Source organism: Streptomyces sp. NPDC039424 (assembly GCF_055639495.1).
In genome coordinates this window covers 1-108792 of record NZ_JBVKAI010000026.1, presented here as the reverse complement: position 1 = coordinate 108792, position 108792 = coordinate 1, and the positions used below count along the sequence as shown (strand labels likewise).

The following is a 108792-nucleotide window of genomic DNA, read 5'->3' as shown; positions in this document are numbered from 1 at the left end:
TGGTGGCCCACTTCCACATAGGACACGAATCCCACAGCGACCATTTCAAGCCCCAGCGGCTGCACGCCGACAAAGCCTGCGACCTTCCTGACCTGCGACAATGGCTTCACAGTCAGCACATCGGCGTCCGTATCGCCCGCAAGGGAATCGACTCAAGCGAACGACTGGGCCGCCGGCGGTGGGTCATCGTGCGCACGATCTCCTGGCTGACCGGCTGCCGACGCCTGTCACCCCGCTACGAGTGCCACCCCCGCAACTACCTGGCCTTTCTCGGCCTCGCTGCAGCCCTCTGCTGCTACAAACGCTTCCTCAAACTGACCATGTAGGACATGGTGTAAGTCCCAGCCAGCGGGCGAGTTGGACCGGTCCGAAGTCGTCTCTGGGTCGGCTCATGTACTCGGTTCCTCCTCCGACTGGGGCTTCCCGCTGGGTTGCCTGGTGCGGTAAGGGCCGGCCATGGTGCGGGTGTCGGCGTAGTGCCAGATGTCCGCGCGGCGGTACCAGCGGCGTAGTCGGCCGCTGGGGAGCTGTTCCTCCTGGACTGGCTGAGGCCATCCGCGAGGCGGGCGTTTGGGGTAGTTGGTGATGCTGGTGGGTTCCACCCCCAGAACCCTGGCCGCTTCGGACAAGGTGATCAGGTCATCGGGATTGCCACTGCGGTTGACGTCGAGTTGGGTGCGCTGGGCGAGCTTCTTGTAGTCGGCGTACCAGGCGTCCCACTCCGCCGGGTTCCAGTACATCGTCTGATTGACGGTCTTCACCGGTTGCGGATGGCCGTTCTCCTGACGCCTGCTCCACAGTTGAGCGATGGTTCCTTGGGCGAGGCCGTGTCGGGCTGCCAGTTGGGCGCGCGATTCAAGGCCGGCCTTGTCCTGGCGCTCCTCGTACCAGCGGTCCCACTCCTCGGCATCCCAGACCAGTTCGAGCCCGATCTTGCCGACGGATGCAGGATGCCCGGTTGCATGCCGGTTGCGGTACCACTTCTCCAGCGGGGTGAGGGTCATTCCGTATCGGCTCATCAGGTCCTGGCGGGTGTACACGCTGCGGCCGTTCAGCGTCGTCATGTGCTCCTCCTGCACGTTTGAGGTCTGACACGGGTGATGTGGACGGAGGGGTGAGTGCGCTGTCGGGTCCAGGAGACGGCCGATTAGCATGTCACTACCGCTCTGAGGTGCGGGCCTGTGGTTGAAGGGGTCTGTGACTGGAGAGCGCAGGGCGGCCGGCGGACTGCCATCTTCACCGTCGGCCGCCTGCTTGGCGCCTACTCGGTGCGCTTACGGAGCAGAGCCTGGGACCTCACCAGCCGCCGTTAACGCTTCCCTAATATTAAATTTTGCCTTATTCGGTGCAGGGTGTCAATCCGTCGGCGGGGCCGTGAGGGACGAACGGCCCCGCCGACCGCCGCGGGTTGGGGGACGGAACGCGCCAGCGGGCCGTCCCCCAACCCGCTGCCGACAACACAGCCGTCCCCGAAGGGGACGACCTTTCCCGCTGGGCGGGTGGCGCGCATCACTCGGTGCTGCTGGCGGTCCGCGCCGTTCTACCGCGACCTGCTGCAGTGGTCTTTGGAGGACCCTGCCCGCTGGGCCCGGTGGGCCGCACCGCCCCCCGTCGGCGAGGCCGATATCCGCGGCTACATCAAGGAGAGTCGGCGCCGTCAGGCCCGCTGCAGCAGCGGACCCGCACCCTGATTCCCGTGCTGCCACGGCTCATCACCGCCGCGAAGGACGAACTCGACACGGCCGGACGGATGTTGTCCGCTGCCCGCGACGCAGCAGCCGGCGAGGAGTTCACCATCGATGTCCGGCGGTTCCGACGGACCGGTCGCGGCGCCAGCACCTGGCGTCCGAGCGCGTTGTTCGTCAGCCCCGTCGACCAGCCCGGGCCCCGCTTCGACGTCGAACGTCTGGAGACAACGCCTTCTGGACCTTCGCCGCCATCGAGGTACTGCGCAGGACGGGAGCACGCATCGAGGAACTGCTTGAGCTGACCCACTTGAGCCTGCGCCAGTATCAGGCCCCGACCGGGGAGATGGTGCCACTGCTGCAGATCAGCCCGTCCAAGACGGACGCCGAACGGGTCATCCCGGCCGACCCGGACCTGGTCGCGGTGCTCGCCCGCATCATCCGCCGGGTCAAGCGCGACGGCTCCGTGCCGCTGCTCAGCCGATACGATGGCTACGAGCGCAGCTTCGGCCCGCTGATGCCGCATATGTTCCAGCGCGTCACCCACCACCAGCTGCAGGTCGTCCCGCCGGACCGCATCCGGGAACTCCTCGCCGGTCTGGCCCGGCGAGCGGACATCACCGACGTCGACGGCACCCCGCTGAAGTTCACCCCGCATGACTTCCGGCGGATCTTCTCCACGGAGACCGTCAACGGCGGACTGCCCATCCACATCGCGGCGAAGCTGCTGGGGCATCTCGACTTGAATACCACCCAGGGGTATGTCGCGGTCTATCCAGAAGAGGTGATCCGCCACTACCGCCACTTCGTTGACCAGCGCCGAACCCATCGGCCCAGCGAGGAATACCGCGAGCCGACAGACACCGAATGGGAGGAATTCCGGGACCACTTCAGCCTGCGAAAGGTCGCGCTCGGCCGATGCGACCGGCCATATGGGACACCCTGCCAACATGAATCAGCATGCGTGCGCTGCCCGATGCTTCGCATGTCGTTGAGCCAGGTCCCCCGGCTGCTGGAGATCGAACGCAACACCCACGAGCGACTGGACGAAGCCAGACGGCTGCAATGGCTCGGCGAGGTCGCCAACCTTCAGGAAAGTCTGCGTCACATCTCTGACAAGAAGCGCCAAGCCCCCGAATGCCTACGTCAACATCAAGCAGAGCAAGGTGATTTGCGGGAAAACGCACTCAGCTGATCGGGCCTTTGCCAGCAACCTCCGGGAGCCCCCGATGGCGCTCACGCCACAGCGCTGCTGCCCGGGAGTCCTCCACGAGCACCCAGCTGTCGAAGTCTTCACGCACGAAGCCTGGGTCTAGGGGCATGAGCCTGATCTGCGGACGGTCATCCATCCACCAGATCTCGAAGTCCGTCGTTGTGCCGACGGCAGGCCAGCGCGTCGCGTCCCGCGGCAGCATGAGTACGTCGACGAAGCCGGTGACGGCTAGCCCCAGGTCGACACCGATCCCGGTGACGCCGGGATGGCGAACCCAGTCCACTGTTCCGGCCAGCCGCTGGCCAAGCCGAAGCCGTCCGCGCAGCTCGTCCCAGGCGTTGTCGAGGGGAGTCATCCCAGACATCTTGCTACATGTTTCCTCGGGTCCTCCATCGGCCCCAGATCAGTAGTGCGGAGAAACACCCGGTGCACTGCCTTGCCGGAGTAGGACAGCCGCATCGAGAACAGATAGACCTTGGTCATCTTGCGCGCGATCACGTGGACGTCGCCGAAGTCGACCTCCGCCTCCGCCCCGGCCAGATGAGTTTGCGGCACGAACATCGTGTCCGGGCCCACCCCAGCCTGCCGGCGGACCTCCTTGCGGCGGTCCTTCACGTAGAGGCGGACCATGGAATACGAGATGTCGTCGGCGCCGTGGCCTTCCACCAGGCGGTCGAAGATGCGCTGTGCGGTGTGCCTCTGCTTGGGCGGAGCGTCCAGGTCAGCCCGCAGCATGCCGTCGATCAACGGCTTGTAGGGATCGAGCCTCGACTCCTTGCGCCGCTGCTTCTTCCGGGGCTCCGGCCACTGCCCGTCCAGAGCCCGCCGGACGGTCCTCCACGTCACGTTGTGCGTGCGCTGAAGCGCCCGCAGCGACATGCCCATCTGGTGATCCCGGCGAATCGCCGCGTACAACTCGACCTTCGACTGCGAGTTACCCATGAGGCCCCCAGCGGGAGAAGCACACCTCACAGTCCCACCGCAAGCCCCCAAGTGACGTCAAAACAAACTGACATCGCAAACTCGGTCAGATGGTGACTCCCACAGTCACTTCGAAACGGCTCCCGTAGCCACGCACATAACCACCTGGTGGACTTGCGACGATTCAGCACCCGACACCCAGTGGCGGCGGTCAGTGCGCAATCGCTGCCCAGCGGGTGATGCGCAGCCATCGGTTCCATAGCCCACGCGAACGCAGCCCGTCTGTCCCAAGTGCGCACGACCCGCCGCGGGGGCGGTAGCCAGAGGTGTGTACTGCCCTGATAAAGGTTCTTCACCAGGGCAGTGGTGGTCACTGACTGTCGTTGCCGCCGTTTTGGGTGTAGGCGGCGTACAGCGCGGACAGGCCGATGGCGAACTGGGCAATCGAGTCGACGGGCATGTGCACGATGGCGATCAGGATGACGCCAGCGGTCAGGACGGCCAGGAAGACTATCAGGTCGGTGCGCGGCGTCTTACGGTTGGGCATGCGGTTTCCTCCTCGTGAGGGCCGGGGCCCGTCGCGTCAGTGGATTGTCGGAAGTTGGTCGGCGGGCCCGCCCGCAGCTCGAAGTTGGCTGTTCGCTGTACCTGCGAGTGCGAGCAACGCCATAGTTGTGTCACCGCGCGATGACTCCACGTGATCCTGGACGCGGTGAAGAACCGGCAGGCCGCGTGGGTGGAAGGCAGGACTGTCCACGGACGTGGACGAGGGGGACTCATGGCATCGGGGGCACACCAGCCCGCCCAGTCGGCGCAAGAGGAGTTGCTCGCGCTGCTGCGCAGATACAAGCCGGCGAGCGGCGGAGTGCGTGCGCTGGAACAGATGGGGACAGAGGCTGGATTAGAGGGCTGGCCGAAGCATTCCCAGTGGGCCAAATACCTCAACGGCAGCAAGCTGATCCCGTTCGAGCTGCTGATCGCCTTCCTGGAGTTACGGCACCGGGGCACGCTGCCGGGCCGGGTGCGCCAGGAGGCCGAGCGGACGTGGAAGCAGGCCAAGGCAGAGTGCGAGCAGCGGCAGGAAGGCGCCGACCGCCAGCAGGTGGAGCTCAGCCTGCAGCGGAAGCTGAGCAGCGCGCTGGAGACACAGCTGGAGTTGCAGGACTTCGTCCACGCGCAGAACGGGATCATCGACGGACTCACCCGGCTGACGGAGGTGCTGCTCACCGAGCGGGGCACACGCGAGCGCACACTGCGGCGCACGCGGGAAGAGCTGGAGGAGGCAGGAAAGGACCAGCGACTGCTCCTTGATGCGCTGTCCGTGCTGCAGGGGTCCATCGCCGCGATCGAGCTACGGCTGCAGCGCACTCGGTCACGAAGGCAGCAGGCTGCTGATCACCGCTCCATCGCGCAGCACCTCAGTCTTGAGCTCTCCCACCAGATCGCCCGACTGCGTGCGTCGCTGGCTGTGGAAGCGGCAGCAGCCCAGTCTGCGCTGTCCATGGACACGACGCGTATGGGCGGTGAGCTGGCCTTTCCTGACGGCACCGCGGTGTCCATGGACAGCGTGGACAGCCTTCTGGACGCGGTCGAGGAGCGGCAAGCGGCCGGCGGCAGCCTGCTCGAGCGTGCCCTCGTGGAAGTGGCCCGGCTGCCTGAGGAGAACCTGCCGGAATCTTCGGATGTCGTGGTCGGCACCGTCGTGGAGGCATCCGCTGCGGCGCGCGAGCCGGACGGCGAAGCCGAGCTGCCAGGCGAGCTGTCCCCGACCCGCGCCGTAGACGAAGCGGCCACGCCGGCCTCCCCCGCCGGGAGCAGAGAGGCCGAAGTGAGGGCACTGGAGAAGGTGACCACGAGGCCGGCAGAGGCCGGCACACCTGCCGCGGCCAGGCCGGCACCAGCGACCTCCGTCGATCCCGCAGAAGTGGCTCCCGTCCTGGCCACCACGATTGACCGCCCGGCCCCCGCCCCCTGGGACCTGGATGAGAACTACAAACGCCCCCGCCGTAGCAGGCGTCGTCGGCTGGCACTGGCGATTCTGATCGCGTGTGCCGCCGCCGCGACGGCGGTCTGGTATCCCGCTTTTCTGGGGGACCTCACGGGTCAGGGGTCCGGCAAGCCCGTACGTAAGCCCTGGCGTTACGAGACTGCCTCCGGGTCGGTAGGGGCCACACCGGTAGTGGCAGACGGGACGGTGTACGTGACCGGCATTGATGGAACGGCTGGAGGGAAGGTCTACGCCCTGGACGCCGCTTCGGGCAAGCGGAAATGGGTCTACGCCGGGTTTGTGGAGACCGAGGCGAGTTCCTTGGCGGTACACAACAGCACGGTATTCGTCGGCGGCAACGGGGTCGTGGCCTTGAACGCGGCGACCGGTGACAAGAAGTGGGGCATACGGGGCAGTGTTCTCTTGGACCTTCCGCACTCCGCACTCACGGTATCGGGCCGTATGGTCTATATCGGCATGACCCACAAGGCGTCGATCTATGACCCTGATATCTCGGCGATGGACGTGCTGGACACGGTCACAGGCAAGCAGAAGTGGGGTTATCGTTCCGCCACGGACGTTTCCCAGCCGACTGTGGCCAACGGCACGCTCTTCGTCGGTATCCAGCATGGTCTGTACGCTTTCAACGCCCTCACCGGGACGAAGAAGTGGTCGACCCGTTCCTACGGCGAGATTCACCTCAGGCCGGCGGTGGCAGCCAACCGGCTCTACGTCGCGAACGACAAGGGCAGCGTGAACGCGCTCGACGCGGCCACCGGTACCACGAAGTGGACCCACCGTACCGGGGCCAAGCCGGCATCACCGCCCGTCGTGTCGGGCACCGTCGTGTACTACGGCGCCGCCGACCACAACCTGTACGCGCTGAACGTGGCGACCGGTGCGAAGAAGTGGTCCCATGCGACGGGCGGCACGGTCGTCTCCCCGCCCGTCGTGGCGGGGGACACGGTGTATTGCAGCGCCGGCCACACCGTGTACGCGTTCAATGCAGCCACTGGCGAGAACAAGTGGTCCCACGACGTGGACGGGGAACTGATCTCCTCACCTGCGGTGGCAGGTGGCCGCGTCTACGTCGGGGACGACAAAGGCACGGTGTACGCGCTCGATGCCGCCACTGGCATCGGGGGCTGACTCGGACAGGCACCAGGCCCGGCGATTCCACCGACGCGTCGACCAGCGCGACTCGATTCTCGGGGCGCTACCCCGCTCGGTAGGCGCGGGGGCGCGCCGCCGGGTGCTGCCCTGTGCCAGAGCCGGACGATCGCCGGGTACTTCTTGCCCCAGGCTTCGGCGAACTCGGCGAACTCGGCGAACCGCTCGAGTGCGACCTCTTCGGTCGGCGCGGTGTAGACGGGCTTGAGGACACGAGGCGATCTTGTCCCAGTCCTGGCGGGCGGCATAGCGGAAGGAGTTCCGCAACAGGTGGACCACACAGGTCTGCACCGTGGTGCGGGGCCAGACGGTCTCCACCGCGTCGGGCAGGCCCTTGAGGCCATCGCGTTCGGCGAGCGCGACCTGTCCGCCACGGACTACGTCTACGTCTGGGCCGACGGCATCCACCTGCGCATACGCCTGGAGGAGGCCAAGGCCGCCGGCCTGGTTGTGATGGGCGTGCGCGCGGACGGCACCAAGGAACTGATCGCCATGGCCGACGGCTACCGGGAATCCGCGGAGTCCTGGGCGAGCCTGCTGCGAGATGCTGCCCGGCGGGGCATGCGCGCTCTCGTCCTCGGCGTCGGCGACGGCGCCCTCGGCTTCGGCTTCGGGAAGGCGCTTCACGAAGTCTTCCCCGAAACCCGCCACCAAAGGTGTTGGGTTCACAAGATGGCCAACGTCCTCGACAGCCTGCCCAAGTCGGCCCAGCCCGCGGCGAAGAAGGCCATCCAAGACATCTACGACGCCGAGGACAAGGAGCACGCGGCCAGGGCTGTCAAGGCGTTCGAGAAGCAGTACAAGGTGAAGTTCCCCAAGGCCGTCAAGAAGATCACGGACGATGAGGCCGAGCTGCTGGCTTTCTACGGCTTCCCCGCCGAGCACTGGATCCATCTGCGGACCACGAACCTGATCGAGTCGACCTTCGCGACCGTGCGGCTGCGGACGAAGGTCACCAAGGGTGCCGGCTCCCGCGCGGCTGCCCCGGCGATGGTGTTCAAGCTTGTCGAGTCCGCCCAGGCACGATGGCGGGCCGTCAACGCGCCCCACCTCGTCGCCCTGGTGAGGGCCGGCGCCCGCTTCGAACGCGGCGAGCTCCTCGAACGTTCCGAGGCGCTCGCGGCCTAAGGTCAGACCACCATGACCGACTACGACACCTACGGCACCAGCACACACACCGCGAGTGAACTGGTCCGCCTCGTCACCGGCCACCTCGATGTGGTCTTCACCGAGCGCGAAAGTGACTACCGGGGCGTCTACCACCTCGCCCAGGGCGCCTACGGACGCATCGAGATCCAGCCGAACACCATCCCCGGCGATGACGGCCAGGACGACCTCTACACCCCGGAACACCCGGCGGTCCGGGTCCTCTTGCTCACCGACACCCCTGCCCCAGAGCCCACCCTGCACACTCGCCTGGGCACCATCCAAGGTCTCGTGCACCTGAGCCGCGAATCATGGTGAGCCGCTACTGACCCACAACTCTTGACAATTACTCCCATGACCAACCCCCGCAAGCGGGAGCAGGCCCGCGCCGTCGCGGGGCCGCTTCTCTACCTGCCCGACGACCGGGAGTCCGAGGACGCCCTGCGCCGCCTTCAGACAGGCCCGGCGGGGCCGCCGGGAGGTGCTGTACCTGCTGGGGACGGTCAGCTGTGATCGCCGTGCCGGGCCAGCCGTTTGAGGAGGGCGACGGACTCCGCGAGCTGTTGCTGTTCGGCGGGGGACAGCTCTGCCCTGATGGCCTCGGCGAGCCAGTCGGCTCGGCGGCCGCGGCGTGCCTGGAGTGCCTGCAGGCCTGGATCGGTCAGCATGACGAGGACCTTGCGCCTGTCATCCGGATGGGGCTTCTGGCGGGCGAGGCCTAGTTCCACGAGTTGACCGACGACCCGCGCCGCCGTCTGGTGGCGGACCTGCTGCCGGGCCGCGAGCTCGCTGGTGGTCATGGGCCCTTCGCGGTCGAGGTAGCCCAGTACCGCGGCCTGCGTCTGCGGCATGGCGTCGGTGGCCCGTGCGCGCCGCACCAGGTTTCCGACGGCGGCTCGCAGGTCGCCGGCGATCTCATGCTCGTTCACAGCATCACCGTACCCACAGGATAGCTATACAGCAATGCTGTACAGTCTGGCTGCATAAACACAAGGGAGACCAGTCATGCAGATCACCTCGCTTGGGCATTCCTGCATACGACTGCAGCACGAGGGCTGCACCGTCGTCATCGACCCCGGCTGCTTCAGCGATCCGGACGCGCTGGAGGGAGCCGACGCGGTGCTCGTCACGCATGAGCACATCGACCACTTCGTCCCCGACCGGCTGCGGGAGGCCAGCGGCGACATCGAGATCTGGACCAACCCGGCGGTCGCCCGCCACCTCACCGACCTCGGCGGACGCGTCCATACCCTCCGGCACGGAGACACTTTCGACATCGGCCCTCTGGAATTCCACGTGTACGGGGAAAAACACGCCACCATCCACCGCGACTTCGCCGAGTTCGACAACGTCGGCTTTATGGTCGACGGAGTCTTCCACCCGGGCGACGCGCTCACCGTCCCGGAGGAGGACGTGCGCACGCTCCTCGCACCGGCAGGTGCGCCGTGGGTGAAACTGGCCGAGGTCGTCGACTACGTCAGGGAAGTCGGACCCGGCGAGGTCTTCCTCGTTCACGACGCGGTGTTGAGCCCCCCGGCGCTGAGCGCCCACACTCAGATCCTGAGCAGCTTGGTCGGCGGGCCGCATGGTCCGGCCGTCCGCACCTGGTCCGCGGGGGACCAAGTCGAGCTGTCCAAAGCCGCCGGCTCCTCGAGCCAGGCGGGTCCTCGGACCTGACGGCTGACCGGCCCGAGACGGAGCAGATGCCTCGGCCCGGGCCACACCGGCGCCACCAGCTTGTCGTCGATCTCACGCGGCAGCAGCGGCTTCTCCGACACCCGGCGCCCCGCCAGAGCGGGCAGCCGCTTCACCCCTGCTAGGGTCCGTCTTCAAAGATCATCTGTTGGCGGATCATGGCGGGGTGATACACCGTCATGAACTCACCGATCTGGAGTGGGAGCTACTTGCTCCGCTCATACCGCGGGCCGCGACGGGACGTCCGCGTGTGTCGGACCGGCAGGTCATCAACGGGATGGTCTACAAGATCCGCACCGGGATCTCCTGGCGTGACCTGCCGGAACGCTACGGCCCATGGCAGACCTTCTACACCCGCTTCCGCCGCCACACTCTGGACGGCGTGTTCACCCGTGCCCTGCAGCAGATACAGGCTCGCGCGAACGCGGTCGGCGACATCGACTGGCTGGTGCAGATCGACTCCACGATCGTCCGCGCCCACCAGCACGCCGCAGCGACGCGCCGAAAGAGGGGGATCCACCGGCCGGAAGAACCCGACGATCACGCCCTCGGCCGACCCCGAGGAGGACTGACCACCAAAATCCACCTCGCCCGCGACGGCCACGACCGGCCCCTCGCGATCCTGCTGACACCTGGCCAACGCCACGACAGCATCTGCGCACACCCCCTCCTGGAACGCACCCGGGTCCCGCGCACCGGCCTTGGCCGGCCACGCTGCAGGCCCGACCAGGTCTTTGCGGACAAGGCCTACAGCTCCCGTGGCTTCCGCGCCTACCTGCGCCGACGCGGACCGGGGCTCCGTGGCGCGATGCGCCGGAGCGTTACGGGCCGTGGGACCGGGTCTATGACCTGTTCCGGCGTTGGCAGCGGGATGGGACGTGGGCCCGGATCCTCGCCCAGTTGCAGGCCGAGGCGGACACGAAAGGGCTGATCACCTGGGACGTGAACGTCGACTCCACGGTGTGCAGGGCGCATCAGCACGCCGCCGGGGCGTCGAAAAGGGGGGTCTCCAGAAGGAGCCGCCCCGGCGGAGTCTTCGTCGAGGCGGCCGACCATGGACTCGGGCGGTCTCGGGGCGGACTGACGAGCAAGATTCACCTCGCGGTTGAGCAGGGACCGAAGCCCCTGTCGGTAGTGATCACGGCCGGCCAGCGGAGCGATTCTCCGCAGTTCGAGCCGGTCCTGGAGGCGATCCGAGTTCCCGGCTTGGACGCGGCAGGCCGCGCAAACGGCCGGACCGGGTGCGTGCCGACAAGGCGTACGACTCCCGCAGCAACCGCTCCTACCTGCGCAGACGCGGAATCCTTTGTGAAGGGCGTGGACGTCAGGCGTGGTTGTCGGGGGCGCCGAACCAGCGGCTGAGCGCTTCGCGTAGCGCCGGCACGGCGGCGTCGGGGGACTCCTCGACAACCGCGGCCCAGGCGATGTGCGCGTCCGGGCGGATCAGGATGGCGTCGGCAGGACGGTCGTCGGTCTTGGCGGTGTGGACGTCGATGCGGGTTCGCCAGTCTCCGGCCGCCCGGCGGAGGTCCTCGCGGTCGGCGAGGTCCAGGAGGAGGGGCCTTGCGGTGCGCAGGAGTTCGCCGACGCCGGTCACTCCCCGGTCGCTGTGCAAGGTGAGATCGGGGACGACCGCTCCGGCCAACGGGTGGTGGCCGGGTGATCCGGGCATCGGGTAGCGGATGTCGGAGCCGGCGACGAGCGCCCCCATGCGGCGCAGCGGCTGCTCGTCGGCGAGCAGTTCCTGAAAGACCTCGCGGAGCGCTTCGGCGGCCGGGTCGGTTCCGCGCCGCAGCGCCACCTGGGCCCGGGTGTGAAGCATGGTGCGCGCGCCAGCGAAGTGCCGTTCGTCGTGGTAGGTGTCCAGCAGTCCGTCGGGGGCCCTGCCGTGGACGTCGGCGGCCAGCTTCCAGGCCAGGTTGACCGCGTCGAGCATGCCGGCGTTGATCGCCACGCCGGTCGCGGGGAACAGGTGCGCCGCGTCACCGGCCAGCAGGATCCGCCCTTTTCGGTAGTGCTCGGCTTGCCGGGCCTTGAAGGTGAACCGCGACAGCCGGATCGCTTCGGCCACCGGGAGATCCGCGCCCAAGACGCGCCGAAGGCTGACCTGGAATTCGGTCATGGACATCGGGATGTCGTCGTCGTACTCGCCGGTCTCGTCCTCGGTGGTGTAGAGGGAGACCACGGGTGAGTCGGGCGACGCGCCGACGCCGAGGAGACCGCGGTCGGTTCGGGTGAAGCCCCCGCGGACCGTGCCGAAGCCGGCGACGTCGAGATCGCCGTTGCCGAGCACGGTCACGGTGTCGGGCAGGGTGACCTGGGCCAGCCGGTTGACTTCCGGATAGGTGGTGCCAGGGAACGCGATGCCCGCCGCGTCGCGGACCCGGCTGCGGGCGCCGTCGCAGCCCGCCAGGTACCGGGCGGTCACCTGGTAGGTTCCGTCCGGGCCGAGCACCTCCGCGGTCACGGCTGTCTCGTCCTGGACGACTCCGGCCACCTGGTGCCCGCGGCGGATCTCGACACCGAGCTCATCGGCGCGTTCGTCGAGCAGTATTTCGAGCTGCTGTTGCGGAAGCGGTAGGGCGTGCAACGGAGGATCGGCGAGCTGAGTCAGGTCGAGATGGACGCCGCCGAACGGGAACCGAGGGGCGGGGAGGGGGCCGGCGCAGGCGGCCTCGCATCGTTCCAGCAGGCCCCGGTAGCGCAGCAATTCCAGGATCTGTCCGCCGAGGCCGCCGGCCTTCGGAGTGTCCCGGCGGTGCGGATAGCGCTCCAGCACCAGCGGGTGCACCCCGGCCAGGCGCAGTTCGCACGCCAGCATCAGGCCGGTCGGGCCTGCTCCCACGATGATCACGTCGTTGTCCATACATTCCCCCATCAGAACGGCACGTGTCGTGCCGCAAGAAGAACGCACAAGTCGGCGTCCCGTCAAGTACGGCACGTGCCGTGCCGGTAAGGTGACGGCATGACCGACCCCCACCGCGGCGCCGCCCGGACCGAGGCCATCATGCGGACCACGCTGGAACTGGGCCAGGAGATCGGCTACGCCAAGCTCAGCATCGAAGCGATCGCTGCCCGAGCCGGCGCGGGAAAGCACACCATCTACCGCAGATGGCCCTCCAAGGGCGCCCTGCTCCTGGACTCACTGCTCTCTCTACACAAGTCCAGCCTGGCCTACCCCGACACGGGCGACATCGTCGCCGACCTGCGCACACAGATCCACGCAGCCGTCGACCTGCTGGGCAACCCGCCCTTCGGCCCGCTGTACCAAGCCCTGGTCGGTGAGGCCCTGTACGACCCACAGGTCGCCGCCGCGCTCAACGAACGCTTCATCGCCCCCCAGACCGACATGACTGTCGCCCGTTTGGAAGCGGCTCAGGACCAAGGCCAGCTGTCGCCCGCCTTCGACCTGAGCCTCGCCATGGCGATCCTCTCCGGCCCGCTCTACTTCCAATTCCTGATCACCCAGGAACCCCTGACCCACGAGTACGTCGACCGTGTCCTCCACGCCCTCTTCAGCGGCATGGGGAAATCCTCATGAAGCCCGTCGCACGACTGCGGTTTCCATCAGGCCGTAGACGTCTGAACGGCCCAGGGCGCGGGCGCCCTCATGGGCCCCGGGACGTCCGCAACGTCCGAGCAACAACTACGCGAGGGCCGGAGCAGTGTCCGAATGACATCAAGCACGCCGTTGAAGGTGATGGTGGGCAACGTGTTATGTCCCTCAGCACCCGAAGTGCTGTTCAACGCAGACCTGATCTGAGTTGACCGTTGACTGCCGTGATCTGGAGAGGCTCGCGGCGTTCTGGTGCGCGGTCCTGGACTTCAAGGTGATCGACCGGAGCGAGGGCAAGGCCGAGATCGGTTCCTGGGTGCCGACCGTCGAGGATGTGCGGGCCCGCCAGATGCCGCCCACCCTGCAGTTCATCCAGGTTCGTTTCGGCTTCGCGCCCGGTGGTGGCCTGGGCTTCCGAAAGCTATCCCTGCGTATCCCGGACGGTGCCTTCCAGGTCATCAGGTTCCCAGAGTGTGAGCCGTGGATGACGGGGACGCTGGTCTATGCAGAGCCGTTCTGGCGGCATGACGCAGTCGGCCTCCGTGACCCCAACGCATAGTGACGCGAGCGCCGATACCCCTGTTGTCACATGACGCGCCGTTTGGATGCTCGTCCGGGAGGCGCCGTGTCGCCAGGCTGTCCGGGTGGCAGAACCAGTACGCGCCCGCGAGATCGAGGACGACGAGGGCAGGCGCCTGCTGCGGATCATCCGCAGAGGCACCGGCTCGGTGGTGCCGGCCGGGAAGAAAGCCTTCGACAGGCGCCTGCCCAACACCGAACCCAAGCTCCGCGAGTTGTTCGCGAAACTCCAGGCCATGCACGGAACGGTGTTGGCCGTGGTCGACCAGCCGGCCTCGATCGGGGCTCTGCCGCTAGATCTGTCCGCACTGCCAGCCGATCGCGACTGTCAGCCGATCGCGAGGGCGGCCGATGCGTCGATGAGGGCGAGTTGGCCCGGGCTGGCTCTCCGGGCCCGGGCCTGTTCCACGAAACGGCCCAGCTCCGCGCGGACGGTGGCCGAGTCGATGCGCTTGATCACGGGCAGCGTGGCCTCGACGATCTGACAGGCGTCGTCCAGGCGGCCGAGACCGGCCAGGGCTATCGCCTGCCGAACCGCGAAGCGGGCCTGGGAGTTGCTGTCCGCCGGGACGGCTGGCCGGCGCCGACGCTCGACGGCGAAAAGGTCGGCGGCCAGCTCGAAGCGACGGAGGCTGAGCATGCAGGACGCCTCGATGAGCCGAGGGTTGCCGTTCTCGATGCGCGGGCCCCAGTGAGGGGTCCGGTCGCCGATGCCCTCAGCAGCGTGGCTTCTGAACCGCTCCAGTGCCTCCTGGCAGGCCCCCGCATCGCCACGGCGCGCATGCCCCTGGGCCGCGCGTCGCGCGGCGTGCGCGCGGATCACCGGGTTGGCCGCCGGGTGTCCGGCCGCCTGGTCAGCGAATCCGATCGCCGCAAAGGTGTCACCGCGGTGCTGAGCGATGAACGCCTTGCGGACCAGAGCATACGCGGCCACCGTTTCGTCCCCGCCGTATGCGCCCCAGCGGACAGCGAGATTCGTCCAGCGCAACGCCTCCGCGGGATTTCCCGCCTCTTGTGCCATCCACCCCGTGTATTCGGCGAACCTCGAGGCCAGCAGCCAGATCTCGGCACGCTGCTCGCCAACGGCGTGCGGACCGGCGTCCGTCAGAATACGCGTGATCGACTTCATCGAAGCGGTGACGAACCTCGGTCCGGTGGATCTGCCGATGTCCTTCAGCTCCCGCAGGACCCGCTCGTATCCGGCGACCACGGGGCCAGCCTCGACGACGCCCTCGGCCCGGGCGCCGCGGCGGCCGGCCCCGGCCAGCTCGACGAGTTCCCCGCCGGTGCCGAAAGCCGCGTCGCATGCCGCCGCCACAGCGGGCGTCGGGTTGCGCAACCCGCTCTCTAGATTGCAGATCTGCCCTTCGGACACGTTCGCACGCCGGGCGAACTCGCGCACGCTCCACCCCCGGCGTGCCCGAAGTGTGGCCAGGACGACGCCGAAGTCGCCCGGCGGCAGCCGCGTGCTGGTCGATCTTCCTGCCGAGGCCGTCCCTGCCGCGCTGTCCGCCGGGTCCATACCGGCCAGCGTACGGAGCCTTGCGGCCGCTATTCAATCCCCGGCGAATAGCCACCGAGCGTGTACTCGACCCCTAGGGTGAGCACGATCCCTGACGTCAAGGCTTGCCAGACAGGGGGCAATTGTGCCGCGCGTCTTCCTCAACTTTCGCAAACCGGACTCCCGGTGGATGCGAGACCGCGTCTACCGCGCGCTGTCCGACCGCTTAGGTGCCAACGAGATCTTCAAGTCGGGCCAGTCGATACCGCCCGGGGCCGATTTCGCCGAGATCCTGCGGCGGCAGGCCGCCGAATGTGAGCTCATGTGCGTACTGATCGGGCCAGGTTGGCTCGACGCGCGGGGCGAGGACGGTGCGCGGCTCCTGGACCGGGCCCACGACTGGGTCCGCCTGGAGATCGCGACAGCTCTGCGGGCGGGAAACCGCGTCGTCCCGGTCCTTCTGGGTGACGCGACGATGCTGCCCGACGCCTCGGCGCTGCCGGCCGAGATCGCGGAGCTGGCGCGCCTGCAGTTCCTCCGCGTTCCGGAGACCCATCTGCCGGACGGGCTAGAGCACTTGGGCGACGCGGTGACCGCTCTCCTGTCCGGTACCGATACCGACCCCGCTATCGAACCCGGGCACGGCACGGTGCCGGCCGCCGATCCGGAGCCATCAATCACCATGACGGCCCATGTGTCCGGCGGTGGCAGCGCCTACCAGGCGGCCCGTGATCAGACGATCAAGCTGGCGTGAGGGGCGGACGATGGATCATCCCGGAGCAGACGGTGCTCATCGGATCGGGCCGTATGCGCTGCTCGGGAGGCAGAGCACGGTCGGCGGGGGCGAAGTCTTCGCGGCCCGCACGGACGAGGGGCTACTCGTCACGGTCACGGTCGTGGGGCCCGAGCTCGCCGCGGACCTGGGGTTCCGGGACCGGTTCCGAGCCGCCGTCGAGGCGGCACAGACGCTGTCCGGTACCTTCCTCGTACCGGTGGTGGATGCCGACGCCGACGCGCCGGTTCCTTGGCTGGCGACCGAGTTCACCGCCGGACTGCCGCTCCGGCAGGCGGTGGACCGGCACGGCCCGCTGTCCGAACCGGCTCTGCGGGTGCTCGCCGACGGCCTCGCCCAGGCGCTGGCCGCACTCCACGCGGCCGGGACGGTCCACGGTGAGGTGAGCCCGGATTCGGTGCTGCTGACCATGGACGGGCCCCGCATCACCGCCCTGGGGATCGTGGGAGCCACCGGCAATCCGGCACCCTCACCGACGGACGACATGTTCGACCTCGGGTCGACCGTGCTGTTCGCAGCTTCCGGAGGCGAGCCGGACACGGGCGCCCTCCCCGTGTCGCTGCGCGAGGTGATCGGCGGCTGCCTGTACCCGGAACCGCCGGACCGTCCCACCGCGGAGCAACTCGTCGACTACCTGAGGCGTCAGGACCTGCCGGCCCCAGGGGGCAGTTGGCTGCCGCCGGCGGTGACCGCCGACATGGCCGCCGCGACCGCGGCGGTGGGATCGGTGTCCGCCGGGGGCGGCGGCCGGGGCCCGCTTCCTCCGCCGCCGATGATCGCTGCCGACACGAGTGTCAGCCGCCGGAAGCTAATCATCGGTCTGGCCGGGGGCGCGGCCGTACTCGGCGGAGCCGCGGCGGCACTCGCCTTTTCCGGCGACTCGTCGCCGGCACCCGACGGCCGGGCCGGTGGGCCCGGCTCCACCGCGCGGGCGGCCTCTCCGTCAGGCGTGCGATCCACGTCGGCCTCCTCTGCGTCGCCGTCCTCGACGGACGGACCGGAATCGATCGTCCTGGCCGGACCCGACGCCGCCAAGGCATGGTCAGGCGCCGGAAAGCACGCCCCCACCTGCCTCGAAGCGTCCGACAGGGTGGTCATGGTGGTCACGGACACTGCCACGTCCTTCCTGGACGCCGCGACCGGAAAATCCGTGTTCCGCCAGCTGAACACGACCAACGACTTCGGCACGACCAGCGCCAAGTACCCGACGGCGTACGCGGACGGAGTGTTCTACCTGCTCTGCGACACACCGAGTCAGTCAGGCATGCTGGCGGCGTTCGACGCCGCCAGCGGGAAGGTGAAGTGGGCGACCAAGATGGCCGACGTCGATCCCGGCGGCGGCGCGCATGCAGCGATGTACCTGAGCCACTACGTGGCGGTCGCGGGGAACACAGTGTACGTATGCGGGCAGTTGCTCAAGACATCCGGGTCGTTCTCGGCCAAGTCTCCGAGCACCGGCTACATCCGTGCGTTCAACGCCGCGACCGGGAAGGGAAGGTGGCGGGTCAAGGGCACGGACATCAACAACGTGCTCGTGCCGCCCTCCGGTTCTCGCCTGCTGGCCACCTCGGCCGTTCCGGGCAAGAAACCTGGCCGCGTTCAGATGATCGACGCCGGCAGGAGAGGAGCCCGCGGCTGGAACGTATCCGTCCCGCACGCCGCATTCTACTTCACCACCGGCTGGCCGCTGACGTGCTACGCCGCCGGGCTGTTCCTGTTCGCCGGCGGCAACGGCGACACGCTGTTCGCCGTCGACGCGGCCACGGGCAACGAGAAGTGGCATCAGCGCTTCGATGCGAAGAACGGGGACCAGGTCCAGATCGGCGCCCCGTTCTCCAGCCTGGACGGGCGGGCCGTCTACGTACCGGTCGGCAGTGACCTGGCCGCCCTGGCCGCGGCCGACGGCACGCTCCAGTGGGTCGCGACGCTCGACGGGGCCAACGACATGGGCGGTTCCAACATGTTCAATGCCGCCCTCAGGATTTCCGGCAAGAGCGCGCAGTGTTCGGCCGACACCGTCTTCGCCACCGACAGCGCCAAGACGCTGTGGGCCATCGACGCGGCCACCGGCAGGGCCCGGTGGAAATACAGCGACCCCGGGCAGCCGGACGTGGGGTTCCTGTGGACGGTGGGTGGCGACCACGTGTTCATCGCCTCCCACCTGACAGTGACCGCGATCGCGGCCCACGGGCGGTAAGGGACAAGGAGAAGACATGGAGACGAGTGTGGAACTCGCCGGCCTGGCATCGGCGGCCGCGGCGCGCCTGATCGATCTGCTGGCGACGGACGGCTGGGTTGCGGTCAAGTCCTCGGTCCTGTCGCTGTGGCGGTCCGCGCACCCGGAGCGCGTCGAAGAGGAACTCGCCGATGCGCGCGGCGAGCTGCTTCAGGCACAGCAGACGGGCGACGGCCAGGAGCTCCAGGGGCTGCTGATCGCCGAGTGGCAGGCCCGCATCATCCGGCTGATGGCCACGCGGCCGAACGCCGTCGACGAGCTGCGCGCGCTGTTCGGCGAGGAACTGCGCGCTGCCGGAACCCCGGAACAGCAGATCACGGGCTCGATGACGCTGGAGGCACACGTCTCCGGCGGCGACGCGTTCCTGGCCGGCCGGGACATGACCGTCACCAGGGGCGGACAGGCGTGACGGAACGCAGCACCGGTGCCTCGCCCCCCGACGGGCCGCCCCTCTGGCAGCCGAAACGGCAGGAGGCGAGCGCGACCGGCGGCGGCAGCGTCTTCCAGGCCGGCCGCGACCTCCACGTTCGCCTCGGTGACGAGGGGCGCAGAACCGTGCCCGGCCCCGGCGCCGACCAAGTGCTGTGCCCGTACCCGGGCTTGGCCCCGTTCGGCGCGCGGCACAAGCAGTGGTTCTACGGCCGTGAGCGAATGGTTCACCTCGTGTGCGAGCGGATGGACGCCCGGATGCGTGAGGGCGGCCCGCTGGTGCTGATCGGCCCCTCGGGGGCCGGGAAGTCGTCCCTGCTCGCGGCCGGGGTGCTGCCGGCCCTGGACGACGGCCGGCTTCCGGTGGCGGGCTCGAGTACCTGGCCGCGGCTGCTGCTGACCCCGACGGCATCCCCGGCCCTGGCACTGGCGGCCGCCGCCGGGCTCGACGCCGAGACCGCCCGGCGCACGGCACCGGCATGGCGGGCCGATCCCGCACGGTGCCTTGCCGAGCTGCGCGAGATCACCGGAGCCGGCGATCCGGCGCCCACCGGGGAGTCCCCCTCCGCTGGCCTGGTCGTCGTGGTCGACCAGTTCGAGGAGATCTTCACGGCCTGCGGCGACGAGACCGAACGGCAGTGGCTCATCGACGTGCTCGACCGTCTGGCCCGGCCCACGGGCGGTGCGGTCGTGGTGCTGGGAGTGCGCGCGGACTTCTATGCCGCGTGCACGGCCCATCCGCAGCTCCGGGCGGCGCTCCAGGCCGGACCGGTCCTGCTGGAGCCGATGACGGAGGACGAACTCAAGGACGCGATCCGCCGCCCGGCCGGCAACGTGGGACTCGACGTCGAAGACGGCCTGGTCGAGGTGCTGCTGGCGGACCTGGGCGCGGTCGGGGGACCGGTCGGTACGAGTACCACGGGCCGGCTTCCGCTGCTCGCACACGCGCTGCGGGCCACCTGGCAGCAGCGCCACGGCCACACGCTCACCGTGGACGGATACCGCGTCACCGGCGGCATCCAGGGCGCCATCGCCACCACGGCGAACAGGCTCTACGACACCCTGCCGCCGCCCTGCCACGAGGCCGCACGGTGGGTGTTCCTGCGGCTCGTCATCGTGGGACGCGACGCCGACGACAGCCGCCGGCGCGTCCGGCACGACGAGCTGCTGCGTCACGCGCCGGACCGGGAAGCGGCCGTCAGAGTCCTGGACGACTTCACCCGTGGCCGGCTGCTGACCCGGGACCAGGACACGGTGGTGATGACACATGAGGTGCTCATCCGCGCCTGGCCCCGGCTGCGGGACTGGATCGAACACGACCGCAACGGGAACCTCGTACGACAGGACCTGGAAGAGGCGGCCGCGCTCTGGGAACAGGCCGGCCGGGAGGCAGCCGCGCTGTACCGCGGCAACCGCCTGGAGACCGCCCTCGCCTGGGCCGAGACGCACGGGCCGGAACTGAGCGGCGCCGCCAGGGCATTTCTGGCCGCCGCCCGCCACCACCAGCGGCGCGGGCAACGGCTCCGGCGCGGCGCAGTCGCCACCATCACCGTCCTGGCCGTGGTCGCCTCGCTGGCCGCGGTGTTCGCCTTCCTGCAGGAGTCCCACGCCCGGGCCGCCGCCGCCCGGGCCCTGCGAGCCCGCGACCAGGCCGTCAACGCCGCCGTCACCTCCGCGTCCGTGCAACTGGCACCGACCGATCCCTCGCTGTCCGCTCAACTCGCGCTGACCGCCTACCGAATGGACCCGACCCCGGAGGCGGCGTCCCGGCTCATCACGACCGAGAACACACCGCTGGACACCCGGCTTCCCGGCCCGCGCGGCGCGGTGTACACCGTGGCCTACAGCCCCGACGGGCACATGCTGGCGGCCGGGAACGTCAACCAGAACCTCGTCCGGCTGTGGGACGTCTCCGATCCCAGCCGTCCGGTGGCGCTGGGCCGACCCGTTCCCGTGGACCGTTCCGTCAACTCGATCCTGTCGCTCGCGTTCAGCCCGGACGGCCGGGTGCTGGCCGTCGGCGGCCACACCAGCCACAACGGCGACGCCGGTTCCGGCGGATTCGTCGACCTGTGGAGCCTGACCAGCCCCAGCCACCCCGTCCTGCTCGGCCGACCGAAGAGTCCCGCCATTCAGGGCTTCGACGCGGCGACCTCCATCGAATCGCTGGCGTTCAGTCCGGACGGCCGTACCCTGGCCGCCGGATGGCACGCAGGATTCGTCAGCCTGTGGAACGTCACCCGACCCGGCGACGTCCCCCCTGCGGGAGCGCCCCTGGACCTCGACTGCCCCGACGTCTTCTCCCATCGCATCGCGTTCAGCCCCACCGGGCAGACCTTGGCCGCCGCATGCGACGACGACGCCGGCACCATCCGCCTGTGGAACACCACCGACCCGGCCCACCCCGGCCGCGGCCGTTCCCTGAAGGCCGGGCACCCCGTCATCTCCCTGGCGTTCAGCCCCGACAGCCGCACCCTGGCCGCCGGATGCAAGGACAGCAGGGTCCATCTGTGGAAGGTCGCGGACCCCGGCCACCCGGCCCCTCTGGGCAAGCCGCTGACGGGTCCCGCCCAGCCCGTCATGTCGGTGGCGTTCAGCCCGGACGGTCACACGCTGGCGGCCGGCAGCGCCGACCACACCATCCATCTGTGGAACGTCACCCACCCCGGGGCCATCGGCCCTCTGGGCCGGCCGCTGACCGGTCCCGGGGACGCGGTGACCGACGTGGTGTTCAGTCCGGACAGCCGCACCCTCGCCGCCGGGAACACCGACGGCAACGTCGATCTGTGGAATCTGCCGCCGACCCGGATCATCGGCGCCGGCGGCAATGTGGCATCCGTGGCGTTCAGCCCGGACGGGCGCACCCTGGCCGCCGGGAACCAGAACAACACCGTCTCGCTGTGGAACACCGCCGACCCCGACCACCCCGCTCCCCGCGGTGATCCGCTCACCGGCCCCAAGGACCCGGTCGACGCCGTGGCGTTCAGCCCGGACGGGCGCACCCTGGCCGCAGGCGACGGCGGCGGCACCGTCACGTTGTGGAACACCGCCGATCCCAGCCATCCCGTTCGCCTCCGTGAGGCCCTCACCGGGGCGGACGGGAGCATCTTCGCCCTGGCGTTCAGCCCCGACGGCCACACCCTGGCCGCGGCCGGCGACGACGAGCTTGGCAGCATCGCCCTGTGGGACGTCAGCGACCCCGCACACCCCGTCGCCCAGCCCGGCATCTCCAATTCCGACACGCGGTCCGTCGCATCCCTGGCATTCAGCCGCGACGGCACGATGCTGGCGGTCGGCGGCGACGGCAGCAACCGCACCGTCGGACTGTGGAGTACGACGGACCCCGGGGTCCGCATCGGGGAGCAGATCGACCAGCCGACCGCCACCAGCACCCGGGTGGCGTTCAGCCCGGACGGCCGCACGCTCGCCACCGGGAACAGCCGCGGCACCGTCACCCTGTGGAATGCCGCCGACCCCAACCACCTCACGCACAGGGGCAGTCCCCTGACCGTACCCGGCGGCAGCCTGTGGTCGGTGGCGTTCAGCCCGGACGGGCACACCCTCGCAGCGGCCGGCCACACCGACAACGGCACCATCAACCTGTGGAACGTCACCGATCCCGACCACCCCACTCCCATCGGCCGGCCGCTGACCGTGGAGACCGGATTCGTCGCCGTTCTGGCGTTCAGCCCAGACGGTCACACCCTGGCCGCCACCACCGACGACGGCGTGGCCACGCTCTGGGACCTGAACGTCGAGTCCGCCATCAGCCGTATCTGCGCCGGAAGCTCCGGCGCCCTGAGCCGGCAGGAATGGAGCCGATATGTTCCCCAACTGCCGTACGAACCGCCCTGTGTGACCACCTAGTGACCGGAGACAGAGGTTCGTCGTCAGTCGGGTATGAATCGTCCAGGTCCGAAGATTCCGCCGTTGTCGGTCACTGATGCCCAGCGGGCGGTGACGCCAGGCAGTCAGCGATCTGGTCACTGCGCCGGGAGGTCCAGCGGATCAGCTCGTGCGGCACCCTGGCAATCTCCATCACAGGCAGGCGCCCCGGGGTGACGGTGCGCGGCTCGGTCGCCAGCCCCAGCGCCTCGCAGACCTCAGCGGCCACGATCTCGTTGTAGAGCGCTGAGGCGGCCACGGTGTTCTCGTGCAGGGCCGTGGTGTGGATCGAGCCCCATTTCCCGTCCATTCGCTGTCCCTTCACGGAGAGAAGCAGATGGTCATGGAGTAAAGGCATCCCCGACCGCGCCTCGTAGTGGCGAAAGCGGGCGGCGACCAGACCGCCGGGCGGCCGCACCCGGTAGATGCCGTCCTTGCCGTACCGGATCACCCCCACCTCGTGCTCGATCCACTCCAGCACCCGCTCGATCGCGCGCTCGTGCGCGGCCTCGATCACTCGCCGGGTCTCCTCATCCCCCAGCGCCCACAGCAGGTAGATCGTCGGCTGCGGCCGGAAGACGAAGTCGACGCCGGTGACCGTCGCCCGCCGTCCGAGGGCGGTGACCCTCCACGCCTTCTTCGGGGAGTCGCCCATGGCGAGCCGGTCGGCCTCGATCCGGTCCGCGTACGGGTGTCGGCCCCGCTCTCCCGATGCACCGCCGCGACGTTCCCCTTCCACAGCCCCAGCAGAGCCCGGACCTCATCAGTAACCGTGAACCGCCCGGGATACGCGGCCCGCTCCCCCAGTGCCCGGGCCGCAGCCTCGTCCCGATCGGCGGCCGCCAGCAACCGCCACACCGCACGCTCCCGCACCCCCAGCACGTCCGCCGCCGACCTCACCTGCCCAGTGGTGAGCTTCCCCTCCCGCCGCAGGGCCAACAGACGGCGCACCGCCGGTCCCCGCAACGCCCGAAGCGACACAGCCGGCAAAGCCCCACTCGAACCACCACCCGCCCCTTCCGGGGCCGGGCCCTGCTCTCCCTGATCCCCACCCCTGAGCACACCAACACGCACCGGCCAGCGGATCAGAACTCACCAAACTGAGACAGCGTCACCCCTCCTGGGACAACGCCCCGGGACAGCGAAACCCCCACGGAAATCTCGCGTCCAGAACACTGGCCCCAAGCCCCCTGAACCACCACTGAACAGCAGCAACACACCCAGGCCCGCTGTCACTCCCCTACTGTCCCGAAACCGAGAGATCGCACACACGAAGACGCTGAGCAGGGAGTGGTCGCCTGCGTCGACGCTGCCCTCGCTTGTGTACAGCGGGGTGAGCCGGTCCCTGGGATCGAGCCCGCCGAATCGGTCGAAGTGCGCTCGGCACTTCCCGGGCCGGGGCCGTCGACGTCGCGCTCCACACCACGCGGTCCGTCAACGCGCTCGCCGTCGGGGCCGCAAAATGACCTCGTGTGCATACCGGTTCAACGAACACGGGCGCCCCGTGCGGACCTGCGCTGCGCGGTGCGGGCGGCGAGCAGTTCGTCGGCAGCTGCGGGCATGCCTTCGTCCCGGAGGATGTCGGCGAGGCCGGTGACTTCCCAGGCGGGTGCCTGCCGTGCGACGTGAAGGAGCAGTGCATGGAGGTGGCGGTCGCGTCCGGCCGTGATGAGGGCGCGTGCCAGGTCGGGCACGACGTCTTCGAGGGGCTGGTGTCCGGCGTTGTGAGTGAGAAGCGCCGGGATGTCGTCGGGCTGGTCCCAGGCGTGCAGGAGTTCGGTGACCAGCGGCTGGGCGTCCTCGTTGGTGAGGGGCAGTCGTACGGTGAACCGGGCGCCCGACAGGTCTTCCCGGCTGGGGGCGAGGGTGAGGGTGCCGTGGTGGAGTGTGGTGATGCGGCGGGCGATGGCCAGGCCGAGGCCGGTGCCCCCGGCGTCGCGTGTGCGGGCTTCGTCGAGCCGACTGAAGCGTTCGAAGATCGTCTCCTGGTGTTCGGGCGGGATGGGCGGGCCGTCGTTGGCCACGTCGAGTACGGCTTGTCGGCGTTTGTCGTCCGGGCTGAGCGTGACGGTGATCGTGGTGGCCGCGTGGCGTTCGGCGTTGTCGAGAAGGTTGGCCAGGACGCGAGCGAGCAGGCCTGGGTGGCCGGTCACAGGCGCGGGTTCGTCGGGTGCGGTGACGACGAGACTCAGGTGATCGGGAACGTCGCGGCGGGCGACGGTGTCCCGGATCAGCTCGGCCAGGTCGACTTGCTCAGTCAGGAGGCTTTTCGTGTGTGCGCTCTGAGCGTCGAGGCGGGCCAGGAGCAGCAGGTTCGTGGTGATGTCCTGGAGATGAAGGGTGTCGTGCAGGGCGTCATGGGCGGCATCGGGCCAATGTGCGGGTGCGGACGGGGTGAGCGCGAGTTCGAGTTCGGCGCGCAAGCAGGCGAGTGGGGTGCGCAGTTCGTGGGCGACGTCGGAGGTGAACTGCCGTTGCCGGGCGGCCGCCGCATCGAGGCGGTCCAGGGCGCTGTTCATCGTCGCTACCAATTGCGTGAACTCCCGGCCGCCGCGCGGCGTCGGAATGCGCTGGTCGAGGCGGCTCAGGCTGAGCGCGGCGAACTGCGTCCGGATGCCCTCCACCGGTTTCAGGGCCCGGCCGATGAGCAGCCATGTCCCGCCGGCCGTCAGCAGGGTGAGCACCAGCGTGCCGCCGGCCAGCCACCACACGGTGGTGTTCAGCCGCTGCTGGTCCGTCCAGGAGTCGGGGTAGGGACTGGAGTCCTCCCGAGCCAACCACAGGGATGTCCCGTCGGGCTGAATCAACTCCGCGGGCGTCGCATCGCCCGGGTCAGACCACGGCCACAGGGACAGGCGTTCGCCGTGGATCAGGGGAAGCTTGTGGTGCTGGCCGATGTAGGAGTTGAGCTGGTCGCTGGACCACGAGCCCTGGGTTTCGACGCATGACGTCTCGTCGGCACCGTCTTCACACGACGGCGGCTCAACCACCTCGACGGTGGTGCCGTCCGTGACCACCTGGATCGCCGAGGCGACCAGTGAGTTGCGCACGGCGACGGCGGAGGCAACAGCAGCCAGTGTCAGCAGGACGGCGGCTACGGCGGTCGCGGCCAGCGTCAGCCGCAGCCGCACACTGCCGGACCGCGGGCCGCGCGCGTCTCGACGCAGCCGAGGCATCCTCAGCATGCCGTCTCCGGCACGCTGTCCAACCGGTAGCCGATCCCCCGCACCGTACGGATGGACTGCCGCCCGAAGGGGGTGTCGATCTTGCGGCGCAGGGTGCTGACGTAGACCTCCACCACGTTGACGTCTCCGTCGAACCGGTCGTCCCAGACGTGCTCCAGGATCTCCGTCTTCGTGACCGTCTGACCGCCGCGCCGCGCCAGGTACTCCAGGACCGAGAACTCCCGCGCCGTGAGGTCCACCGGCACCGTGCCGCGACGGCAGCGCCGGGCCGCGGGATCCACTTCCAGGTCCCCGACGCGCAGCACGGCGGGGCGTTGCGGCTGGCCGCGCCGCATCAGCGCCCGCAGCCGGGCCAGGAGCGTCACGAACGAGAACGGCTTGGTCACGTAGTCGTCCGCCCCGACGTCCAGCCCTTCTGCCTCGTCGTACTCGCCGTCCATCGCGGTCAGCATCAGCACCGGCGCCCAGATGCCCGCCTCACGCAGCCGACCGCACACTCCGTATCCGTCCAGGCCCGGCAGCATCACGTCCAGCACGATCGCGTCGTAAGGACTCTCGCCCGCCCGCTCGAGCCCTGACGGCCCGTCGTGCGCGACGTCCACCGCCCATCCCTCACCGACCAGGCCGCGCCGCAGCAGCTCCGCCATCCGCCGGTCGTCCTCAACCACCAGTAAGCGCATGGCTCCAGCATGAAGGAGAACGCCTGTGGCCAACCTGAAGACCGCACAGCGCATCAGAGTCACCCGCGGGCCTTTCAGAAACCTTCAGCTTCTCCACAGCCCCTCGCTGCCACAGTCGTCGCCTGGCACCGGTTGGTTCAGCCACACGGGCGGACCAAGGACCAGCAGCGGTGCAGCCATTGATCAGGGTGGCCGAACCGGCTGCCCCTTCAATTCCTCGGCCGGAAGAGTCGAGGTCAGACGGCACGGACTCGCTCACCTCGTCCGGCCCGTCACCCGTCAGTCGATCGCTGTCCGCGTGGACAGCAAGAAGGAGTGATCATGTCCGAACCGCTCACCCCGCAGGAAAGGCCGCTCGTCCCCGGCGAGCAGGTAGCGGGACTCGCTGCGGTGACCAAGCCGGTCGACCCCAGCCAGGAACTGTCGCCGGCCGAGTTGGCCGTTCTGGACGCCGTCGCGCCGATGGATCCGAACGTGCCGCCGGTGAAGGTCACCCGAATCGCCAAGAGGGAGGTGGGATACCGGGAAAGCGGAACCAACCACACCAAGTACGGTCGCTGGTATGGCTCCGACGGACAGGAGTGGTGCGACATCTTCGTCAGCTGGGTCTTCCACGAGGTCGGCCAGCTGGGGGCCATCGGCGGCAAGCACGCGTACGTTCCCGACCACCTCAAGTGGTTCAAGAACCACCACCGGTTCTACCGCCGCGGAGCCACCGGCGGCGGCCCGCGCGAAGGCTGCGTGATCTTCTTCGACCTCAACGGGCACAACGGCGAGGACCACATCGGGATCGTGACCTCCTACGACGACACCTACGTCTACACGGTCGAGGGCAACCGCTCCGACCAGGTCAAGCGGCTGAAGTACCCCCGCACCAGCCACCTCATCTGGGGCTACGGCCACCCCGCCTGGAACTACTGACCTACCGACCGGGCGTCCCACGGGGGTGGACGCCCGCACCTCACCCTGCTTCGACCGCTGCGGCGTGGTCGTTCCACAGCGCCAGGCGGACGGCTGCTGCCTCTGGAACTCCGGCACCGCCGGTGTCCCTGTTGCGTGCGTGTCGAGTCATGAGCTATCAGAACACCAGATTGGAGCATCATTATGCGCACATCTGTGCGTGTGGCCCTGTCTACCGCGGCGATTGCCGTTGGTATGGCCGCCGGACCGCTCAGTCCGGCAGTACCTGCCAACGCGGCCACAGCCATCCCGGCCGCCGCAAGCGGGATCGAGACGACCGTGGACGGTGGCAGCAACCTGCGTGGCGGCCCTCACTTGAACAGCCGTCTCGTCGGCACGACCAAGGGCAAGAGCAGCTTCGCCGTCGACTGCTACAAGCGAGGCGACTACTACAACGACGGCAAGCACCACACGAACGTCTGGTACTACGGCATCGTCATCGACACGCACGACAGCCCCAGTCACGTCTACTACGGCGTGTACTCGTGGGGCGGCAACGTCAACACGCCGCACGACCCCCCGGCCGGACTGCCGAAGTGCTGACGGCACCAGCCGGCATCTGCTTGCAGCGTCACCAGACGGTGTGAAGTGCCACCTTGTGGTCCGCCGGGCCTCAGCGCCCGGCGGACCACCAGCAGCCAAGTCGATCGCGAGCGCGAGCCGACGAGGCCACGGTTCAGTCCACGTCCTCCTCACCTGACCGGGGTCCCCCATGGAACAACCCATACGCAAACCACCTGCCATACGGCGAGCCTTTGCCGCCGTCGCTCTGGCCGGCGCCTGTCTCCTCAGCGCTCCCGGCGCCGCCGACGCAGGTGCAGCGTCTTCCTCCACGGCCCATGGATGTCATTGGGTCAACGGCCTGCCCACCAACGTTCTCAGGCAGGGCAGCACGGGCGCGTGTGTGAAGTACCTGCAGAGCAAACTCGCCGTCCCCGCCGATGGCATCTTCGGCCGTCAGACGCACCGCGCAGTGATCGTCACCCAAGAGCACTGCGGGCTGCGGGCAGACGGAATCGTAGGCATCAGCACCTGGGACGCCCTCCTGCACTGGTGCCGCGAATAAGAGCGCGCCGCCACAGACAGGGGCCGGACACGCGCACCGAGGGCGACCGGCACCGCCCTGGCGTTGTCACCGTTTCGCTCCTCTCACACCGCTTGTCCAAGGCCCTCTCCAGCCGCGCCGACTGGCGGGCACCTGATCAATTCCAGCCGAAGACGACTGCGGTTGGCGGTCACCGATAGCGACCAAACACCCAGCGACGCGCTGCGAAACCGTTCCGGTCGAGTCCGAAGGAGACACAGAAAATGAACATCCGTAAAGGCATCGTCGCCGTAGTCGCCGGCCTTGCTCTGGGCACAGGGACCACCGGAATCCCCACAGCCAGCTCCCTCGCCAGCCCGATGGCCACCACGAGCCAAAACTGCTGGTACGGGGGAACCCACACCACCGGCGGCGCCAAGATGCAGTACTACGAATGCCGCCGCACCTACAAGGGCCGCATCCAAAGCAGCATCAAGATCCGCGTCATCGACACCACGAACGACGGCATGTGCGCATTCGGCAGAGGCGACATCGGGAACGACAAAAACAGCGCCTACCCCCGAGTCTTCGCCCGCAGCTGCACCACAGGCGCATGGTCAGCCTGGGAACGAAGCGGCTGGTGGAACGGAAACCAAGGCTACGAATACGTCTACCTCGGCCACTGACCAGCAGCGTCAGCCTCGCACCCCGGCCGGCGGCACGCAAGCCTGCAAGCCCGGCGTGCGAAGGGGTTGCCGCATTACTTGGGAACGCGTGAGAGGGTCCGTTCATAGATGGTCCCGCCGGGTGTGTACCAGCCTGCCTTCTTGCGGACGGCCGGGCTCGGCTCCCGGGCGCGGGATGCCTCCAAGGCGGTGAGGGCGCGGGCATCGGTGTGAGCGAACTTGCCGACGAGTTCGGCGGCCATGCTCCGGACGTGCGGGTCCGGGTCGGAGGCCAAATGACGCAATGCGGGTTCGAGAACCCGTTCCGGGCCCGGTGCGCAGGTGTCGCCCTTGCACCGTTCGCAGGCAAGGGCGTGGAAGGCTGAGATCCTGACCTGGGCGTCGGGGTCGTCCGCCATGGCGATGAGTTCCCCATGGAACCGGTGTCGACCAGGTGATCGAGGAGGCGGCAGCAGCCCTCACGGACTGCCGGATCTTCATGGTGGAGGCCGGCGCGGATAGCACTCAATGCGTCCTCACCGCGCCGCAGCAGTGCGTGATAGGCCGCAACCGCGCGCTGCGGGTCACCTAAGCAGGAGACGAGGGCTTCGTTGTCGGTCCTGACGAACACGCAGCCGCGACGGGCTCGATGAAGTTCTCAGGCCAGCAGGCTTCGCTCCGTTGGACTGGGAGACTGTTCCTATCGATCTGAGCGGTCCGGTGAAGCAGGTATGGGCTGCTGTTTCCGGACTTTATGACCTTGGCCCGCTCGATGGGGCGGCTGTGGAGCGGTTGCGTGTGGCCACGGAGTTGCTCGTCTTTATCGTGTCGGGTGTCGCGGCGCCGACCGAGGCGGTAACGGCGACGAGCGGCCATCGTCCAGAACGAGCGGGGCGCGCAGCATGCGGAGACCAGTTGTTCCAGGCGGTGCGCGCGGCGGGCGGCGGGCAGCGCCAGGACGACGGCGAACTCATCGCCCCCGAGCCTGCACAGGGCGGCGCGCGGGCCCGCCCAGGTGGCAAGCCGGACGTCGAACGCTGCGCGAACGGCGTCACCGGCCTTGCCTGTACGTGACGATCAGCCCGCCCACCTGGGCGGTAGCTACTACGGTCTCGGAATATTGGGCTCGCATGTCGAGGTGTCGCGCGTTCCTCGGTGAGACCGGTGGCGGCTACCGTGGTTGTCGGGGCGTATCGCCTCGGTGTAGTGGTGAGCTCGCCTATCCAACTGTCGCCGGTTCCCTGGGGAGCCCACCCGCCGGTGACCGTGTGGTTCCCGGAGGGGCATCGGCACCAGGCTCTCCGGCTTTGGTGCCCAGCCGTGAGGCGGTCTTCTCGTGGTAACCGAGGGCCTTCGCGATGACGGCTGGGGCCTGGACTCCTTGGCTCGCCGGCACTCTGCGCGTCCGGCAGGCAGTCCACTCGGCCATTACGACCATGGCCGCCCTGTGCCTCTTATGCCGGTGCTTCTGGTCCCGGACGGCTGCCTTCTCGTCGCAGGGATACGAAGTCAGGGGCCGAACCGTACCGGCCCGACGGCCCCGAGGTGCAGAGGACGGTTGAGCCTCGCGGGACCGTAGCGTGTCACCGTCCTGGCCGCCTACGCTGCCCCCACGCGTGATCGCAGAAGTCGTTGTCTTACCGACCGGGGGTCTTCCCGGTCCGTGGAGCAGGGGGGCGTATGGCGGCGAGTCCGAGGAAGCTGCAAAAGATCGCGGACCGCGAGAGCCAAGCGGCGATCCGGTACCTGCAGCGCGGTTACCCCGAGCGCGCCTTGGCGAGCAGCAGTAAGGCGCTGGAGGCGGTGCAGCAGTTGCGGGAAGCTGAGCCGGGGGATGTCGACCACACGCTGGCTCTGGCATCGGTGCTCTACAACCATGCGGCATTCCTTGCGGCGTCCGGTACTCCCGCTGAAGGGGTCCGGGCGGCACGTACCTCATTGGCCTTGTATGAGTCGCTGCTACCGGACAGCTCTGCGGAGGGGGTTGCGGAGCCGGTCCACCACTCCTCCCGGCAGGCGGTGCTGCGCCCACAGTGGCCGACTCCTCTGGAGGTGGCCATGTGGGCGGCGGATGTGAAGGCGCGGTTGTGTCCCTTGCTGGCTGAGGCCGAGGGCCCGAGCGCTTGGGGGGAGATCAACCGGCTGGGCAGGGAGGCTGTGGCCCTCTACGAGCAGGTCGTCCGCGTTCTTCCGGAGCAGGCGGAGGGGCTGGAGCGGGTGGAAGAGCAGTATCGCCGGGCGCTGGACTTCCTCGGCGAGCCCGCCTGACCCGGGTGGCGCCGACGTGTGCTTCGCCGCGGTCGGACGGGTTGGCGAGGAAGGGTCGGCCGAGGGCCACCAGGTCGGCGCCGGCCGCCAGCATCTCCCGCGTGGCCCGGGTGACGGCCTGCGTGGACAGGTCGGTCAGGTCCGGGTTGCCGATCAGGACGCCGGGCCAGTCGGCGCGGATCCGCCGGTACCAGCCGGTCGCCGGGTCGGAGCGCACCAGGTGCAGATAGGAGAGGTCCAGCCCCTTCAGGCGGTCCAGGAGCGCGGCGTAGAGGCCGTCGGTGTCCTCCTCCCAGACACCGTTGACCGTGCTCGCGGGGGAGCGCCTTCAAACGGGGGTTCGCCCAATGGTCCGAGGGCGACCGTGACGGCCAGGACGAGCTCGCCGGGTACACCCTGACGGCCCTGGACGAACTGCGTGCGGCGAGCGCCTCGCTGGGCTGACCGGCAGCCTCACCCCGAGTTCCGTGAAAGCACAGGTCAGCGAGTGGAAGACACCATCCGTCCTCGGTGTCCGTACCGTCGCGATCAATGCGCTCGGGGAGGGAAGGACATTGGTCGGCTGTCTTGCGATGATCGACGGTTCGGCCGATTCACGCCTGGAACTCAGTGAGATCGATGGCGTGAACGCGCAGAGGGTAGCCGTACACCGGGTGTACCGTCTCCCGCTCGGGCACCATGCCGAGCTTGCGGATGACACTCTCGGAGGCGTTGTCCCCCACCCGGTTGATGCTGATGACGCGGTCCAGGCCGCGGTCCTGAAGCGCGAACTCCAGCGTGGCGTGCGCGGCTTCGGACGCGTATCCCTGGCCCCAGAACTGTGAGCCGAGCCGCCAGCTGATCGCCACGGCGGGCATCACCTCCGGCAGGAACTCGGGCACGGACAGCCCCGTGAAGCCGATCAGTTCGCCCGAGGCCAGCAGCTCGACAGCGAAGAGTCCGAAGCCCTCCTCGTCCCACTCCTCCTCCCATCGCTCGATGGCCTCGGCCGTGTGGTCCAGGTCGCGCACCGAGCCGTCGTCGATCCAGCGCATCACCCGTGGGTCCGCGTTGATGTCCGCCATCGGCACGAGGTCGTCGTCGTGCCAGCTGCGGAGGAGGAGACGGGGAGTGCGGATCTCGGTCATACGCCCATCCTGCCGAACGCAAACGCCTCATCGGTAATCCGGCACACGCCCGCGCTGCCACTCCCGAACCACAAGGCGTCAAGCAGCCTCTCTCTCCCCCCCCCGGAACCGGCCGTCAATTCCAGACCGGCCCGCCCCTTCTCCAAGTCGTGGGGCACCATGCATCCGGCCGTGGTCAAGCTGTGGTCCGATGCCTGGGCCGAGATGGTACCCTGCCCCTCCTTCGACGTCGAGACGTCGAGTTGGCCGACCTCGATGTAGGCCGGCGGCAGGCCGGTGGCGTCCTCGAGCCGGCCGGGAGCCGCCGTGGGCGGGACATCGGGGCCGCCGGCGTCGTCACCGAGCAGTGCCGACCAGGCGGTGAGGCTGTCGTCGTAGGACCACAGCGCATAGGGCGCGATGTGCGGATCGGGGGTGGTGGTGCGGTCGTCGAGCATCGGCATGAGAAGGATCTGGCGGGCGTTCTTCGGGCCGCCGCGCTCGCGGGTGAGGATGGTCAGGGCCGCTGCCATGCCCCGCCGGCGCTGTCACCCATCACGCCGATCTGGTCGGGGTCGACGCCCAGTTCGGCGGCGTGCTCGTGCAGCCAGCGCAGCGCCGCGTGGGCGTCTTCGAGCGGTGTCGGGAAGGGCTGTTCGGGGGCGCGGCGGTACTCGACCGACAGCATCGGCACGCCGCTGGCGGACACGTAGCGGGCCACGGGCCGTCGAACAGGTCAATGTGGCCGAAGATGTACCCGCCGCCGTGGAAGAACAGCACGGCCGAGCCCGGCGTCGCCCCGTCCTTGACGTACCGGCGCATCGTGATCTGCGTGCCGTCGCCGGCGGTCGCAACATGCTCGCTGGTCGTGACGTCGGCCGGGATCGGCTGGGCCGTTGAGGCGGCGCCGATGATCGGCTCCCACATGGCGCGGCGCGCCGCGATATCGCCTACGGCCGGTGGTGTGGCGTCCGCCGTCGCGCAGGCCATCGGGGCCGAGGCCGCGGCGATTTCGGGGTCCAAGCTGAAAGCCATGGCCCTTTCCATTCGATGGAGGATCGCCGTCAGACGGCGGAGGGGACGGCGATGACCTTGCCGTGCACCGCGCCCTCAGCGGCGCGGGCGTGCAACGTCGGCAGTTCGGCCAGCGGCACCCGCTCGGCGACGTCGACGCGCAGTTCGCCGCGGTCGATCAGCGCCACCAGCTTCGCCAGCTGCTCGGCGTGGCTGCGGACGAACAGGTCGATGCCCCGCACGCCGCGCTCCTCGTCGGCGGGTGCGGGCATCCACACCGTAGTGTTGACCACGACGCCGCCCGGACGGACCAGCGTGACCCCGCGGTCACGCTCGTGGTGGTGTGGTCGATGACCTCATCGGCGCCGGCGGACGTGACCGCCTCGCTGCTGCGCGGGCCGGCCGTGGCGATGACGTGGGCACCGGCGTTCTTGGCCAGTTGCACGGCGTAGCCGCCGACCGCGCCGCCGGCGCCGTTGATCAGGACGCGCTGCCCGGCCGTCAGCTTGCCGTGGTCGAACAGCGCCTGGTACGCGGTGAGGCCCACGAGCGGCAGTGCGGCGGCGTCGGGCAACGGGACGCTGTCGGGTGCGGCGTCAGGACCTCGGCCGACGCGAGGACCTACTCCGCGGCGGCTCCATTGCCGTCCATCGGCAGGAAGCCAACGACGTCGTCGCCGACGAGGAGATGTTCACGATCCTTGAGGGCGAGATCGACTGGCCGTGCTCCGTCACGACCAGCGCCTGGCCGACATGGCCGGCGGCAACCATGTCGCCGAATCCACCGTGCGCCGCTGGCGCGACGAGATGATCGGCCTGCTCGCCGCGAAGACCCCGCGCCTGGACCGGGCCCTGAAGAAGATTGCGAAGCGGGGCGGGGAAGTCGTCCTGGTCGACGGCACTCTCATTTCCACCCGGCGCCGCACCGGACGGGAGGACCGGAAGAATTTCTCCGGCAAGCACCACCACCACGGCCTGCACTTCCTCGCCCTGACCGACGAGAAGGGACGGCTGATCTGGATCTCCGCCGCCCGGCCCGGCCGCACTCACGACGCCACCGCCGCCCGCCACGACGAGCTCGTCGAACACCTGAAGGCGGCCGGCCTCGGTGCGCTCGCCGACCTGGGCTTCCTCGGCGTGGACAAGCCCGATGATCCCGACGACCTGGTCATCGTCTCCGGCTTCAAGGCCACCCGCTACCGCAAGCCGACCGCCGGGCAGAAGGAGGCGAACCGCGTCCTGGCCGCCGGATGCACACCCGTCGAACAGGGCTTCGCCCACCTCAAGAACTGGCAGATCCTCACCAAACTCCGCATCGACCCGGCCCGCGCGACCGGACTCCGCCGCGCCCTGCTCGTCCTCACGAACCTCGAAGTCACCCGCTAGCCAGATGATCTACATGCTGGACACCGCCCCACCACCAGCCAGAGCAGCCCCAGCCACCATCACGCCAAGGCCCGCGACCAGCCGAAATCAAGAACAGCGGCTCATTGAGCCAGGTAGTTGTGGATGAAGATGTCCCATCGGCCGTCGTTGTCATTGAGGTAGTAGTCGTTGAGGGTGAAGGCGACCTGGACGGGGTTGATGCCCGTCCACTGGATGCAGAGGCTGTTGGCACCCAGCCAGTAGTGGTTGGGCAGGCCTCTCCAGGAGCCGAGCAGTCCGTATTTCGGCAGTCCGGGCTGGGGCCAGGTTCCGCCGGGGGGTGCCAGATCCGACCAGCCTGTCCCGTCCGCGGTGTACTTGCCGTCCCAGGGCCACGGGCCGATCCGCATCTGGCCCCGCACCGTGACGCGGTAGACGTCGCCGGGGCGTAGCGTGAGGCCGCCTTCGGCGCCCCACCAGAGCATGTCGGTGAAGGTGACGGTGCCTTCGTCGCCGGACTTGCAGCGGGCCATGGCGGCGGAAGCGCTGGTTTTCACCGGGGTGGCACGGTAGTGCCGGATCGTCATTCTCCAGTGGTCGGTGTTGTCGCTGAGGTTGGAGTCGTTGATCGCGAACAGCAGCCGGGCGTGGACGGCGGGTGTGCCCTGGCATCCGCCGAGTTCGGTCGCCTGGCGCCAGTCACCGATCCAGCCGGTGGGGTTGTTGTTGGCTCTCACGAGCAGGCTGTACTTGTTGAGGCCCGGGACCGGGTAGCCCTGGCCCGGTGGTGCGGCCTCCAGCTTGCCCTCCGGGCCGTACAGGCCGTCACCGACGGATGCCGGGTCCGGCCAGAAGTCGATGGTGAACGCATCGCCCGGGTTCAGGACGTTGGGAGGATCGACGACGTTCGGGTAAGCGACGCCGGGCCCGTGGCCGGGCTGTGTGATCACGGTCGCGGAATCGCCGCCGCCACGGGTGCGGCAGATGGCCAGCGGACTTCCGGGAGCGGCCGTCGGCGCGTCCGCACGGTAGTGACGCACCGTGATCCGCCAGAGGCCTCCGTTGTCGGAAAGGTTGTCGTCGTTGATGCCGAACAGCAGTCGGGTCTCCACGGCCGGAACCACCCGGCAAGTGGTCAAAGCGGTGGTCTGCATCCACTCGCCGACCCAACCGCCCGGGTTGTTGTTGAAACGGGCGATCGAGCTGTACTTGCGCAGGCCCGGCACCGGGAATCCGGCGGGCGCCGCCTGAGCATCACCGTCGGGACCATAGCGGGGGCCCCAGTCTGCCGTGATGGTGTCGCTCGAGACGACCACCGACACCACATCACCGGGCCGGAGAACGTTCGCCGGGCTCTCCGCCGGCGGATAGGAACTTCCACGCTGCTTGCCGGCATACGAGAGGGTGACCTCGCCCTCACCCTTCTCGCCTCGTTGGCAGCGTGCCAGCGCGGTATCGGCGAAGGCCGGAGCCGCTGAAAGCCCGACCAGCATCCCAGCCAGGGAAAACGCGGCAGTGAACAGCGCGATGGCCTGACGCCACCTGAACGCAAGCCCTGGTATCGATGACATGGTCTCCCCCTGTCTCCCCCTGCCCCTGCTCCACCGGCCAGAGTGACAGGAGCACAGGTTGCGCACATCTGGCCTGCGGGGGCTCACAAGCGCACAACGCCTTCCCGTCGCACACCAATGAGCCGCTGTTCTTGATTTCGGCTGGTCGCGGGCCCTGGCGTGATGGTGGCTGGGGCTGCTCTGGCTGGTGGTGGGGCGGTGTCCAGCATGTAGATCATCTGGTTAGCGGGTTGACTTCGAGGTTCGTGAGGACGAGCAGGGCGCGGAGGAGTCGGGTCGCGCGGGCGGGGTCCCTTGTGAGCGACAGCGAATCGGGCAGGGTCGGGCCAGCGGTCCTCCATGGTTTCACTGAAGGTACGAAAGTCGTCGTAGCCGCGCTTGTCGGGGTCGACCGAACTATCGAGCACCACCCGGTCGACAGTCTCTGGAAACAGCGTCCGGTACTCCGAGCCGAGGTAGGTGCCCCAGGAAATGCCGTAGTAGGAAACGGAACGCTCTCCGAGCGCGGTGCGGATCCGATGCATGTCCCTGGCGACATTCGCAGAAGTCAAGTGCGGTAAAAGATCAGCAGAGTTGGCCGAACACTGCTTGGCCACCCGCTTGGCGTATGCCACGTTGGCGTTGATCGAACCGCCCGTGCCAGGGAAGGACAGTACCTACAGTTGCTCGTCTCGAACGAGCTCATCGGCGTCCCGGCCGCAGTTCATCGGAGTGCTGTGCCCGATGCCGCGGGGGTCGAAAGCGACCAGGTCGTACCTGTCGCGCACTGCCTGAGACAGGAGACTGCCCATTGCGGTGGGTACGTCCAGGCTGGAGCCCGGGCCCCCGCCGTTGAGCATCAGGACACCCTTGCCCTTCTTCTTCGGGTCGACTGCGGGAGTCCGGGATGCTTCGATCGCAATCGCTTGTCCCTCCGGATCCTTGTGGTCCAGCGGCACCTTGAGCCTGGCGCATTTGCTGAGAGGCTGGGGCGTCGCCGACCCCGAACTGCGCAGCGGCCTTCAACTGCGCCGACCCAGCCACGCGCTCGGCAAGCTGATCGAGGCACATGACGAGGGTGCCCCGTTCCAGATCACCGGCACCGATTGGCCAACTCGGGACGGCTCGGGTATCCGTGACTACGTGCATGTCTGGGATCTGGCCGCTGCGCACGTGGCCGCGCTCCAGCGGTTCGAGTCCGCACTGGCCGGTGCCCGCTCCTCGGTGATCAACCTGGGAACTGGTACGGGCACCACCGTCACCAAGCTGGTCTCAGCCTTCAACAGCGTGGTCACCCCGCGGGTCGCGGTGGTCGAGGCCGGTCCGCGCCCGGGCGACGTGGCTGGGGCCTTCACTCGCAGCGACCGGGCCAAGCGGCTGCTCGGCTGCAAGCCGCAGTTCAGCATTGGCGAGGGCAACCGCGACTCACTGCGCTGGGCTGAGATCCGTGACCAGCGACTTGCCCGGTAGATCGCCCCGGCCTCGAACGGTGTAAGGGCCGATGAACATGACGTTCAGCCGTCGCGACTGCACCTAGTTGAGGATCTTTGCGCGCAGGATGTCGATGTCGGGCGCACACAGACGCGTCGCTTCCAGCGCACTGTGCTCCCGAGTGTCTCCGCCGTCGCAGACGGCGGGGACATCTGGTGGCTTGGGTCAGCTTGTCTTGGCAGGTTCTTCAACCGAGTAGGGGCAATGCGAGCGTGAAGCGAGCTGGGTCAGGGCACCGGCCTGCCCGCGTACGAGAGAATTCTTGTCATGCGCGCTTACGAGGACCCCGCGACCTGGACGCTTGAACCGACCCGACCCCGTTGGCAGTTGGTCCTGCGTTTTGCTGCCACACTGGTGTGCTTTCCGGTGCTTTGCGCGCTGTGGCTGGCGGTGGCGGCTGTGCTTTTCGTCGTTGGGCTGTTCGCTGACGGGATCGCGGCCGTGAGCGACGGCTTCGAACGCGGCTACATGCGGTTCATGGACGATACTCTGGGCGGCATCGTCCGGCTGGGCTCCTGGTTCGTGACCTGGCCGGAGCTGCGTCACGAGGGAGACACCGAGTACTACCGGTCCCGGGTCGACCGACGCGTCGCCCACTGGACCACTCTCGCCTCGGCCCCGCGCGAGCCCAAGAAGGCGCGGCCGCCCGTGGAGTGCGCCATCCCCCTTCGTGACTACCGTGGCGTGGGTGCCGGATACGTGGCCAAGGTCGCTTTGGGCCAGGGATGGGAACTGCGGCCCTCGGACGTCCGTAAGGAGGTGCGTCTGTGGTGGTCGGCCGCCTCGCACGTCGACTGAGTGCCCGTTGCTGAGGCCGACATGACATAGCGATGGTCGTGACGCTCAATCCAACGGCTCGTTGGATCTTCAAGGCTGTGAGGACGATCGGGAGCGGCCAGGAACCGAACTGATGCGGCACACGTCTCCCGCACCATGATCTCCAACGAGCACCAAGAGCACGGGAGCTCCACCAGGCTCACCTCACCGTCCGCGGTGACCGTGGATCCGCCGAAGGTCAACGACTACAACGGCTTCGCCGAGGCGTACACGGCCGAAAATGAAACCAACCTCATCAATGCCTACTACGAGCGGCCCGCGATGTTGGCCCTCGCCGGAGATGTGGCCGGTCGGCGGATCCTGGACGCCGGCTGCGGCTCTGGGCCCCTGTTCGGGGCGCTACGCGACCGCGGCGCCATCGTGAGCGGCTTCGACGCGAGTGCCGGGATGCTGGAGCTGGCCCGGCGGCGGCTCGGCGACAGCGCGGACCTGCAGGTGGCGGACCTGGGCGGCCCGCTTCCTTACTCTGATGACACGTTCGATGATGTAGTCGCCTCCCTGGTGCTGCACTACCTGGAGGACTGGAAGCCGCCGCTGGCTGAGCTGCGCCGCGTGCTCAAGCCCGGCGGTCGGCTGATCGCGTCTGTCGACCATCCCTTTGCCATCAACCTCATGCACCGTCAGGCCGGCCGCGAGACCGAGTACAACTACTTCGACACCACCAACTGGACCGAACAGTGGTCCATGGGCGGCCAGACCGCGTTGATGAGTATCTGGCACAGGCCGCTGCACGCGATGATCGAGGCTTTCACCGGGGCCGGTTTCCGGATAACGGTCATCAGCGAGCCGGAGCCTGATCCAGCCGCCCGCGAGCTGTTCCCCGAGGCCATCGCGGCCAAGCCGCGCTTCCTGTGCTTCCTGTTCTTCGTCCTGCAGGCTGACTAGCACCCGGATATCCCACCACCCCGTCAATGGAGTCAGAACTCACCTGCCGACTGGTCTCACTTGTCACCTATAGAGCCGTGCGGCGGCTCGGGGACTGAACTGTTCGCGGTATCAAGGGAGTTCGTGGGAACGTGGGCTCCCGGCCGGGATCCCGGGCCGGTCCGGGTGGGGTTGCCGACCGTGAACTTGAGAACGAGCAGTCCCGGTTGGCCTCGCGGGAGGCGGGTTGTGCGCTCCTGCGGGAGGACCGGCGGGTGATGCGCCTGGTCATCAGGGTGATCGCGGCCCAGGTGATCAAAGATTCCGAGTGCTGGATGAGTCGTTCGTAGTCCCGGGCGCGACGGCAGGCGTGCATGCTCCAGGCGAGCGATCTCTCGGCCACCCGGCGGCGGGGCAGGATGACAAACCCGGTGGCGTCCTTCGTACGGCTGACGGTCTTGAGCGTCAGGTTCAGGTGCTTCTTCGCCCAGGTCACGAGCTGTCCGGCATAGCCGGAGTCGGCCCACACGATGGTGACCTCGGGGTGCATCAGCCCCAGCCGGAACAGGACTTCCTTCGCCCCGTCGCGGTCGATCGTGTCGGCCAGGGGGGACCATGACCAACAGCGTCAGGCCCCTGGTGTCGACGACCAGGTGACGCTCACGCCCGTTGACTCTCTTCGCGCCGTCGTAGCCGCGCGAGTCACGCCCGACGGTCTCGGCGGCCTTGACGGACTGGGAGTCGATGCCGGTGGCGACCGCGCCGGGAGCCCGGCCCATCTCGCGGCGGATGCGTGTGCGGAGCTGGTCGCGGATCTGTCCGACAACTCCGGCCGCCGCCCAGCGGGCCATGAACTTGTAGCAGGTCCGCCAGGATGGGGAGTCCGTCAGGTCCATCGCCTCCCGAGGGTCGGCCTCCGGCTCCTGGCCCTCGTACTCGGATGCGGCGGCCGGGGGTGCGAGCAGCTGCTCGGTCATCGCCGCCAGCTGGTGCGCGACGACGTCGTACACCCGGCCTCGCGCGGCGACGGTGGTGCACAGCTTCTCGTGGACCACCGCGCCGGCGAGGACGACCCGGTCGTAGCGCAGCGGGACGCGGGATATCTCCCACTCCCCCGGCTCCAGGTTCGAAGGCCGGGGCGCGGCCGGTGTGCCCGGGTCGGCTGGGGACTGCCGGTCGCGGTCCGGGACGGCGGTCGGCGGGCGGGTTCGAGGTCGGCCAGCGACCACCGGGCAGTGCAGAGGCGGTAGGCCGGCATACGGCCGCACAGCGTCACCGGCTCGCTGATGTCCAGGCAGTGCGTGGCGAGGGCGGCGTCCACGCTCCGCTCGTCCAGACCCGGCTCGCGTCGACGGCCGCGAAGGCATCCCCACCGAGTACGACAGCCACCGGCGCCGCTTCGCGAGCCAGGCCACGAGCTCGTGTGTCCCTCCGCCGGAGTCGGTGCGGATCAGCGTGTTCCGCCCGCGCCGGTGCCTCTTGGAGAGCTGGGCCAGGGCGAGCTGGGTGGCGGTGATGTGGTCGGCGGCGCTGTTGCGGACCGCGCTCCCGGGCCGCAACACCGCCGCCGCTGGCGCCCCGGTTCCACCACTGCCATGATCGCCGAACCCCATCAGCGGAGGTGCCCGAAGGTTCATTTCCAGGTCGCCGCCGCGTCCTGCTTGTCAGAGTGCGCGACTACCAGAACCCCGTGCAGGTCCACGATCACCTGGCCTGCTGCGTTCGGCGACGAAGCGCCGGCCAGCTTCCAAACTCGCTCGCGGATTTCTGCCCGGACCGACCGGATCGCGGTCAGAGCCCTCGCACCAGCCGCGGCAAGAGTATCGACGAGCCGGGAGACGGTCGGGCCGGAGGCCACCGGCCCGCAGCGTGCCGACGTCGGCCAGGCAATCTCCGCCCAGCGCGACCGCGAGTGCCACAGCCAACAGGATCTTGCCCGGATCGTGCAGCACCCGAGGACGCCCCCCCCATGGGGGAGCGCCGCCGATATCGCTCCGTTCAGGCCGGTCTTGCGGACCGTCGCGACCAGCAGCACCCCGTCGGCGTGGAGAGTATCCGCCGGGAGTCCATGCGCAACCCCAGATGCCCCCGTCGTGACCTGCCGCCATCCTGATCACCAGGCCGAACACCTGACTCTTGTGGTCTATCTCGCCAAGGGTGCGCGGCGAATCACGGCAGGTCGGGTTGAGTGACGGCTGGGTGGCCGGCCCGGCGCCATCCGTACCAAAGGGCTGTCCGGACGGTATCGAAAAGAGCCGCTCATGGAAGGTGTACCGCCGGATGCCTGGAAAAGGGAACTCGACCGTACGTCCGACCCAAGGCGCGAGCCCGGGCCGATCAACCTGCAGCGGTATGCGTTCGTACCGGCTTACGCCGGGATCGCCACGTTCTTCGGGCTGCCGCTGTGTCTCAATCCGGACGACCTGCGTGCTGGCCACGTCGATGTGGCAGTCGTCGGGGCGCCGGTGGACATGTCCACCGGGCACCGCGGGGCGGCCTACGGGCCACGTGCGATCAGGGCCGATGAGCGGATTCTGCCCAATACTCCGCAGATGCTGGTCAACCCCAGCACCCGCATCAAACCGTTCGAGGAGTTGACGGTAGTCGACTACGGCGATGCCTCCGTGGACCCGTTCAGCATCGACAACTCCATGGAACCGATCCGTGCTCTGGTCCGCGAGATCGCCGGAACGGGCGCGATCCCGATCGTGCTCGGCGGGGACCACTCGATCCTGTGGCCGGACGCCGCGGCTATGGCCGACGTGTACGGGGCAGGCAAAGTCGGCGTGATCCACTTCGATGCCCATCCGGACTGCTCCCACGACCTGTTCGGCCATCTCACCTCGCACGCCACACCGATCCGCCGATTGATCGAGGACGAGCATGTCCCCGGACGCAACTTCATCGAACACCCCGCCCCCACCGGACTCATCGCCCTCACCTGCAACGAAATGCAGCGACTATTCGCCCTGCCCGCCGCATCCCCGAACGACCAACGCGACCATCGCCTGCACTGGCCCCTAAGGCGTCGTCGACACCAGGCCCGCGCCCACGACTGCCACTACCGCCGACGCGAGGCCACAACATGAAGATCCACAACTGCGGATGGAGTATTGATTGACTGAGCTCAGAAGCAAGCGACCGAAGTCAGTGCGGCCCCAGGGGCCCCTCATGCCGCCGTTAGCGCCGCCAGGGCGCGGTCCATCGCGTCGTTGAATTCTTCCGGCGTCAGCGGCAGCCGGGACTTGACGTCCCGACTCCACTGGTCGGCGAGGACCTCGGCGGATCCCGCCTCGACACCGTCGAGCGCCGCGTCGGCCAGGTCCGACGGCGCGATCTTGGCCACGGGCCAGCCCGCGGCCATGTCGGTGTCGGCCAAGCCGAGGTGCACCGCTGTCACGAGCGTGCCCTGCTCGGCGAGTTCCAGGCGGACGCCGTTGGTCATGGCCCAGGCGGCGGCCTTGGTCAGGTGGTAGGCATTGGCGCCCTTGCCTCCGAACCATGACATGGCGGAGAGGACGTTGACGATCGCGCCCCCGCCGTTCCTGGCGAGCGCCGGCGCGAACTCCCGGATCATTCCCAAGTGGCCGAACATGTTGGTCTCCAGCTCGTGCCGTACCGCGTCCAGCGAACCGGTCACCAGGTCGGTCCCCGTCTGGATCCCCGCGTTGTTGATGAGCAGCGAGACGTCGGGGGCGGCCTCGGCTACGGCCCTCACGGATGCGGGATCGGCGATGTCGAGGGGCAGCACGTCGACCCCGGGCAGGTCCACGGTCTCGGGCCGGCGAGCCGTCGCGTAGACCTTGCGGGCGCCCCGTTCGAGCAGGCGCTGGGCGAAGGCGCGGCCCAGGCCGCGGTTGGCTCCGGTGACAAGGGCAACTGAGTTGTTGATGTCCATGCCCGGTACGCTAAAACCTGACGCTAACGTCAGAGGCAAGTGCTGGTCATCAGGGCCGGGGGGAGAGGAATCACCATGACCGTCACAGAGGCCGCGGCCGAGCGGCTGATCCGCATCGGCGAGGTGGCGCGGGGTGCCGGCGTCTCGGTACGCGCCGTGCGCTACTACGAGCAGCAAGGGCTGCTCATCGCGGAGCGCAGCCCATCCGGCCAGCGCCTCTACCGGCAGGATGCCGTCCCCCTGATCCGTTTCTTCCAGCAGATGTTCGCCGCTGGCCTGACCAGCCGAAGGATCACGGAACTCCTTCCGTGCTGGGACTCCGGGCACACCGACGCCGAGCAACGAGCCATGCTGCGCGCCGAGCGGGACCGCATCCAGGCCAAGATCGACGACTTGCAGGCTGCCCTGGACCGCCTCGACGAGGTCATCGCGATCACGGACACGCACCCGTAGGCGCGGTCGGTCGGACGTCGCACCGGCGATCTACGGCTGGAGTACCAGGGACTGTTCTGAGTTCAGATCACGTGGTGGGTTGGAGGCTGCGGAGCCACAGGATGGCGCCGCGTAGGTGGAGTCCGGCGAGGTAGCTGTCGGGCGTCTTGTCATAGCGAGCGGCCGGACCGCGCCACTCCTTGATCTTGTTTATCCAGCGCTTGACGCTGTTGCGGTCCTTGTAGAGGTCGGCGTCGTGCGTGACGGGACGGCCGCCGCGCGAGCCCTTCTTCTTGCGGTTGGCGGTCTGGTCGGCTTTCTCCGGGATGACGCCTCTGATCCGGCGTCGGCGCAGGTAGGCGCGGTTGGCGCGGGAGGAGTACGCGGCTTGTCGCCGGCGATCGCGTCCGGGCGGGTGCGGGGCCGGCCCTCCGGACCGCGGACCTTGATCCGCTCGACGACCGGGATGAAGCGGGGACTGCCGGCGGCCTGCCCGGGCGTGAGCATGAAGGACAACGGCCGACAGCAACGCTCGGCCACAAGGTGGGTCTTGGTGGTCAGCCCGCCCCGCGAGCGCCCAGCTCGGCCGCGCGAAGCCGGGCCCTGCGGCGGCGGCGCACGCGTCGGCGTTGCTCGCGAGTCGCGTCGTCCGTCTCGTCGCCCGGGTCGGGCACCGCCAATAACGGTTCGTTTTGCCCCTTTGGTGAAGCCCTTTCTCCTCCGCGACGGCCTTCTCCAGATTCTGCAGCAACTCCGGGTCGACGACCATCCCGTCCGCGTGGTGGTGCGCGCGGGCCACCGTGGAGTCCACGCTGACCAGGCTGAGGTCGACCTGCCCCCGCGTTGCGGCCTCGGCGATCATCCCGTCCATCAATGCCTGAAAGGTTCCAGCCGCCACCCACAACTGGAACCGCCCGTAGACGGTCGACCAGGATCCGTAGCGCTCAGGGATGTCCCGCCACGGACTCCCAGTCCGGTACCGCCACATCACCGCATCGAACTGTCGGCGCAGGCCAGGGATTGGCCCACGCTCACCCAGCGGCAAGAACGGCTCCACCAACTCCCATTCGGCATCGCTCAGATCACCACGCGTCACACCGCAGTTCTACCGGGCCGTGATCGCCCGGCGTCGGCGATCTGAACTCGGAGCAGTCCCAGTGGTTACCCGTGGCAATCGCTCGTGGTCCTTGGCCAAGCGACCTGCCCCTATGGTCAAACCCCACGCCCGTTGCGTAAGGTTCATTTTGCACTATCACCTATTACCATTCAGGGGGACAGGCGGCGATGCCGGACACCAGGATCAGTGAGCTCGTGCGGATGTGGATCAACGGATGGGTCGTCTCCCGCGGCAGCTCGGACCCGGTCGACGAGTCGTGGGGGTGGACGATCGACGTCGGGCAGCCCAAGCACGTCGCCCGGCACGTGCTGCCGGAGCCCTCCGAGGCCGATGTGCGCAAGATCGTCGCCGGGACGAGCGCGCCGGGGACGTGGCTGAAGCTGTTCGCCGAGGACCAGGCGGTCCTGCCCTGGGTCGGGCCGGGCTGGCGGCGCGACAGTCCCGGTTTCCTGATGGCCTGTCACCTAGTACCGGAGTGCCCTGAGGTGCCGGCCGGTTACACGCTCACCAGTTGGACCCGGGGCGGCGTCAGCCGAGTACTGGTCCGCACGCGTGCCGGGCACTTCGCCGCCCGTGGACAGATCGCCCAGGTAGGCGCCCATGTCGTGGTCGACCAGGTCGAGACCGCCGCCGAGCACCGGCGCAAGGGCCTCGGCGGCTTGGTGATGCGCACGCTGCAGAGCGCCGCATACGAGGCTGGTGCAAAGACTGGCCTCCTGGTCGGCACGCCCGAGGGTCGGGCGCTTTACTCCTCGCTGGGCTGGACCGTGCACTCCCCGATGACGAGCCTCTGCTACGAGCCATCGGATGCCGCCCAGTGAGCTGAATATGGCCTGTTCTGAGTTCAGATCACGTGGTGGGTTGCAGTTGGGTATGAGTCATCCGGGTCCGAAGATTGCGCCGTTGTCGGTGACTGATGCCCAGCGGGCCGTGCTGGAGGGCTGGGTGCGTCGCCGCACAACGGCTCAGGCGCTGGCCCTGCGGTCGCGGATCGTGCTGGAGTGCGCCGACGGGCACTCGATCATGGAGGTGTCGCGTCGGCTGCGGATCACTGCGGACACGGTCCGCACCTGGCGGCGGCGTTTCATCGAACGGGGCCTGGACGGCCTGTCCGACGAGCCGCGGCCCGGTGTCCCGCGGAAGATCACCGACGCTGACGTCGAGCGGGTCATCGTCAAGACGCTGGAGGAGAAGCCGAAGAACGCGACCCACTGGTCGACCAGGTCGATGGCGGCGGCCACGGGCATGTCGCAGTCGGCGGTCTCGCGGATCTGGCGGGCGTTCGCGCTGGCGCCGCACCGCTCGCAGACGTTCAAGCTGTCACAAAATCATCCCTAACTACCAACTACCTAGATCAGATGCCCTCTTACTCATCGTGCATGCCTCCCGAGTCCTGCTGGGTCCCGGGATCCTGCTGCTGAGTTCCGGGATCCTGGTTCTGGGTCCCGGTCTCTGGCTGATGGGTGGGGTTCTCATGCTGCGTCCCGGGATCCCGCTGCTGGGTTCCAGGACGGTCTTGCGGATCCGATGCTCCTTCCCCGCCACTCGCGCACTGATCCGCCGTCATGCCTTTGTCGATCACTCCATCGCCGTCGGTGTCCACCCCGATCGCGTCGATCACTCCATCGCCGTCGCTGTCGCGGACCATCGTCTCGAATCGACCGTCGCCGTCGCGATCCTGGACCCCCTCGTCCGCCAAGCCGTCCCCGTCGGTGTCCCAGTACTCGCATGTCTGCGCGGGGGCCGCGGAGACCTCCGCGACCGGGCCGACGGCCATCCCCAGGGCCATCGCGGCCGACGCTGCGCCACACGCTACGATCCTGCACTTCATCGGGGCCTCCACTCCTCAAAGAGCAGCTCCGACGTGCCGGGCGAGCGCGTCGGCGCTGCCGCTCTTCCATGCTGCGCCGCGGACGAAGGCTCTGTCGAGTAATCCCGACCCGCAGGGCGGCCCCGCCCACCGAACGGGACTTGTGTAAATTTCAACAGTGTTTCGGCCGAGCCAGCGCCAGGGGGAGGCCACGGCGGCGCTGTACGCGACGAAGATCGCCGTGTACGAGCTCGTGGGTCGCGCTGTACGTCATCACCACGAACCGCGTCCCCGGTCGGCCGGCATCGGCCTGGGTAGCCAAGACCTGGCGACGCCCGCTTCGGGAGTCAGCTGCCGACGCTCACCTGGACCGCGAGTGGCTGACCTGGACTTCTATCGGCCTCGAAGGCGTCGTTTTCGAGGGTTTGGACAGCAGCTACGAGTCGTCGGTGCGCGGGTGGCGAAGTGCAAAATCAGGATGAATTGCATCTGCCGCAACACTCCACCGGGGATGAATAAGCAATTTACGCACGTCAGACGCCACGGGCGCTGCCGGAAGAAGAGCGCCGCCTGACCTGCAGGCAACAGTGCACCCATGATGTGGACCCTGCCGCAGCCGGTGCTTGCCGTCGCCGTGGACCGTGCCGACCTGCCGCCTGGATGGGCGGCAGAGCCGAAGTCATGGACAGGGTTTGGCCTCGTCCGTTGGCCACGATGGAGGTGAGAGCGGGAGCCTCCGGCATGAATTCCCCGACCCTGTGTCGGCGTCAGTTCTGGCAGTTGCACCCCGACGCGTCTTCGCCCCGGTCAGGGAGGGTACTGGCCGTGGTCGACGGGTGCCGAGTGTGCACGAAGCAGAGCCGTCGACGCGGGCCCATGCGAGGTGGAGGAGCCTGTTGCCTGCATGCGGATCCTGGTCACAGTCGGGGTTCCTACGGGGTGTGCACGTCGCCCTCGCGGTAGAGGACCAGGTGTTCGTGGAAGAGGACGCCGTCGCGGACGTCGCCGGTGGCGGTGAAGCCGGTGTCATCGGCGTAGTCGATGTGGTTGCCGGTGACGGTGTAGCTGCCGGTGTAGGCGCTGCGGCGGTTGCCGCGGGCTTCGTCGTAGCGGCCGTCGGGCAGCAGTTCCTGGCGGATGAATCCGTCGGCGGTCACCCACATTCCGACGTACGGGTGCGGGTCTCGGGGCGTGTCGTTGCTGGTCATGGCTCTACGATCGGCCCGGCGGCCGGGGGTAACCAGGCCGCCGTCTCCCCAGGTGAGAGCTTCCTGGGTGCCGCGCACCCAGCATCGCGAGTGAGAGGGCCCTTCATGTCGTGCAGCAGCGGAGCGGGCCGTTCGGGACCTTCCCGTGGCTCCTTCGTCGTACGCGGCGGGACGGATCGTGGGTGCCGGACCCCTGGGATAACGGCGGCCTGGTTCCGGTTCCACCGCGCGACGAACCTGGTGGTCAGGCAGCTGCTGTAGCTGCCGAACACTCGCCTCGGACCCGCACCGGCGCTCATTTCGCGCAGTGGGGAAACCGATGAGGCGACTCCACTGAGGAGCATGCAATGAGCAGCACCGACACCGACACCGGCACCGTGAGCTGGAACCCCGAGGCCCTCGACGAGATCCTCTCGAACGACGAGGGGCGGCCCGTCCTTTTCACCAACGCCCGCGTCGTGACGATGGACCCGCTGATCGGGACCATGACCGGCGCCGACCTCCTGTTCGTCGGTTCCCTGGTCGTAGGGGTCGGCCCCGCCATCATCACCGCGGCGGGGGACGACAACGCCATCGTCGTCGACTGCACCGGCCTGACCATCGCCCCCGCCGTCGTCGACACCGTCGCGCTGGCCGGCGGCCGTGGCCACCGCTCGGAGTACGTCGCGCCGCTGACTCCGGGCAACACCCCCGACTTCCTCGTGGTGCCCGACGAGCTCGCCGCCGACGTGCCGAGTGCGGTGACCACCCTCATGACCCGGCCGGATCAGGTCCGTGCACTTGTCGCAGCCGGCCGGCCGGTCCTGTGGGCCGGCAGCGACGTCCCCGGCCGGGCCACCGCCCCTGAGACGGGCATCCCGGCCGCCGCGGACCTGACCGGCAGCCCGCGCGTCGGCGTCTGGATCGACAAGAACGACTTCCTGCACCAGGAACTCACCGCCGACGGCCGCTACGACGAGACCCGGGGCGGGCGCCCGCACGCCTACCAGGGCCGGTACTGGATCGACGGCCACCGCATCGACTACCTGGACGACCTCGGCTTCTGGGCCTACGGAGAGTTCCAGGGCGACGAACTGCACCACGCCGGATACGTGATGAAGCTCGGCTGAACCTCCCCCTGGTCGGCGCTCCCACGGTCCCGATCCTGGGTGCGCGACACCTGGGGAAACCGCGGCCTGGTTGCCCTGGCGCGCGAGACCGAGGCTGGGATTCGAACAGCCCCGGCCGCCCTCCCGGCGACTCACCCTCTCTACCCTCCCCGCCCTCTCCAGCGGACGGCCCATCCTCCCGGCCCTCTCCGCTGTACGGAAGGAAGACCTCTCATGAACGTCAACGACACCACCAGCGCCGCTCTGCTCGAAGAGATCCGGCGTCGGCCCGCCGACCGGCGGCGCATCCTGATCACCGGCGCGACCATCGTCACCATGGACCCCGACCTCGGCGTCATCGACGGCGGCGACCTCCTCGTCGAGGGCGACACGATCACCGCCGTCGGCCGCGACCTCGACGCGGCAGATGCCGTGGTCGTCGACGCCACCGGCACCATCCTCACCCCCGGCTTCGTCGACACCCACCGGCACGCCTGGGAGGCCCAGCTGCGCCGGATCATGCCGGACGTCGACGACCTCGGCGGCTACGTCATGGCCACCCTGGCCGGCTACGCCACGGTCTACCGGCCCGAGGACATGTACATCGGCACCAGACTGGCCGCCCTGACCGCGATCGACAGCGGCATCACGACCATGCTCGACTTCTCCCACAACTCCCGCACCCGCGAGCACTCCGACGCCGCCATCGAGGCCCTCGTCGACACCGGCATCCGCGGCGTGCACGCCTCCATGGGCCCGCACTTCGGCGAGTGGGACCGGCAGTGGCCCGGCGACCTGATCCGCCTCAAGGACCAGTACTTCAGTAGCGACGACCAGTTGCTCACACTGCGCCTGGCGACCCTGGCCACCGACGAGATCGCCGGACCGGCGCTCACCTACGGTCCCGAACTCGCCCGCGTGGCGAAGGAGTTGGGCATTGGAGTGAGCGTGGACGCCGTCTTCGGTACGTCCTCCTCCGAGGCGGTCCTGCGCTGGGCCAAGGACGGCGTTCTCAGCGCCGACGTCACCCTCATCCACTCCACCGGGCTGACCTCCGAGGCATGGAAGGCGATGGGAGAGACCGGCACCACCGTGGCCCTCGCCCCCACGTCCGACGCGCAGATCGGCCTGGAGACCGCGATCCCCGCCGTCGACGAGGCACTGTCCGTCGGGATCCGCCCCGGACTGAGCATCGACGTCGAAGTCGCCCTGGCCAGCGACATGTTCACGCAGATGCGGGCCCTGCACGCCATCCAGCGGATGCGCGCGGTCAACGCCGCCTACGGCACCGACCAGCAGCCCTCCCGCATCACCACCCACGACGTCCTCGACTTCGCCACCCTCCAGGGCGCCCGTACCAACGGCCTGGCCGGCGTCACCGGCTCACTCACCCCGGGCAAGAAGGCCGACCTCCTGGTCATCCAGGCCGAGGACCTCAACAACATGCCCCTCAACGACCCGATCGGCACGATCGTGCTGGGCTCCGACGCCCGCAACATCAGCGCCGTTCTCATCAACGGCGAGCCCCGCAAGTGGGACGGACACGTCTTGGACGTCAACCTGGCCGCCCTGCGCAGCGAGGTGCACGCCTCGCGCGAGTACGTGCTGAACACCCCCGCTGCCTGAGTATTCCGGCTGTCCGAACACCCCTCCTCCGCAGTCCCCGGTCGGACCCCCCCGGCCGGGGACGCCCATCTGGAGCTCCCATGTCCCACTCCACCACGTCCCCACGGCTCACACCCCGGACCAGCGCACCGGACCAACCGCCCGCCTGGGCCCCCGCCGCACCGACGATCGCCCTGCTGACCGCACTCGGCGTTTTGATGGTTGGCCAGATGTACACCGTCCTGGCCTTGCTGCACCCTATGGCCACCGCGCTCGGCACCACACCGGAGCAGGTGACCTGGACCGCGACCGCCTTCGGCTTCGCCTACGCCGCCGGATTCCTCCTCGCCGGTCCCCTCTCGGACCGCTACGGTCCCCGCGCCGTGATCACCGTCGGGCTCGTGGCCGCCACGGCAGCCACCCTGGCGGTCGGCGCCGCCCCCGATCTCCCCACGGCCATCGTCCTGCGCAGCGTCCAGGGACTCGCCGCCGCTGCCTTCGCGCCGTCCGCGCTCTCCTACGCCGTCCACCACATCGCGCCACAGCACCGCGGCACCGCTCTGACCTGCATCACCAGCGGCATGTTCGCCGCCGCAGTGCTCCTGCAGATCGGCGCGCAGGCCGTCGCGGCGGGGCTCGGCTGGCGCGCGGTCTTCTGGATCGGTGCCGCCCTCATGGCCCTGAGCCTGATCCCGGTGCGCAGCGTGCTGCGGCCCGCCCTCCGCCACAGCACCGGCGGCGGGCTGCGCCAGGCGTTCGCGGCGATGCCGCGGCTGCTGCGCGGGCCGCGCCTGGTCGCCCTGTACCTGTCGACCGTGGCTCTGATGTCCGCCTTCGTCGCCGTCTACACGGCGGTGGCCATCGCCGGACCGACCGGCATCGCCGGGAACTCCTCCGCGATCCTCGCCCTGCGGGCCAGCGCGCTGCCCGCCCTGGTCGCCGTCCCCGTGCTCGCCCCCGTGCTCCAGCGCCTGGCCGCACCCCTGCGCGCGGTCCTCGCCTTCGCGCTGGCCGCCTTGTCCGTCGCGACCGGCTCCTTCCTCGGCGGTCACACCGTGCCGCTGGCCATCGCCCTGCTGCTGTTCGTGGCAGCCGTCGCGGCAGCGGCGCCCGCCGTCGTCGAGACCGTCAACGCGGGTGCCCCGCACGCGCGCGGCGCGGCCGTCGCACTCTACGGATGCAGCATGTTCATCGGCGCCAGTTTGGGCCCGCAGCTCACCGGCGCCCTGACCGGCCTGGGCTTCGGTGGCATCCTGCGTGCCGTCGCCGCCGCGCTCGTCCTGGGCGTCCTCCTGGCCCTGCCCGCGCTCCGCCACCACCGCGCCGAATAACCTCTGTTTCCACACCGCCCTTTCCCTTCCCAGCGCGATGCGTTCGAAGGAACAAGTACAGCGTCTACAGGTCGGTAGCCGGGACTGAACTGGTGGGTGCTGGTGCCGGTGCGTGCACGCGAGGCTGCGGTTCGTCGCTGAGGGGCCGGTGAACGGTACTCGCCGCTCTGGGGCCCCGCCATGGCACCTTGCGGTCAGCCCGCGTCGGCGATGAGCGCTCCGAGGGCGCTGGCCTGGGTACGCCAGTCGGTCCGATCGGGGTCGGCGCCGGCCCAGCGTTCACCGAGGACGTTGAGGGAGCTGCGGTCCTGCGCCCACAGCGTGTCCGCCTGCTTCTGGGCGTAGCTCCGGTACGTGCTGGAGCTGGTGGCCCTCGCGAGGTCGGCGAAGTTCCGCATGAAGATGGCCTTGAACTGTTTCTGGTTGTCGTCGCAGGACACAGCCGATGTCACAGGACTCGGTGAGCGCCCCGTCCCGGGTCAGCGTCGGGCTGCTGACGGCCGCGTCGGCCAGGGTGCGTGCGGTGGTCAGCAGCGAGCCGTCCCTGGTCGTCCTCCACAGTGAGGAGTTGATCAGCCCGATGGACCTGTACCAGGCGACGGCCGTCTTCGCCCGCCGAGCCATACGCTGTCGCCCGGGATGCGCTGATGCAGCGCCGTGGTCAACCAGAGGTACTGCCCCATTCGTCACGGCGTTCTTGTAGGTGCGCTCGCGATCCCACCACACGCCACCGCCGCAGGAACTGGGATTTCAGTACTGCTGGACGTAGTTGGCGATGGTCACGACCTCGTCGAGGTAGCGGCGGCCGCCGGTGTAGTCGTACGCGTCGAGCCAAGCGATGGCGGCCCTCGATCGCATCCGAACTGCGCCCACCGGCGGGGAAGACGCCCTTGTTCTGCTCGAAGGTGCGCGCGATGGCCCAGTCGTAGTCGTGTGTGCCTGTGGTCCGAGCGAAGTCGATGAGGGAGGTGAGGGTGGCGGCGGAGTTCCACCAACTGCTGGGCCACCAGCCGTTGTAGGGGTCCTGCGATGTCATCAGCGCGTCCGCCGCGACGCGTGCCCTGGCGGCGCGGGCCTGACCTACGCAGTGCAGCTGCCCTCGTTGTGGCTGGCTTCCCGGCCGCAGGCGCGGACCGCGCCGCCGTAAGAAGGCCGCGCGGGTCGCGGGTGGCGTACATCGCGGTACGGGTGCCGGTGACTCCGGACGGGGTGCTGGTGCGGCCGAGGGAGGAGCCGTCCGGCCACGTCGCGCCGCCGTCCCCGGAGCGGTCGAGCCAGATCTCGTCGCCGGAGCCAGTGCTGTGACCGCATACGTTCACCGGGTTGGGGATCCGTGACGCCAGGAGCTGAGCTCCTGGAGGGAGGGGTCACAGCTCAGCGGCGGGGTGGGGAGAGCGCATGGTGGAGGTCGAGGTTCCTGGGCCGGATTCGGACTGGGAACGCGCGCCGGAGTATCAGGGCGGCAAGCGAAACCCAGCCTTCCAGGCCGGCATGTGAGAGTACGCGGCGAGCTCCTTCCGGCTGATTGCCAGCGGGCGCGGGCGGCGGCTGCGGTGGTGTGGGCCCGGGAGCGGCCGGTGGTCGGCGTCGTCCTGGCGGCCGTGGACACCGTCGCCGTGGTGTACGTGATGCGCGGCGCGTTCACGCGTCGGCACCTGCTCGCCGAAGCCCGACGTCACCTCGCCTACGCCCGGCGCGGCCAACCTCACCCGCCGGGCCTGGACGAACAGATCGTGCAAGCGATGGTCGACGACTGCATCCGCCCCGTCGGGCGGGGCCGGAAGATACCGGCCGACCTGCGCGCCCTGGACCGGCGCGACACCGAGGGCCAGGCCGTGCTGCGCCCGCTGCCCCGTAAGCGGTCCGCGCCCCAGTACGAGCGAGCCCGCCTCGCGGTCGGCGCCCTGGCCACCCGGGTCAACGCACCGCGACGTGCGGAGCGACTGGGCTCCCGGCCGTACGCCGTCGACGAGCCTGCCGCATCGAGGTCGCACCCCCGGCCGTTCCACGCCGGCCGGAAGGCCGGCCGCCTCCTGGAGCAGGAGACCGGCGTCGACGTCGACACGGTGGAGCAGACCCGCCGGACCCTCGAAGCAGCCGCCCGGCTGGCCGCCAGGCTCCAGGACGGCATGCGGGAGCGCCCCGTCGCCCGCGGCCCCCGGCTACAGCCCGCCCCGGTGACGGCCTCGCCACCCGCACACCCAGCAGCCCGGCGTCCAGCACACGCCGGGCCGGACCGCAGGAGGAGTCGCGTGAGCACGGGGCGGTCTAAATTACTGGGCACTCTCGCGAGCCGAGCTGTCGGAGGCGGCTTGTACCCTGCACTCATTCGACGATCGGACGATCACGGGTACGGGCATGCGGGCACGGGGCCTGGGCGTCCGGGGGCGGGAGCGCGGGGACTTCAATGAGTGACGCACATCCGATACGAAGCCGCAGACCGGGCCTCTCGGCCGGTGCGCTCATCATCGCCGGGGTCGTCCTCGCCGCGCTCGGGGCCGTCGGCGCCTGGCTCCAGCACGACGCTCCCGGCCGGAGTGCGGAGCCGCGTACGGAGTTCACCGCGAACAACCCGCCCGCCGGTCTGCCCACCGCGCTCACCACCGGCCAGCACCTCCACTGGTCCCGCTGCACCTCGCCGCCCACCGCGCGCACGGGCTACGACTGCGCCGCCATGAAGGCCCCCCTCGACTACCGGAAACCAGACGGCAGGACGATCGACGTCGCCCTGATCCGCCGCAAAGCCACCGGCCCGAACACCCGGCGCATCGGCTCGCTCGTCCTCAACTTCGGCGGCCCCGGCGTGTCCGGCGTGAGCGGACTGCCCGAACTCCTCAACCAGTACAAGCCGCTCCTCGACCGCTACGACCTGGTCTCCTTCGACCCGCGCGGCGTTGGCGCGACCATCCCTGTGCGCTGCGGGAAGTCCGCGGACGACACCGGCTACGACGGGGCCGACGCCTGCGCCAAGCACTCCGGGGCGCTCCTCCCGTACATCGGCACCTCGCACACCGCGCGCGACCTCGACCTGATGCGCTACCTCCTCGGCGACGAGCGGCTGCACTACTTCGGCGTCTCGTACGGAACGGCGCTCGGCGCGGTCTACGCCCACCTGTACCCGTCGCACGTCGGACGGCTCGTCCTCGAAGCGTCCGTCGATCCGACCGAGGACCTCGACGAGAAGCAGGTGTCGCAGGTCAAGGCGGTCCAAGCGGCGTTCGACCGGTTCGCTGCGCACTGCGCGGCCCGTATCCGCCACTGCCCGACCGGCGACGGGCCCGAGGAGGCCGCGCGACGCATGGCGCGCCTGGCCGACCGCCTGGAGAAGAAGCCCGCCCCGGCCGGCGGCGGAAGGAACCTCGACGCCGACGACCTCGCGTACGCCGTCAGCGACCATCTCGACCTCGGCACAGACGGCTGGTCGCCGCTCGCCAAGGCCCTCACCGCGCTGATCGACCACAACGACGGCCGTCCGCTGAGCAAGGGCGCGGACAACATCGGCTCCGCCGACCACGCGGCGACCCCGCGCGACAGCAGCCGCGCCGCCCAGACCGCGATCACCTGCGCGGACTCCAGCCTGCGCCCCGGCTTCGAACGCCTCAACAGGGACGAGGCCCGCATCAAAGCCGCCTCACCCGTCTTCGGCGCGGCCTGGTCCACCGGCGTCTACCTCTGTTACGACTGGCCGTTCGACGGCGAGCGCGCCACGCCCCAGGTGAACGCCGACGGCGCGGCCCCCGTCCTAGTGGTCGGCGGCACCGGCGACCCGACTACCCCCTACCCCGGCGCCCGCCACATGGCCCGCGCCCTGGGCGACGGTGTCGGCGTGCTCCTGACGGCCGAGGAGGAGGGCCACGGCACATACCCGCAGAACCGCTGCGTCACGGAGACGGTCGACCAATACCTCCGCACGGGCCGCACCCCGGCCCCGGGGACGGTGTGCCGGGGCAGCATGTCCTGAGGCCCGTAAGGATCCGCCGGGCGGCCGTCAGCACACCAGTTCGCTCGCAACCCCTGGCGTGCACCACCACACCGCGGGTTCACACAAGGGATGGATCTGGATCGGCGCCGGAGTGACCGCCCTCGGCCTCTACGGCGCCGTCGCGACCTTCCAGAGCGATGACAACTTCGGGCGCATTCTGGCTGCGTACGGGGGCATTTTTGTCGCCGTGCCGATCGCCTGGGGCATGATCCCCGACGAACACCGCCCCGATCGCTTCGGCGTCATCGGAGCCCTCGTCTGCCTCGCAGGGTTGGCCGGGATCATGTACTTCCCGCATGGGAACTGACGACCTCAACCGCAGGCCGTTCCGCAGGTTCTGACAGCCGGACTTATCAGCAGAGTCCTCGGGGTCCTGGTAGCAGTCGACCAAGCGGGCCACGCTGATCACGGCTCCGGTGGTGAGCTCCCGGCCCCGGATCGTGCGGGCGATCAGCGGGACGCGCAGGGCGGGCCGGTCGACCCGCCGGCCCGCGTGCAGGAGCATCCAGCCGCGCTTATCTAGTGCTCTGACCGGGAAAGTTCGCCGGGTTGGCGGGGCATTCCTGCTCGGAGGCAGCGGCGAGGTAACGGCGGCAGAAGTCGGCAGCCGTGAGGTGGGGCCTGTGCAGTGCATCGCTGTAAAGCCGCATCTCACGGGCCGCTCGGTCCAAGTGCTGCCAGAAACTGAGGGGCAGGTCGAGGTCGTCACCGAGATCGGCCAGGCAGTCGAAGGCGAGTCCCAGCTCGTTGTGCTCCAGGAACTCCAGCGTCGCTGAGAGATCGATGTCCGGCAGGCGTGTGAGGTGGGCCCGGGCGGCGTCGAGGTGGTCACGGGTCTGATTCCAGCTGGCCTGCAGAGCCTCACGATCATCGGCCATGGCGCCAGTGTTGCCGGTGCCCTGATCGAGGTCACGCGACTTTCGTTGGTCGTCCGCCCCAGCGCAGGCCCTTCTCGCTGCGGATGCGAGCACGCTCCTTCATGGCTGGTCCACCGCGCCCACCTTCGATGTACTGGGCACCGCACCCGAGTCGGCGACCGGCGCCGTCGTCTGGAGCAACGGAACCTGCAGGCCCATCTCCGGCATCGCCGGCGCGAGCCAGGACGACACCTACGTCTACCCAACCGGCGTCGCTCCTGGCGGCTACACCGTGAACGCCACCGGACTGGGCAATCCTGCTCCGCCTGCCGATCCGGGTACCGGCGCCCTGCGCGCGGGCTTCACCCGGTGTGCGGGCGAGGGCAGCACTCGCTCCTTCAGCGGCACCCGCGCGGTGGCCTACGGGGCCGGGACGTACACGTACAGGACGGTGACCGGCAGCACTGCCTGCACCAACGCATCCTTCGGCGGCGACCCCGCGCCCAATCTCGTCAAGTCCTGCTCCGGCGCCGACACGGGCGGGCCGCCCGGATACACCGGCTGCGCAGCCGAGGGCGGCACCTGCGCCGTGCCTGGCTGCAACCGTGACGTCGCCTACGGCGCCAACGGAAACTTCGCCCACCAGGTCACCAACGACTCCGTCGCCTGCACCAACGCCCACTTCGGCGATCCCATCGACGGTGTCGTCAAGTCCTGCTTCCTGCCGCCGGCCGGCGGACCGTTCGGTGGCTGGATCAAGTGCGCGGATCGGAAGGGAAGTTGTCCAACCGTCGCGGGCCCGCCGGTGGTGTACGGCGCCTTCGGTGCCTTCACCCCCCGCACAGCCACTGGCGACACCCCGTGCACCGACGCCAAGTTCGGCGACCCGGTCTCCGGCGGGTCGAAGGCCTGCTACACAGCCACCGGCGACCCGGCCGGCTACGCCACCGCCTGCTCCGCCAAAGATGGCACAGGCGCCTTCAGCGGACAGCAGACCGTCGCCTACGGCACGCGGGGCAGCTTCGTGTGCAAGTCGTTCACCGGCGGCACAGGCTGCACGACGGCGCTATTCGGTGCGGATCCGCTGCCCGGCCTGAGCAAGACCTGCTATCTCACGTCCTGAGCAGCGCAACGCCTCCGGCAGCCTCCGCCGACCCCGCGCATCCGGTGATGTCCCCCGTGAAGCCGACGCCGGCCAGCCGGGAGCGGAACCCCACACCCCGCAGCTGGGCGGCGACGACGGGCCCCAGCCCGGGATCGACGGCACGGACTTCAGATGGCCTGCGCGGTGGGCATGATGGTGATCTCGGTGAGGTTGACGTGACGCGGGACGGCGGCCATGAAGGCGACTGTTTCCGCGATGTCGGCGGACCGCAGGCAGTCGATGTCGTGGATGAGGTCGGCCATCAGCTTGGAGGCGTCGGGGTCGGTGACGTGGTCGGGCAGTTCGGTGTCGACCATGCCGGGTTCGATGGTGGCCACCCGGACCATCTTGGGACCGAGTTCGACGCGGAGCAGCCGGGTGAGGTGGCTGATGTACGCCATGGTGCCGGAGTAGATGGAGAACTTCGCCAGGATGCGGGTCGCCGCGATGGACGAGGTGTTGATCAGGTCGGCGGGCCTGCCCTGGGCCGCGGAGTCCGTCAGGTGCGGGAGGAACGCGGCGATCACGTTCATCAGGCCGCTGATGTTGAGGTCGATCTGGCGCTGCCACTCGTCGACCTTGAGCTCCTCGATGCCGGAGACGAGCTGGACGCCGGCGTTGTTGAACACGAGGTCGGCCTTGCCGAAGCGTGCGGCGACCTGGTCGGCGGCGCTCTGGACGGCGGCGCGGTCGGTGACGTCGACGGCCAGGGCGAGCGCCGTCCCGCCGTCGGCCTCGATGGTCTTGACCAGGCTGTCGAGGCGCTCCTTGCGTCGGGCCAGCACGACCACGGTGGCGCCGAGTTCGGCGACGCGTCGGGCGGTGGCGGCGCCCATGCCGCTGGAGGCGCCGGAGACGACCGCGACACGGCCAGCCAGAGGAGTGCCGGTGAGCAGAGCAGCAGACATCACAAAACCTCAATCTTTTGATCGCAAGGCTCGGAGGTGGGGAGAGCTAGGGAGGTGTGGTGCCCGGCCGGCCAGGTCCCACTGCCCGGCCGGGCTGCTTGAGAGGGCTACGGACGCCCGAAGGCCAGGGCCCACCGGCGGGATGTCAGGCGGCGTCGTCGTGGGCGGTGGCGGCGGACTTCTCCCGCCACGGGGCGAGGTCGTCCTGCACCTGCTGGTACTTGACGTCGAGCCGCTCGAGGGTGTCGCGACCGAGGTAGAGGTGCGTGGGCAGTTTCTCGGTGGAGGCGACCTCGACGATGAGGGCGGCGCCCTTGCCGGGGTCGCCGAGCTGGGCGTGGTTGGCCCGGTCGATCCAGTCCAGCGTCACGTGCGCGGGGGTGTCGTCGTAGTCGGTGATGCGGTTCGCGGCGACCGACAGGGAGCTGGCGTCGAGGAAGTCGGTGCGGAAGACGCCCGGCTCGACGACCATCGACTGGATTCCGAACGGGGCCATCTCGATGGAAAGTGCCTCGCTGATGCCGGCGACGGCGAACTTCGACGCGCAGTAGAGGCTGACACCGGGCTCGCCCTCGAAGCCGGAGCGGGAACCGATGTGCACCAGTCGGCCGGATCCCTGCTTGCGCATGATGGGCAGCACGGCGCGCGTGACGTTGATCAGGCCGAAGACGTTGAGGTCGAACAGTGACCGGGCCTCCGCGTCGGTGATCTCCTCCAGCGCGCCGAGCAGGCCGCGGCCGGCGTTGTTCACCAGCACGTCGATGCCGCCGAACCGGTCCACGGCGGCATCGACCGCCTGCGGGATGCTGTCGTGGTCCGTGACGTCCAGGGCGACCGCGAAGACCTGGTCGGAGTTCTTCAGATCGTCCGGCACGCGTTCCGGGTTTCGTGCGGCGACCACGACGTTGTTACCCCCTGCCAGAGCGGCCCGGGCGATTTCCGCACCGATACCGCGCGAGGCGCCGGTGACAAACCACGTAGCCATGGGAAAACCTCTTTCGTCGCTTCCCCTTTTTCGGGGATTTCCTGTTGACGTATTCGAGTGTGCTCGTCGACTACGACGCCATGAAGGCTGCGCTTTTCCTGGGAGTCCCACACCTAGGAAGACGAGACGTACGTCCAGGCAAAGCACCGCAGGCTGAGCAGCGGATCCAACGAGCCAAGGACCATCAGTCGCGGCAGCGGCGGCCCATTGGTCCATGGGCCGTAGTGAGCGCTCGCCCGGACCCCTTGGCTGGAGTCCGCGGGCAGAAACCGGGGATCATCGCACGCGAAGAAACGTGGGACAGCTGGTTTTCGATCCGCAGGCATCGAGCGGCGTGAGTCTTTCCGCTGAATTCCCTGGCCGGACAGCCCCACCGGGGCATATGCGTGGCCCGGCGGAGACGGTTTTCCGGCGGCCTCCTGGTTCAGGAGCCGTGTGCGGGATTCTGCTGGTGAGGTACTTCCGGTGCGCTGAGGGAGCCCAGCAGGGCAAGTCCGTCGGCGGAGGGGGAGCCCAGCTCGGCCTGCAGGATGATGAGCTGCTGGCCCGGGACGCTGCGGATGGTGAGGGCCTCGTGCCGCAACTCCAGGTCTCCCACGACGGAGTGACACACCTGCTTGACGTCGTAGGGCGGGACCCGGGTGTACTCGCGGGCCCACAGGGACCGGAACTCGCTGCTGCGCACCGACAGTTCGCCGACGAGCTCCAGGATGCGGGGATCCTCCGGAGTGCCGGCTGCGGTCTGCTGAAGGTCGGCGACCGCACGATGCCGGGCCCGCTCCGCGTTCCGGTAGAAGGAGCTCGCCGCGGGGTCCAGGAAGAGCATACGCAGCACGTTGTCGTGCTGCGCGAAGTCACGGTAGAGAGCGTCGGCCAACGCGTTGGTGGCCAGCAGGTCCTGGGCGTGGCCGATGATGAAGGCCGGCGTCCTGGCCCAGCTTTCGATCAGTTGCCGCAGGTGCGGGCGGACTCGCTCGACCCGGACGGGGGACTTCGTACGGCGGGCTGTCGGCCGGGCCAGCCGGAAGAGCTCTCCCTTCTCCTCGTCCCCGAGGTGCAGGGCGCGGGCAAGGGCCTCCAGTACCCGGAGTGAGGGGCTGAGTTCACGGCCCTGTTCGAGTCGGCTGTAGTAGCTCAGACTGACACCCGCGAGTGTCGCGACCTCGTCACGCCTCAGGCCGGGCACCCTTCGCCGGCCCGCGCCGGACAATCCTGCCGCAGCAGGGCTGAGGCGTTCCCTGCGGGAGCGGAGGAACTGCCCCAGCCCTCCAACCAGATCAGGGTGCGTGTCGATGTCCATGCCGCCCAGGCTAGGCGGAAAGCGCCGAGGAAAGTTCTGCCAATGGTGGGTGCATTACACCCAGGAACGCGGGTCCCCCTCCCCAGGGGGCGAAAGTACGTAACGGACCCGTGGCAAGTCATCACGGGTACCTCGTGAACGTGGCGTTCGAGTCGCCATCGCCCCTCAGCGCCGACAGCTCAGTCTCCGCACCGAGTCACGGGGCCGGGAAATGCCATCAAGCCAGGCATATGTTTACCTTGCGTGAACAATTGGATACGTGGCGCCATACTGCGCGACTGATACTTCTCGTCGACTGAAAACCATCTAGTCTTGCCGCATGAGCAATGGGACGCCTTTGGGTGATTTCCTCAGAGCCCGCCGAGAAGCCCTGAAGCCACACGACGTCGGTCTGCCCGAGCACGGGCGACGCCGCGTGCCGGGACTGCGCAGAGAGGAAGTCGCGCTGCTCGCCGGAGTCAGCTCCGACTACTACATCAGGCTGGAACAGGGACGCGAGAACAGCCCCTCCCCGCAGGTCCTCGACGCCGTGGCGCAGGCGCTGAAACTGGACGCGGAAGCCACCGACCATCTCAACCGCCTCTGTCTCACCGCCTCGCAGCGCCGGCGCGACTGGGGTGAGACGGACGTCAGCCAGCAGTTGTTGCAGTTGATGGACGGATGGGACGGCACTCCGGCCTTCGTCGTCGGCCCGGCCCTCGACATCATGGCCGCCAACTCCCTCGCCATGACCCTCCACAGCGGGTTCCACCGGTTCGACAACCTCGCCCGCATGGTGTTCGTCGACCCGGCGGGACGCGAGTTCTACCAGGAATGGGAGCGAGCAGCTCACTCCTGTGTCGCCGAAATCAGGGCCGCCTACGGACACGACCCCGAATCAGCCCGCATCGCCGAAGTGGTAGCGGAACTGTCCGACCAGAGCGAGGAGTTCGCAGCAATCTGGCAGCTGCACGACGTGAAGGGCAAGTCCCAAGAGGGCAAGCTTCTCAAACACCCCCAGGTCGGAGACCTGCACATCAAATTCGCGGCCTTCACCGTCAACGGGGCCCCACACCAGCAACTGGTGGTCTACCAAGCCGAACCGGCCAGCCCGACGGCAGCCGCCTTCGAGACACTGAGGGCCATGGCCACCCAGCCGAAGCAGGCCCAGGCAACCATGCCCGTCTCCGACCTCGCCGGCAACGAGCACTAGCGGCGCATGACCACGTGAGAACGGGTGGAGGCTGGTCCTGCCGCACCCAGGAACAACCCAGCCTTCATGGCGGTGGGGTTGTCTACCGGCACCCGATGCGACAAGCGATGCGTCGTCCGCCATGCCGGCGCGCAGATCGCTCGGCGCCAGGAGCAGACATGATCACCGTGAAGGACCTTCAGCCCCGCCCTGACGACGACCAGGTGTCACTGGCTTCCAGCTTGGGCTGCCGCATGAACACGGTCATGCGGCCCACCGGGCCCCGGAGTGACGTGCCGCTTCTACTGCTCTGGCGTCAGCCCCTGACTCCCGCCCCGGCCATCAGCCCGAGCACGGCAGTTGAGCGCCCTGCTCACCCGCCGCCATCGGCTTGCTACGACTCCCCTCGGCCAGCTGGCCGACAGTGTTCTCGATCCACGGCAACGTCCACTCGATTCCGGCCTGCCAGCCGGGCTCCACGTGGGCCAGCGATGGCGCAACGGACGGGGTGCCTCGGGTCGGTTCAAGGCAGCACCACCGCTCAACGCGGCACCGGTCGATGAACCGAGCGATCCACCGCGCTATCTCCGCGAGGACGACCGCGTCCAAATAGCTGACCGCCACTGGAGAAGGCCACCATCCGGGCCATCGCCGGCGACCTGGGCCGAAGCCCGTCGACGATCAGCCGAGTCAGCCCCGGCGCTGGACTGGCCCGTCTCCAGGTCCCAAGTGGCCACCGGACGACGCCGGTCGTCCTGGCACACGGCGCTGCGGCCGTGGTCGCGGCCCCACCGCCAGCGCGTGGTCGTCCATGTCGGCCTGCTCGCGCGTCGGGCGCGCGGTGCCGGTCGTACAGCTCGACACGGTCGGTCCGGGCCCGGCCAGGGATGCCTCCAGGTGGGAAGGGATCTACCCGCCCAGCTCGACACGGCTGGGAGTGCCGCCGACGAAGAACTTGGTGGCGACGACGACCTGGTCGCGGATGGGCACCAAGACGCGGCCGACTGGCTCTTGTTGGTGCCGGCATCGCAGCCCTCCGTGGTGCCGAAGAAGGTGCCAGTTTCCCGTCGCCAGACGCCTATGAGCGGGCCCAGCTGAACGTAGGTCCAACCGGGCCCACCTTCAAGGGCCGTGGGCTCGATATCCGCCGAAACACTGGGAGGGTGCACTCCGGCGCCGGAAGAGGCTGCTGGGAGCGTGCATACCTCCGTAGGAGAGACCGATCCTGGACCATACGTCGCCGGCATCTCCACTGGAAGCGAGAGGAAATGACATGACCGACGCCGTTGCACAGCGCAACATCGGCAACGCCAAGCTCCTGCTCGAGGACGCGATGCCGAATGGCAACTTCGACCTCGTCCGCTCGCTGGTCACCGCGGACGCCCCCATTCGCCGGGCGGGCTTCGCGGACTTGTACGGGCTCACCGGGGACGCGATCCCGCAGGGCGGCAACTTCATCGCGTGGCTCGAGGCCGGCTGGATCGGCACCCGCTCCTGGCCCGACCGGGTCACCGCCCGCGCCGACGTCTTCGACTTCGTCGAGACCTTCTACAACGGACGCCGCCTGCGCAAGCACATCCGCTGGGGCTACCTCACACCCCACGAGACCCGCCTGCGTCACCAAGATCAAACCCTCACGGCGTAACAACAACGTGTCCGGGATCAGAGGGCTCCGCATCTACCGCCTCTGGGCCGACCGCCGGACCGGCAGCGCCGTTCCTTCACCACAGGCCGTGGCTCAAGCCTGTGCCAAGCGCGGGATCACCGCCCAGTACAACAGACCCCTCACCGGCAAGGACATCGCCAAGCAGGCCGACGACTTCAAACGCCGCTGGCACCCCATCAGAAAACACCAAACCGAAACCCAGCCCTGACCCAGCGCAGGCAGCCAGAAGCGGCTCGAACGACTCATCCAACGAGGCTGGCACACAGGCGACTTCGACCGTCTCTCCCCGCGGCCTGGCTCACCGCCGCCGTCTTCGGACTCCAGCACACCGCCGCGGAACAAGTCGCGACCGGGCGCCTCACCACTCACGGGCAGAGATCCTGTGCCCGGAAAGCACACTGCGCCTCTGCGGCAGGGAGGGAGGGAGGTCGCCCGTAGGCCCGCGGAAAGCAGGCTCACCACTCGGCAACCCGGCGGCCGATCGCGACGGACGCCGATACAACTGTTCGACGTCGGCGTGTGTCTGATGTACGGAACTTGCCTTCCCCGGCTCACCGCCCATCTTCGCCACTTCACCCAGAGGTAACTACATGCTCCGCCCCGATCACAGCTTCCGTACACTTCGCAGGGCCGTCAGAACCATCGGCGCCGGCGCACTGATCACGTTGAGCACCGCTCCCTGCGCCGTGGCCGATGGTTCCGGGGCCGGGCTGGTGCTGGGGACCATCGCGCCGATCAGCGGAGTGCAGCCGGGGAGCACCTTCGAGGCGCCGGTCCTTTTCGGTAACCAGGGCACCCAGGCGCTGGAGAAGGTCTGGCTGCGGTACACCGTCACCCAGGGGTTGGATTACGCCGACGTGCCCTCGAACTGCGTGCGGTGGGACATCGGCTCGTACGACGAGTTGCCGGCCAGATCCCAGATGACCTGCGAGTTCGACCAGGCCGTAGAGCCGGGTGTCGTCTACGCGCCCGAGAAGCTGCCCCTCAAGGCTCTCGACCGGGCCCTGTACGACGATCTCGACGTCGCTGTCGGGGACTACGACTTCGGCCCCGACGAAGGCGCCAGCAGGCCCGTGCGCGGAACCGCTCCCGCGGCGAAGCTGGTGGAGCGGCCCGGCTCCGTTCTCACCGGCAGTAGCTCGGTGAGCCACGACTATGTCGAGGCCCGGGTGCGGGTGAACGCGGCGAACACGGCCGACTTCCAGGTGTCGGGAGCGCGGCTGAAAGGCCGGGTCGGAGACACGATCGACCTGCAGGTGAAGTTCACCAACGCCGGCCCCGCCTGGGTGCTGGTGGAACCGGGCCCTCCGGTGCCGACCCGAATCCTGATCAAGATTCCCTCGGGTACGACCGCGGTCAAGGCACCGAACTGCAGGAAGCCGGCGGCCGGAACCTACGACTGCTACATCGCACAGGGCTGGGTGGAGGAGGACCAGGTGAACACCTACTCCTTCAAGCTGAAGATCGACAAGGCGGTGGCGGGGGCCAAGGGCTCGGTGGCCCTCAATGCCGAATCCCGCCCGTACGACGTGAACAAGGCGAACGACAAGGCCGACATCCTGCTCGACGTCGAGGGCAGTGGTTCGACGGGCGGGAGCGGGTCGGCGGGCGGTTCGGGTTCCACCGGCGGAGGCGGGACGACGGGGGGATCCGGGACCACCGGCAGCTCCTCGGCCACCGGATCTTCGGGGAGCGCCTCCACCACCGGCGGTGACCTCGCCGCCACCGGTTCCGGTCCTGCGCTGCCCCTCGCGGGCGCCGCGGCCGCGGTCGTAGCCGCCGGTGCGGGTACGGTCCTGCTCGTACGTCGCCGCGCGGCCCGGCGGTAACCCGTTCGGCGCGCATACCTAAGGGCGTCGCGCCCCGCGCGGCTCGCAGGCGCGGCCCGCTCGCAGTGAGGCAATTGCAGCCTCATCGGTGTCAGCGAGCAACCGCCAGGCCGTGGGCGTGGAGGCGACCGGGCCGAACACTTCGCCCTGGTCCCGCAGCACGGCCAGATCCGCGATCGCCTCACCGCCGTCGGCGAGCATCACCGCGAGATCGGTGGCGACCCGTCCCGGGTCATGCCCGGTCCCGCGCGGCCGAAGCGGCCCGAGAGCGGCGGAGTACGCGGCGGTCAGCCCTGTGGCGTCAGCGATCCACCAGCAACCGTGCCCCGGCATACCCGACCACCCCCGAACCATCAGCACTGACACGGACCTTGGGACGCAACCCGATAACCCGCACGCAGAAAGTGCCCTCCGCCTGGACCGACAGAACCCCTCAGCAAGGTTTATCGTCCCAGGTCAGGAAGGCACTTTCGCGTTTCCGCCCCAAAGCCAGCCGTAACCGAGTGAAACAGCGAGGCCCACAGGTGTTCCCCGAAGTACGAGAGTGGCGCAGAGGCTGCCAAGGAACTCGGGCAGAGTCTCGGAGAACAGGCCGATCACGAAGACGCTCCATCAGTGTGCGAACTTCCGCGCTGACGGGGCGGCTTTCCGCAACGGGCATCGACCGCTCCAGTGATCTTGCGATCACCAGGCGGTTCACCCGCTCGGATTGGCTAGGGCGGGTCAGCACGTTGCGTGCTCTCCGGCGGTCACGAGCCGCCTGTCGGGCGCGGTCCCGACGAGACCGCGCCGGCCGGCTACGGCCGCCGCGCTCCGCCTGCGCGCCGCCGGTCGGGGTGCGCGCGACCTGGGCGCTTGACGGGCACGGCGTCCCGGCAGCGCCGTCCCGCCGGCGCACGGCCGCGGTGGTCTGACAGATCATGCAACCCCGTTCTGTTCGGGACGATATGAGGCCCGCGCCATGTCCGTCGGCGCGGGCCCTCGCCGTGGCGGCGGGCATCTGGCAGACGGCATGGTCGTTGGGCGGGACGTGGAACTGGGAAGGGCCGGACCGGGCGTCGAGGAGCGGGCGGCGGCGGTGGCCGATGCGGTGTGCGAGCTGGTCGACGCGGTGACGCCGAGGACCTGGAACGCGAGCGCGGTCGAGGACGCAGCCGACGCCATCGACGTGCTCGCCCCGGCCCTCGCGGCGATCGACCCAAAAGCCGCGCGAGCCCTCGCGACGGTCCCGGCCGCCACCGCCGAATTGCGCCGCCGACTCGCCCGGCCGCTGCCGAGGACGTCGCCGAGGCGCCCGCGCCGCGCTCTGGACGGGAACTGCCGACGCGGACTCGGACCCGGCTGGAAGGGCGTACGGATGACCGGCTGAGGGCACGGCGCCTACATCAGGCGCGGCCAGGAGGCGTGTAGGTGATGCCGACGTCTCCGGCGGAGGTCGCGGCGAGGGCCACGACCTTCCAGATCGCGGCGGGAACGCCAGCCCGGGGGCCGTCGCAGGCGTCGTTGAGGAGATCCACGGTCAATCCCACGGACTTGCCGTCCGGCCCCTTGGCCGAGAACTTGACCTCCTGCGCTGCCCAGGGGTTCGCGTGGACAGAGCCGAACTGCACCAAGGCGTGATACGCCGCGAAGTCCTTGTCGTTCCGGGTGATAGTGAGAGTGCCCGGCCGAAGGTCGACGCCGACGTGGACCTGGGTGTCCTCTTGCACAATGACGGGTTCGCCGGTGGCACTCAGGTCCACGCTGCCCTCCAAGGCCTTGTTCTCGTACAGCTACCGCCAGGTGGCGTGTAGCACAGTGTTATTGCCGTGGTGCTCGATTCTCAACTGGCCGTCGGAGCCTCGGCTTCGGCCTGCCGGGCGCGCCGCTGCGCGCGTACGCCAGTGCCAGACCTGTCCGGGGCCGACCAGTCCGGCTCGTCCCCGGGGGCCTTCGTCGCCACCTTGGTCACCTGCAGCCCGGCGGCCCGGCCCCGGGTGTGCTGACTCGTATCGCACGTCAGCAACCGAACGTCGCGGCCGGCCAGGCCCTGGATAGCCACCGTCCGGTCGATGATCTCGACATCGGGGCGGTCCAGGCGCACGTGGCCGGGGGGATCTAGGACGATCTCCACGTTGACCCTGCCGCGGGTCTCGCCGTCCTGAACGGTGTGCTCCCCCTCGTGCAGGACCCCGTTGGTGCCGCCGTTGAGGACCCCGTCGAGGAGACCGAGCGTGTGGGCGGCACGCCAGCGGGCCCGCTGCTTGCTGGCGTCCTTGAGGTCGTCCAGCTCGTCGACCACCACGATCGGGAACAGCAGGCGCACGCACTGCCAGCGCGGCACGTCGAGCACCTTGTGCAGGTCGACGTCGGCCAGCTTCACCTCGTTCTGGATGTAGAAGCTGGAGTCGGCCACGACGAACACATCCCGCTGGCTCCACCGGCCGATCCGCGTATCCAGTGCGGCCACGGCCGCCTCGAACGCCGCGATCCTTTCGGCGACCTCAAGTTGGACCAGGCCGTTCACGAGGCGCTGCTGGGCGGTCCCGGCGAGCGTGCCGCAGCTGCCCAGCAGCGCCCGGTAGCGGTCGGTGAACACGAGCTGGTCGAGGTCCTGGTCGCTGATCTGGGAGCGCAGCATCCGCGCGGACTCCGTGGCCCACTCCAGATATGTCAGCAGCCCCTCGAAGGCGCTGCCGTACGGCCGCTGCAGGTTCATCACCGTGGTGTGGACGCCGCTGAGGACCTGCCGGATGTTCTTCCGGTCTGCGCCGGGGCGCGGTGTGATGAGCATGCGGTGATCCTGCCAGCGCGGCCCGCTGGTGCGCCTTCGGTTTCCGACGCCGCGGCCCTCCAGCAGCACGACCGCAGCTCAGCATGGCAGCTGACTGCCCGTCGGGAGAGCGTCCAACAACCGATCGGTGGTTGGACGGCGGACCCCAGCAGCGAAAGTGAGAGGTCCGGACGTCCAACAACATCCTTCAGGAATGCGGGTTACCGGCGGATGTGCACCGTGAGCTTCGGTGAAGATCCGACTGGACCTCGGTCAGTCGATGCCTTCGACGATGCGGAAGTCGCGCTCGACGCCGTCGGAGAGGGCGACCAGCGCCTCCTGGTAGGCCGCGCTCTCGTGCGCCGCGACGGCCTGTTCGAAGCTGTCGAACTCGATCAGGACGGTACGCTCGGCGATTCCGGCGTCATGCGCCACGACCCGACCGCCACGGACGAAGGTCCGACCGCCCCCGGCCTTGACGGCCGGAGCGGCCAGCTTGTTGTAAGCAGCCAGCTTCTCAGGGTCTGAAATGGTGCGGTAGACGCTGACCCAGTAGCCCTTGGGCATGGAACCTCCAGTGTTGGGATGAGTGCATCTGACTTACGGGTTGGTCTCGGACGAGCGTCGGCGGGCGAGAGCGAGGCTTGTCAGCGTCGTGATCGCCATGGCGCCGATGCCGACCAGCGCCGCGGTGGTGTAGGCGCTGTCGTCGGGGAAGAGGTGGCCGGGGCCGGTGCCCGCGGCGAGGATCAGGCCGCCGATGGCGCTGCCCAGGGAGTACCCGACGCTGCGGACGACGTAGTTGAAGCTCATGGCGCTCGACGTCTCGCTCTTGGGGGTGACGGCCAGGATGACGCCGGGCATCGCGGCCGAGAAGCCGCCGACGCCGAAGCCGAGCACGCCCATCGCCGCGAACAGTTCGGCCAGGTCCGACCGGGCCGCCGCGAACAGGGCGAACCCGCCGCCGACCACGACGGCGCTGCCGGCCAGGAGCAGGGGGTCGGCGATCCGCGTCCGGACCCGCAGCGTGAGCTTGCCGGCGACGAACCCCAGCACCGAGAACGGGATGAGGACCAGCCCGGCGACGAAGGTCGTCAGCCCGAAGCCGTAGCCGGCGCCGTGCGGCGTCTGCGCGTACCGGGTGATGAGCGTGAGCAGGAGGTACATGCCGATCCCGCCGACGAACATGGCGAGGTTCGCCCCGGCGACCGCCGGGTGCCGCACCGCCCGCACATCGACCAGGGGCGTCGTGCTGCGCAGCTCGATGACGGCCCAGACACAGAGCAGCACCACCGCGACGACGGCGAGGCCCGCCGCCACGGCGAGGTGCCGGCTCCACAGATTCCGTTCGCCGGCGAGGAACAGCACCAGGAGCAGCGCAGCGGCCAGGACGACCGCGCCTGCCACGTCCACGTGGGCGGAGCGGCCTTCGGGCGCTTCGGGCACGGAGCGCCACGCGATCAGGAGGGCGGCGGCGGTGACGACCAGGCCGAGGCCGTAGGCGGCCCGTACCCCGCCGAGCTCGGCGAGCAGTGCGGCCAGCGGGTAGCCGACGCCGGCCCCGATGATCGAGACCACCGAGATCAGGGCGATCACGGCCGCGCTGCGCTCCTCGGGGAGGTGGTCCCGGGCCACGCCCATCATCAGCGCCGTCAGCCCGAGCCCGACGCCCTGGGCCGCCCTGCCGGCCAGCAGCCACGCGAACGGCAGCGGCAGCACGGTGAGCGCGCTGCCGGCGACGACGACCGCCAGCGTGGCGAGGATCGTGGCCCGCCGGTGCGGGCCGGCTCCGAGCCGGCCCAGGACCGGCGTGGCGACGGCGCCGCTGAGCAGCGCGACGGTCAGCGTCCACTGCGCGCTGCCGAGCGAGACGTGGAACGAGGTCGCCACGCTGGTGATGAGCGGCGTCCCGAGGCTGGCGACCGCCGCCACGACCAGAGCGATGAACATCAGGGCGGGGACCAGCAGCCGCGCCTCGGAGCGCGCCACCGGGAACGTCTTCACCGCGGCCCCGCCGACCGGCTGCCCGGTCACTGCTTCGGCCCTTCGCTGTCCTGGCTTTCGAGCTCTGCCAGATGCTTCAGCGCCGGAAGGGCCGCCACCAGCGCCTTGACCTCGTCGCCGGTGAGCTCGCCGATCAACCGCTCGAACGCGTGGACGCCCGCCTGGCGCCGCGTCCGGACATAGGAGGCGCCGGCCTCGGTCAGGCACACCAGCGTGACCCGCTTGTCGGACGCGTCGCCCCGCCGCTCGACCAGGCCGGACTCCTCCATCACCCGGACCAGGGCGGTCATCGCGGGCTGGGTGACGCCCTCGACCGCGGCCAGATCGGTGATGCGCCGCGGGCCGGTCCGGTCCAGGGTGGCCAGGGTGGCGGCGGACGTCAGGCTCATGTCCCGGGGCAGGCGTCTCACGGCCCTGGTGGCCAGGCCGTAGAGGGCTGCCCCGATGGCGGCGGACGCGCCAGGAGCGGTGTCTTGACGACTCATGCTCGAAGCATAGCATTTTTATATTCATAGTTTATGGAAATGGCCGACTGGCGCGGGCGGCGCGCCCCTTGAGCAAGCCGGCCCGCCGGATCCGCGTCAGTGCCAGGCCCAGCAGCCGGTCGGCGCGGTCGCCTTCTCGGCGAACCGGTCGCGGAAATCGGACAGCACGCTGTGGTGGAAGCCGGGTCTTCCAGCTCCAGGCCGAGGACGGCGTACTTGAAGTCGATGCGGCAGCGCACCGCCTCGGCGGCCTGGCGGTCCGACAGGTTCAGCGCGTACTGCAGCACGCAGACGGTGGCCAGCTGCGCGGGCGAGAGCCCGGGGCGGCCGTCACGCGGGTACCAGGCGGTGAAGTCCTCGTCGCTGAACAGGCCGTCGAGGCGGTCGCGGATCCACATCGCAGCGGTGCCGTGGGGGTTGCCGGCCCGGGCGACCCGCACGGTCAGCGCCGGGATCTCGGCTCCGGGACGAGGCTGGAGGGACATGTCTCGCTCCTGGGGGACATGGGCAGAACGCTCCCAACTCGACGTCGACTTCACCCCGCTGCGCGAGCAGGACCTGACCGCCGCCGGTCTCGGCCAGGCTGCCTGAGCCGTGAGGGAACTAGCTGGTGACGCCCTTCACGGGAGCGGGCCGATATACCCCGGAATCCTGCTGCGAGGGCCTCCAACACCGTGGCCCGGGCAGGTGATCCGATAGCGCTGCCGTGGGGGCGGGGTATGTAACGGTTCTTGTGGGCCCTCGCCGTATTTCAGAGGGATACCCGCGCTGTTCTGCCAGCGGCAGAACACCGGCCGGACCGGGCTCCACGATCACTACAGTCCAGTCTCATGACGACGATCACGACGCGTACGGTCGAGTATCCGGCCGACGGTTTGACGATGATCGGGCACCTCGCGCTCCCGGCCGGTGTCGACCGCCGGCCCGCGGTCCTGGTCGGGCCCGAGGGGATGGGGCTCAGCGACGTCGAGCGCCGCCGGGCCGATGCGCTCGCCGAGCTGGGCTACGTGGCGCTGGCCTTCGACCTCCACGGAGGGCGCTATTTGGGCGACCCTGAGGAGATGCTGACCCGTTGCATGCCGCTGCTCGCCGACCCCGACCGGATGCGAGGCATCGGCCACGCGGCGCTCGACGTGCTCCGCGGCGAACCGCGGACCGACCCCGACCGGATCGCCGCCGTCGGCTACGGCACTGGGGGCGCAGTCGCGCTGGAACTCGGGCGCGACGGCGTCAACCTGCGCGCGATCGGGACAGTCAACGCACTGACCACGGGCCGACCGGGCGAGACGGCGCGCATTCGCTGCCCGGTGTGGGCCGGGGTCGGGTCGGAAGACCCGATCATGCCGCCCGCGCAACGGGACGCGTTCACCGCCGAGATGCAGGCCGCAGGCGTCGACTGGCGCCTCGTGGTCTACGGCGGCGCCTTGCACGCCTTCCACCACCCACCGGTCGGCCACACTGTGCTCCCCGGCGTCGGCTACCACCCACGGCACGCGCAGCGAGCTTGGCGTGACGTCGTCGACCTGCTTGCCGAGTGCCTGCCCATAACGGAGTGATCTGGTCGGCAACCGCGATTCCGGACCGCAAACCAAGCCGGTCGACCGTCACCATTTACCAAGCTCGGCCACCCACCGCCGGTGCTTACCGGTCACCACTGCGGGCTTCTGGCGCATTCCGGTCCTGCCTGACCAAGTCATCGCCATCACCCCCAACACGCCAGGGCGACGGCGTTAATCGCCAGGTGGCACAGCGTTGTCAGCAACGATGACCAGGGCGTTCGCCAGGCCGGACGGCACGGCCACGCGCCCTGGTTCTTCTGCACGTCGGCCCGAGCGACCCGACGCGAGGCAGGCGCCAGCAGGTTCCGCGCCCAGACCAGGTACTTCGCGGCCCGATAGCGATCCAGGACAACGTGCGTCGCCACGATCACCCCGGATCGATACCTCCGCGATCCGGCGGGCCTCGGCCTGGTCGTATGTCGCCCCCACTCGGCGGCGCACCTCCGTACGTTGCCGCTCCGCCGTCCGGCCCGTCGCCCACAACGACACGGTCCCCTCCGGCAGCTCCACCGCGCGGCGGACGAAGTCGACCACCATCTCCGGGTACTCGTCCGGCTTCGGGAACCAGCCCATCCGCTGATAGGACTTCAATGCCAGGAGCAGCGCGAGTTGATGGCCGTCGGAGTCCATCCGTTCAGCCGCCCACGTCGCCTCCTCCCGGGGCGGCGCGAAGAACAGATGCAACTCATGCGCAGCGATCAGCCGCTTGAACCGCGGGTACGCGGTCCGTTCGATCGAGGTCACAACCCACCCCGGCTCAGACGATGGTCAACATCACCACCCACGACACTGAGCTGAATGGGTGACGGCTGATGATCACCGGACCTCGAGATCAACTACTGGCGGCTTCTGGGCCTATCTCGGCGATCCCCCGTCTGGTCCACCGTCAACCCGTACGGCACCTTCCGCCTGGACATGGACAAGCGCCTCGACCTGGGACCGGCCGCCGCCGTGCCCCGCCCCCGCAGCCCGGCGTATGGCGCCGACCGCTCGCGGACGGGGAAGCGATGAAGGACTTCCAGGACCTCACCGACCTCGGATGAACGTGGCCGCGTCGCGGGCCCTCGGCCTCATGCGCGCCTACGCAGTGCGGGACCGTGCGGCGATTGTCGAGCACCTCGCACACCTCATGTCCAGGTGTGGGCGGGCCGGGAGCCCCGGCCGGCCCACCGCCGCATCAGGCTGCCAGGGCTTCGCGGAGTGTTGAAGGCTTGAGTCCGATGGTGTCGCGGATATCGCTGTCGTCCACGATGAACGGACGCTCGGACATGTAGCTCATCTCGGCGAACTCCCGCCACAGTGGATCGGTGAAGGACAGCAGTGTCATGTCCCGTTCGGTGAGCGGCTCCAACCGCGGTTCGGGCGCTCCGTGGAGTTCGGCGAGGTCGGACGCGGCATGACGCACGGTCGTGGTGATGACCGGGGCGTGCCAGGCCCGTCCCCAGGCCCGCTCGTCGCTGCTGACCGCCACCAGCGCCGCTGCGACGTCCTCGGTGTAGGAAAACGAATGCGCCGCATCGGGGTTGCCGTGGACGAGAGCCAGTTCACCCTCGCGGACCCGGGGAGCGACCAGCAGCGTGAACGCTGAGACTGCGCCTGGGCCCAGGTACTGGCCGGCTCGCACTTCGGTGGCCCGCAGCCGCCCTTCGTCGTGCGCGTTCTTGGCCCGCTGCCACAGTTCGGCCCTCACCCGGCCCTTCCGGGTGTGCGGGGCCATCGGGGTGCGCTCGGTGACCGGCCCGGTGGTCTGCTGATAACCGTAGTGATTGCCGAGCATCACGTAGTCGGCCCCGGCCCGCTCGGTCGCGGCGAGAATCGAGGCGAACAACGGCGGCATGGTCTCCGGCCAGGTCTGGTAGGCGGTCATGGCGGCGTTGAAGACCGTGGCCGCTCCGGCCAGAGCCTCGGCCAGCTCGTCAGTGCGGCCCGCGTCCAGAGCGACCCGTTCGATGGCAGGGTGGTCAGGACCACTGCCGCTGCGGGTGATGAGGCGGACCCGCTTGCCGCTTTCGGCCAGTTGCCTGGCGGTCGCGACCCCGGTCGCACCCGCCCCGATGACGACTGATCCACCCATGGTCTTGTCTCCGTTCACCTTCAAAAATGGAACGCTCCCCCGAAGGAGGAAACGTGGTTCACCGGAGGGCCCGTCCGCACGCCCAACTCTGCCGTGCGGACGCAGGGTAGGTTAGTGACCCGAAAGCCATGACCTCCAAGGATCTAGCCATGCATCGTGTCGCCGTCCTGGCCGTTCCCGCGGTCAAACCCTTCGACCTGTCCATGCCGTCCGCGCTGCTCGGCGCCGCCGAACTCGACGGACGCCCCGGCTATGAGGTGACGGTGTGCACCGCCACGCCCGGCGTGATCGCCGCCTCCGGCGGCATCGAGGTGGTGGTCCGGCACGGCCTTCAGGCGGTCGCGGCGGCGGATACGGTGATCGTCCCCTCGACCGCCAGCCGGCATGACGCCGAGCCGGCCGCACTGGACGCCTTGCGGGAGGCGGCCGCCGCGGGCAAGCGCGTTGCCTCGATCTGCAGCGGCGCCTTCGTCCTCGCCCAAGCCGGACTCCTCGACGGCCGTGTCGCCACCACCCACTGGGGCCTGGCCGAGGAAATGCAGCGCGCCTTCCCCTCGGTGCACGTGGACGCGGACCGGCTGTTCGCCGAGGACGGACCGATCATCACCGGTGCGGGCTCGGCCGCCGGGATCGACCTGTGCCTGCACCTGATCAGTTCCGACTACGGCGCGGCCGTGGCCAACGCGGCGGCCCGTGCCGCCGTCGTCACCCCGGTCCGCCACGGCGGGCAGGCGCAGTTCGTACAGACCCCACTCCCGGCCGAGACCGACTCCTCCTTGGATGCGGCCCGCATCTGGGCACTGCAGCACCTGGACCAGCCGATCCCCCTGCGCGACCTGGCCGGTCAGGCCAAGGTCAGTGTGCGGACCCTGACCCGCCGTTTCACAGCCGAGACTGGTATGACCCCGTTCCAATGGCTGCTCCAGCAGCGGCTGCTGCGGGCTCGCGAGCTGCTGGAGACCACCGATCTCACTGTCGACCAGGTGGCCAGCCGCAGCGGCCTCGGCTCCGGCGAGTCGCTCCGCCAGCACCTGAGCCGCCAGATCGGCATGACCCCAGCCGCCTACCGAGGCGCCTTCCACCGCCCGAGCGTGAAGACTGGCCAGTGACCGCGCGACTCGGTCCGGACCTTGCGTTTCATAGGTGGTCACTAGTGAAACAGGTGGCCGTCCGACGGTCCGCCTGCGGCAAGGATGTTTCATGAGTTGTTGGAAACGGCTGGACGTCTGAAACGTCCTCATGGAACCGTCCGGGGTCGTGAGAGACGACTTCAAGCGCGTGGAGTCGCACGACTGCCCGATGTCCACCTGCGCCGCCCCCGCGGGCTCGCCAGGCCGGACCGGTAAGGGCAAGGTGGCCATCCAGTACCACACCGCCCGCTTCCGCCTTGTGCCTCAACTCGCCAGGGTTTTCAGCGTGCCGACCCCTGCCGTACGCAAGCCGGGGTCAGTGTGGACCGAGCTGCCCCGTCCGGTGAGTGCCGGCGCCGAACCGGTCGGGCATGTCCGCCTCAGCTACGCACGGGCCTCGACCGCCCGGCAGTCCCTCGACGCGCAGCTCGACTCCCTCGCTGAGGCCGGGGTGACCCGGGTCTTCTCGGAGAAGACCTCGACCCGCCCCACCCGGCGCCCTGAGCTGGAGGCCGCTGTGAAGCTCGCCGGTTAGATCCGCTCCTCCGGCGTCGCCGTAACCCTCGTCGTTCACGAGCACAAGCGGCTCGGTCGCGGCATCGAACTCGCCCTGCTCGCCGAGGAGCTCAAGGCGAACGACGTCGGCCTGGAGTTCCTGACCGGGGAGCTGAAGGCTCGCACGACCCGTCCGGCATCGTGTTCACCGTGCTGGCGGCCATGTCCGGGATGGAGCGCGAGTACATCCGCGACCGCACTTTCGAAGGCCACGAATCCGTCCGCAAGCGCGGCAAGACCATCGGCGGCGCGGGCGTCACCGACGAGTCGATGCTGTCCATGGCCCTCCACCTGCGCGACCAAGAGATGAGCCTGCGCGACATCGCCAAGCGCCTCGTCATCACCACCGGCACGAAGAAGGGCCAGCACCCCTCGCCCGCGACCGTCATGCGGATGCTGCGTGAGCACGACGAGCAGGCCACCATGGCGGCGAGCACATGATCACCCCGCTACTTTGCGGCTGGTGTCTGGGCTAGGACTCCGGGGCCTTCTCCGGCTGGCGGGGCACCTTCTTGGCATCGACGAACAACGAGCCCGGAGGGGCGACGTGTTGCGATTGCGCTGATCTGGTGCGGGAATGCCGGTAGTGTCCGGCAACCATACGGGACTGTGCGTTGAGGGCTGGATGCGGGGACGGTCGGCAGGAATGGTGGCGCTCGCCACCACGAGCATCGTGTTGGCGGCCTTGCTCTCCCTGGCAGCCAACGCTGCCACGGCTGACGACCGGTGGCCCGGGCCGTTGGACATGCTGCGCCACACCCGTGGCCTGCGGCCGGTGTGCTGGTGGTGCTTTCGGCGCTCGCGCTCGCTCGTCTGCTCGTCGCCGGTGAGGTCGTCCACCCGGAAGTCCAGGAAAGGGCCTGGATCCTCGTCAGCGAGTGGGGGTTCGTGGTTGGGCATGCAGCCTTTCGGGTCAGCGCCGTCGTGCGGGGGCAAACGGCCACGCTCCCGGTCGCGCCGCTGACATCGGAGCCTCGGCCGGCTTGGGGCGGCGGTTGTCGACCAGCGCGGCGCGGCCTGCGCGGTCAGACTGACCGGCTGGCCGGCGTGGACCGGGTGACTGGATCGCCGGTGGCGCAAAGCTCTACGAGCACTTGCTGACCGGCCGACTGTCAGTGACTACCGGCCAGCAGCGCCGCCTGGTCGGCAGCAGTAATCGGCTGTTCACGGGAGATCAGTGCTGATCGGGCGGCAACCTAGATCGGCTCCAGGGCGGGCGAGCACCCGTCGCGCGGCGGCGTCGCGGGCGGTGGCCGCCTCCTCCAGCTGGTCTACGGTGCGATCGATCCGTTCGAGCAAGGCGGCATCGACGGGGAACTCACCCGAGGACAGTCGGTGCAGGAGGGTGCGGTAGAAGGTCACGCCGGTCTCGGCACGGGCGAGTTCACGGTGCCGGTCGACCAGCTTGGCATGCGGCTCGTCGAGGACGCCGCGGTCGCGGTGGGCCCACAGGGTGTCGACGCTGTGGCCCGTTACTGCCTCGATGCGGAGGTCGAGCTGGGACACAGCGCGCAGTGCAGCCGCGGGGCTCCTTCAGGTCAGCTGGTGCGAAGCTGCGAAGGGCTCTGCGCCGGGCGGGGCAGGCCCGGCATCACGGACGGCGGCGGTGCCGGCCTCGGCACTGGCCCGCCGGTAGTGAGCTGCGGGGAGCGGGAGCGTGCCGCGTGCGTGCGGGCGCTCAGCGGTCGTCGGGCCATCCCCAGGCGGCGGCCGACCTCGTCGTAGACGTCGTTGCCTGTCCGCGGCCGGATGGCCACCACGTGGATCTCGCGTGAGTGAGCCGGCGCCTCGGGTGCCGGGCGCACGCCGTGGACGACCCGCCAGTCTTTCCGGGCGTCCACGAACAGTTTGCGCCCTCCAGGTCACCCATGAGCCGGAGGCCGAAGCGCTCAGCGTTCACCACTTCCTGCAGATAGGCCAGGGTGAGGTCGCGAATGCCGCTGGGCACCTGAAGGAAGTCGGTCAGGGCGCGGGGGTCGAGCTCAGGCCGAAGGCCGGCCGCTGCTGCCCCTCGCTCATGACGCCAGCTCGGACTCACCGGACGCGGGCGCCTCCGGCTCGGCCGCCGTCTTCTCGCTCCGTGCCGACGGGGGCGGGCCCGGCAGAATGCGGTGTGCGGGACGCTCTGGCGAGGTCATGCACGCGGACAACGGCCCGCCGGGTGCGCGGATCGCCACCATGGCATGCGTGAGGAAGTCGCGATGCCACGCGAACATCCCCGCTAGGCCCGCCTCGGGATCCTTAAGCAGTGGCCTCCTGTGTGCCGCGGGAATGAGAGAAGACGAGATCCGGGTTTGCGCTGGCCGGATTGAGCGACAGGCGCGAACACCCAACACATCGGGCACAGTTGTGGCGTCAGGCGGTGAGGACCATGTCGTCCTGGCCGAGGCTCTGGCGGATCGTTTCCGTGAGCGGGTCAGCGGCCTTGGCGGCGGCACCCAGTACCCGCTGAAACTGGCGGCGGCCCTGCTGGCGACGCTGCCCGTCGCAGCACTGTTCTTCTGCTTCCAGCGCTACTTCGTGCAGGGCGCCAACGCCGGAGCCGTCAAGGAGTAGCCCACAGGAACGCCGACCGCACTGCGGCCTGGACCTGATCGCGTCAGGTTCAGGCCGCAGTGCGGTCGGCAGGCATGTTCCGCTGAGTGGTGTGGTCAGCAGGTGACCCATCCGCCCTCTCGTGCCGAGCGGAGGGCGGCGTCGGTCAGGTGGGCGGCGCGTGCGCCGTCGTCGAACGTGGGCAGCCCCTCCCGGTACTCGCCGCGGACCGTGGCGTAGGTGTCGGCGACGAAGGCGTCGAAGCAGTCGTGGAAGCCCTGCGGGTGTCCGGCCGGCAGGGGCGAGTACGGCACGGCCGCCTCGGACAGAGCCATGGGGTCACGGACCAGCCACTGGGATCCTTCGCGTCCACCGAGCCAGAGCTGCTCCGGGTTCTCCTGGTCGAAGGCGAGGCTGCCCGAAGCTGCGGAGATCTCGACGAAGAGACGGTTCTTGCGGCCGGGGGCGACCTGGCTGACGGAGACCGAGCCGAGGGCGCCGGAGGCGGTGGCAAACTGCACTGTCGCGAGGTCCTCGGTGAGGACGGGTCCGCTCTGCACGCGGTCGGCGACGACGACTGAGGTCTGTGCGCAGAGCTTGGTGATGCGGTCCCCCGTCACGAACTCGACCAGGTCGAACCAGTGGGATCCGATGTCCCCTATCGTCCGACCCGACCCACCCTTCTCGGGATCCACACGCCAGTTGTCGTCGGTCGACTTCAGCAACCAGTCCTGAAGATAACTGCCCTGGATCAGACTGACGCGGCCCAGATCCGCCAGGCGGGCCCTCGCCTCGCGCACCATCGCATGGAAGCGGTACGCGAACGGGACCGCGGCGACCAGTCCGGCCTCGCGCGCCCGCTCGGCCATCAGTGCGGCCGTCGGCGCGTCGGTGGCCAGCGGCTTCTCACAGATCACGGCAAGTCCGGCCTCCATCGCCTTGAGTGCGAGCGGAGCGTGCAGGTGGTTGGGGGTGCAGATGTGCACCACGTCGACGAGTCCGGACTCGATGAGTTCATCAGCCGACCCGAAGGCGCGTTCGGCACCGAAGCGCCGGCCCGCCTGGAGCGCTGCCTCCTCGTTCACGTCCGCCACCGCGACGAGCCGCGCTCCGGTCTGACGGGTGGCCCGGGCATGGATTCGGGCTATGAATCCAGTTCCGATGATTCCAGCCTTAACTTCCGCCGACTCACGTCGAATCTCAAGCATAGGCGAGATGCTAGAAGCGACTTATGTTCAACGTCAAGCAAAAGTCTCGCGGTGGATATGCTTTACCCATCGACGCCAGCGTCACGACGTGAGGAGATGCGGAGTTGACCATCGAAGCCGCAGGTGCAGGGGCCCTTCTGGCGATCCTGCGTACCGGACAGGCACGGACCCGCACCGAACTGATGCAGCTCACCGGTCTCGCCAGGTCCACGGTGACCCAGCGGCTCGATGCCCTCCTCGACCATCACTGGATCGTGCCGACGGGCGACGCGATCTCCTCGGGCGGCAGGCCGGCCGTGGCGTTCACCTTCAATGCCGGGGCGAGGGTCGTCCTCGCTGCAGACCTCGGCGCCACGCACGCGCGCCTCGCCGTGACCGACCTGGCAACCCAGGTGCTGGCCGAGCGCAGCCAGGACATGGCGATCACCGAGGGCCCGGAGCCGGTACTGGACTGGCTGATTCAGGAGTTCGAGAGCCTGCTGACCGAAGCCGGGCACACCATCGCCGACGTCTGCGGTGTCGGCATCGGCCTGCCCGGACCGGTCGAGCACTCGACGGGTCACCCCGTGAACCCGCCGATCATGCCCGGCTGGGACGGCTTCGACGTGCCGGGCTGGCTCGAACCACGGCTCGGCGCCCCGGTGCTTGTCGACAACGACGTCAACATCATGGCGCTCGGCGAGCACTGGGCGGTCAGCCCCGAGATCGAGCACCTGCTCTTCGTGAAGATCGGCACCGGCATCGGCTGCGGCATCATCACCGAGCACCGTCTCCATCGCGGTGCCCAGGGAGCCGCCGGCGACATCGGCCACATTCAGGTCACCAGCGCCCCCGACCGGGTCTGCCGCTGCGGCAACATCGGCTGCCTGGAAGCCGTGGCCGGCGGCGCGGCCATCGCCGATCAACTGCGCTCCCTCGGCGAAAACACGGCGGACAGCCGCGACGTGGTCGCACTGGTCCGGGCAGGAAACCCCGCGGCGATCCAGATGATCCGCCAGGCCGGCCGGAACATCGGTGACGTACTGGCGTCACTGGTGAACTTCTTCAACCCCAGCGCGATCGTCATCGGCGGTGACCTGTCCGACGCCGGGGAGCACCTCCTGGCCGGCGTCCGTGAACTCATCTACAGCCGATCCCTCCCGCTCGCGACCCAGCACCTGACCGTCCGCGTCCGCCGGCTCGGAGACCGTGCCGGCGTCATCGGCGCGTCCGTCATGGTCATCGAACACGTGCTCAGTCCGACCGCGGTCGACCGCTCGGTCGCAGCCAGCTGACGGTGCCGGGCCCCGCCCGGCAGGATCGGCGCGCCGAGAGCCATCGCCGCTGCGGCGACCGCGGAAACGTCGAGCCCTCCGGCCCTCCCCGCCATGCCTCGGCGGCCTACAACGGTTCTGGCCCCGCCGACACACGGCGGGGCCAGAACCGGCGACGTCATCGGCCGTCAGGAGGTCAGCTTCCACTTCTGGTTGGCGCCACCCCAGCAGCTCCACACCTGCACCGGCGCGCCCGCCGCCGCGAGGCCGCCCTTGACATCGAGGCACTTGCCGGAGTGCGGATTCACCAGCGTGCCATCGGCTCGCGGCACCCAGTTCTGAGCACCGGTGTTGTTGCAGCGATAGAGCTGGACCTTGGCTCCGTTGTCGGTAGAGGCCCCGCTCACGTCCAGACACTTGCCCAACGCCCGCAGGGTCTGCTCGGACCTCGCCCAGGTCTGCGCGGCGGTGCCCTTGCAGGTGTCCACCTGCACCTGGGTTTCATCCGCGGGGTCACCGCCCTGCACGTCCAGGCACAGCCCACCCAGCCCCACGACCGGACCGGACCCGGCCTTGGTGAAGGTGAAGTCGTCGACGTCGAACAGCCCGGACCCACTGCCCTCGAAGGTCAGGTACACATCTGCGGTGCCCTCAGGAACGTCCGACAGGGTCGCCGACACGTCCTGGAACGTCGACCAGCCCCCGGTGTTCGGCACGGCGACCGACCCCAGGATCGGACCGGTCGGGGAACCCGTCCGCACCCGCAGGGTGCCACCCGAGCCACCGGACACGACCCGGGCACGGAACCCGGTCGCCCCGTTCAGGGCGAGCCCGTCGTACCGCGCCCAGTCCCCCAGGTCGATGAAGCCCAGGGTCTGCCCGCCGTTCGCTCCGGCCTTGGCGTAGGAGGACACTCCGCCGGCGTCCGAGTACGACTCGGCCTGCACCGCGCTCGTGCCGCTCAGGTCCTTGATCCGGATGTTGCGGAACGAGACGTCGTCGCCGGTCTCGTGGTTCTGGATGCCGATGTGGCCGGCCAGGGAGCGGGCGGGATCGGTGTTCGTGTAGTCGTTGATCTTCGTGCCGTTCAGGAACACCTGGAGGTGCTCGCCTTCGACAAGCAGCTCGAAGGTGTTCCACTCGCCCGGAGGGTTGAGCGCGGCGTCGCGGGCCGCGGCATCGGGGACTTGGAAGGAGTAGACGGCCCCGGTGGTCTTGTCTGGGGAATCGGTAGCGTCGATCTGGACCTCGTAGCCGTTGTTGACGGCCGACGTCCAGTCATCGGACGGCGGGAAGCCGAGGAAGACGCCGGAGTTGTCGTCGCCGTCCGTCTTCCAGTCGAGCTTGAGCGAGTACGAGGTGTACTGCTTGGCGCTGTACCACAGCAGCCCCGTGCCGCCTTGCGACTTCAGGGTGGCGTCGGAGTTGCTGAAGCTCCCCGGGCCGGCCTGCTTCCAGCCGGTGGTGGATCCGTTGTACAGCGTGGTGTACCCGGTTTCGGGGCGGCAGTCGGCGTTGGTTTCGCCTGCCGCGTACCGGATACCGCCCAGCAGCATCTTCCGGAACGAGGCGTCGGCCCAGGTCTCCTTCGTGTGGCCGAAGCCCGTGTACCAGGACCGTCCACTGCTGATGGTCTTGCACCAGGTGATCGGGTGGTCGCCCATGGGGGAGGCGGGCGAGTAGCTCGACTCGTCGAGCGAGGCCAGCACATGCGCGCTGGAGCGCGGGTTGGTCCTGTAGTCGTACCACTCGTCGGTGCGGGTCCAGGGGGCCGAGGACAGATGGGCGGTGCTGGAGTGCGCCCGGTCCTCGATGTCGACCTTGGCCTGCTGGACGGCTGGGTGGCTCTTGAAGTGGGCGCCGACGAGCTTGCCGTAGAAGGGCCAGTCGTACTCGGTGTCGGCAGCCGCATGCGTCCCGACGAATCCCCTGCCGGCTTCGATGTAGCTCTCGAACGCCGACTGCTGGGAGTCGTTCAGCACGTCACCGGTGGTGTTGAGGAAGACGACCGCTTCATAGGGAGCGAGCCCGCTCGGCGTGAAAGTGGACGCGTCCTCGGTGGCCGTGACGTTGAAGCCGTTCGCGGACCCGAGGTCCTTGACCGCCTGGATGCCGTCCGCGATGGAGTCGTGGCGGAATCCGGCGGTCTTGCTGAAGACCAGGACATCGAACTGATCCGCCGCCGCGGCATGTGGCGCGGCGCTGACGCCGACCAGGGTGGTGAGCAGCACCGCTGATGCGCTCAGGAAGGATCGGTAGCTCACGTCAGAACCTTCCACTTCTGGTGGGTGCCGTCCCAGCAGGTCCAGAGCTGCGTGCGACGGCCGTTGTCGGTCTTGGCGTCCTCGACGTCAAGACACTTGCCGGAGTGGGGGTTGAACAGCGAACCGTCGGCCCGCTGCACCCAGTTCTGCGCGACCGTGTTGTTGCACTCGAAGAGCTGGACCCTCGCCCCGTTCTGGGTGGAGGCCTCCTCCACGTCGAGGCACTTGCCCAACGCGCGCAGCGTCTGGCCGTAGCGCTGCCAGGTCTGGGCCCCGGTCTTGTTGCAGTCGTAGATCTGAACCTCCGTGCGGTCCTTGGAGTCGCCGCCCTCGACATCCAGGCACTTGCCGGCCAGCCCGACGACCGGGCCGGCAGTGGTGAAGGAGAAGGAGTCCACGTCGAACAACTTGCCGGAGCCACCGGAGAAGGTCAGGTACAGGGTGGTCGTCTCCGCGGCTGCGCCGGACACGCTGCCGGAGATCGTGGTGAACTTCTCCCAGCTCCCCGTGTTCTCGACGGCCGCCGAACCCAGTACGGGTCCGGTGGGCGAGCCGGCGCGGATCTGCAGGGTGCCGCCGACGCCGCCGGAGGAGACCCGGGCGGTGAACGACTTCACCTTCTCCAGTCGGTAGGGCTTGAAGGAGATCCAGTCGCCGTTGTCGATGTCTCCGACGGTCTGTCCGCCCTCCGCGGCCGTCTTGTCGTACGCCGTGATGCCCGAGGAGTCGTCGTAGTGCTCGGCCTGCCGCTTGCGCAGTTGGGTGGTGACCCGCTTGCCGCCCGGCAGGCCCTTGCTGTCGGTGTACGTGGCGTCGAAGACGGGGAAGAGCCGGGCCGCGTCACCTTCGTTGGAGTCCTCCGCCGTGATCCAGCCAGAGCAGCCCTTGACCGCGCTGAGCTGGTGAGTGTGCGTGTTGGGAGGGGTGTCGTGCCGGACCGCGTTGTTCATCGCCGCCCGGTCGCAGTCGGGTGAGGATCCGTCCTCGTCATCGGTCGCGGTGAACTGGAACGGAATGACGTCACCGAAAGAGATCAGCTGGCCGTCCACGGGCTGGCTGACCGTGACGGTCGGCGGGGTGTTCCCGACCCCGATGACCACGTCGTCCGTTGCGGTGGCGCCGTTGGAGTCGCGGACGGTCAGGGTCGCCTTGTAGGTTCCGTCGGCTGTGTAGGTGTGCGACGGGTTGGCCTCGGTCGAGGTCGCTCCGTCACCGAATGCCCACGAGTAGGTGATCGGGTCGCTGTCCACGTCCTTCGACCCGGCCGACGAGAAGTTCACCGACAGTGGGGCGTGCCCGTAGGTCGGGTCGCCCTTGGCCTCGGCCACCGGGGCGTGATTGCCGCCCGACCCGACATAGTCGTAGCGCAGCAGCCTGGAATTTTCGTTGAGTTGGAAGTTCCCGCCGGTTCCGTAGTCCAGGACGTACAGGGCGCCGTCCGGGCCGAACTCCACGTCCATGACCTGGTTGACGTTGTCGTTGGGGCTGTTCTTGAAGTCGAGGATCTCGCCGACGCCGCCGGTGGAGGTCAGTTGGATCGCCTTGATCCAACCGCGGGAGAACTCTCCCGCGAAGAAGTGCCCGTCGAGCGACTGCGGGAACTTGGTGGTCGAGGGGTTGTTCGCGTCGTAGCGGTAGACCGGTCCGGCCATCGGCGCCTCCCCTCCGCTGCCGAACTCCGGAGGGCTGCCGGCGTCGCCGCCGTAGCGGATCCAGGACGGCTTGGCCGGCGGGAGCTTCGTCAGTCCGGTGTTGTTCGGGGAGTTGTTCGTGGGCCCGTTCGCACAGTCGAACTTCGGTCCGGTCGTGTTGGTCGCGAAGTCCCAGTCGTTGTAGGTCTCGGCCGTGGTGTTGGTGCCCGTGCAGTACGGCCAGCCGTAGTTGCCGGGCTCGGTGACGCGGTCGAACTCGACCTGTCCCCCGGGACCACGGTTGGGGTCGGTGGCGCCCGCGTCGGGACCGTAGTCGCCGACGTAGATCGCGCCGGTCTGCTTGTCGATGTTCATCCGGTAGGGGTTGCGGAACCCCATCGCATAGATCTCGGGGCGGGTCTTGGCCGTGCCCGGGGCGAACAGGTTGCCCGCCGGGATGGAGTAGCTGCCGTCACCGTTGACCTTGATCCGCAGGATCTTGCCCCGCAGGTCGTTGGTGTTCGCCGAGGTGCGCTGGGCGTCGTAGGCCTGCTGGCCCGGCCGCTCGTCGAGTGGCGCGTACCCGGTGTTGAACGGGTTGGTGTCGTCGCCGGTGGACAGGTAGAGATTGCCGTCCTTGTCGAAGTCGATGTCGCCGCCCACGTGGCAGCAGATGCCGCGGGTCGCCGCGACGTCGAGGATCTTCTTCTCGCTGGCCATGTCGAGCGTGTAGTCGGACTTCAGCGTGAACATCGACAGCCGGTTGACGTTCTCGGAGGCGGGCGCGTAGTAGAGGTAGATCCGCCGGTTCGAGGTGAAATCGGGGTCGATGCCGACTCCTTGGAGCCCCTCCTCGTCGTTGGTGTAGACGGACAGCGACCCGATCACGGTCGTGTTGCCGTCCTTGTCGGTGCGCCGCAGCTTGCCCTCGCGCGCGGTGTGCAGCACCGACCGGTCGGGCAGCACCTCCATCGCGATGGGCTCCCCCAGCTCGCCACCCCCCTTGGCGAGGGTGACCTCCGAGAAGTCCTCGGCAACGATTTCGTGCGCGGCGGCCGGGGTGGACAGGCCGGCGACCGCGGTGAGTGAGGCGGCCATCAGCGACAACGCTGTAGCCGCGCTCCAGGGGCGTGTTCTTCGGGACACGAAGAGGCCTTTCGATGATCGACGCGCACGCCGACCGCGTCGAGAGGCTGAAGAGCCGTCCCATCGGCGTGCCACTCGCCGAGATCCGGGACGTCGACACAGTGGCAGCGCACGATTATGACCGTCAAGACGTTTACATAAGATTAATCTGAGCAGTCTTTTGCTTGACACTCGTCATAAGTCAGTTCGATGATGGCGGTACCTGAGAAGCAGTCCCTGTCCTCACGGGTACCGGTGGAGACAGCGATCCGCCGGGACGCCATTCCGGGCCGCTTCACCCGAGCCGTATCGGTCCTCCCGGCACGCCGAGCCATGGACCTCGCGGATGCCACATCACGGGTGAAGCGCCTGGGACGGGGCTTATGACGTCAGGTCACCTCGTGACGAAGGCGTCGACGCTGATGTACGTGCCCACGGAGCGCGGGTCGGCCCACCCACTGTGCCTGACCGTCACGGTGTGGGCACCGGGAGGAAGGACAGTCGCGGGCGGTGCGCTGCCCTGCCACCTCGCCTTCCACCCCTCGGCCCCGTACGCCGTCTCCTCGAACCCGTCGCCGAGTACGGCACACGGCAGGACCCCCACGCGCCGAACGCCAACTACCTGGCCGCGGTGCGCCTTTCTCCGGACGGCCACTTCCTCTGCTCCACCAACAGCGGCGACGACACCATCGCCGTACTCGCCGTGAGCGACGCCGGCTTCAGCGTCGACCTGGTCACCAGCGTTCCCTGTGGCGGGACATGGCCGCGTGACATCGCCCTCTCCCCCGACGGACGCTTCGTCATCTGCGCCAACCAGCGCTCCGACACGGTGTCCGTCTTCCACCGCGCCCGGCGTCCGGACATCTGTTCCTCGCACGGGCACGCTGACCGCCACCGCTCCCGCGTCCATCCTGCCGATCGTCCCGTGAGCAGGGAGGCCGCACCGGGCCGACCCGCGCCTCGGGTCGACGCTCACTTCAGACCCGCAAGGCCCAGCAGCAGGCCCTTCACCTCTGTGGCCGGGACCGGACCCGAGACAGCTTGCGGGTCGGAGCAGAGGAGGAGGGGGCCGTCCTCGGGGTCGGCGGGCAATCGACCGTGGCTGCCGCGCACGGGCGACGGATCGAGCGGTACGACGGCCATGCGGTAGCGCATGCCGAGCTTCTTGCGGGCGAGCGCGGTGGCGGCTTTGACCTTGACGTAGGGGTCGAGCGGGTCCATGAAGAGTTCGACCGGGTCGTAGCCGGGTTTGCGGTGGATCTCGACCAGGCGTGCGAAGTCGGGGGCACGGTCGTCGTCGAGCCAGTAGTAATACGTGAACCAGGCGTCCGGCTGCGCGACGGCGACGAGTTCGCCGGAACGCGGGTGGTCCAGGCCGTACCGCTTCTTGCCTTCGTCGTCGAGGAGTTCATCGATTCCGTCGATGCCCGCGAGCGCGGCACGGGTGGTGTCGAGGTCCTCGGGGCGCCGGACATAGACGTGGGCGATCTGATGGTCGGCGACGGCGAAGGCCCGCGAGGCCATCGCGTCCAGGTACTCCATGCCGTCCTGTGTGTGCACCTCCAGCAGGCCCGCCCGGCGCAGCGCCCGGTTGATGTCGACCGTGCGGCTGGCGCGGGTGATGCCGTACTCCGACAACGCCACGACGGTACGACCCTCCTCGCGCGCCTCGTCCAACAGTGGGGCAATGGCGGCGTCGAGGTCGGCGGCCGCCCTCAGGGAGCGCGGGTCGTCGGGGCCGTAGCGCTGGAGGTCGTAGTCGAGGTGGGGGAGGTAGCAGAGCGTCAGGTCGGGGTGGCGGGTGGCGTTGATGTGGCGGGTGGCATCGATGATCCAGCGGCTGGAGACCAGGTCGGCGCCGGGGCCCCAGAAGTGGAAGAGCGGGAAGGTGCCGAGCTTGTCGGTGAGTTCGTCGTGGAGGGCGGCGGGACGGGTGTAACAGTCGGGTTCCTTGCGGCCGTCGGCGTAGTAGATCGGACGGGGGGTGACGGTGATGTCGGTGTCGGCGCCCATGGCGTACCACCAGCAGATGTTGGCGACCGTATAGCCGGGGTGGGCGCGGCGGGCGGCGTCCCACAGCTTGTCCCCGGCGACCAGGCCGTTGTGCTGGCGCCACAGCAACACTTCGCCCAGCTCACGGAAGTACCAGCCGTTGCCGACGATGCCGTGCTCCGAGGGCAGGGTGCCGGTCAGGAACGTCGACTGCGCGGCACACGTGACCGCGGGCAGTACCGTACCGAGCGGCGCCTCGGAGCCGGTGTCGGCAAGCGTCCTCAGACGGGGCATGTGATCCAGCAGGCGGGGGGTGAGGCCGACGACGTCGAGCACGAGCAGCGGGGTGGGCTCGGTCATGGCAGCTCCTTCAGGCCGAGGTCGGTCAACAGGTCGCGGGTGAAGGCGAGTTCGGCTGCGATGCCGTCGATCAGGCCGTCGCGGCCGGTCGGCCGCAGGGAGGGCGGCAACGCCTGCCAGGTGTAGGTCTCCACCTCCAGGTGGTGCGTGCGTGCCATCGGGCCGCCGACAAGGCGGGTGAGGCAGTCCCGCAGCACGGGGAGTGTGGCGGTCAGCGGCGGTGTGGGCACCGCATGCAGCGGAACGTGGAAATGCGCACGCCACGGTGCGGTGACCGGGAGGCCGCCGAGACGGAGGGCCTCGCCGAGGTCGTCGGTACCCCGCAGCCCGTCCTTCGTCCGCACCCGGGTCTGGTGCAGGAATCTGGGTTCGTCGAAGGCCGCGAGGGCCTGGCGTACCTCGGGCAGGTGCGGGTCCTGCGCGTGGAGGGCGGCGGAGAGCTGAGCCTTGACGACGGGGATGCCCGCGGTCTGGAGCGCGCCCATCGCGGTCGCCGGGTCCTGGAAGGATGTGGCGAGGTGACAGGTGTCCACGCAGATGCCGATCCGGTCGTGGCCGATGTCGGCGAGCGGGCCGATGGCATCGGCTGTGGTCTCCACGACGCAGCCGGGCTCGGGCTCGAGACCGATGCGGATCGACCGTCCGGTGGACCTCTCCATGGCGTCGAGGTACTCGGCCAGGGTGAGCAGCGCGATGCGGGCCGCCTGAGCCGATCTGTGGTCGAAGGACGTCCGCCAGGCCAGGGGAAGGGTGGAGATGCTGCCTTCCCCGACGTCGGCCGGCATGAGTGCGGAAAGCAGCCGGGCCAGGTCGGCCGTGTAGCGGAGGCGTTCTGAGTCGTTCCAGTCCGGCTTGTACACGCGGTACTTGACCTCTTCGGCGCCGAAGCCTGCGTACGGGAAGCCGTTGAGGGTGACGACCTCCAGATGCCGCTGCCTCAGCTCGGTACGCAGCAGTCGCAGGGCGTCGGGGTAACGGATGAGGGTGTGCGCGGCGTCTTTGGCGAGCCATAGGCCGATACCGAGGCGGTCCCGGCCGAGCCGGTGCCGCACCGGCTCGCAGTAGTCGCGGAGCTGGGCCAGCACTCCGCTGAGCGTCTCTGCGGGGTGGACATTGGTGCAGTACGCCAGATGGACCGTGGAGCCGTCCGGGTGCCGGAAGCGCATGCGGTCACTCCCCGCCTCTGAGAACTGAGTTGCCCTCGTGGGTGGCGTCGGTGGCCGCGACGTCCAGGTTCAGCCGGCCGCTGAGCCCGTAGAAGGCGACCGGGTTGCGCCACAGCACAAGGTCGACGTCGTCCTCGGTGAAGCCCTCGGCCAGCATGAGGTCGGCGACCTTGCGGGTCTTGAGGGGGTCGCTGCGGCCCCAGTCGGCGGCCGAGTTCACGAGCAGACGCTCGGGCCCGTACGTGTGCAGTATGGAGACCATGCGCTTCTCGTCCATCTTGGTGTCCGGGTAGACGGAGAAGCCGAGCCAGCAGCCGCTGTCCTTGGCCTCCTTGACGGTGGTCTCGTTGAGGTGGTCGATCAGGACGCGGCTCGGGTCGAGTGCGGACTCCCGGACCACGTCAAGGGTGCGATGCAAGCCTACGAGCTTGTCGCGGTGCGGGGTGTGCACGAGCGCGGGCAGACCATGGTCGGCGGCGAGCTGGAGCTGGGCGGCGAGGGCGGTGTCCTCGGCGGGGGTCATCGAGTCGTAGCCGATCTCACCGACGGCCACGACCTGGTCCTTGACGAGATAGCGGGGCAGTTCGTCCAGGACGGGCAGACAGCGCGGGTCGTTCGCCTCCTTTGGGTTGAGGGCGAGCGTGCAGTGGTGGGCCATGCCGTACTGGGCGGCGCGGAAGGGCTCCCAGCCCAGCAGGGAGTCGAAGTAGTCGTAGAACGAGGCGGGCGAGGTGCGGGGCTGGCCCAGCCAGAAGGACGGCTCGACGACCGCGCAGACGCCGGCCGCGTGCATGGCCTCGTAGTCGTCGGTGGTCCTGGACGTCATATGGATGTGCGGGTCGAAGATGCGCATGTCAGTGCTCCTGGGTGGCGAGGCGGAGGGCTCGGTGGAGGTCGACCGGCACAGGGCGGCCCGCCGCGATGCGTTCGGCCGCGTAGTCGGTGAGCATCCGCGCCAGTTCCCCGTCCCCGGCCGCGCGGCGTTCGAGGTCGGCCACCTCGTCCAGGGGCACGCCGGTGAACAGGCACTTCAGGACAGCGTGCCGCCAGGCGTGGGCGCCCAGGTGTTCGGCGGCATACGGGCCCATGGCGGCGGCGACGAGCCGGGTGTCGTTGGTGCGCAGGGCGTCCTCGACCAAGGGCAGGGCATCGGCGGGGGGCAGGTGCGGGAGGTGAGGCAGCACATGGAGGACGGCGCGGCGTTCGTCGGATGTGCCGTGCGCGTACAGCCGGGCGAGGGCGGAGGGCTCCGGCTGGACCGCATGAAGGAGGAGGACGCGGGCGACGTCCTCGGCACCCCGGCACCGCCGTCCCGCCTCGGCGAATCGCGCCTCCCAGACGGGCAGCGAGCGAGGCGGGGCGTTCTTGGCCGCGGCGGCGTCGACAACGGCCTCGGTCAGCCAGACACGGACGGGGGTGTCGAGCCGCTCCCACATTCCGGCGAGGTCGGCGGTCGGCTGTGTGGTCATGCGTGTGCTCCTTCCTCAAGGCCGCGCAGGTAGTGAAGGGAACCTGCGGCCAGACTCGGACCGGCGTGCGAGTGGCGGGGCAACTCCACGCTGATCAGGCCCTGGTAGCCGGTGTAGGTGAGGTCGGCGAGGGCATCGAGGACGGGCGGGAAGTCGATCTCGCCCGACCCGAACGGGAGGTGCTCGTGGATTCCGCGCCGCATGTCCTCGATCTGCACGTGGCGCACCCAGGGCGCGGCCATTCGGATGCAGTCGGCGGGCGGGGCGGGCTCCAGGCACTGGCAGTGGCCGATGTCCAGGGTCAGGCCGAGCGCCTCGGGGTTGCCGAGCAGGTGGCGCAGGTGGTGGAAGTCGGCCAGGGTGGCGAGGAGATGGCCGGGCTCGGGTTCCACGGCGAGCGGCACGCCCAGAACGGTGGCCGCGTCGAGGACGACCGCCAACTCGTCGGCCAGCCGCTTCCATGCCGTGTCCGGATCGACGCCGTCGGGGATGACGCCGCTGAAGCAGTGCACCGCGTGCGCGCCCAGGTCGGCGGCGGTCTGGACGGCCCGCACCAGCATGCGCACCCGGGCCGCGCGCCCCTCGGGTTCGGGATCGAGCAGCGAGGGGCCGTGTTTGCGGCGCGGGTCGAGGACGTAGCGGGCGCCTGTCTCGATCGTCACCGTCAGCCCAAGGGCGTGCAGGGTGCGGGACAGCCGGCTCACCCGGACGGAGAAGTCCGGCGCCATCGGATCGAGGTGCATGTGGTCGAGGGTGAGTCCGACGCCGTCGTAGCCGAGGTCGGCGAGGAGGAACAGCGCGTCGTCGAGGCGCAGGTCGGTCAGGCCGTTGGTGCCGTAGGCCAAACGGAGGGTCATGTCGGGCTCACCTTCCGGGAGACACGGCGCGCCAGCGGCACCAGTGCCATCAGCGCGCAGCCCAGGGCGGGGGCGCCGGCGCGGGCCGCGAGAGCGGCCTGGAGGGGGATGAGTGATCTGATCCCGCCTCCCACCGCGCGTTGTGTGAGGGGCGGGGAGGGGTTGAGGGTGGCGTGCAGGTACGGCCGCGCGGCCGTGGCGCCGTAGAGGGTGGCGAGAGCCGGGGCGGTGAGATCGCGGGCCAGTTGCCTGCCGGAGCGGTAGGCAACTGGGGATCCCGCCGGCCCGTCCGAACGCCTCCATGCGAGTGCCGCCCCGATGGCGCTGCTTGCGGCCAGTGCGGCCAGGGGAGCCAGGGCGGATCCGCCGGTGGTCTCGTTCCGGGCGACACGAGTCACCGCGTACGTGTGGGCGGCCAGTGCCGCCGAGGACAGGGCCACGGCGGGGCGAAGAGGCCGTCCGCCGGCCGCCACCGCGCCGAGCAGTAGGTCCAGGCCGCGGGCCGCGCCCATCGCCACCGCCCCCGCGCGGGTGTGCTTGAGCTTCAGGTCGTACGCCCAGACGGTTGCGGCCAGGCACCCGGCGACCGCCGCCGCCGGGCGCCCTGCCCGCGCCGCGAGGGCGAGAGCGGCCCCCGTGAGCCCGACCGCCGCCCCCACAGCGGCGGCTGGGGGTATGCGACCCGACGGAAGGGGTCGGTCCGGGCGCTCACGCGCGTCCTCCTCCTGGTCCGCCCAGTCGTTCAGGGCCATGCCCGCCTCATACAGGCACAGGGAGCAGCCGATGGCGAGCGTCGTACGCCGGTCTGGGCGCACTCCGGCGGCCGCCGCCCCGGCGAGCGCGTCACCGGGGACGGTGAACAGCGCCGAGATGCGCAGAAGTTGGGCCCAGTCGCGGAGCGCGCTCACGCGCGCGCCGTCCGCAGCCGGTCGGCGAAGCCGAGCAGCGCCAGGTACTGCTCGGACAGCGACGAAGCCGCCCCCGGGTCGGGATCCTTGAAGAAGAACCCCAGCTCGGGCAGCGGACCGGTGAGCCCCGCTTCGTGCGCCCGGGCGACGAGCCGGGCCAGGTCGAGGACGAGCGGCGCCGCGAGCGCGGAATCGCACCCCTGCCAGGTGGTCTGCAGTACCATCCGCGCGCCGAGGAACCCCTCGAAGGCGATATGGTCCCAGGCCGTCTTCCAGTCCCCCATCGACGGTACGTCATCGATGTGCACCACGCCCTCGGGGGCGGCCCCGAGGGTCTCGGCGAGGACCCGTGTCTTGCCGGCGTTCTTCGCGGCGGCGGCATCCGGGTCGGCGAGCGCCGCACCGTCTCCCCCGCCCAGGAGATTGGTGCCGGACCAGGACCGCACGGTGAGCGCGCGCTGCGCGAACATCGGGCCGAGCACGGAGCGCAGCAGGGTCTGCCCGGTCTTCCCATCCCTCCCGGCCACCGGTACGTCGTACGGGCCGTGAAGCGCCGGATGACGAAGTCCGGTCGAGGGGGTGAAGTTCACGTACGCGGCTCCCGTGCGCAGAGCGGCGGCGGCGTACAGCGAGCTGGCCGGCAGTCTGTCGTCCCCCGCGAGGGGCGCGGGTTCCGTGGAGGCGAGGTTGACCACGACGCAGCGGGCGAGGTTGTTGCGCCTCTGGAAGGAGACGATGTCCTCGGTGAAGGCGCTGATCAGTTCGTGATCGTCGCGCAGGTCGTCGACGAGGGGGCCACCGGTGCGTATCTCGGCGTCGGCCGCGGCAAGTTCACCGCGCACGGCGTGGGGAACGTCGTGCGGCAGAACTCCCTGGGCGGCGAGTTGCTCGGCACGCTTCGGCAGGGGGCAGGCGGCCACGTCGTGCCCGCCGAAGACCAGGTGTCCCAGGTCCGGGAGCCCGCATCCGGCGAAGGGCGGAGTGAGGGTGACCATGCCGACGGCCGGCTGAAGTCCGCAGCCGACGGCCGCGCACCCGGCGACCACCGTGGTGGCGACGGAGCCACGGGCTCCGATCAGCCAGATTCCCGTACGGGGCACTGCCGGTGTGGATGTCGATGACGTCATCACGAGCGCCTCTCTGCCGTTCTTGTTCGTGGTGTCTGCGGTGATGAGTGGAAGATCCGTGCCGGGGGCGAGAGCCGCTGTCCCCGGCACGGACCCGTTGGTGGCGGGGTTCCTCGGTCGCCTGGTTCAGGCGGAGGACCCTCGATGCGTGGACCTCAGGTCAGGAGCGCTCAGGACGGCAGAGTCCACTGCTGGTTGGCCTTGCCATGGCAGGTCCACAGGTGCAGGTGTGTTCCGTCGCCCCAGGTGCCGCCCTCGGCGTCGAGGCACTTGCCCGAGTGCGGGTTGCGGACCGTGCCGTCGCTCTGCGGCCGCCATTCCTGGGCGGGGGTGTCGTTGCAGGTGTAGAGCTGGATCTTCGTGCCGTCGGCGCTGCCCCGCCACTGCACGTCCAGGCACTTGCCCAGCGCCCGGATCGTTCCGTCGCCGGGAAGCGTCCACTGCTGTGCGGCCGTGTGGTTGCAGCCGACGAGCTGGATCTGCGTCTCGTCCGCGGGGTTTCCGCCCTCCACGTCCATGCACTTGCCGTTGACGCCCTTCACCTCACCGGTGCGGGTGCCGCCGGATCCGTCCGTCACGATGTCGAAGTCGTCGACGTCGAAGAGGGCCCCGCTGCCGCCCTTGAAGACCAGGTAGATCTTGGTGGTCGCGTCGGGCAGATCCCGCAGCGTGGTCTCCACGTCGGCGCAGGTCTCCCAGCCGCCGGTCGGCTTCACCTCGGCGGAGCCCTGCAGCGGTCCGGTCGGGGAACCGGTGTGCAGCTCCAGCGTGCCGCCCGCGCCACCGGAGGAGACCCGGGCCTTGAGCTTGGTCGCTCCGGTGAGGCGGTACGGGTCGACGCCCACGCCCTGGAGTCCCTCCTCGTCGTGCGAGTAGACGGGGATCTTCCCGGTGACGCGGCTGGAGCCCGACGGGTCGGTGAGGTACAGGGTGCCGTCGCGTGAGGTGTGCAGGACCGAGCGATCCGGCAACACGGCCAGCGACATGGGTTCGCCGACCTGGTCCGGGCCCTTGGCCAGGGGGGTTTGCACGAATGTCGGGGCCGCGGCAGCGGTGTGGGGTTCGTCCTCGCCGTGGCCGTCGTGGGCGACGGCCACGGCGGGGGTGCCGACGGCGAGGAGCAGCCCGATGAGCAGGGCCGCGCCTCGGCGGTGCCGACTGGATGGGGGGTGGCGATGCACGGTCGTCCTCCGTATCAGGGTGATGGGAACCTGGTTCTTCTCGGAGAGGCGATACTTTCGATGTGAATCGCCGGAAATCTAGCTCGCTTTCGTCGACCATGGAAGATTTAGAGCAGAACTAGGCGTAACTTTCTCCGAGCGCAAGACAAAAGCCTGGGTCGACTCGCAGCTCGCCGTGCCTCAGCGCGAGCCGTGCCGCGCCAACCTCCCTCGCCTGCGGCGCGACACGGCCAAGGCGCCACCGCCCAGCAGGAGGAGTGCGGACCCGCCGGCGGCGAGCCCTGCCCAGCCGTCGCTGTCGCCGCCGGTCGAGGCGAGATCCGTGCCATGCCCGGCTTGAGGGGACGCGGTGCGCTCGCCGCCACCCGTTTGCGGGGCGGGGTCGTTGCCACCGGGGGCCTTGGAGGGCTCGCCGACGGGCGCCGGCACGCCGTCGCGGCTGACGGCCACCGTCGCGCCGCCGGGCTTGGAGTCGAGAACCTTGATCTCGACCTTGTGAGCCTTGTCGGTCAGCGTCACACCGGCCGCCAGCGCGTCCTTGGTCCTGCCGTCCACGCCGGCCCAGTGGTCGACCCCGGGAGTCACGTCGACCAACTGGGAGGCGGCGTAGTTGCCCTGGGGGACCCGGTAGGCATGCAACCCCTGAAGTCCCTTGTCGAGGGTGCCGGACGCAGCGCGCAACTCCACGACCAGGCGATCCTTGCCCACCGGGATGTCCAGCGCGCGCACCCCGTCACCCTTTCCGTAGAGCGGGCGCAGCCTGTAGGTGCGTGACTTGGTGACCTCGGGCGCTTCCTCCTTCGACAGCCACTTGGCCCGGATCAGCTCGGGCGCGCTGAGACCCACGGCCACGGTGCCACCGCCCATGGGTGTCTTGTGACTGGTGGTCTCGGTGTCCTTGCAGGTCGCGAGGTCCGTGCCGGTGCAGGCGAACCGCATCTGGTGCTGGTAGCCGAAGTTGTGGCCGAACTCGTGGACCAGGACTGTCATGTCGGCGACCCCGCCATCGCCCGACACCGGCACCCAGGTGATGCCACCGCCGACGGAACCGAGACCGCCCCAGCCGCAGCGGGCCGTGTCATTGGGGAACACGATCGACAGGTGCGCGAAGTCGCCCCACCCGGCTCCGCGCTGTTCGAGTGCCTTCAGCGTCTCGTTGTAGATCTTGCTGTTGTCGCAGCCGGCGCCGGCGATCGGGAGTTCGATGGGGCCGACCACTCCCCCTTCCCCGGCAGCGGCGGGCTCGAACTCGGCGGCCCCCTCCGTGACCTCGTTGTAGTACGAGGTCAGGGAGTTCTTCTTGCCGAAGTAGACGTCCTGGAGCGCGGCCCTGGTCTTGTCCGGGTTCCTGAGGGTGCTGTCGGTGAAATCGACCATCACGACCTGAACCCGCCGCCGGTCGGGCTGGTCCGCGGCCACGGCCGGGTATGAGGCCGCCGCCGAGAGGACCAGAGCGGCACAGAGGGCGGAGATGGGCAGGGCGCGCTGACGTACACGCATGGTGGGAGAGAGCCTTCCGTTCGCTCGCCGGTCTCCCGACGAGAAGTCGTCGACCTGGAAGGACCGCGGAGCTTTCCGGCCGTCCCGCCGCGTTACCACTCCGTTACAAACACATTGCGCGGCCGTCCATGGAGGGCCACCCGAACCACCTAGTCACGAGTTGATAACACCGCGGGATGAGCCACGAGCGCTGGGCTCACTCCACACAGGCAGCCACCGGCGCTTGCACAGCGCGAAGGGTCCGCACTTTGTCTTTCAAGAATCAGAAGTAACCGAAGATCTTGACTTAAGTGCTTCACAACTCATCGAAACCTTTGCTAAGTTCCACCGCCAGATACACCGAAGACCGGAAACACTCGGCGGGAGGGCGACGTGAGACGCATGACGGCACGGCCCGCGAACGCACATCAGGCGCACATACTCAGGCTGTTGCGCGACGAAGGGCCCCACTCCCGTGCGCAGCTCGGCGAGTTGGTGAACCTGTCCCGCTCCAAGCTCGCCGTCGAGGTGGACCGGCTCGTGCATACCGGACTCGTCGTGAACGACGGGCTCGCCGCATCGAGGGGCGGGCGCCGGTCCCACAACGTCCGCCTCGCTCCCGAACTCCGCTTCCTGGGCATCGACATCGGCGCCACGTCCGCCGATGTCGCCGTCACCAACGCCCAGTTGGAGGTTCTCGGCCACCTCAGTCAGTCGGTCGACGTACGGGAAGGTCCGGTCGCCGTCTTCGAGCAGGTCCTCGACATGGCCGCCAAGTTAAAGGCAGCCGGGATCGCCGAAGGCTTCGACGGGGCCGGGGTCGGCATCCCCGGACCGGTGCGCTTCCCCGAGGGCGTCCCGGTCGCACCGCCGCTCATGCCGGGCTGGGACAACTTCCCCGTCCGTGAGGCCCTCAGCCAGGACCTCGACTGCCCGGTCATGGTCGACAACGACGTGAACCTGATGGCCCTCGGGGAACAGCAGGCGGGAGTCGCCCGAAGAGTCAAGGACTTCCTCTACGTGAAGATCGGCACCGGAATCGGGTGTGGCATCGTCGTCAACGGCGAGGTCTACCGCGGCGTCACCGGGAGCGCCGGAGACATCGGCCACATCCAGGTCGATCCGGACGGCCATCCGTGCCCCTGCGGCAACACCGGCTGCCTGGAAGCCCACTTCAGCGGAGCGGCGCTCGCCCGTGACGCGCTCGTGGAGTCCGGGCATCCGGGCCAACTGGCCGACCGGCTGGCCGCCACGGGCACGCTCACCGCGGCTGACGTCGCCGCGGCGGCGTCCGCTGGTGACGCCGCCGCCGGTGATCTCATCCGGGAGGGTGGTGGCCGCGTCGGACAGGTCATCGCCGCACTGGTGTCGTTCTTCAACCCCGCGCTGGTGGTTGTCGGCGGTGGGGTGACCGGCCTCGGCCACGGTCTGCTGGCCTCCATCCGCACCCAGGTCTACCGCAGGTCTCTGCCCCTGGCCACCGGCGACCTCCCCATCGTCCTCAGCGAACTCGGCCCTCAGGCCGGCGTGGTCGGAGCGGCCCGGCTCATCACCGACCGCGTCTTCTCTCCGGCCTGATCCCCATGACCCGCCCCACCGTCTCAACCCCCGCTGGCGGTGGGGCGCCTGAACCAGCACGAACCGGCGCTTCGAGTGCTCGCCCGGCGCCCGCAGCGCGAAGGGGGGAGGCGCACAGCCCCGCCTCCGCCCCCCGCCAGAGCGGTCTCCGCACCGAATCACCCGCTCCATGCCCGCATCCCACCGCGCAGGACACACAGCGCCATGACCTTGTACCGCCACGGAACCGAGGGACCATCCCATGCCGCCATCACCCCCTGACACTCGAACAGCCGGCTCGCCTGCGCCACTGCTCAGGATGACCGGGATCACCAAGTCCTTCCCCGGCGTCCGCGCTCTGTCCGGCGTCGATCTGACGGTCGTCGAGGGCGAGGTCCACTGCCTCCTCGGCCAGAACGGCGCGGGCAAGTCCACCCTCATCAAGGTCCTGGCCGGCGCCCATCAGCCCGACGGCGGCGAAATCGTCTGGCAGGGCCGGCCCACCCGGCTGAAGTCCCCGATCGCCGCCATGCGTCTCGGCATCGCGACGATCTACCAGGAACTCGATCTCGTCGAGCACCTCTCGGTGGCCGAGAACATCAGCCTCGGTCACGAACCGACCCGCGCCGGATTCGTCGTACGCACCCGGGTGGCCAGTCAGCGCGCCGCCACCCTGCTGGACAGGCTCGGCCACACGGAGATCGATCCGGCCGCACCCGTCGCCGAGCTCTCGGCGGCGCAGCAGCAGATCATCTCCATGGCCCGTGCCCTGTCCCACGACGCCCGCCTGATCGTCATGGACGAGCCGTCGGCCGCCCTGGACCCGGACGAGGTGCGCAATCTCTTCCGTACCGTGGACACCCTGACGAACGAAGGCGTCGCCATCATCTACATCTCCCACCGCCTGGAGGAGATCCGCGCCATCGGCGACCGCGTGACCGTCCTCAAGGACGGCCGGTCCGTCGCCGACGGTCTGCCGACCCGGTCCACACCCACCCGCGACATCGTCGCACTCATGACGGGCCGCGCCGTGGAGCACGTCTTCCCCTACTCCCCACGTGCGGCCGATCCGGTCACTCCCGAGGTGCAGCCCGTGCTGAAGGTGGAAGCTCTCAGCCGCCAGGGGGAGTTCGAGCCGCTCGACCTCGAAGTCCGCCCCGGGGAGGTCGTCGGCCTCGCCGGCCTGGTGGGATCCGGCCGCTCCGAGATCCTGGAGACCATCTTCGGGGCCCGTCGGCCCACGTCCGGCCGGGTGTTCGTGGACGGAGAAGAGGTCCGGCCCGGCAGCGTCCGTGCCGCGGTGCGCGCCGGCATCGGCCTCGCTCCCGAGGAACGCAAGGCACAGGCCCTGCTGATGCTGGAGTCGGTTACCCGCAACGTCTCCATCTCCACCCTCGGCCGGTTCTCCCGACTCGGCTGGATCGACCGTGCCTCGGAGCGTGCTGCGGCGCACCAGGTCACCCGCGACCTGGTGCTCCACCCGGATAATCCGGACGCCCAGGTCAAGAACTTCTCCGGTGGCAACCAGCAGAAGGCCGTCCTGGCGCGCTGGCTGCTGAGGGGATGCCGCGTCCTGCTCCTGGACGAACCCACGCGTGGTGTCGACATCGGGGCCCGCGTCGAGCTGTACGCGGTGATCCGGCGTCTGGCGGACGAAGGGCTGGGCGTCCTCGTGGTCTCCAGTGAGATCCCCGAGGTTCTCGGCCTCGCCGACCGCGTCCTCGTGCTTCGTGAGGGCCACGTCGTCCATCGCGCGCCCGCCGACGAACTGGACGAACACCGCGTACTCGATCTCGTACTCGAAGGGAACCACGCATCATGACGCAGTCCGCGGCCGCCCCCGCGGCCGAGAAGCCCGCTCCCGCCGCGCCGCCACCGCGCACGCCCGCTCTCGGCCTCCGGCTCGATCTCCGTACCCTGTCGCTGCTCGGGGTCCTGGCGATCCTTGTGCTCGTCGGCGGCGTCACCAAGCCGGACGAGTTCCTCGCCGTGAACAACCTCCAGCTCGTACTCACTCAGGCGTCGGTGATCGGCGTTGTCACGGTCGGCATGACATTGGTGATCATCAGCGGTGGCATCGACCTGTCGGTCGGTGCGATCGTGGCGCTGGCCTCGGTGTGGGCGACCACGGTCGCCACCCAGGACTTCGGTTTCTCCGGAGTCCTGTTCACCGCGCTCCTCGTGGGTGTGGGCTGCGGCCTGGTCAACGGCGTGCTGATCGCCTACGGCCGGATGGTCCCGTTCATCGCCACCCTCGCCATGCTCGCCTCCGCCCGCGGCCTCGCCCTGCAGATCACCGATGGGCGCACCCAGATCGTCACCATCCCCGAGATCCTCGATCTGGGCGAGAAGGACGCCTACGTACTCGGGGTGCCGCCGCTCGTGATCGTCTTCGCGGTGGTCGTCGTCATCGGCTGGCTGCTCCTCAACCGCACCACCTTCGGCCGGCGCACGGTCGCCATCGGCGGCAACCCCGAAGCCGCCCGCCTCGCCGGCATCGACGTCCGCCGCCAGCGGCTCTACCTCTACCTGCTGTCCGGACTGTGCTGCGGCATCGCCGCCTTCCTGCTGATCATCCTCTCCGGCTCCGGCCAGAACACCAACGGCAACCTCTACGAACTCGACGCCATCGCCGCAGCCATCATCGGCGGCACCCTGCTCAGCGGGGGCCGCGGCACCGTCACCGGCTCCGTCCTCGGCGTCCTGATCTTCACCACGATCACCAACATCTTCGCGCTCAACAACCTCCAGAGCGCGACCCAGCAGATCGCCAAGGGCGCCATCATCGTCGCCGCCGTCCTCGTCCAACGCCGCACCGCCCACGAGTAAAGCGCCAGCAAGGAGAAAAGAACATGGCTCAGCAAGTCGACGCCCTCCGCAGAAGACTGCTCTTCGGTTCCGCCGCCGTGTCGGCCGGCGCACTGCTCACGGCGTGCACCTCCAACGACACCGGTTCCAAGGGCGGCGCGGCCGAACAGGCCGCTGTCGCCGACGACAAGCCGGGCAAGCACGTCACCATCGGCTTCGCCGGTCCCCAGGCAGACCACGGGTGGCTCAACGCCATCAACGTCAATGCCCGTGATAGCGCCAAGAAGTACAAGGACGTCACCCTCGAGATCACCGAGGGCTCCAACGACACGGCCACCCAGATCGGCCAGATCGAGACCCTCATCAACAAGAAGGTCGACGTCCTGGTGATCCTGCCCGCCGACGGCAAGGCCCTCACCCAGGTCGGCTTGAAGGCGATGCGCGCCGGCATCCCGGTCATCAACCTGGACCGGGTCTTCAACTCCGCGCAGGCGTACCGCTGCTGGATCGGCGGCGACAACTACGGCATGGGCCTCAACGCCGGGCACTACATCGGCGAGAAGCTCAAGGGCAAGCCGAACGCGCGGGTGGTCGAACTCGCGGGCATGGACACCCTGGAGCTGACCAAGCAGCGCACCCAGGGCTTCGACGACGCGCTGAAGAACTACCCGAACATCAAGAAGGTCGCCCGTCAGGCCGCCGAGTTCACCGTCGAGTCCGGCCAGTCCAAGATGGCGGCGCTGCTCCAGGCCAACAAGAAGTTCGACGCGCTGTGGAACCACGACGACGACCAGGGCGTCGGCGCGTTGCGCGCCATCGAGCAGGCCGGGCGGGACGAGTTCCTCATGGTCGGCGGCGCGGGCGCGCTCTCCGCCTTCCAGGCCATCAAGGCCGACAGCGGTGTCCTGAAGGCAACCGTGCTCTACCCGCCCACCATGGCTGCCTCGGCCATCGACCTGGCACGGGCGCTCGGCCAGAGCAAGGGGCTCGGCGGCCTGGCGGAGTTCGAGATCCCCTCCTCCATCACCCTCTACTCGGCCGTCGTCGACAAGGCCAACGTCGGCCGGTACATGGCCACCGGGTTCAACTAGACCACACCGGGGGACTGGCCCCCGCCATCGCCGCGGCCAGGGGCGGGGGCGCCGCGCCCGCCCCTGGCCGCGTCAAGGAGAGCTCGCACATGAAGCCCGCATACAGGGAACCCCCGGAACAAGAACTCGTGCCCGGGCGATCCGCCGACAGACGATCCACCGTCGCCCACAAGCCTCGCCTCGGCATCGGCATCGTCGGCTACTCATTCATGGGTGCCGTCCACTCCCAGGGCTGGCGCACCGCGAGCCGCGCTTTCGACCTGCCACTGGAGCCGCACCTCACCGCGGTGTGCGGCCGGAACGGGCAGGCGGCGCGGACGGCCGCGCACCGCTTGGGCTGGGAGTCCGCCGAGACCGACTGGCGGAGGCTGATCGCACGCGACGACATCGACCTCGTCGACATCTGCACCCCCGGCGAGAGTCATGCGGAGATCGCCGTCGCCGCACTCGACGCCGGCAAGCACGTGCTGTGCGAGAAGCCGCTGGCCAACACGGTCGAGGAGGCCGAGGCCATGGTCGCCGCCGCGGAGCGCAACCCAGGACGGATCGCGATGGTCGGCTTCAGCTACCGCCGCACGCCCGCCATTTCGCTGGCACAGGCCCTGATCGGGGCCGGCCGGCTCGGCGCGCTCCGGCACATCCGTCTGACCTATCTCCAGGACTGGCTGGTCGACCCCGAGTTCCCGCTCACCTGGCGTCTGCGCCGGGAGACAGCCGGGTCCGGCGCCCTGGGCGATCTCGGGTCGCACATTGTCGACCTCGCCCAGTTCCTGGCAGGTGAGCCGCTCCTCGGTGTCAGCGCGGTCACCAAGACCTTCGTCAGCGAGCGCCCGGTCATGGCCGACGCCTCGGCTGCGCTCGCCACTTCGGCAAGTGGTGACCGCGGCCGGGTCACCGTCGACGACGCCGCCCTGTTCACCGGTCGCTTCTCATCCGGCACACTCGCGTCCTTCGAGGCCACCCGTTTCGCCCACGGACGCAAAAATGCGCTGCGCTTCGAGGTCAACGGCGAACACGGCTCCCTCTGCTTCGACTTCGAGCGGCTCAACGAACTGCACTTCTACGACGGCACCGCACCCGCCGCCGAGGCGGGCTTCCGCCGCATTCTGGTGACCGAAGCCGATCACCCCTACCTCGCCGGCTGGTGGCCGCCCGGTCACGGACTCGGCTACGAGCACACGTTCGTCCACCAGGCCCGCGACATCGTCCAGGCCATCGCCGACGGCTCCCGGCCCTCCCCGTCCTTCACCGACGGTCTCCAGGTGCAGCGGGTGCTCGCCGCCGTCGAGGAGAGTGTGTCCAACGACAGCATCTACACCCTCGTCTCCCCTTCCGACCACGAAAAGGGACGTGCGTCATGACCCACCGTTTCACCCTCTTCACCGGCCAGTGGGCCGACCTGCCCCTGGAGGAGGTCTGCCGCATCGCCCGCGACGCAGGTTTCGACGGCCTGGAACTCGCCTGCTGGGGAGACCACTTCCAGGTGGACAAAGCACTCGCCGAACCCGCCTATCTGGACTCCCGCCGTCAACTCCTTGAGGAGTACGGTCTGAAGTGCTGGGCCGTCTCCAACCACCTCGTCGGCCAGGCCGTCTGCGACACGATCATCGACGAGCGTCACGAGGCCGTTCTCCCGCCCGAGGTCTGGGGCGACGGCGACCCCGAGGGCGTACGGCAGCGGGCGGCCATGAGGATGATGGACACCGCCCGCGCCGCCGCGGCCTTCGGCGTGGACACCGTCGCCGGCTTCACCGGCTCCGCCATCTGGCACCTGGTCGCCATGTTCCCGCCCGCTACCGAAGCCACCATCGAGCGCGGCTACCAGGACTTCGCCGACCGCTGGAACCCCATCCTCGACGTCTTCGACGCGGAGGGCGTCCGCTTCGCCCACGAGGTGCACCCCAGCGAGATCGCCTACGACTACTGGACCACCCAGCGCGCTCTGGAGGCGGTCGACCACCGCCCGGCCTTCGGCCTGAACTTCGATCCCTCCCACTTCGTCTGGCAGGACATCGACCCGGCGGGCTTCCTCTACGACTTCCGCGACCGCATCTACCACGTCGACTGCAAGGACGCCCGCAAGCGCCTCGACGGACGCAGCGGCCGCCTCGGCTCCCACCTGCCCTGGGGCGATCCCCGACGTGGCTGGGATTTCGTCTCGGTCGGCCACGGCGACGTTCGCTGGGAAGACGTCTTCCGCATGCTCCGTTTCATCAGCTACGAAGGCCCCGTCTCCGTCGAGTGGGAGGACGCCGGCATGGACCGCCTCCAGGGCGCCCCCGAGGCCCTGGCCAAGCTCAAGGCATACGACTTCAGCCCGCCGTCGGCCTCCTTCGACGCGGTCTTCGGAACGTCTTACTGAGCCACTCGCGACGCGACTGCGGAGGGCACGACATGGAAGGCACGGTGGGTTTGACGCGTCGGAGCTTCCTGGGCGTCGCCGTTGCGGTCGCCGCGGCCTCCGGCATGGTCTCGGGTGCCGGTACGGCCGCGCAGGCGGTGGGCGGACAGGAAAGTGCCGCTCTGGCGGCCCAGTCGGCCGCCGACTACGACGGCTCCGAGCTGTGGCTGCGCTACGGGCCCGTCATCGACCCGGGTCTGATGGCCGGTTAGTACTCCAGTCTGATTTCGCGATCTTGCGTGGGCCCGGCTGGGGACGAGTACGGCTGATTGGTGCCAACCCGGCAAGAGCTGGGTGAGGACAGTCTGTCCGCAGGCCCCCCCCCGCGCGTGCTCTTCCCGACACGGCTGTCGTGGCTGTCACCAGGAAGGACTTCTTCTTCGGCCCCATCATGAAGAACTACGAATTCACGATGCAGGCCCGAATCACCTGAAGGTAAAGCGTCGGCAAAGTCGCGGGATGTGCCGGACCGTTCGCGTTCCTGCCCAAGTGAAGAGCGACACGAGCCGGTGGGTGGCGGTGCGGCCCCCCTGTCCACGGTCAAGCCCCCCTGACCGTCGGCGAGCACTGCCACCCACCTTGTCCGTGCCACCCTCGCTCGCCACCTGTCATGTAAGGGAGCCGCGCCATGCCACGCCCGCGGGTTGTTTTCCACGATCTGATCCTGCAGTCGGCCCGACTCGCACTGGAGCGCTGCCGGTCCCGGCCGACGCAGGGAAGCGACGCGGAGGTCGCCGGACTGCTCCGCAGTGGCCGCGCACACGTCTTCGAGACCCTCGCGCGCCGTCATTCGAGCGCGGTCGTCGCCTACCTCAACACCTGCGTCGAGGACTCCACCCTTGCGGACGATCTCGCCCATCGCACCTTCTCGAACTCTTTCGAAGCGGCTGCCGGCGGCGTGTTCCCCACTGTTCCCTGGCGGCTGCATCTGCTGGCCACTGCCCGTGGCCTGGCGGTACGAGCGTGGGCGCACGAACCCAGCGGCCCGTTCAGCCCGGGCTTTCGCCATTGGGCCGTAACAGGCGGCAACTGGCCGGTCAGCGGTCGCCACCGGGTGGCCGCGGCGTTCTACCTGCTGCCCCAGCGCGACCAGACCGCACTGTGGCACAGCATCGTCGAAGGCGAGGGCCGTACCACGACGATCGTCTGCCTGGGCATCAGGCGCGATGAGTTCGGCCCCGTCACGCACCAGGCCCGGGCCCGTCTGCGCACGGCCTACCTGACACTCCACCGGCGAGCCACCGCCGCATCAGCCGAGTGCGCGTCGCACGCCCCTTGGCTTGCGGCCTCTGTCGAGGACGGATCTCCGGACCGGGCCCCGCGGCGTCACCATTCCGACGACCTCCTGGCAGGCCACCTCGCGGAGTGCCCAAGCTGCGCCGAGGCGTACGAGGATCTCTCCGACCTCGACAGTCAACTGCGCACTCACCTACCGCCGTTGCTGCTCGGCTGGTGGCCTGGACCGCCGTATCACGCGCTGCGGTCCATGGTGGAGGCCCAACAGCCGGAATTCCTCTGGAGGGCGGCAGCCCCTGGGGCATCGCGCAGGGGGCCGAGCACCTCCCACGACGGTTCGTACTCCGGCAGGCCGCTGTTCCTGTGCCTCGCCACGGCGACCGTGGGGGTGTCCCTGGCGGTAGGGGTACACGAAGCCTTGACCCACGATGGCGAACACACCAGATCCATCAAAGTCACGAGATCTCTGCCTATTTGAGTATCAAGACTTCACAAAGCTCCCAGCAGGAGCAACACTGTCTCCAGCACCAGCACTCACACCTCCCCGGGACACCCCATGCCCGTATCCGACGCAGAACTGACCCGTGCCATCCGAGTGTCGGAACAGCACAGCGCAGGCGCGGACGATGCCCTGGAAGAGCTGTTCCGCCGGCACCGCCCGGCCGTCCTCGGCTACGCGCGGACCTGCTGCCGAGACACACATACCGCCGAGGACCTGGCATCCGAGGCTTTCACCCGCACACTCCAGGCGGTACGAGGCGGCCGCGGCCCCGAGTCCGCGTGGCGCCCGTATCTGCTGTCCGTGGTCCGCCGTACCGCCGCCGACTGGGCGACCACCGCGCGCCGCACCGATCTCTCGCCCGACTTCGAGCGCTGGCTGGAGTCCCATCCCACCGTGGAGAGCGGCGAGGACCGCGTCCTTCGCCAGGAGGACGGTGCCCTGCTGCTGCGCGGCTTCCGTTCTCTGCCGGAACGCTGGCAGGCGGTGCTGTGGCACACCGTCGTCGAGGGGGAACCGGCCGAGCAGGTCGGCGCCCTCCTCGGCATAGGCCCCAGCGGTGTGGGCTCTCTCGCCGCCCGCGCCCGCGAGGGGCTGCGCGAGGCGTATCTCGCGGCACACATCGAGGCCGCGGACTCCTCGGACGATCCGGAGTGCCGGCATTTCAGCCGTCTCCTCGCGGCCTCCGTACGCCGCCCCGGCCGACGCCTCAACAAGGACCTGGTCCGGCACCTCGACCGCTGCGCCGACTGCCGCCGTGCCATGACGGAGCTGACCGACGTCAACGAGCGCATGCGGCTGGTGCTACCCGCCGCGCTGCTTCTGTGGGCGGCCCCCGCATACCTCGCCGCTCGGCTGGCGCATGCGGAGGCGGTGACGGGGGTCTCCGGGCACCTCGAACTTTCCCCTTCGAAGTTCACGTGGAACCCCCTGGGCACCAGTGCGGCAGCCGGAGCCGTGGCCGTGGCGGCGCTCGGAGGTTTCCTGTTCCTCTCCGACTCAGGAGACGACGCCGACTCGACGCCGCCCCCCGTCGCCTCCAGTGTCGCGCCGATGCCTCTGAGCACCGCTCCCTCCCTGTCGCCGAGCCCGACACCCACTCCGAGTCACCCGGACGGGACCACGTCGCCGTCCCCTTCCGACTCTCCGACTCCTTCCGCGACACCGACCGCTTCTCCGACGCCGGCACCGCAGCTTCCCGAGGCTGCCGCGACGACTCGGCTGCGCATCAAGTCCACAGGCCTTTGCATGGAGACGAGGGGCGGCTCCGGCGCGGAGCCTCGCGAAGCCGCCTGCACCGGTGCCGCGAACGAGACGTGGGAACTGGTCCGCAACACCGACGGTCACTTGCAGCTGCGCAACCAGGCGAGCAAGCTCTGCCTGACCTATCCCGAACAGCGCCCTGACGGCGCGGTCGTGAGACAGCTCAAATGCGGCGAGGCCACGCCCGGCCAGTGGTGGGAGTACTACCTGCCGCAGAACGGCGACATCGCCTTCAGCCCGCTCGGCGACAACGGTCGGCGTCTCGGCCTCAACGAGTGGAATCTGGCGGGCCAATCGCACTCTCCGACGATCGGCATCACCCTCAACTACTACGGCACGGAGTCTTTGATCTTTACCTTCGACGGGCAGCTCGGCCTCTGAATCTCGCACCGGGCATCCAGACGGCGCGCTCAGCCCTCGAGTTCGTAGTCGATCAGGACATGTCGGCCAGGGTGCCGCACGGACGCCGGGCCCCGGTGACCGCGTGGCGCGCACCGATCACTCAGCGAACGCCCTCACGGGGGGCCGCACGGTTAGTACTGCAACGGTGCTTGCTGTGACTGATGGCCAGGTTGGTCGTTGGTGTGGTTATGGGTGGGGACCTTGCCGATGTCAGGTTGTGGGCGCGTGAACTGGAGGCGGTGCACGAACGGTTCGTGCACCGTTTCAGCAGGTCGGAGCCGCGGGA

97 protein-coding genes and 16 pseudogenes are annotated in these 108792 nt (G+C 69.1%); 59 read left to right on the top strand and 54 right to left on the bottom strand.

Translation table 11 applies throughout. From position 1 onward, the window contains the following. Nucleotides 1–326 (top strand): transposase (locus tag ACZ7L0_RS39405; RefSeq protein WP_471247388.1); only part of this gene is annotated, 326 nt, incomplete at its 5' end. A 63-nt stretch (nt 327–389) separates the two neighbouring features. On the opposite strand, the gene ACZ7L0_RS39400 is transcribed toward ACZ7L0_RS39405, so the two are convergent. After that, nucleotides 390–1064 carry a hypothetical protein gene (locus ACZ7L0_RS39400; protein WP_471247387.1) on the bottom strand — a complete coding sequence of 225 codons (675 nt, stop codon included), beginning with the start codon at nt 1062–1064 and terminating at the stop codon, nt 390–392. A 133-nt stretch (nt 1065–1197) separates the two neighbouring features. Here ACZ7L0_RS39400 and ACZ7L0_RS39395 point away from each other — a divergent pair, with 133 nt between their 5' ends. Continuing rightward, entirely contained in the window at nt 1198–2880 is a 1683-nt protein-coding gene (locus ACZ7L0_RS39395) for a tyrosine-type recombinase/integrase (protein ID WP_471247386.1), read from the top strand. On the opposite strand, the gene ACZ7L0_RS39390 is transcribed toward ACZ7L0_RS39395, so the two are convergent. From ACZ7L0_RS39390 to ACZ7L0_RS39380, 3 genes are all read right to left on the bottom strand, one after another. Then, nucleotides 2873–3253 (bottom strand): hypothetical protein, encoded by a 381-nt coding sequence (locus ACZ7L0_RS39390; RefSeq protein WP_471247385.1) that lies wholly within the window; start codon nt 3251–3253, stop codon nt 2873–2875. The genes ACZ7L0_RS39395 and ACZ7L0_RS39390 overlap by 8 nt on opposite strands. Continuing rightward, nucleotides 3250–3840: a hypothetical protein gene (locus ACZ7L0_RS39385; RefSeq protein WP_471247384.1), complete on the bottom strand. Its 591-nt coding sequence runs from the start codon at nt 3838–3840 to the stop codon at nt 3250–3252. Before ACZ7L0_RS39385 ends, ACZ7L0_RS39390 begins: the two co-directional genes overlap by 4 nt. A 349-nt stretch (nt 3841–4189) precedes the next feature. After that, entirely contained in the window at nt 4190–4366 is a 177-nt protein-coding gene (locus ACZ7L0_RS39380; RefSeq protein WP_471247383.1) for a hypothetical protein, read from the bottom strand. 150 nt (nt 4367–4516) lie between these two features. On the opposite strand from ACZ7L0_RS39380, the gene ACZ7L0_RS39375 reads away from it, so the two are divergent. Continuing rightward, a complete protein-coding gene (locus ACZ7L0_RS39375) occupies nt 4517–6955 on the top strand; it encodes an outer membrane protein assembly factor BamB family protein (protein WP_471247382.1) in 2439 nt (812 codons plus the stop codon). A 107-nt stretch (nt 6956–7062) separates the two neighbouring features. Here ACZ7L0_RS39375 and ACZ7L0_RS39370 read toward each other — a convergent pair. Next, nucleotides 7063–7321, bottom strand: a pseudogene (locus ACZ7L0_RS39370) (transposase); the annotation flags it as partial. Here ACZ7L0_RS39370 and ACZ7L0_RS39365 point away from each other — a divergent pair. The 3 genes and pseudogenes from ACZ7L0_RS39365 to ACZ7L0_RS39355 all read left to right on the top strand — a co-directional run. After that, a pseudogene (locus ACZ7L0_RS39365) lies at nt 7313–8104 on the top strand (IS256 family transposase); the annotation flags it as partial. The pseudogenes ACZ7L0_RS39370 and ACZ7L0_RS39365 overlap by 9 nt on opposite strands. Before the next feature lie 12 nt (nt 8105–8116). Continuing rightward, entirely contained in the window at nt 8117–8440 is a 324-nt protein-coding gene (locus tag ACZ7L0_RS39360; protein WP_471247381.1) for a hypothetical protein, read from the top strand. A 36-nt stretch (nt 8441–8476) separates the two neighbouring features. Continuing rightward, on the top strand, nt 8477–8635 hold the full coding sequence (locus ACZ7L0_RS39355; RefSeq protein WP_471247380.1) for a hypothetical protein: 159 nt from the start codon (nt 8477–8479) through the stop codon (nt 8633–8635). Here ACZ7L0_RS39355 and ACZ7L0_RS39350 read toward each other — a convergent pair. After that, the gene (locus ACZ7L0_RS39350; protein ID WP_471247379.1) at nt 8626–9051 is read right to left on the bottom strand and encodes a MarR family winged helix-turn-helix transcriptional regulator; all 426 of its coding nucleotides are present in this window, start codon (nt 9049–9051) and stop codon (nt 8626–8628) included. The genes ACZ7L0_RS39355 and ACZ7L0_RS39350 overlap by 10 nt on opposite strands. Nucleotides 9052–9127: 76 nt before the next feature. Between ACZ7L0_RS39350 and ACZ7L0_RS39345 the strand changes: the two genes are divergently transcribed. The 3 genes and pseudogenes from ACZ7L0_RS39345 to ACZ7L0_RS39335 all read left to right on the top strand — a co-directional run. Further along, nucleotides 9128–9799 carry an MBL fold metallo-hydrolase gene (locus ACZ7L0_RS39345; protein ID WP_471247378.1) on the top strand — a complete coding sequence of 224 codons (672 nt, stop codon included), beginning with the start codon at nt 9128–9130 and terminating at the stop codon, nt 9797–9799. Between the two features lie 184 nt (nt 9800–9983). Next, nucleotides 9984–10547 (top strand): annotated as a pseudogene (locus ACZ7L0_RS39340) (IS5 family transposase); the annotation flags it as partial. Beyond that, nucleotides 10472–11121, top strand: a pseudogene (locus tag ACZ7L0_RS39335) (IS5 family transposase); the annotation flags it as partial. The pseudogenes ACZ7L0_RS39340 and ACZ7L0_RS39335, both read left to right, overlap by 76 nt. Nucleotides 11122–11141: 20 nt before the next feature. On the opposite strand, the gene ACZ7L0_RS39330 reads toward ACZ7L0_RS39335, so the two are convergent. Continuing rightward, on the bottom strand, nt 11142–12683 hold the full coding sequence (locus ACZ7L0_RS39330) for an FAD-dependent monooxygenase (RefSeq protein WP_471247377.1): 1542 nt from the start codon (nt 12681–12683) through the stop codon (nt 11142–11144). Between the two features lie 99 nt (nt 12684–12782). On the opposite strand from ACZ7L0_RS39330, the gene ACZ7L0_RS39325 reads away from it, so the two are divergent. The 3 genes and pseudogenes from ACZ7L0_RS39325 to ACZ7L0_RS39315 all read left to right on the top strand — a co-directional run. Continuing rightward, nucleotides 12783–13358 carry a TetR/AcrR family transcriptional regulator gene (locus ACZ7L0_RS39325; RefSeq protein WP_471247376.1) on the top strand — a complete coding sequence of 192 codons (576 nt, stop codon included), beginning with the start codon at nt 12783–12785 and terminating at the stop codon, nt 13356–13358. A 223-nt stretch (nt 13359–13581) separates the two neighbouring features. Continuing rightward, complete coding sequence (locus tag ACZ7L0_RS39320) at nt 13582–13932, top strand: VOC family protein (protein WP_471247375.1); 351 nt, start codon at nt 13582–13584, stop codon at nt 13930–13932. A gap of 85 nt (nt 13933–14017) precedes the next feature. Then, nucleotides 14018–14248 (top strand): annotated as a pseudogene (locus ACZ7L0_RS39315) (hypothetical protein); the annotation flags it as partial. A gap of 32 nt (nt 14249–14280) precedes the next feature. Here the strand turns inward: ACZ7L0_RS39315 and ACZ7L0_RS39310 are convergent. Further along, nucleotides 14281–15474, bottom strand: a complete 1194-nt coding sequence (locus tag ACZ7L0_RS39310) for a helix-turn-helix domain-containing protein (protein WP_471247374.1) — start codon at nt 15472–15474, stop codon at nt 14281–14283. Nucleotides 15475–15598: 124 nt separating this feature from the next. Between ACZ7L0_RS39310 and ACZ7L0_RS39305 the strand changes: the two genes are divergently transcribed. The 4 genes from ACZ7L0_RS39305 to ACZ7L0_RS39290 are packed head-to-tail and all read left to right on the top strand — an operon-like array spanning nt 15599 to nt 22778. After that, complete coding sequence (locus ACZ7L0_RS39305) at nt 15599–16207, top strand: TIR domain-containing protein (RefSeq protein ID WP_471247373.1); 609 nt, start codon at nt 15599–15601, stop codon at nt 16205–16207. Between the two features lie 10 nt (nt 16208–16217). Beyond that, nucleotides 16218–18443 (top strand): outer membrane protein assembly factor BamB family protein, encoded by a 2226-nt coding sequence (locus tag ACZ7L0_RS39300; RefSeq protein WP_471247372.1) that lies wholly within the window; start codon nt 16218–16220, stop codon nt 18441–18443. A gap of 16 nt (nt 18444–18459) precedes the next feature. Then, entirely contained in the window at nt 18460–18891 is a 432-nt protein-coding gene (locus tag ACZ7L0_RS39295) for a hypothetical protein (protein WP_471247371.1), read from the top strand. Further along, entirely contained in the window at nt 18888–22778 is a 3891-nt protein-coding gene (locus ACZ7L0_RS39290; protein WP_471247370.1) for an NACHT and WD repeat domain-containing protein, read from the top strand. The genes ACZ7L0_RS39295 and ACZ7L0_RS39290 overlap by 4 nt, the downstream gene beginning before the upstream one ends. Before the next feature lie 70 nt (nt 22779–22848). Here the strand turns inward: ACZ7L0_RS39290 and mobF are convergent, their stop codons facing one another. From mobF to ACZ7L0_RS39275, 3 genes are all read right to left on the bottom strand, one after another. Next, nucleotides 22849–23535, bottom strand: coding sequence for a MobF family relaxase (gene mobF, locus ACZ7L0_RS39285; RefSeq protein ID WP_471247369.1), 687 nt, complete (start codon nt 23533–23535; stop codon nt 22849–22851). A gap of 745 nt (nt 23536–24280) precedes the next feature. Then, nucleotides 24281–25981 (bottom strand): sensor histidine kinase, encoded by a 1701-nt coding sequence (locus ACZ7L0_RS39280; protein ID WP_471247368.1) that lies wholly within the window; start codon nt 25979–25981, stop codon nt 24281–24283. Further along, a complete protein-coding gene (locus tag ACZ7L0_RS39275) occupies nt 25975–26661 on the bottom strand; it encodes a response regulator transcription factor (RefSeq protein ID WP_471247367.1) in 687 nt (228 codons plus the stop codon). The genes ACZ7L0_RS39280 and ACZ7L0_RS39275 overlap by 7 nt, the downstream gene beginning before the upstream one ends. A gap of 321 nt (nt 26662–26982) precedes the next feature. Here ACZ7L0_RS39275 and ACZ7L0_RS39270 point away from each other — a divergent pair, with 321 nt between their 5' ends. The 4 genes from ACZ7L0_RS39270 (at nt 26983) to ACZ7L0_RS39255 (ending at nt 29331) form a co-directional block, all read left to right on the top strand. Beyond that, nucleotides 26983–27582 (top strand): CHAP domain-containing protein, encoded by a 600-nt coding sequence (locus ACZ7L0_RS39270; RefSeq protein WP_471247366.1) that lies wholly within the window; start codon nt 26983–26985, stop codon nt 27580–27582. 354 nt (nt 27583–27936) lie between these two features. After that, nucleotides 27937–28164, top strand: coding sequence for a hypothetical protein (locus ACZ7L0_RS39265; RefSeq protein ID WP_471247365.1), 228 nt, complete (start codon nt 27937–27939; stop codon nt 28162–28164). A 169-nt stretch (nt 28165–28333) separates the two neighbouring features. After that, complete coding sequence (locus ACZ7L0_RS39260) at nt 28334–28687, top strand: peptidoglycan-binding domain-containing protein (RefSeq protein WP_471247364.1); 354 nt, start codon at nt 28334–28336, stop codon at nt 28685–28687. A gap of 242 nt (nt 28688–28929) precedes the next feature. Beyond that, nucleotides 28930–29331 carry a hypothetical protein gene (locus ACZ7L0_RS39255; protein ID WP_471247363.1) on the top strand — a complete coding sequence of 134 codons (402 nt, stop codon included), beginning with the start codon at nt 28930–28932 and terminating at the stop codon, nt 29329–29331. A gap of 74 nt (nt 29332–29405) precedes the next feature. On the opposite strand, the gene ACZ7L0_RS39250 is transcribed toward ACZ7L0_RS39255, so the two are convergent. Further along, complete coding sequence (locus ACZ7L0_RS39250) at nt 29406–29729, bottom strand: HEAT repeat domain-containing protein (protein ID WP_471247362.1); 324 nt, start codon at nt 29727–29729, stop codon at nt 29406–29408. A 262-nt stretch (nt 29730–29991) separates the two neighbouring features. Between ACZ7L0_RS39250 and ACZ7L0_RS39245 the strand changes: the two genes are divergently transcribed. Further along, nucleotides 29992–30384, top strand: coding sequence for a hypothetical protein (locus ACZ7L0_RS39245; RefSeq protein ID WP_471247361.1), 393 nt, complete (start codon nt 29992–29994; stop codon nt 30382–30384). 606 nt (nt 30385–30990) lie between these two features. After that, nucleotides 30991–31578: a hypothetical protein gene (locus ACZ7L0_RS39240; RefSeq protein ID WP_471247360.1), complete on the top strand. Its 588-nt coding sequence runs from the start codon at nt 30991–30993 to the stop codon at nt 31576–31578. 593 nt (nt 31579–32171) lie between these two features. Here the strand turns inward: ACZ7L0_RS39240 and ACZ7L0_RS39235 are convergent. From ACZ7L0_RS39235 to ACZ7L0_RS39220, 4 genes are all read right to left on the bottom strand, one after another. Further along, nucleotides 32172–32705: a GNAT family N-acetyltransferase gene (locus ACZ7L0_RS39235; RefSeq protein ID WP_471247359.1), complete on the bottom strand. Its 534-nt coding sequence runs from the start codon at nt 32703–32705 to the stop codon at nt 32172–32174. Further along, complete coding sequence (locus tag ACZ7L0_RS39230) at nt 32702–33217, bottom strand: alpha/beta hydrolase fold domain-containing protein (RefSeq protein WP_471247358.1); 516 nt, start codon at nt 33215–33217, stop codon at nt 32702–32704. The genes ACZ7L0_RS39235 and ACZ7L0_RS39230 overlap by 4 nt, the downstream gene beginning before the upstream one ends. Continuing rightward, nucleotides 33202–33405 (bottom strand): alpha/beta hydrolase, encoded by a 204-nt coding sequence (locus tag ACZ7L0_RS39225; protein WP_471247357.1) that lies wholly within the window; start codon nt 33403–33405, stop codon nt 33202–33204. Before ACZ7L0_RS39225 ends, ACZ7L0_RS39230 begins: the two co-directional genes overlap by 16 nt. Nucleotides 33406–33748: 343 nt before the next feature. Then, a complete protein-coding gene (locus tag ACZ7L0_RS39220; RefSeq protein ID WP_471247356.1) occupies nt 33749–33970 on the bottom strand; it encodes a zinc-binding dehydrogenase in 222 nt (73 codons plus the stop codon). Nucleotides 33971–34420: 450 nt separating this feature from the next. Here ACZ7L0_RS39220 and ACZ7L0_RS39215 point away from each other — a divergent pair, with 450 nt between their 5' ends. Then, entirely contained in the window at nt 34421–35083 is a 663-nt protein-coding gene (locus tag ACZ7L0_RS39215) for a transposase family protein (RefSeq protein WP_471247355.1), read from the top strand. A 101-nt stretch (nt 35084–35184) separates the two neighbouring features. Here ACZ7L0_RS39215 and ACZ7L0_RS39210 read toward each other — a convergent pair whose 3' ends face one another. Together ACZ7L0_RS39210 and ACZ7L0_RS39205 are read right to left on the bottom strand one after the other, a co-directional pair. After that, nucleotides 35185–36720: a hypothetical protein gene (locus tag ACZ7L0_RS39210; protein WP_471247354.1), complete on the bottom strand. Its 1536-nt coding sequence runs from the start codon at nt 36718–36720 to the stop codon at nt 35185–35187. Further along, nucleotides 36717–37286: an alpha/beta fold hydrolase gene (locus ACZ7L0_RS39205; protein WP_471247393.1), complete on the bottom strand. Its 570-nt coding sequence runs from the start codon at nt 37284–37286 to the stop codon at nt 36717–36719. The genes ACZ7L0_RS39210 and ACZ7L0_RS39205 overlap by 4 nt, the downstream gene beginning before the upstream one ends. Before the next feature lie 286 nt (nt 37287–37572). Between ACZ7L0_RS39205 and ACZ7L0_RS39200 the strand changes: the two genes are divergently transcribed. From ACZ7L0_RS39200 to ACZ7L0_RS39190, 3 genes are all read left to right on the top strand, one after another. Beyond that, complete coding sequence (locus ACZ7L0_RS39200; RefSeq protein WP_471247353.1) at nt 37573–38082, top strand: NAD-dependent epimerase/dehydratase family protein; 510 nt, start codon at nt 37573–37575, stop codon at nt 38080–38082. Nucleotides 38083–38370: 288 nt separating this feature from the next. Next, entirely contained in the window at nt 38371–38901 is a 531-nt protein-coding gene (locus ACZ7L0_RS39195) for a hypothetical protein (RefSeq protein ID WP_471247352.1), read from the top strand. Between the two features lie 135 nt (nt 38902–39036). After that, the gene (locus tag ACZ7L0_RS39190; protein WP_471247351.1) at nt 39037–39825 is read left to right on the top strand and encodes a class I SAM-dependent methyltransferase; all 789 of its coding nucleotides are present in this window, start codon (nt 39037–39039) and stop codon (nt 39823–39825) included. A 67-nt stretch (nt 39826–39892) separates the two neighbouring features. Here the strand turns inward: ACZ7L0_RS39190 and ACZ7L0_RS39185 are convergent. Both ACZ7L0_RS39185 and ACZ7L0_RS39180 read right to left on the bottom strand, forming a co-directional pair. Next, a pseudogene (locus ACZ7L0_RS39185) lies at nt 39893–40781 on the bottom strand (transposase). A 387-nt stretch (nt 40782–41168) separates the two neighbouring features. Continuing rightward, a pseudogene (locus ACZ7L0_RS39180) lies at nt 41169–41848 on the bottom strand (transposase); the annotation flags it as partial. A 217-nt stretch (nt 41849–42065) separates the two neighbouring features. Between ACZ7L0_RS39180 and ACZ7L0_RS39175 the strand changes: the two are divergent. Next, nucleotides 42066–42893, top strand: a complete 828-nt coding sequence (locus ACZ7L0_RS39175; RefSeq protein WP_471247350.1) for an arginase family protein — start codon at nt 42066–42068, stop codon at nt 42891–42893. Between the two features lie 80 nt (nt 42894–42973). Here ACZ7L0_RS39175 and ACZ7L0_RS39170 read toward each other — a convergent pair whose 3' ends face one another. After that, nucleotides 42974–43702: an SDR family oxidoreductase gene (locus ACZ7L0_RS39170; protein ID WP_471247349.1), complete on the bottom strand. Its 729-nt coding sequence runs from the start codon at nt 43700–43702 to the stop codon at nt 42974–42976. A gap of 75 nt (nt 43703–43777) precedes the next feature. Here ACZ7L0_RS39170 and ACZ7L0_RS39165 point away from each other — a divergent pair, with 75 nt between their 5' ends. After that, the gene (locus ACZ7L0_RS39165) at nt 43778–44155 is read left to right on the top strand and encodes a MerR family transcriptional regulator (protein ID WP_471247348.1); all 378 of its coding nucleotides are present in this window, start codon (nt 43778–43780) and stop codon (nt 44153–44155) included. 67 nt (nt 44156–44222) lie between these two features. On the opposite strand, the pseudogene ACZ7L0_RS39160 reads toward ACZ7L0_RS39165, so the two are convergent. Next, nucleotides 44223–45230: pseudogene (locus ACZ7L0_RS39160) on the bottom strand (transposase). Between the two features lie 188 nt (nt 45231–45418). Here ACZ7L0_RS39160 and ACZ7L0_RS39155 point away from each other — a divergent pair. Both ACZ7L0_RS39155 and ACZ7L0_RS39150 read left to right on the top strand, forming a co-directional pair. After that, on the top strand, nt 45419–46072 hold the full coding sequence (locus tag ACZ7L0_RS39155) for a GNAT family N-acetyltransferase (RefSeq protein WP_471247347.1): 654 nt from the start codon (nt 45419–45421) through the stop codon (nt 46070–46072). Between the two features lie 88 nt (nt 46073–46160). Next, nucleotides 46161–46589 carry a helix-turn-helix domain-containing protein gene (locus ACZ7L0_RS39150; RefSeq protein ID WP_471247392.1) on the top strand — a complete coding sequence of 143 codons (429 nt, stop codon included), beginning with the start codon at nt 46161–46163 and terminating at the stop codon, nt 46587–46589. Between the two features lie 28 nt (nt 46590–46617). Here the strand turns inward: ACZ7L0_RS39150 and ACZ7L0_RS39145 are convergent, their stop codons facing one another. Both ACZ7L0_RS39145 and ACZ7L0_RS39140 read right to left on the bottom strand, forming a co-directional pair. After that, nucleotides 46618–47082 (bottom strand): hypothetical protein, encoded by a 465-nt coding sequence (locus tag ACZ7L0_RS39145; RefSeq protein ID WP_471247346.1) that lies wholly within the window; start codon nt 47080–47082, stop codon nt 46618–46620. Nucleotides 47083–47993: 911 nt separating this feature from the next. Next, nucleotides 47994–48269 carry an Atu4866 domain-containing protein gene (locus ACZ7L0_RS39140; RefSeq protein ID WP_471247345.1) on the bottom strand — a complete coding sequence of 92 codons (276 nt, stop codon included), beginning with the start codon at nt 48267–48269 and terminating at the stop codon, nt 47994–47996. Nucleotides 48270–48616: 347 nt separating this feature from the next. On the opposite strand from ACZ7L0_RS39140, the gene ACZ7L0_RS39135 reads away from it, so the two are divergent. The 3 genes from ACZ7L0_RS39135 (at nt 48617) to ACZ7L0_RS39125 (ending at nt 52293) form a co-directional block, all read left to right on the top strand. Beyond that, nucleotides 48617–49378, top strand: a complete 762-nt coding sequence (locus ACZ7L0_RS39135; RefSeq protein ID WP_471247344.1) for an Atu4866 domain-containing protein — start codon at nt 48617–48619, stop codon at nt 49376–49378. Nucleotides 49379–49591: 213 nt separating this feature from the next. Further along, the gene (locus ACZ7L0_RS39130; RefSeq protein ID WP_471247343.1) at nt 49592–50983 is read left to right on the top strand and encodes an amidohydrolase family protein; all 1392 of its coding nucleotides are present in this window, start codon (nt 49592–49594) and stop codon (nt 50981–50983) included. Between the two features lie 80 nt (nt 50984–51063). Further along, the gene (locus ACZ7L0_RS39125) at nt 51064–52293 is read left to right on the top strand and encodes an MFS transporter (RefSeq protein ID WP_471247342.1); all 1230 of its coding nucleotides are present in this window, start codon (nt 51064–51066) and stop codon (nt 52291–52293) included. A gap of 194 nt (nt 52294–52487) precedes the next feature. Here the strand turns inward: ACZ7L0_RS39125 and ACZ7L0_RS39120 are convergent, their stop codons facing one another. Next, entirely contained in the window at nt 52488–52733 is a 246-nt protein-coding gene (locus ACZ7L0_RS39120) for a hypothetical protein (protein ID WP_471247341.1), read from the bottom strand. A 172-nt stretch (nt 52734–52905) separates the two neighbouring features. After that, nucleotides 52906–52983, bottom strand: a pseudogene (locus ACZ7L0_RS39115) (hypothetical protein); the annotation flags it as partial. An 839-nt stretch (nt 52984–53822) separates the two neighbouring features. Between ACZ7L0_RS39115 and ACZ7L0_RS39110 the strand changes: the two are divergent. The 3 genes and pseudogenes from ACZ7L0_RS39110 to ACZ7L0_RS39100 form a co-directional block, all read left to right on the top strand. Further along, nucleotides 53823–54549, top strand: a pseudogene (locus tag ACZ7L0_RS39110) (MobF family relaxase); the annotation flags it as partial. 151 nt (nt 54550–54700) lie between these two features. Continuing rightward, nucleotides 54701–56254: an alpha/beta hydrolase gene (locus tag ACZ7L0_RS39105; protein ID WP_471247340.1), complete on the top strand. Its 1554-nt coding sequence runs from the start codon at nt 54701–54703 to the stop codon at nt 56252–56254. A gap of 58 nt (nt 56255–56312) precedes the next feature. Further along, nucleotides 56313–56582: a YnfA family protein gene (locus ACZ7L0_RS39100; protein ID WP_471247339.1), complete on the top strand. Its 270-nt coding sequence runs from the start codon at nt 56313–56315 to the stop codon at nt 56580–56582. A gap of 208 nt (nt 56583–56790) precedes the next feature. Here ACZ7L0_RS39100 and ACZ7L0_RS39095 read toward each other — a convergent pair whose 3' ends face one another. Beyond that, nucleotides 56791–57153, bottom strand: coding sequence for a MafI family immunity protein (locus ACZ7L0_RS39095; RefSeq protein WP_471247338.1), 363 nt, complete (start codon nt 57151–57153; stop codon nt 56791–56793). A 271-nt stretch (nt 57154–57424) separates the two neighbouring features. On the opposite strand from ACZ7L0_RS39095, the gene ACZ7L0_RS39090 reads away from it, so the two are divergent. Beyond that, nucleotides 57425–58255, top strand: coding sequence for a hypothetical protein (locus ACZ7L0_RS39090; protein ID WP_471247337.1), 831 nt, complete (start codon nt 57425–57427; stop codon nt 58253–58255). Nucleotides 58256–58404: 149 nt separating this feature from the next. On the opposite strand, the gene ACZ7L0_RS39085 is transcribed toward ACZ7L0_RS39090, so the two are convergent. The 3 genes from ACZ7L0_RS39085 to ACZ7L0_RS39075 form a co-directional block, all read right to left on the bottom strand. Continuing rightward, entirely contained in the window at nt 58405–59187 is a 783-nt protein-coding gene (locus ACZ7L0_RS39085; protein ID WP_471247336.1) for an SDR family oxidoreductase, read from the bottom strand. 142 nt (nt 59188–59329) lie between these two features. Further along, complete coding sequence (locus ACZ7L0_RS39080) at nt 59330–60169, bottom strand: SDR family NAD(P)-dependent oxidoreductase (protein WP_471247335.1); 840 nt, start codon at nt 60167–60169, stop codon at nt 59330–59332. Between the two features lie 424 nt (nt 60170–60593). Further along, nucleotides 60594–61469, bottom strand: coding sequence for a helix-turn-helix transcriptional regulator (locus ACZ7L0_RS39075; protein WP_471247334.1), 876 nt, complete (start codon nt 61467–61469; stop codon nt 60594–60596). A gap of 319 nt (nt 61470–61788) precedes the next feature. Here ACZ7L0_RS39075 and ACZ7L0_RS39070 point away from each other — a divergent pair, with 319 nt between their 5' ends. The 5 genes and pseudogenes from ACZ7L0_RS39070 to ACZ7L0_RS39050 all read left to right on the top strand — a co-directional run bounded on the left by ACZ7L0_RS39070 (nt 61789) and on the right by ACZ7L0_RS39050 (nt 66135). Then, on the top strand, nt 61789–62661 hold the full coding sequence (locus ACZ7L0_RS39070; RefSeq protein ID WP_471247333.1) for a helix-turn-helix transcriptional regulator: 873 nt from the start codon (nt 61789–61791) through the stop codon (nt 62659–62661). A gap of 462 nt (nt 62662–63123) precedes the next feature. Beyond that, a pseudogene (locus ACZ7L0_RS39065) lies at nt 63124–63329 on the top strand (helix-turn-helix domain-containing protein); the annotation flags it as partial. Between the two features lie 584 nt (nt 63330–63913). Further along, on the top strand, nt 63914–64285 hold the full coding sequence (locus tag ACZ7L0_RS39060) for a hypothetical protein (protein WP_471247332.1): 372 nt from the start codon (nt 63914–63916) through the stop codon (nt 64283–64285). Nucleotides 64286–64373: 88 nt separating this feature from the next. Then, nucleotides 64374–64514 (top strand): hypothetical protein, encoded by a 141-nt coding sequence (locus tag ACZ7L0_RS39055; protein WP_471247331.1) that lies wholly within the window; start codon nt 64374–64376, stop codon nt 64512–64514. 457 nt (nt 64515–64971) lie between these two features. Then, nucleotides 64972–66135: a hypothetical protein gene (locus ACZ7L0_RS39050; protein ID WP_471247330.1), complete on the top strand. Its 1164-nt coding sequence runs from the start codon at nt 64972–64974 to the stop codon at nt 66133–66135. 48 nt (nt 66136–66183) lie between these two features. Here ACZ7L0_RS39050 and ACZ7L0_RS39045 read toward each other — a convergent pair. Then, a pseudogene (locus ACZ7L0_RS39045) lies at nt 66184–66562 on the bottom strand (IS1380 family transposase); the annotation flags it as partial. Between the two features lie 534 nt (nt 66563–67096). Here ACZ7L0_RS39045 and ACZ7L0_RS39040 point away from each other — a divergent pair. Beyond that, the gene (locus ACZ7L0_RS39040; RefSeq protein ID WP_471247329.1) at nt 67097–67504 is read left to right on the top strand and encodes a hypothetical protein; all 408 of its coding nucleotides are present in this window, start codon (nt 67097–67099) and stop codon (nt 67502–67504) included. A 16-nt stretch (nt 67505–67520) separates the two neighbouring features. Here the strand turns inward: ACZ7L0_RS39040 and ACZ7L0_RS39035 are convergent, their stop codons facing one another. The 6 genes from ACZ7L0_RS39035 to ACZ7L0_RS39010 all read right to left on the bottom strand — a co-directional run bounded on the left by ACZ7L0_RS39035 (nt 67521) and on the right by ACZ7L0_RS39010 (nt 71861). Further along, a complete protein-coding gene (locus tag ACZ7L0_RS39035) occupies nt 67521–67877 on the bottom strand; it encodes a hypothetical protein (RefSeq protein WP_471247328.1) in 357 nt (118 codons plus the stop codon). A gap of 80 nt (nt 67878–67957) precedes the next feature. After that, complete coding sequence (locus ACZ7L0_RS39030) at nt 67958–68908, bottom strand: PIN domain-containing protein (RefSeq protein WP_471247327.1); 951 nt, start codon at nt 68906–68908, stop codon at nt 67958–67960. Nucleotides 68909–69160: 252 nt separating this feature from the next. Next, nucleotides 69161–69454, bottom strand: a complete 294-nt coding sequence (locus ACZ7L0_RS39025) for a DUF1330 domain-containing protein (RefSeq protein WP_060897481.1) — start codon at nt 69452–69454, stop codon at nt 69161–69163. A 33-nt stretch (nt 69455–69487) separates the two neighbouring features. Next, the gene (locus ACZ7L0_RS39020; RefSeq protein WP_471247326.1) at nt 69488–70921 is read right to left on the bottom strand and encodes an MFS transporter; all 1434 of its coding nucleotides are present in this window, start codon (nt 70919–70921) and stop codon (nt 69488–69490) included. Continuing rightward, nucleotides 70918–71280: a MarR family winged helix-turn-helix transcriptional regulator gene (locus tag ACZ7L0_RS39015; protein ID WP_471247391.1), complete on the bottom strand. Its 363-nt coding sequence runs from the start codon at nt 71278–71280 to the stop codon at nt 70918–70920. Before ACZ7L0_RS39015 ends, ACZ7L0_RS39020 begins: the two co-directional genes overlap by 4 nt. A gap of 92 nt (nt 71281–71372) precedes the next feature. Beyond that, nucleotides 71373–71861, bottom strand: coding sequence for a transposase (locus ACZ7L0_RS39010; RefSeq protein ID WP_471247325.1), 489 nt, complete (start codon nt 71859–71861; stop codon nt 71373–71375). A gap of 345 nt (nt 71862–72206) precedes the next feature. On the opposite strand from ACZ7L0_RS39010, the gene ACZ7L0_RS39005 reads away from it, so the two are divergent. Next, nucleotides 72207–72932 (top strand): dienelactone hydrolase family protein, encoded by a 726-nt coding sequence (locus ACZ7L0_RS39005; RefSeq protein WP_471247324.1) that lies wholly within the window; start codon nt 72207–72209, stop codon nt 72930–72932. A gap of 174 nt (nt 72933–73106) precedes the next feature. On the opposite strand, the gene ACZ7L0_RS39000 is transcribed toward ACZ7L0_RS39005, so the two are convergent. Beyond that, nucleotides 73107–73679, bottom strand: coding sequence for a DUF4158 domain-containing protein (locus ACZ7L0_RS39000; RefSeq protein WP_471247323.1), 573 nt, complete (start codon nt 73677–73679; stop codon nt 73107–73109). Nucleotides 73680–74112: 433 nt separating this feature from the next. After that, complete coding sequence (locus ACZ7L0_RS38995) at nt 74113–75009, bottom strand: NAD-dependent epimerase/dehydratase family protein (RefSeq protein ID WP_471247322.1); 897 nt, start codon at nt 75007–75009, stop codon at nt 74113–74115. Between the two features lie 149 nt (nt 75010–75158). On the opposite strand from ACZ7L0_RS38995, the gene ACZ7L0_RS38990 reads away from it, so the two are divergent. From ACZ7L0_RS38990 to ACZ7L0_RS38980, 3 genes are all read left to right on the top strand, one after another. Then, complete coding sequence (locus ACZ7L0_RS38990) at nt 75159–76118, top strand: GlxA family transcriptional regulator (RefSeq protein WP_471247321.1); 960 nt, start codon at nt 75159–75161, stop codon at nt 76116–76118. 148 nt (nt 76119–76266) lie between these two features. Then, nucleotides 76267–76674 carry a zinc finger domain-containing protein gene (locus ACZ7L0_RS38985; protein WP_471247320.1) on the top strand — a complete coding sequence of 136 codons (408 nt, stop codon included), beginning with the start codon at nt 76267–76269 and terminating at the stop codon, nt 76672–76674. A gap of 170 nt (nt 76675–76844) precedes the next feature. Beyond that, the gene (locus ACZ7L0_RS38980; RefSeq protein WP_471247319.1) at nt 76845–77135 is read left to right on the top strand and encodes a hypothetical protein; all 291 of its coding nucleotides are present in this window, start codon (nt 76845–76847) and stop codon (nt 77133–77135) included. Nucleotides 77136–77858: 723 nt separating this feature from the next. On the opposite strand, the gene ACZ7L0_RS38975 is transcribed toward ACZ7L0_RS38980, so the two are convergent. The 3 genes and pseudogenes from ACZ7L0_RS38975 to ACZ7L0_RS38965 form a co-directional block, all read right to left on the bottom strand. After that, entirely contained in the window at nt 77859–78200 is a 342-nt protein-coding gene (locus ACZ7L0_RS38975) for a hypothetical protein (protein ID WP_471247318.1), read from the bottom strand. A gap of 32 nt (nt 78201–78232) precedes the next feature. Then, nucleotides 78233–78713, bottom strand: a pseudogene (locus tag ACZ7L0_RS38970) (hypothetical protein). Continuing rightward, nucleotides 78710–78937 (bottom strand): annotated as a pseudogene (locus ACZ7L0_RS38965) (DUF4913 domain-containing protein); the annotation flags it as partial. The pseudogenes ACZ7L0_RS38965 and ACZ7L0_RS38970, both read right to left, overlap by 4 nt. 106 nt (nt 78938–79043) lie before the next feature. On the opposite strand from ACZ7L0_RS38965, the gene ACZ7L0_RS38960 reads away from it, so the two are divergent. Further along, a complete protein-coding gene (locus ACZ7L0_RS38960) occupies nt 79044–79250 on the top strand; it encodes a hypothetical protein (RefSeq protein ID WP_471247317.1) in 207 nt (68 codons plus the stop codon). 95 nt (nt 79251–79345) lie between these two features. Here ACZ7L0_RS38960 and ACZ7L0_RS38955 read toward each other — a convergent pair whose 3' ends face one another. Then, complete coding sequence (locus ACZ7L0_RS38955) at nt 79346–80437, bottom strand: Gfo/Idh/MocA family protein (RefSeq protein WP_471247316.1); 1092 nt, start codon at nt 80435–80437, stop codon at nt 79346–79348. A gap of 104 nt (nt 80438–80541) precedes the next feature. On the opposite strand from ACZ7L0_RS38955, the gene ACZ7L0_RS38950 reads away from it, so the two are divergent. After that, nucleotides 80542–81711 carry an ROK family protein gene (locus ACZ7L0_RS38950; protein ID WP_471247315.1) on the top strand — a complete coding sequence of 390 codons (1170 nt, stop codon included), beginning with the start codon at nt 80542–80544 and terminating at the stop codon, nt 81709–81711. A gap of 167 nt (nt 81712–81878) precedes the next feature. Here ACZ7L0_RS38950 and ACZ7L0_RS38945 read toward each other — a convergent pair whose 3' ends face one another. Both ACZ7L0_RS38945 and ACZ7L0_RS38940 read right to left on the bottom strand, forming a co-directional pair. Further along, entirely contained in the window at nt 81879–83921 is a 2043-nt protein-coding gene (locus tag ACZ7L0_RS38945) for a ThuA domain-containing protein (RefSeq protein WP_471247390.1), read from the bottom strand. 29 nt (nt 83922–83950) lie between these two features. Then, a complete protein-coding gene (locus tag ACZ7L0_RS38940; protein ID WP_471247314.1) occupies nt 83951–86683 on the bottom strand; it encodes a PQQ-dependent sugar dehydrogenase in 2733 nt (910 codons plus the stop codon). A 487-nt stretch (nt 86684–87170) separates the two neighbouring features. Here ACZ7L0_RS38940 and ACZ7L0_RS38935 point away from each other — a divergent pair. Beyond that, nucleotides 87171–87500, top strand: a pseudogene (locus ACZ7L0_RS38935) (beta-propeller fold lactonase family protein); the annotation flags it as partial. Nucleotides 87501–87682: 182 nt separating this feature from the next. Here ACZ7L0_RS38935 and ACZ7L0_RS38930 read toward each other — a convergent pair. The 9 genes and pseudogenes from ACZ7L0_RS38930 to ACZ7L0_RS38890 all read right to left on the bottom strand — a co-directional run bounded on the left by ACZ7L0_RS38930 (nt 87683) and on the right by ACZ7L0_RS38890 (nt 97270). Continuing rightward, complete coding sequence (locus ACZ7L0_RS38930) at nt 87683–89062, bottom strand: nucleotide pyrophosphatase/phosphodiesterase family protein (protein WP_471247313.1); 1380 nt, start codon at nt 89060–89062, stop codon at nt 87683–87685. Next, on the bottom strand, nt 89059–90228 hold the full coding sequence (eboE, locus tag ACZ7L0_RS38925) for a metabolite traffic protein EboE (protein ID WP_471247312.1): 1170 nt from the start codon (nt 90226–90228) through the stop codon (nt 89059–89061). Before eboE ends, ACZ7L0_RS38930 begins: the two co-directional genes overlap by 4 nt. Before the next feature lie 4 nt (nt 90229–90232). Then, entirely contained in the window at nt 90233–91081 is an 849-nt protein-coding gene (locus ACZ7L0_RS38920) for a TatD family hydrolase (RefSeq protein WP_471247311.1), read from the bottom strand. Between the two features lies 1 nt (nt 91082). Beyond that, complete coding sequence (locus ACZ7L0_RS38915) at nt 91083–91697, bottom strand: EboA domain-containing protein (protein ID WP_471247310.1); 615 nt, start codon at nt 91695–91697, stop codon at nt 91083–91085. Next, nucleotides 91694–92554: a sugar phosphate isomerase/epimerase family protein gene (locus ACZ7L0_RS38910; protein WP_471247309.1), complete on the bottom strand. Its 861-nt coding sequence runs from the start codon at nt 92552–92554 to the stop codon at nt 91694–91696. Before ACZ7L0_RS38910 ends, ACZ7L0_RS38915 begins: the two co-directional genes overlap by 4 nt. Then, a complete protein-coding gene (locus ACZ7L0_RS38905; protein WP_471247308.1) occupies nt 92551–93462 on the bottom strand; it encodes an SCO3242 family prenyltransferase in 912 nt (303 codons plus the stop codon). The genes ACZ7L0_RS38910 and ACZ7L0_RS38905 overlap by 4 nt, the downstream gene beginning before the upstream one ends. Beyond that, complete coding sequence (locus ACZ7L0_RS38900; RefSeq protein WP_471247307.1) at nt 93459–94589, bottom strand: inositol-3-phosphate synthase; 1131 nt, start codon at nt 94587–94589, stop codon at nt 93459–93461. Before ACZ7L0_RS38900 ends, ACZ7L0_RS38905 begins: the two co-directional genes overlap by 4 nt. Nucleotides 94590–94759: 170 nt before the next feature. Then, a pseudogene (locus tag ACZ7L0_RS38895) lies at nt 94760–95434 on the bottom strand (ricin-type beta-trefoil lectin domain protein); the annotation flags it as partial. A 516-nt stretch (nt 95435–95950) separates the two neighbouring features. Continuing rightward, nucleotides 95951–97270, bottom strand: coding sequence for an LPXTG cell wall anchor domain-containing protein (locus ACZ7L0_RS38890; RefSeq protein ID WP_471247306.1), 1320 nt, complete (start codon nt 97268–97270; stop codon nt 95951–95953). 381 nt (nt 97271–97651) lie between these two features. Here ACZ7L0_RS38890 and ACZ7L0_RS38885 point away from each other — a divergent pair, with 381 nt between their 5' ends. From ACZ7L0_RS38885 to ACZ7L0_RS38845, 9 genes are all read left to right on the top strand, one after another. After that, a complete protein-coding gene (locus ACZ7L0_RS38885; protein WP_471247389.1) occupies nt 97652–98827 on the top strand; it encodes an ROK family transcriptional regulator in 1176 nt (391 codons plus the stop codon). 241 nt (nt 98828–99068) lie between these two features. Next, nucleotides 99069–100628, top strand: a complete 1560-nt coding sequence (locus ACZ7L0_RS38880; RefSeq protein ID WP_471247305.1) for a sugar ABC transporter ATP-binding protein — start codon at nt 99069–99071, stop codon at nt 100626–100628. After that, on the top strand, nt 100625–101635 hold the full coding sequence (locus ACZ7L0_RS38875; protein WP_468607381.1) for an ABC transporter permease: 1011 nt from the start codon (nt 100625–100627) through the stop codon (nt 101633–101635). Before ACZ7L0_RS38880 ends, ACZ7L0_RS38875 begins: the two co-directional genes overlap by 4 nt. A gap of 23 nt (nt 101636–101658) precedes the next feature. Then, complete coding sequence (locus ACZ7L0_RS38870) at nt 101659–102705, top strand: substrate-binding domain-containing protein (RefSeq protein WP_471247304.1); 1047 nt, start codon at nt 101659–101661, stop codon at nt 102703–102705. An 89-nt stretch (nt 102706–102794) separates the two neighbouring features. Further along, complete coding sequence (locus tag ACZ7L0_RS38865) at nt 102795–104066, top strand: Gfo/Idh/MocA family protein (protein WP_471247303.1); 1272 nt, start codon at nt 102795–102797, stop codon at nt 104064–104066. Then, nucleotides 104063–105067 (top strand): sugar phosphate isomerase/epimerase family protein, encoded by a 1005-nt coding sequence (locus ACZ7L0_RS38860; RefSeq protein ID WP_471247302.1) that lies wholly within the window; start codon nt 104063–104065, stop codon nt 105065–105067. The genes ACZ7L0_RS38865 and ACZ7L0_RS38860 overlap by 4 nt, the downstream gene beginning before the upstream one ends. A 32-nt stretch (nt 105068–105099) precedes the next feature. Next, entirely contained in the window at nt 105100–105318 is a 219-nt protein-coding gene (locus ACZ7L0_RS38855; protein ID WP_471247301.1) for a hypothetical protein, read from the top strand. Between the two features lie 416 nt (nt 105319–105734). Then, nucleotides 105735–106820 carry a hypothetical protein gene (locus ACZ7L0_RS38850; protein WP_471247300.1) on the top strand — a complete coding sequence of 362 codons (1086 nt, stop codon included), beginning with the start codon at nt 105735–105737 and terminating at the stop codon, nt 106818–106820. Between the two features lie 78 nt (nt 106821–106898). Next, the gene (locus ACZ7L0_RS38845; RefSeq protein ID WP_471247299.1) at nt 106899–108485 is read left to right on the top strand and encodes a sigma-70 family RNA polymerase sigma factor; all 1587 of its coding nucleotides are present in this window, start codon (nt 106899–106901) and stop codon (nt 108483–108485) included. The last annotated feature ends 307 nt before the right edge of the window (nt 108486–108792 follow it).

Coding starts and splice junctions, on each gene's coding strand:
- ACZ7L0_RS38940 (WP_471247314.1), bottom strand. CDS start 86,683: ATGGCCGCCTCACTCACCGCGGTCGCCGGCCTGTCCACCCCGGCCGCC.
- ACZ7L0_RS39270 (WP_471247366.1), top strand. CDS start 26,983: ATGTCCGAACCGCTCACCCCGCAGGAAAGGCCGCTCGTCCCCGGCGAG.
- ACZ7L0_RS38860 (WP_471247302.1), top strand. CDS start 104,063: ATGACCCACCGTTTCACCCTCTTCACCGGCCAGTGGGCCGACCTGCCC.
- ACZ7L0_RS39165 (WP_471247348.1), top strand. CDS start 43,778: ATGACCGTCACAGAGGCCGCGGCCGAGCGGCTGATCCGCATCGGCGAG.
- ACZ7L0_RS38890 (WP_471247306.1), bottom strand. CDS start 97,270: ATGCGTGTACGTCAGCGCGCCCTGCCCATCTCCGCCCTCTGTGCCGCT.
- ACZ7L0_RS39075 (WP_471247334.1), bottom strand. CDS start 61,469: ATGGACATCGACACGCACCCTGATCTGGTTGGAGGGCTGGGGCAGTTC.
- ACZ7L0_RS39235 (WP_471247359.1), bottom strand. CDS start 32,705: ATGACCGAGATCCGCACTCCCCGTCTCCTCCTCCGCAGCTGGCACGAC.
- ACZ7L0_RS39380 (WP_471247383.1), bottom strand. CDS start 4,366: ATGCCCAACCGTAAGACGCCGCGCACCGACCTGATAGTCTTCCTGGCC.
- ACZ7L0_RS39080 (WP_471247335.1), bottom strand. CDS start 60,169: ATGGCTACGTGGTTTGTCACCGGCGCCTCGCGCGGTATCGGTGCGGAA.
- ACZ7L0_RS39275 (WP_471247367.1), bottom strand. CDS start 26,661: ATGCGCTTACTGGTGGTTGAGGACGACCGGCGGATGGCGGAGCTGCTG.
- ACZ7L0_RS38880 (WP_471247305.1), top strand. CDS start 99,069: ATGCCGCCATCACCCCCTGACACTCGAACAGCCGGCTCGCCTGCGCCA.
- ACZ7L0_RS39250 (WP_471247362.1), bottom strand. CDS start 29,729: ATGGCGGACGACCCCGACGCCCAGGTCAGGATCTCAGCCTTCCACGCC.
- ACZ7L0_RS38885 (WP_471247389.1), top strand. CDS start 97,652: ATGACGGCACGGCCCGCGAACGCACATCAGGCGCACATACTCAGGCTG.
- ACZ7L0_RS39400 (WP_471247387.1), bottom strand. CDS start 1,064: ATGACGACGCTGAACGGCCGCAGCGTGTACACCCGCCAGGACCTGATG.
- ACZ7L0_RS39325 (WP_471247376.1), top strand. CDS start 12,783: ATGACCGACCCCCACCGCGGCGCCGCCCGGACCGAGGCCATCATGCGG.
- ACZ7L0_RS39070 (WP_471247333.1), top strand. CDS start 61,789: ATGAGCAATGGGACGCCTTTGGGTGATTTCCTCAGAGCCCGCCGAGAA.
- ACZ7L0_RS39280 (WP_471247368.1), bottom strand. CDS start 25,981: ATGCTGAGGATGCCTCGGCTGCGTCGAGACGCGCGCGGCCCGCGGTCC.
- ACZ7L0_RS39175 (WP_471247350.1), top strand. CDS start 42,066: ATGGAAGGTGTACCGCCGGATGCCTGGAAAAGGGAACTCGACCGTACG.
- ACZ7L0_RS39105 (WP_471247340.1), top strand. CDS start 54,701: ATGAGTGACGCACATCCGATACGAAGCCGCAGACCGGGCCTCTCGGCC.
- ACZ7L0_RS38850 (WP_471247300.1), top strand. CDS start 105,735: ATGCCACGCCCGCGGGTTGTTTTCCACGATCTGATCCTGCAGTCGGCC.
- ACZ7L0_RS39140 (WP_471247345.1), bottom strand. CDS start 48,269: ATGACCAGCAACGACACGCCCCGAGACCCGCACCCGTACGTCGGAATG.
- ACZ7L0_RS38915 (WP_471247310.1), bottom strand. CDS start 91,697: ATGACCACACAGCCGACCGCCGACCTCGCCGGAATGTGGGAGCGGCTC.
- ACZ7L0_RS39355 (WP_471247380.1), top strand. CDS start 8,477: ATGACCAACCCCCGCAAGCGGGAGCAGGCCCGCGCCGTCGCGGGGCCG.
- ACZ7L0_RS39010 (WP_471247325.1), bottom strand. CDS start 71,861: ATGTCCCTCCAGCCTCGTCCCGGAGCCGAGATCCCGGCGCTGACCGTG.
- ACZ7L0_RS38955 (WP_471247316.1), bottom strand. CDS start 80,437: ATGCTTGAGATTCGACGTGAGTCGGCGGAAGTTAAGGCTGGAATCATC.
- ACZ7L0_RS39300 (WP_471247372.1), top strand. CDS start 16,218: ATGGATCATCCCGGAGCAGACGGTGCTCATCGGATCGGGCCGTATGCG.
- ACZ7L0_RS39095 (WP_471247338.1), bottom strand. CDS start 57,153: ATGGCCGATGATCGTGAGGCTCTGCAGGCCAGCTGGAATCAGACCCGT.
- ACZ7L0_RS39040 (WP_471247329.1), top strand. CDS start 67,097: ATGTCCGTCGGCGCGGGCCCTCGCCGTGGCGGCGGGCATCTGGCAGAC.
- ACZ7L0_RS38875 (WP_468607381.1), top strand. CDS start 100,625: ATGACGCAGTCCGCGGCCGCCCCCGCGGCCGAGAAGCCCGCTCCCGCC.
- ACZ7L0_RS38910 (WP_471247309.1), bottom strand. CDS start 92,554: ATGACCCTCCGTTTGGCCTACGGCACCAACGGCCTGACCGACCTGCGC.
- ACZ7L0_RS39360 (WP_471247381.1), top strand. CDS start 8,117: ATGACCGACTACGACACCTACGGCACCAGCACACACACCGCGAGTGAA.
- ACZ7L0_RS39345 (WP_471247378.1), top strand. CDS start 9,128: ATGCAGATCACCTCGCTTGGGCATTCCTGCATACGACTGCAGCACGAG.
- ACZ7L0_RS38990 (WP_471247321.1), top strand. CDS start 75,159: ATGCATCGTGTCGCCGTCCTGGCCGTTCCCGCGGTCAAACCCTTCGAC.
- ACZ7L0_RS38995 (WP_471247322.1), bottom strand. CDS start 75,009: ATGGGTGGATCAGTCGTCATCGGGGCGGGTGCGACCGGGGTCGCGACC.
- ACZ7L0_RS39005 (WP_471247324.1), top strand. CDS start 72,207: ATGACGACGATCACGACGCGTACGGTCGAGTATCCGGCCGACGGTTTG.
- ACZ7L0_RS39125 (WP_471247342.1), top strand. CDS start 51,064: ATGTCCCACTCCACCACGTCCCCACGGCTCACACCCCGGACCAGCGCA.
- ACZ7L0_RS38870 (WP_471247304.1), top strand. CDS start 101,659: ATGGCTCAGCAAGTCGACGCCCTCCGCAGAAGACTGCTCTTCGGTTCC.
- ACZ7L0_RS39195 (WP_471247352.1), top strand. CDS start 38,371: ATGCGCGCTTACGAGGACCCCGCGACCTGGACGCTTGAACCGACCCGA.
- ACZ7L0_RS38865 (WP_471247303.1), top strand. CDS start 102,795: ATGAAGCCCGCATACAGGGAACCCCCGGAACAAGAACTCGTGCCCGGG.
- ACZ7L0_RS38930 (WP_471247313.1), bottom strand. CDS start 89,062: ATGACCGAGCCCACCCCGCTGCTCGTGCTCGACGTCGTCGGCCTCACC.
- ACZ7L0_RS39015 (WP_471247391.1), bottom strand. CDS start 71,280: ATGAGCCTGACGTCCGCCGCCACCCTGGCCACCCTGGACCGGACCGGC.
- ACZ7L0_RS38855 (WP_471247301.1), top strand. CDS start 105,100: ATGGAAGGCACGGTGGGTTTGACGCGTCGGAGCTTCCTGGGCGTCGCC.
- ACZ7L0_RS39295 (WP_471247371.1), top strand. CDS start 18,460: ATGGAGACGAGTGTGGAACTCGCCGGCCTGGCATCGGCGGCCGCGGCG.
- ACZ7L0_RS39155 (WP_471247347.1), top strand. CDS start 45,419: ATGCCGGACACCAGGATCAGTGAGCTCGTGCGGATGTGGATCAACGGA.
- ACZ7L0_RS38845 (WP_471247299.1), top strand. CDS start 106,899: ATGCCCGTATCCGACGCAGAACTGACCCGTGCCATCCGAGTGTCGGAA.
- ACZ7L0_RS39385 (WP_471247384.1), bottom strand. CDS start 3,840: ATGGGTAACTCGCAGTCGAAGGTCGAGTTGTACGCGGCGATTCGCCGG.
- ACZ7L0_RS39390 (WP_471247385.1), bottom strand. CDS start 3,253: ATGACTCCCCTCGACAACGCCTGGGACGAGCTGCGCGGACGGCTTCGG.
- ACZ7L0_RS39230 (WP_471247358.1), bottom strand. CDS start 33,217: ATGGCAGCGGCCCTGACCATCCTCACCCGCGAGCGCGGCGGCCCGAAG.
- ACZ7L0_RS39310 (WP_471247374.1), bottom strand. CDS start 15,474: ATGGACCCGGCGGACAGCGCGGCAGGGACGGCCTCGGCAGGAAGATCG.
- ACZ7L0_RS39240 (WP_471247360.1), top strand. CDS start 30,991: ATGGCGGCGAGTCCGAGGAAGCTGCAAAAGATCGCGGACCGCGAGAGC.
- ACZ7L0_RS39060 (WP_471247332.1), top strand. CDS start 63,914: ATGACCGACGCCGTTGCACAGCGCAACATCGGCAACGCCAAGCTCCTG.
- ACZ7L0_RS39145 (WP_471247346.1), bottom strand. CDS start 47,082: ATGAAGTGCAGGATCGTAGCGTGTGGCGCAGCGTCGGCCGCGATGGCC.
- ACZ7L0_RS38900 (WP_471247307.1), bottom strand. CDS start 94,589: ATGACGTCATCGACATCCACACCGGCAGTGCCCCGTACGGGAATCTGG.
- ACZ7L0_RS38920 (WP_471247311.1), bottom strand. CDS start 91,081: ATGCGCATCTTCGACCCGCACATCCATATGACGTCCAGGACCACCGAC.
- ACZ7L0_RS39025 (WP_060897481.1), bottom strand. CDS start 69,454: ATGCCCAAGGGCTACTGGGTCAGCGTCTACCGCACCATTTCAGACCCT.
- ACZ7L0_RS39030 (WP_471247327.1), bottom strand. CDS start 68,908: ATGCTCATCACACCGCGCCCCGGCGCAGACCGGAAGAACATCCGGCAG.
- ACZ7L0_RS39135 (WP_471247344.1), top strand. CDS start 48,617: ATGAGCAGCACCGACACCGACACCGGCACCGTGAGCTGGAACCCCGAG.
- ACZ7L0_RS39170 (WP_471247349.1), bottom strand. CDS start 43,702: ATGGACATCAACAACTCAGTTGCCCTTGTCACCGGAGCCAACCGCGGC.
- ACZ7L0_RS39220 (WP_471247356.1), bottom strand. CDS start 33,970: ATGCCCGCACCCGCCGACGAGGAGCGCGGCGTGCGGGGCATCGACCTG.
- ACZ7L0_RS39330 (WP_471247377.1), bottom strand. CDS start 12,683: ATGGACAACGACGTGATCATCGTGGGAGCAGGCCCGACCGGCCTGATG.
- eboE (WP_471247312.1), bottom strand. CDS start 90,228: ATGCGCTTCCGGCACCCGGACGGCTCCACGGTCCATCTGGCGTACTGC.
- ACZ7L0_RS39260 (WP_471247364.1), top strand. CDS start 28,334: ATGGAACAACCCATACGCAAACCACCTGCCATACGGCGAGCCTTTGCC.
- ACZ7L0_RS39130 (WP_471247343.1), top strand. CDS start 49,592: ATGAACGTCAACGACACCACCAGCGCCGCTCTGCTCGAAGAGATCCGG.
- ACZ7L0_RS39190 (WP_471247351.1), top strand. CDS start 39,037: ATGATCTCCAACGAGCACCAAGAGCACGGGAGCTCCACCAGGCTCACC.
- ACZ7L0_RS39255 (WP_471247363.1), top strand. CDS start 28,930: ATGAACATCCGTAAAGGCATCGTCGCCGTAGTCGCCGGCCTTGCTCTG.